The organism is Pseudomonas sp. HY7a-MNA-CIBAN-0227, assembly GCF_040310325.1.
GTDB lineage: Bacteria > Pseudomonadota > Gammaproteobacteria > Pseudomonadales > Pseudomonadaceae > Aquipseudomonas.
Window position 1 is genome coordinate 219,637 of sequence record NZ_JBEOPT010000005.1, and the last position, 114,873, is coordinate 334,509.

101 protein-coding genes and 2 pseudogenes (2 of these 103 cut by a window edge) are annotated in these 114,873 nt (G+C 60.3%); 49 read left to right on the top strand and 54 right to left on the bottom strand.

Going from position 1 to position 114,873, the window contains the following annotated elements:
* The 3 genes from AAEZ06_RS11025 to AAEZ06_RS11035 all read left to right on the top strand — a co-directional run.
* Window positions 1-1,272: the 3' portion of a putative bifunctional diguanylate cyclase/phosphodiesterase gene (locus AAEZ06_RS11025; protein WP_350614255.1), read on the top strand. It extends 822 nt beyond the left edge of the window; only the last 1,272 of its 2,094 coding nucleotides appear in the window; its start codon lies beyond the left edge, outside the window; the stop codon is at window positions 1,270-1,272.
* A 73-nt stretch (window positions 1,273-1,345) separates the two neighbouring features.
* Window positions 1,346-1,846: a M48 metallopeptidase family protein gene (locus AAEZ06_RS11030; protein WP_149414450.1), complete on the top strand. Its 501-nt coding sequence runs from the start codon at window positions 1,346-1,348 to the stop codon at window positions 1,844-1,846.
* A gap of 20 nt (window positions 1,847-1,866) precedes the next feature.
* Window positions 1,867-2,163, top strand: a complete 297-nt coding sequence (locus AAEZ06_RS11035) for a winged helix-turn-helix domain-containing protein (protein WP_149414451.1) — start codon at window positions 1,867-1,869, stop codon at window positions 2,161-2,163.
* Here the strand turns inward: AAEZ06_RS11035 and AAEZ06_RS11040 are convergent.
* Window positions 2,160-2,612: a GNAT family N-acetyltransferase gene (locus AAEZ06_RS11040; protein ID WP_149414452.1), complete on the bottom strand. Its 453-nt coding sequence runs from the start codon at window positions 2,610-2,612 to the stop codon at window positions 2,160-2,162. The two genes, AAEZ06_RS11035 and AAEZ06_RS11040, sit on opposite strands and share 4 nt — an antisense overlap.
* Window positions 2,613-2,879: 267 nt before the next feature.
* On the opposite strand from AAEZ06_RS11040, the gene AAEZ06_RS11045 reads away from it, so the two are divergent.
* Window positions 2,880-3,617, top strand: coding sequence for a substrate-binding periplasmic protein (locus AAEZ06_RS11045; RefSeq protein ID WP_149414453.1), 738 nt, complete (start codon window positions 2,880-2,882; stop codon window positions 3,615-3,617).
* Between the two features lie 4 nt (window positions 3,618-3,621).
* On the opposite strand, the gene yccS is transcribed toward AAEZ06_RS11045, so the two are convergent.
* The 11 genes from yccS to betI form a co-directional block, all read right to left on the bottom strand.
* Window positions 3,622-5,805, bottom strand: a complete 2,184-nt coding sequence (gene yccS, locus AAEZ06_RS11050) for a YccS family putative transporter (RefSeq protein ID WP_350614258.1) — start codon at window positions 5,803-5,805, stop codon at window positions 3,622-3,624.
* A 151-nt stretch (window positions 5,806-5,956) separates the two neighbouring features.
* Window positions 5,957-7,135: a BaiN/RdsA family NAD(P)/FAD-dependent oxidoreductase gene (locus tag AAEZ06_RS11055; RefSeq protein ID WP_149414463.1), complete on the bottom strand. Its 1,179-nt coding sequence runs from the start codon at window positions 7,133-7,135 to the stop codon at window positions 5,957-5,959.
* A 177-nt stretch (window positions 7,136-7,312) separates the two neighbouring features.
* Window positions 7,313-8,650: an ATP-dependent RNA helicase DbpA gene (gene dbpA, locus AAEZ06_RS11060; RefSeq protein ID WP_256666344.1), complete on the bottom strand. Its 1,338-nt coding sequence runs from the start codon at window positions 8,648-8,650 to the stop codon at window positions 7,313-7,315.
* A gap of 187 nt (window positions 8,651-8,837) precedes the next feature.
* Complete coding sequence (gene mdtD, locus AAEZ06_RS11065) at window positions 8,838-10,244, bottom strand: multidrug transporter subunit MdtD (RefSeq protein ID WP_149414455.1); 1,407 nt, start codon at window positions 10,242-10,244, stop codon at window positions 8,838-8,840.
* Window positions 10,245-10,279: 35 nt separating this feature from the next.
* Window positions 10,280-11,170: an alpha/beta fold hydrolase gene (locus AAEZ06_RS11070; protein ID WP_149414456.1), complete on the bottom strand. Its 891-nt coding sequence runs from the start codon at window positions 11,168-11,170 to the stop codon at window positions 10,280-10,282.
* A 349-nt stretch (window positions 11,171-11,519) separates the two neighbouring features.
* Complete coding sequence (locus AAEZ06_RS11075; protein ID WP_149414457.1) at window positions 11,520-12,836, bottom strand: TldD/PmbA family protein; 1,317 nt, start codon at window positions 12,834-12,836, stop codon at window positions 11,520-11,522.
* Window positions 12,836-14,278, bottom strand: a complete 1,443-nt coding sequence (locus tag AAEZ06_RS11080; protein ID WP_149414458.1) for a TldD/PmbA family protein — start codon at window positions 14,276-14,278, stop codon at window positions 12,836-12,838. The genes AAEZ06_RS11075 and AAEZ06_RS11080 overlap by 1 nt, the downstream gene beginning before the upstream one ends.
* A 123-nt stretch (window positions 14,279-14,401) precedes the next feature.
* The gene (locus AAEZ06_RS11085; RefSeq protein WP_149414459.1) at window positions 14,402-15,097 is read right to left on the bottom strand and encodes an RraA family protein; all 696 of its coding nucleotides are present in this window, start codon (window positions 15,095-15,097) and stop codon (window positions 14,402-14,404) included.
* Between the two features lie 201 nt (window positions 15,098-15,298).
* Window positions 15,299-16,999: a choline dehydrogenase gene (gene betA / locus AAEZ06_RS11090; RefSeq protein WP_149414460.1), complete on the bottom strand. Its 1,701-nt coding sequence runs from the start codon at window positions 16,997-16,999 to the stop codon at window positions 15,299-15,301.
* 121 nt (window positions 17,000-17,120) lie between these two features.
* Window positions 17,121-18,593 (bottom strand): betaine-aldehyde dehydrogenase, encoded by a 1,473-nt coding sequence (betB, locus tag AAEZ06_RS11095; RefSeq protein ID WP_149493969.1) that lies wholly within the window; start codon window positions 18,591-18,593, stop codon window positions 17,121-17,123.
* A 112-nt stretch (window positions 18,594-18,705) separates the two neighbouring features.
* A complete protein-coding gene (gene betI / locus AAEZ06_RS11100; protein ID WP_149413401.1) occupies window positions 18,706-19,299 on the bottom strand; it encodes a transcriptional regulator BetI in 594 nt (197 codons plus the stop codon).
* A 438-nt stretch (window positions 19,300-19,737) separates the two neighbouring features.
* Here betI and betT point away from each other — a divergent pair, with 438 nt between their 5' ends.
* A complete protein-coding gene (betT, locus tag AAEZ06_RS11105; protein ID WP_149413402.1) occupies window positions 19,738-21,735 on the top strand; it encodes a choline BCCT transporter BetT in 1,998 nt (665 codons plus the stop codon).
* An 85-nt stretch (window positions 21,736-21,820) separates the two neighbouring features.
* Here the strand turns inward: betT and choV are convergent, their stop codons facing one another.
* From choV to AAEZ06_RS11120, 3 genes are all read right to left on the bottom strand, one after another.
* Entirely contained in the window at window positions 21,821-22,999 is a 1,179-nt protein-coding gene (choV, locus tag AAEZ06_RS11110) for a choline ABC transporter ATP-binding protein (RefSeq protein ID WP_350614263.1), read from the bottom strand.
* A complete protein-coding gene (choW, locus tag AAEZ06_RS11115; RefSeq protein WP_133102365.1) occupies window positions 22,996-23,841 on the bottom strand; it encodes a choline ABC transporter permease subunit in 846 nt (281 codons plus the stop codon). The genes choV and choW overlap by 4 nt, the downstream gene beginning before the upstream one ends.
* 67 nt (window positions 23,842-23,908) lie before the next feature.
* Window positions 23,909-24,856, bottom strand: coding sequence for a choline ABC transporter substrate-binding protein (locus AAEZ06_RS11120; protein WP_149413404.1), 948 nt, complete (start codon window positions 24,854-24,856; stop codon window positions 23,909-23,911).
* 437 nt (window positions 24,857-25,293) lie between these two features.
* Between AAEZ06_RS11120 and AAEZ06_RS11125 the strand changes: the two genes are divergently transcribed.
* The 3 genes and pseudogenes from AAEZ06_RS11125 to gbdR all read left to right on the top strand — a co-directional run bounded on the left by AAEZ06_RS11125 (window position 25,294) and on the right by gbdR (window position 28,292).
* Complete coding sequence (locus AAEZ06_RS11125) at window positions 25,294-26,670, top strand: L-serine ammonia-lyase (protein ID WP_350614266.1); 1,377 nt, start codon at window positions 25,294-25,296, stop codon at window positions 26,668-26,670.
* Window positions 26,664-26,759 (top strand): annotated as a pseudogene (locus AAEZ06_RS11130) (outer membrane lipoprotein carrier protein LolA); the annotation flags it as partial. The gene AAEZ06_RS11125 and the pseudogene AAEZ06_RS11130, both read left to right, overlap by 7 nt.
* A 429-nt stretch (window positions 26,760-27,188) precedes the next feature.
* Window positions 27,189-28,292: a choline metabolism transcriptional regulator GbdR gene (gene gbdR, locus AAEZ06_RS11135; RefSeq protein WP_133102362.1), complete on the top strand. Its 1,104-nt coding sequence runs from the start codon at window positions 27,189-27,191 to the stop codon at window positions 28,290-28,292.
* 123 nt (window positions 28,293-28,415) lie between these two features.
* Here the strand turns inward: gbdR and AAEZ06_RS11140 are convergent, their stop codons facing one another.
* The 6 genes from AAEZ06_RS11140 to choX form a co-directional block, all read right to left on the bottom strand.
* The gene (locus AAEZ06_RS11140; protein WP_149413406.1) at window positions 28,416-28,679 is read right to left on the bottom strand and encodes a hypothetical protein; all 264 of its coding nucleotides are present in this window, start codon (window positions 28,677-28,679) and stop codon (window positions 28,416-28,418) included.
* Window positions 28,680-28,931: 252 nt separating this feature from the next.
* Window positions 28,932-30,092, bottom strand: a complete 1,161-nt coding sequence (locus AAEZ06_RS11145; protein ID WP_350614269.1) for a gamma-butyrobetaine dioxygenase — start codon at window positions 30,090-30,092, stop codon at window positions 28,932-28,934.
* A 9-nt stretch (window positions 30,093-30,101) separates the two neighbouring features.
* Window positions 30,102-30,578, bottom strand: coding sequence for a thioesterase family protein (locus AAEZ06_RS11150; protein ID WP_350614271.1), 477 nt, complete (start codon window positions 30,576-30,578; stop codon window positions 30,102-30,104).
* Window positions 30,579-30,605: 27 nt separating this feature from the next.
* Window positions 30,606-31,571, bottom strand: a complete 966-nt coding sequence (locus AAEZ06_RS11155) for an L-carnitine dehydrogenase (RefSeq protein ID WP_350614273.1) — start codon at window positions 31,569-31,571, stop codon at window positions 30,606-30,608.
* A gap of 74 nt (window positions 31,572-31,645) precedes the next feature.
* On the bottom strand, window positions 31,646-32,533 hold the full coding sequence (gene cdhC, locus AAEZ06_RS11160) for a 3-dehydrocarnitine:acetyl-CoA trimethylamine transferase CdhC (protein WP_149413410.1): 888 nt from the start codon (window positions 32,531-32,533) through the stop codon (window positions 31,646-31,648).
* A 99-nt stretch (window positions 32,534-32,632) separates the two neighbouring features.
* Window positions 32,633-33,577 carry a choline ABC transporter substrate-binding protein gene (choX, locus tag AAEZ06_RS11165; protein WP_350614275.1) on the bottom strand — a complete coding sequence of 315 codons (945 nt, stop codon included), beginning with the start codon at window positions 33,575-33,577 and terminating at the stop codon, window positions 32,633-32,635.
* Between the two features lie 208 nt (window positions 33,578-33,785).
* On the opposite strand from choX, the gene AAEZ06_RS11170 reads away from it, so the two are divergent.
* Window positions 33,786-34,730: a GlxA family transcriptional regulator gene (locus tag AAEZ06_RS11170; protein WP_149413412.1), complete on the top strand. Its 945-nt coding sequence runs from the start codon at window positions 33,786-33,788 to the stop codon at window positions 34,728-34,730.
* Window positions 34,731-34,957: 227 nt separating this feature from the next.
* On the opposite strand, the pseudogene AAEZ06_RS11175 reads toward AAEZ06_RS11170, so the two are convergent.
* The 4 genes and pseudogenes from AAEZ06_RS11175 to AAEZ06_RS11190 form a co-directional block, all read right to left on the bottom strand.
* Window positions 34,958-35,068, bottom strand: a pseudogene (locus AAEZ06_RS11175) (DUF3010 family protein); the annotation flags it as partial.
* 189 nt (window positions 35,069-35,257) lie between these two features.
* The gene (locus AAEZ06_RS11180) at window positions 35,258-35,674 is read right to left on the bottom strand and encodes a DUF3010 family protein (protein ID WP_149413413.1); all 417 of its coding nucleotides are present in this window, start codon (window positions 35,672-35,674) and stop codon (window positions 35,258-35,260) included.
* A 58-nt stretch (window positions 35,675-35,732) separates the two neighbouring features.
* Window positions 35,733-35,978: a hypothetical protein gene (locus AAEZ06_RS11185; RefSeq protein ID WP_149413414.1), complete on the bottom strand. Its 246-nt coding sequence runs from the start codon at window positions 35,976-35,978 to the stop codon at window positions 35,733-35,735.
* Between the two features lie 18 nt (window positions 35,979-35,996).
* Window positions 35,997-36,401 carry a lysozyme inhibitor LprI family protein gene (locus tag AAEZ06_RS11190; RefSeq protein ID WP_133102353.1) on the bottom strand — a complete coding sequence of 135 codons (405 nt, stop codon included), beginning with the start codon at window positions 36,399-36,401 and terminating at the stop codon, window positions 35,997-35,999.
* 221 nt (window positions 36,402-36,622) lie between these two features.
* Here AAEZ06_RS11190 and AAEZ06_RS11195 point away from each other — a divergent pair, with 221 nt between their 5' ends.
* From AAEZ06_RS11195 to etfB, 6 genes are all read left to right on the top strand, one after another.
* Complete coding sequence (locus tag AAEZ06_RS11195; RefSeq protein WP_133102352.1) at window positions 36,623-37,600, top strand: dipeptidase; 978 nt, start codon at window positions 36,623-36,625, stop codon at window positions 37,598-37,600.
* Window positions 37,601-37,664: 64 nt separating this feature from the next.
* Window positions 37,665-38,195, top strand: coding sequence for a DUF5943 domain-containing protein (locus AAEZ06_RS11200; protein ID WP_149413415.1), 531 nt, complete (start codon window positions 37,665-37,667; stop codon window positions 38,193-38,195).
* A 15-nt stretch (window positions 38,196-38,210) separates the two neighbouring features.
* Window positions 38,211-40,271, top strand: coding sequence for a dimethylglycine demethylation protein DgcA (gene dgcA / locus AAEZ06_RS11205; protein ID WP_149413416.1), 2,061 nt, complete (start codon window positions 38,211-38,213; stop codon window positions 40,269-40,271).
* Window positions 40,272-40,479: 208 nt separating this feature from the next.
* Entirely contained in the window at window positions 40,480-42,423 is a 1,944-nt protein-coding gene (dgcB, locus tag AAEZ06_RS11210) for a dimethylglycine demethylation protein DgcB (RefSeq protein WP_350614279.1), read from the top strand.
* A complete protein-coding gene (etfA, locus tag AAEZ06_RS11215; RefSeq protein WP_350614281.1) occupies window positions 42,423-43,643 on the top strand; it encodes an electron transfer flavoprotein subunit alpha in 1,221 nt (406 codons plus the stop codon). The genes dgcB and etfA overlap by 1 nt, the downstream gene beginning before the upstream one ends.
* Window positions 43,644-43,658: 15 nt before the next feature.
* On the top strand, window positions 43,659-44,429 hold the full coding sequence (etfB, locus tag AAEZ06_RS11220; protein WP_350614283.1) for an electron transfer flavoprotein subunit beta: 771 nt from the start codon (window positions 43,659-43,661) through the stop codon (window positions 44,427-44,429).
* Window positions 44,430-45,287: 858 nt separating this feature from the next.
* Here the strand turns inward: etfB and gbca are convergent.
* Window positions 45,288-46,583: a glycine betaine monooxygenase oxygenase subunit gene (gbca, locus tag AAEZ06_RS11230; protein WP_149413481.1), complete on the bottom strand. Its 1,296-nt coding sequence runs from the start codon at window positions 46,581-46,583 to the stop codon at window positions 45,288-45,290.
* A 284-nt stretch (window positions 46,584-46,867) separates the two neighbouring features.
* On the opposite strand from gbca, the gene gbcB reads away from it, so the two are divergent.
* A complete protein-coding gene (gene gbcB / locus AAEZ06_RS11235; RefSeq protein ID WP_149413420.1) occupies window positions 46,868-47,968 on the top strand; it encodes a glycine betaine monooxygenase reductase subunit in 1,101 nt (366 codons plus the stop codon).
* 83 nt (window positions 47,969-48,051) lie between these two features.
* Here gbcB and AAEZ06_RS11240 read toward each other — a convergent pair whose 3' ends face one another.
* Window positions 48,052-49,092, bottom strand: coding sequence for a threonine aldolase family protein (locus AAEZ06_RS11240; RefSeq protein ID WP_149413421.1), 1,041 nt, complete (start codon window positions 49,090-49,092; stop codon window positions 48,052-48,054).
* Between the two features lie 90 nt (window positions 49,093-49,182).
* On the opposite strand from AAEZ06_RS11240, the gene AAEZ06_RS11245 reads away from it, so the two are divergent.
* The 8 genes from AAEZ06_RS11245 (at window position 49,183) to fdhA (ending at window position 59,064) form a co-directional block, all read left to right on the top strand.
* Window positions 49,183-49,911 (top strand): TraX family protein, encoded by a 729-nt coding sequence (locus AAEZ06_RS11245; RefSeq protein WP_350614405.1) that lies wholly within the window; start codon window positions 49,183-49,185, stop codon window positions 49,909-49,911.
* Window positions 49,912-50,206: 295 nt separating this feature from the next.
* Window positions 50,207-51,460, top strand: coding sequence for a serine hydroxymethyltransferase (gene glyA / locus AAEZ06_RS11250; RefSeq protein ID WP_133102345.1), 1,254 nt, complete (start codon window positions 50,207-50,209; stop codon window positions 51,458-51,460).
* Window positions 51,461-51,482: 22 nt separating this feature from the next.
* The gene (locus tag AAEZ06_RS11255; protein WP_133102516.1) at window positions 51,483-52,733 is read left to right on the top strand and encodes a sarcosine oxidase subunit beta; all 1,251 of its coding nucleotides are present in this window, start codon (window positions 51,483-51,485) and stop codon (window positions 52,731-52,733) included.
* Between the two features lie 14 nt (window positions 52,734-52,747).
* Complete coding sequence (locus AAEZ06_RS11260; protein WP_350614287.1) at window positions 52,748-53,050, top strand: sarcosine oxidase subunit delta; 303 nt, start codon at window positions 52,748-52,750, stop codon at window positions 53,048-53,050.
* Window positions 53,047-56,064 (top strand): sarcosine oxidase subunit alpha, encoded by a 3,018-nt coding sequence (locus AAEZ06_RS11265; RefSeq protein WP_350614289.1) that lies wholly within the window; start codon window positions 53,047-53,049, stop codon window positions 56,062-56,064. The genes AAEZ06_RS11260 and AAEZ06_RS11265 overlap by 4 nt, the downstream gene beginning before the upstream one ends.
* Window positions 56,065-56,091: 27 nt before the next feature.
* Window positions 56,092-56,724 (top strand): sarcosine oxidase subunit gamma, encoded by a 633-nt coding sequence (locus AAEZ06_RS11270; protein ID WP_350614291.1) that lies wholly within the window; start codon window positions 56,092-56,094, stop codon window positions 56,722-56,724.
* Window positions 56,725-56,912: 188 nt separating this feature from the next.
* Window positions 56,913-57,770, top strand: coding sequence for a formyltetrahydrofolate deformylase (purU, locus tag AAEZ06_RS11275; RefSeq protein WP_149413425.1), 858 nt, complete (start codon window positions 56,913-56,915; stop codon window positions 57,768-57,770).
* 94 nt (window positions 57,771-57,864) lie between these two features.
* Window positions 57,865-59,064, top strand: coding sequence for a formaldehyde dehydrogenase, glutathione-independent (gene fdhA, locus AAEZ06_RS11280; protein ID WP_149413426.1), 1,200 nt, complete (start codon window positions 57,865-57,867; stop codon window positions 59,062-59,064).
* Window positions 59,065-59,162: 98 nt separating this feature from the next.
* Here fdhA and AAEZ06_RS11285 read toward each other — a convergent pair whose 3' ends face one another.
* Window positions 59,163-59,621: an anti-sigma factor domain-containing protein gene (locus AAEZ06_RS11285; RefSeq protein ID WP_149413427.1), complete on the bottom strand. Its 459-nt coding sequence runs from the start codon at window positions 59,619-59,621 to the stop codon at window positions 59,163-59,165.
* A 313-nt stretch (window positions 59,622-59,934) separates the two neighbouring features.
* Here AAEZ06_RS11285 and AAEZ06_RS11290 point away from each other — a divergent pair, with 313 nt between their 5' ends.
* From AAEZ06_RS11290 to creC, 4 genes are all read left to right on the top strand, one after another.
* A complete protein-coding gene (locus AAEZ06_RS11290; protein WP_149413428.1) occupies window positions 59,935-60,504 on the top strand; it encodes a DUF2780 domain-containing protein in 570 nt (189 codons plus the stop codon).
* A gap of 179 nt (window positions 60,505-60,683) precedes the next feature.
* Window positions 60,684-61,184, top strand: coding sequence for a retropepsin-like aspartic peptidase RloA2 (rloA2, locus tag AAEZ06_RS11295; protein WP_133102337.1), 501 nt, complete (start codon window positions 60,684-60,686; stop codon window positions 61,182-61,184).
* A 58-nt stretch (window positions 61,185-61,242) separates the two neighbouring features.
* Window positions 61,243-61,920 (top strand): two-component system response regulator CreB, encoded by a 678-nt coding sequence (gene creB / locus AAEZ06_RS11300; protein WP_350614295.1) that lies wholly within the window; start codon window positions 61,243-61,245, stop codon window positions 61,918-61,920.
* On the top strand, window positions 61,920-63,347 hold the full coding sequence (creC, locus tag AAEZ06_RS11305) for a two-component system sensor histidine kinase CreC (protein ID WP_350614296.1): 1,428 nt from the start codon (window positions 61,920-61,922) through the stop codon (window positions 63,345-63,347). Before creB ends, creC begins: the two co-directional genes overlap by 1 nt.
* On the opposite strand, the gene AAEZ06_RS11310 is transcribed toward creC, so the two are convergent.
* Window positions 63,342-64,736 carry an aminotransferase-like domain-containing protein gene (locus AAEZ06_RS11310; protein ID WP_149413431.1) on the bottom strand — a complete coding sequence of 465 codons (1,395 nt, stop codon included), beginning with the start codon at window positions 64,734-64,736 and terminating at the stop codon, window positions 63,342-63,344. The genes creC and AAEZ06_RS11310 overlap by 6 nt on opposite strands.
* 138 nt (window positions 64,737-64,874) lie before the next feature.
* Here AAEZ06_RS11310 and AAEZ06_RS11315 point away from each other — a divergent pair, with 138 nt between their 5' ends.
* From AAEZ06_RS11315 to creD, 6 genes are all read left to right on the top strand, one after another.
* The gene (locus tag AAEZ06_RS11315; protein ID WP_350614298.1) at window positions 64,875-66,065 is read left to right on the top strand and encodes a KamA family radical SAM protein; all 1,191 of its coding nucleotides are present in this window, start codon (window positions 64,875-64,877) and stop codon (window positions 66,063-66,065) included.
* Window positions 66,066-66,070: 5 nt separating this feature from the next.
* Window positions 66,071-67,171: a pyridoxal phosphate-dependent aminotransferase gene (locus AAEZ06_RS11320; RefSeq protein ID WP_350614300.1), complete on the top strand. Its 1,101-nt coding sequence runs from the start codon at window positions 66,071-66,073 to the stop codon at window positions 67,169-67,171.
* Window positions 67,168-67,878, top strand: a complete 711-nt coding sequence (locus AAEZ06_RS11325) for an AzlC family ABC transporter permease (RefSeq protein WP_350614302.1) — start codon at window positions 67,168-67,170, stop codon at window positions 67,876-67,878. Before AAEZ06_RS11320 ends, AAEZ06_RS11325 begins: the two co-directional genes overlap by 4 nt.
* Complete coding sequence (locus AAEZ06_RS11330; protein WP_149413435.1) at window positions 67,871-68,170, top strand: AzlD family protein; 300 nt, start codon at window positions 67,871-67,873, stop codon at window positions 68,168-68,170. The genes AAEZ06_RS11325 and AAEZ06_RS11330 overlap by 8 nt, the downstream gene beginning before the upstream one ends.
* Before the next feature lie 217 nt (window positions 68,171-68,387).
* Window positions 68,388-69,347 (top strand): C-terminal binding protein, encoded by a 960-nt coding sequence (locus AAEZ06_RS11335; RefSeq protein ID WP_350614305.1) that lies wholly within the window; start codon window positions 68,388-68,390, stop codon window positions 69,345-69,347.
* A gap of 99 nt (window positions 69,348-69,446) precedes the next feature.
* Window positions 69,447-70,823 (top strand): cell envelope integrity protein CreD, encoded by a 1,377-nt coding sequence (gene creD / locus AAEZ06_RS11340; RefSeq protein ID WP_350614307.1) that lies wholly within the window; start codon window positions 69,447-69,449, stop codon window positions 70,821-70,823.
* Between the two features lie 89 nt (window positions 70,824-70,912).
* Here the strand turns inward: creD and AAEZ06_RS11345 are convergent, their stop codons facing one another.
* The 8 genes from AAEZ06_RS11345 to AAEZ06_RS11380 form a co-directional block, all read right to left on the bottom strand.
* Window positions 70,913-71,542 carry a glutathione S-transferase family protein gene (locus tag AAEZ06_RS11345; protein WP_350614309.1) on the bottom strand — a complete coding sequence of 210 codons (630 nt, stop codon included), beginning with the start codon at window positions 71,540-71,542 and terminating at the stop codon, window positions 70,913-70,915.
* Between the two features lie 36 nt (window positions 71,543-71,578).
* Window positions 71,579-71,755, bottom strand: coding sequence for a hypothetical protein (locus AAEZ06_RS11350; protein WP_350614311.1), 177 nt, complete (start codon window positions 71,753-71,755; stop codon window positions 71,579-71,581).
* Window positions 71,752-72,855: a PepSY-associated TM helix domain-containing protein gene (locus tag AAEZ06_RS11355; RefSeq protein ID WP_350614313.1), complete on the bottom strand. Its 1,104-nt coding sequence runs from the start codon at window positions 72,853-72,855 to the stop codon at window positions 71,752-71,754. Before AAEZ06_RS11355 ends, AAEZ06_RS11350 begins: the two co-directional genes overlap by 4 nt.
* 63 nt (window positions 72,856-72,918) lie before the next feature.
* Window positions 72,919-75,357, bottom strand: a complete 2,439-nt coding sequence (locus tag AAEZ06_RS11360) for a TonB-dependent siderophore receptor (RefSeq protein ID WP_350614315.1) — start codon at window positions 75,355-75,357, stop codon at window positions 72,919-72,921.
* A gap of 213 nt (window positions 75,358-75,570) precedes the next feature.
* Window positions 75,571-76,551: a FecR domain-containing protein gene (locus AAEZ06_RS11365; RefSeq protein WP_149413440.1), complete on the bottom strand. Its 981-nt coding sequence runs from the start codon at window positions 76,549-76,551 to the stop codon at window positions 75,571-75,573.
* Window positions 76,548-77,066 (bottom strand): RNA polymerase sigma factor, encoded by a 519-nt coding sequence (locus tag AAEZ06_RS11370; RefSeq protein WP_149413441.1) that lies wholly within the window; start codon window positions 77,064-77,066, stop codon window positions 76,548-76,550. Before AAEZ06_RS11370 ends, AAEZ06_RS11365 begins: the two co-directional genes overlap by 4 nt.
* A 320-nt stretch (window positions 77,067-77,386) precedes the next feature.
* Window positions 77,387-78,094: a 3'-5' exonuclease gene (locus AAEZ06_RS11375; RefSeq protein ID WP_350614318.1), complete on the bottom strand. Its 708-nt coding sequence runs from the start codon at window positions 78,092-78,094 to the stop codon at window positions 77,387-77,389.
* A complete protein-coding gene (locus AAEZ06_RS11380; protein WP_350614407.1) occupies window positions 78,091-80,025 on the bottom strand; it encodes a putative nucleotidyltransferase substrate binding domain-containing protein in 1,935 nt (644 codons plus the stop codon). Before AAEZ06_RS11380 ends, AAEZ06_RS11375 begins: the two co-directional genes overlap by 4 nt.
* Window positions 80,026-80,281: 256 nt before the next feature.
* Between AAEZ06_RS11380 and AAEZ06_RS11385 the strand changes: the two genes are divergently transcribed.
* A complete protein-coding gene (locus tag AAEZ06_RS11385) occupies window positions 80,282-80,728 on the top strand; it encodes a response regulator (protein ID WP_149413443.1) in 447 nt (148 codons plus the stop codon).
* Between the two features lie 74 nt (window positions 80,729-80,802).
* Here AAEZ06_RS11385 and AAEZ06_RS11390 read toward each other — a convergent pair whose 3' ends face one another.
* Window positions 80,803-82,980, bottom strand: a complete 2,178-nt coding sequence (locus tag AAEZ06_RS11390; protein ID WP_350614320.1) for a malate synthase G — start codon at window positions 82,978-82,980, stop codon at window positions 80,803-80,805.
* A 440-nt stretch (window positions 82,981-83,420) separates the two neighbouring features.
* Between AAEZ06_RS11390 and AAEZ06_RS11395 the strand changes: the two genes are divergently transcribed.
* Window positions 83,421-83,939 carry a glycine cleavage system transcriptional repressor gene (locus tag AAEZ06_RS11395; RefSeq protein ID WP_149413445.1) on the top strand — a complete coding sequence of 173 codons (519 nt, stop codon included), beginning with the start codon at window positions 83,421-83,423 and terminating at the stop codon, window positions 83,937-83,939.
* 110 nt (window positions 83,940-84,049) lie between these two features.
* On the opposite strand, the gene rarD is transcribed toward AAEZ06_RS11395, so the two are convergent.
* The 5 genes from rarD to AAEZ06_RS11420 all read right to left on the bottom strand — a co-directional run bounded on the left by rarD (window position 84,050) and on the right by AAEZ06_RS11420 (window position 89,906).
* Complete coding sequence (rarD, locus tag AAEZ06_RS11400; protein WP_149413446.1) at window positions 84,050-84,934, bottom strand: EamA family transporter RarD; 885 nt, start codon at window positions 84,932-84,934, stop codon at window positions 84,050-84,052.
* Window positions 84,935-85,135: 201 nt separating this feature from the next.
* The gene (locus AAEZ06_RS11405; protein WP_133102316.1) at window positions 85,136-86,110 is read right to left on the bottom strand and encodes a serine/threonine protein kinase; all 975 of its coding nucleotides are present in this window, start codon (window positions 86,108-86,110) and stop codon (window positions 85,136-85,138) included.
* Window positions 86,111-86,358: 248 nt separating this feature from the next.
* The gene (locus AAEZ06_RS11410) at window positions 86,359-88,257 is read right to left on the bottom strand and encodes a PhoX family protein (protein WP_350614323.1); all 1,899 of its coding nucleotides are present in this window, start codon (window positions 88,255-88,257) and stop codon (window positions 86,359-86,361) included.
* An 81-nt stretch (window positions 88,258-88,338) separates the two neighbouring features.
* Entirely contained in the window at window positions 88,339-89,103 is a 765-nt protein-coding gene (locus AAEZ06_RS11415) for a TOBE domain-containing protein (RefSeq protein ID WP_350614325.1), read from the bottom strand.
* A 65-nt stretch (window positions 89,104-89,168) separates the two neighbouring features.
* Window positions 89,169-89,906 carry a ComFC family protein gene (locus AAEZ06_RS11420; RefSeq protein WP_350614327.1) on the bottom strand — a complete coding sequence of 246 codons (738 nt, stop codon included), beginning with the start codon at window positions 89,904-89,906 and terminating at the stop codon, window positions 89,169-89,171.
* A gap of 92 nt (window positions 89,907-89,998) precedes the next feature.
* On the opposite strand from AAEZ06_RS11420, the gene bioB reads away from it, so the two are divergent.
* From bioB to AAEZ06_RS11470, 10 genes are all read left to right on the top strand, one after another.
* Window positions 89,999-91,054, top strand: a complete 1,056-nt coding sequence (bioB, locus tag AAEZ06_RS11425; protein ID WP_149413450.1) for a biotin synthase BioB — start codon at window positions 89,999-90,001, stop codon at window positions 91,052-91,054.
* A gap of 67 nt (window positions 91,055-91,121) precedes the next feature.
* A complete protein-coding gene (bioF, locus tag AAEZ06_RS11430; RefSeq protein ID WP_350614330.1) occupies window positions 91,122-92,300 on the top strand; it encodes an 8-amino-7-oxononanoate synthase in 1,179 nt (392 codons plus the stop codon).
* Window positions 92,293-93,024 (top strand): alpha/beta fold hydrolase, encoded by a 732-nt coding sequence (locus AAEZ06_RS11435; RefSeq protein ID WP_149413452.1) that lies wholly within the window; start codon window positions 92,293-92,295, stop codon window positions 93,022-93,024. Before bioF ends, AAEZ06_RS11435 begins: the two co-directional genes overlap by 8 nt.
* Window positions 93,017-93,844: a malonyl-ACP O-methyltransferase BioC gene (gene bioC, locus AAEZ06_RS11440; protein WP_149413453.1), complete on the top strand. Its 828-nt coding sequence runs from the start codon at window positions 93,017-93,019 to the stop codon at window positions 93,842-93,844. Before AAEZ06_RS11435 ends, bioC begins: the two co-directional genes overlap by 8 nt.
* Entirely contained in the window at window positions 93,841-94,521 is a 681-nt protein-coding gene (bioD, locus tag AAEZ06_RS11445) for a dethiobiotin synthase (protein WP_350614332.1), read from the top strand. The genes bioC and bioD overlap by 4 nt, the downstream gene beginning before the upstream one ends.
* Window positions 94,522-94,627: 106 nt before the next feature.
* Entirely contained in the window at window positions 94,628-94,900 is a 273-nt protein-coding gene (locus tag AAEZ06_RS11450) for a pyrroloquinoline quinone biosynthesis protein PqqE (RefSeq protein WP_149413455.1), read from the top strand.
* 273 nt (window positions 94,901-95,173) lie between these two features.
* Entirely contained in the window at window positions 95,174-96,979 is a 1,806-nt protein-coding gene (locus AAEZ06_RS11455) for a phenylacyl-CoA dehydrogenase (RefSeq protein WP_149413456.1), read from the top strand.
* Window positions 96,980-97,185: 206 nt separating this feature from the next.
* A complete protein-coding gene (locus tag AAEZ06_RS11460) occupies window positions 97,186-98,475 on the top strand; it encodes a GGDEF domain-containing protein (protein WP_149413457.1) in 1,290 nt (429 codons plus the stop codon).
* A 90-nt stretch (window positions 98,476-98,565) separates the two neighbouring features.
* Complete coding sequence (locus tag AAEZ06_RS11465; protein WP_149413458.1) at window positions 98,566-100,350, top strand: acyl-CoA dehydrogenase C-terminal domain-containing protein; 1,785 nt, start codon at window positions 98,566-98,568, stop codon at window positions 100,348-100,350.
* A gap of 127 nt (window positions 100,351-100,477) precedes the next feature.
* Complete coding sequence (locus AAEZ06_RS11470; protein WP_149413459.1) at window positions 100,478-102,256, top strand: acyl-CoA dehydrogenase C-terminal domain-containing protein; 1,779 nt, start codon at window positions 100,478-100,480, stop codon at window positions 102,254-102,256.
* A 227-nt stretch (window positions 102,257-102,483) separates the two neighbouring features.
* Here AAEZ06_RS11470 and AAEZ06_RS11475 read toward each other — a convergent pair whose 3' ends face one another.
* On the bottom strand, window positions 102,484-103,404 hold the full coding sequence (locus tag AAEZ06_RS11475; protein WP_149413460.1) for a LysR family transcriptional regulator: 921 nt from the start codon (window positions 103,402-103,404) through the stop codon (window positions 102,484-102,486).
* Between the two features lie 208 nt (window positions 103,405-103,612).
* On the opposite strand from AAEZ06_RS11475, the gene AAEZ06_RS11480 reads away from it, so the two are divergent.
* The 3 genes from AAEZ06_RS11480 (at window position 103,613) to AAEZ06_RS11490 (ending at window position 105,536) form a co-directional block, all read left to right on the top strand.
* Window positions 103,613-104,893 carry an aspartate aminotransferase family protein gene (locus AAEZ06_RS11480; RefSeq protein WP_149413461.1) on the top strand — a complete coding sequence of 427 codons (1,281 nt, stop codon included), beginning with the start codon at window positions 103,613-103,615 and terminating at the stop codon, window positions 104,891-104,893.
* Window positions 104,894-104,989: 96 nt separating this feature from the next.
* Complete coding sequence (locus tag AAEZ06_RS11485; protein ID WP_256666236.1) at window positions 104,990-105,241, top strand: helix-turn-helix domain-containing protein; 252 nt, start codon at window positions 104,990-104,992, stop codon at window positions 105,239-105,241.
* Between the two features lie 136 nt (window positions 105,242-105,377).
* On the top strand, window positions 105,378-105,536 hold the full coding sequence (locus AAEZ06_RS11490; protein ID WP_003211049.1) for a YqaE/Pmp3 family membrane protein: 159 nt from the start codon (window positions 105,378-105,380) through the stop codon (window positions 105,534-105,536).
* 8 nt (window positions 105,537-105,544) lie between these two features.
* On the opposite strand, the gene pqqE is transcribed toward AAEZ06_RS11490, so the two are convergent.
* The 10 genes from pqqE to AAEZ06_RS11540 form a co-directional block, all read right to left on the bottom strand.
* A complete protein-coding gene (gene pqqE, locus AAEZ06_RS11495) occupies window positions 105,545-106,684 on the bottom strand; it encodes a pyrroloquinoline quinone biosynthesis protein PqqE (protein WP_371923846.1) in 1,140 nt (379 codons plus the stop codon).
* Window positions 106,677-106,952: a pyrroloquinoline quinone biosynthesis peptide chaperone PqqD gene (gene pqqD, locus AAEZ06_RS11500; protein WP_149413462.1), complete on the bottom strand. Its 276-nt coding sequence runs from the start codon at window positions 106,950-106,952 to the stop codon at window positions 106,677-106,679. The genes pqqE and pqqD overlap by 8 nt, the downstream gene beginning before the upstream one ends.
* Window positions 106,949-107,701, bottom strand: a complete 753-nt coding sequence (pqqC, locus tag AAEZ06_RS11505; RefSeq protein ID WP_133102296.1) for a pyrroloquinoline-quinone synthase PqqC — start codon at window positions 107,699-107,701, stop codon at window positions 106,949-106,951. Before pqqC ends, pqqD begins: the two co-directional genes overlap by 4 nt.
* A 10-nt stretch (window positions 107,702-107,711) precedes the next feature.
* Window positions 107,712-108,623, bottom strand: coding sequence for a pyrroloquinoline quinone biosynthesis protein PqqB (pqqB, locus tag AAEZ06_RS11510; RefSeq protein ID WP_149413464.1), 912 nt, complete (start codon window positions 108,621-108,623; stop codon window positions 107,712-107,714).
* A gap of 75 nt (window positions 108,624-108,698) precedes the next feature.
* On the bottom strand, window positions 108,699-108,773 hold the full coding sequence (pqqA, locus tag AAEZ06_RS11515; protein ID WP_003194766.1) for a pyrroloquinoline quinone precursor peptide PqqA: 75 nt from the start codon (window positions 108,771-108,773) through the stop codon (window positions 108,699-108,701).
* Between the two features lie 160 nt (window positions 108,774-108,933).
* On the bottom strand, window positions 108,934-111,345 hold the full coding sequence (gene pqqF, locus AAEZ06_RS11520; RefSeq protein ID WP_149413465.1) for a pyrroloquinoline quinone biosynthesis protein PqqF: 2,412 nt from the start codon (window positions 111,343-111,345) through the stop codon (window positions 108,934-108,936).
* A 50-nt stretch (window positions 111,346-111,395) separates the two neighbouring features.
* Window positions 111,396-112,190, bottom strand: a complete 795-nt coding sequence (locus tag AAEZ06_RS11525; protein ID WP_149413466.1) for a carbon-nitrogen hydrolase family protein — start codon at window positions 112,188-112,190, stop codon at window positions 111,396-111,398.
* An 11-nt stretch (window positions 112,191-112,201) separates the two neighbouring features.
* Window positions 112,202-113,893: a flavin monoamine oxidase family protein gene (locus AAEZ06_RS11530; RefSeq protein ID WP_350614339.1), complete on the bottom strand. Its 1,692-nt coding sequence runs from the start codon at window positions 113,891-113,893 to the stop codon at window positions 112,202-112,204.
* A 147-nt stretch (window positions 113,894-114,040) separates the two neighbouring features.
* Window positions 114,041-114,502, bottom strand: a complete 462-nt coding sequence (locus tag AAEZ06_RS11535; RefSeq protein ID WP_149413468.1) for an Lrp/AsnC family transcriptional regulator — start codon at window positions 114,500-114,502, stop codon at window positions 114,041-114,043.
* 61 nt (window positions 114,503-114,563) lie between these two features.
* Window positions 114,564-114,873, bottom strand: partial view of a LysR family transcriptional regulator gene (locus AAEZ06_RS11540; protein WP_350614342.1) — the final stretch only. Its footprint extends 563 nt past the window's final position; the window shows 310 of its 873 coding nt (coding positions 564-873); the start codon falls outside the window, past its right edge — the gene reads right to left on this strand; it ends in the stop codon at window positions 114,564-114,566.

Consider the following 114,873-nt stretch of genomic DNA (forward strand, 5'->3'; position numbering starts at 1 on the left):
CAGGCGGTTACTGACCCGCTAACCGGCCTGCTCAATCGGCGCGGGTTCCATCAGGCTGTGGAGACCATCCTGTTGCGCGGTGAGCGCAGCGAGCACTCCCTGGTCTTGCTGTATCTGGACCTGGACGGCTTCAAGCGGGTCAACGATTCCCTGGGGCACGACGCCGGTGACCGGGTGCTGTGCTGGGTCTCGGAGCAATTGAAGGCATGCTTGCGTTCATACGACATTCTCGGACGCATGGGCGGTGATGAGTTCACCGCGCTGCTGGAGCTGGAGTTCCCGGAGCAGGCAGCGAAGATCGCCGAGAAGCTGATTGAGCGAGTGTCGATCTGTCAGCAGGTCGAGGGGCTGGATGTGATGCTTGGCGTCAGTATCGGCATTGCCACGTTTCCTGACTGCGGCTCCGACCTGGACGGCCTGCTGCGCGCGGCGGACATCGCCATGTATGAAGCCAAGCGCGCAGGGCGTCAGCAATACCGCTATTACGATCAGGAAATGAACGGTCGGGCGCGCTCGCGCTTGATGCTCGAAGACAGTGTGCGCACCGCCATCGACAACAAGGAGTTCACCCTGGTGTACCAGCCGCAGGTATCTCTGGGCGATGGTCATTTGCGTGGGGTCGAGGCGCTGTTGCGCTGGCAGCACCCCAGCGTTGGCGACGTGCCGCCTGGGTTGTTTCTGCCGTTGCTGGAAGAGGCGCGGCTGATCAGCCAGCTCAGTAACTGGATCTACCAGCAGGTGGCGATCCAGCGAAAGGCCTGGACCCAGGCGTTCAGCGATGAGTTGGTACTAAGCGTGAGCCTGAGCAGCAGCCAGTTCAATATGCCCAACCTCGCCGTTCAACTGCAGCAGGTGCTGGAGCGACATGGGTTGCAAGGGCGGCAGTTGGAGGTGGAAATCAGTGAAGAAAGCTTGATGCACAACGCCGAGGAGTCGGCCAAGCAACTCAGGTTGTTGAGGATGGTCGGGGTACGTATCGCCCTGGATGATTTTGGTTTGGGCGCCTGTTCCCTGGCGCACTTGCGTGATCTTGAGTTCGATACCTTGAAACTCGATCCGCAATTGATTGCCCGCCTACCGGACTCGCCACGGGATGCCGCCATGGCCCGCAGTATTATCGAGCTGTGCCGGCATTTCGATTTGCTGGTGATTGCCGAGGGAGTCGAGACCCAGGAGCAGTGCCAATGGCTCAAAGCCAATGGCTGCCAGTTTATTCAGGGGTCACTGGTGGCTCAACCGCTGACGGCCGAAGAGGTTGCCGACTGGCCGTAACCTTTCGCCTTGCGCGCGGCGCCCCGCTGAATTCGCTACACTGGCGACCTTTCAAATCCCCGTTGTTGACGCCATGACCGCGCTGAAATACCTCCAGGCCTACCCGGCTTCCCTGCAAGACCAAGTACGTCAATTGATCGCCAAGGATCAGTTGAGCGACTACCTGAGCCAGCGTTATCCCGAGCGCCACGGTGTACAGAGCGACAAGGCCTTGTACAGCTATGCGCAGGCCTTGAAGCAGGACCATCTGCGTAACGCGCCGGCCATCGACAAAGTATTGTTCGACAACCGCCTGGACCTGACCCATCGCGCACTGGGCCTGCACACCACTATTTCCCGGGTGCAGGGCGGTAACCTCAAGTCCAAGAAAGAAATCCGCATCGCTTCGTTGTTCAAGGACGCAGCGCCCGAGTTCTTGCGAATGATCGTCGTCCACGAACTGGCACACTTCAAGGAGTCGGACCACAACAAGGCATTTTACAAGCTCTGCGAACATATGCTGCCCGGCTACCATCAGGTGGAGTTTGACCTGCGGGTATACCTGACTTGGCGCGATTTGCAGGTCAAGACCTAACTTCCAAAAGGCTACCGAGCATGGATGTCAGCAAGACCAAAAGCAGCTTCTATCGCCGCCTGTATGTGGCGTATCTGATCGACAGCAAGTTGGCCAGCAGCGTCCCGGCGCTGACCGAGGTGACGGGTATGCCCCGGCGCACGGCCCAGGATACGATTGCGGCGTTGGCGGATCTGGATATCGTCTGTGAGTTTGAACAGGAAGACGGCGCCCGCAATCATGCTGGGCACTATCGGATTCGCAGTTGGGGTGCGATTGATCGGCGGTGGATCGAGGCAAATCTGTCGCCGATCAAGCAAGTGTTGGGATACCCCTAGGCCCGGCGCATCCCGATATGAGGAATATCATCTTCAAGATATTCCTCCCCGACCACCACAAACCCGTACCGCCCGTAATACCCCTGCAAATGCGCCTGGGCCGACAGATAGATCGGTACTTCGGGCCAGTTCTTGTGCGCCTGCCTGAGCGCTTCATCCATCATCTGATGACCAAGACCGGTACCCCGTGCACTCGGTGCGACGATCACGCGGCCTATTATCAGGTCACCGCCGTGGAGGTCCGGGTCCAGCAGGCGCAGGTAGGCTACCAATTGATCGTCGTTCCAGGCCATCAGGTGATGGGTATCACCTTCCAGGTCCTGGCCGTCGAGGTCCTGATAAACGCACTGTTGCTCGACAACGAAGACCTCCACCCGCAGGCGCAAAATTGCGTACAACTGTTCCTTGCCCAGATCATTGTGGTGTTTGCAGACCCAATCGACAGTCATTGTTATATCTCGAATAAGTACCGGCCTGGGATAGTAATCCCGTGGCTGGCAACTGTCTTTATGGGTTGTGCAAACCCCTGAAAAGCCAGCTATATTTCGAGTGGCGTCAAATCGCCATCATTGAGTGCTCCAGCCGCTGACTTCTTTGTGTAATCTGCTGCACAGCGCGAGTGATGAGCTACAGTCAGGGCCTGGGCGTGATGCGGATCACTGCCTGCCAGGCGCCATCCCCCGTAAGCATTTGCTCGCTGCGCAAGGACCTCAAGCATGCCGCGATTGTCTCGTGCCGTTGCTTTGCTCGGATTGCTGTTGCTGGCTCAGACGGCCATCGCAGAACGCTTGCGCCTGGTGGCAGATGCCTGGCCGCCGTTTACCGACGCCACGCTGGTCAATGGCGGATTGGCCACCGACATCGTCAGCACCGCGCTGGCCCGTGCGGGCTATCCCAGTAATTTTGAACAGGTGCCCTGGGCTAGGGCGTTGATGGGCGTAGGTGACGGGCGTTATGACGTGCTGGTCAACGCCTGGTACGACGAAGCGCGTACGCAGTTGGGGCAGTTTTCTGACGAGTATTTGCTTAACAGGGTGCGATTTCTCAAGCGCCGAGACGACCCCATCGAGTTCCAGAACCTGCAGCAACTGCACGACTATCCCGTCGCCGTGGTGCGCGGCTATGCCTATTCGGCGGACTTCGACCGCGACCTGCAATTTCAGAAGGTCCCTGTGCACAACTTTGCCATGGCCGTGCGAATGCTGGCGGCACAACGGGTTCGGCTGACGGTGGAAGATGAGTTTGTCGCCCGCTACTACCTGGCCCGTGAGTCAGCCAGGGTGCGCAATGCGGTGGAGTTTCTGCCCAAGCCGTTGAGTGAAAACAGCCTGCATATCCTGGTCAGCCTGAAAAATCCGCAGCACAAGCAAATCGTTGCCGGGTTTGATCGGGAGATTGCCAGGATGAAGGCCGATGGCAGTTATGCAAAGTTGTTGAAGCAGCACGGGATGTAGCGGTTTACGTGGCGCTGGTGTCCTTGATCAGATGCGTTGCCAACGTCCGCAACGGCCCCAGCTGTCGACAAATCAACGCCAACTGCGTCTGCACCAACCGCTGCCCTTCGTCGATCTCATCGGGCATCTGTTCCAGCTCAACCGCCAGTGCTTCCTCGGTATCGCTCTGAATTGCGATCGGCTGTTTGTTGGCCAGCCCCGTGGCGATCTCGTCGATGCTCGCCGCCAGGGTTTTGCCAGCGCCTTCGATCAAGTGTGCGCGCACCTCGGCCGGTAACTGGGTTTCGCGGTGTGCACCCAGCCCCGACAGGTAGCTGAGCAAGGTGTGAGACAGCACCAGGAAGCGAAAGCCCACGTCGGCTTCCTTACGGAAATGCCCCGGCTCCATCAGCATATTGGCCAGGGTGGTGGACAGTGCCGCATCGGCGTTGTGGGCGTTACGGCGGGCCAGGCGGTAAGCGAGGTCGTCGCTTTTGCCTGCGCCATATTGCTGCATGATTTGCCGCAGGTAGATGCTGTTGCAGGTCAGGGTGTTGGCCAGCACTTTGTTCAGGCGTCGGCCCTGCCAGTCCGGCAGGAACAGGAACACCGCCAACCCGGCAATCAGGCTGCCGAGCAAGGTATCGAACAGTCGCGGCAGGAACAGCCCGTAGCCATCGCCCACCTGGTTGAAGCAGAACAGCACCATCAGGGTGATCGCCGCCGTCGCCAGGGTGTAGCGGGTGGTGCGGTTGATAAAGAACACCAGGCCGGCGGCGATGGCGAACATCGATTGCACCAGTGGGCTTGGGAACAGGTCGAACAGCGCCCAGGCCACGGTCAGGCCGATGGCGGTGCCGATGATTCGTTGGCCGAGCTTGCGCCGGGTGGCGCCGTAGTTCGGCTGGCACACGAACAGGGTGGTGAGGATGATCCAGTAACCTTGAGAAGGGTGGATCAGATGCACCATGAAGTAGCCGATGCTCAGCGCCAGGGACAGGCGCAGGGCGTGGCGGAACAACAAGGACGTCGGCGTCAGTTGGGTACGCAGGCGCGTCCACATTTCCTTGAGGTTGCGTGGCGAGCGGTCCAGCAGGTTGCTGTCTGTGGCATCCGCCAGGCTGTCGGGGTTGCTGGCGTCGCTGAGCAAGCGGTCGAGGGTCGCCAGGTTGGCCGACAGCGCCCGCAGCGAGCGCAGCAGGCCGCGCCAGGCCGGGTTGCTCTGGATACGCAGGTGTTCCAGGGAGGCGTGCAGGTCGCCCAGGGCTTCGGCGAAGCTTGCGTCATAGACGAAGGGCTGGCGCAATTGGATCGACTCGGCGAGAACCTGGCAGGCCTTGCCTTGCTGGCGCAGCAGGCGCTGGCAGCGGAACAGCACGTCACTGTGGAAGAAGGCTTCGGCCAAGGCGTTGTAGGGGTAGTGTGATGAGCTTGCGCGTTCGTGGATGTCTTGTGCCAGGAAGTACAGCTTGAGGTAGCGGCTGACCTTGGACCCCGGTCGGCCATTGCCGACCCGGTGCAGGATGATCTCCTTGGCCGCGTTCAGCGCCGCCACCACCCGACCATTTTGCTGGGCCAGTTCCAGGCGCCGCGCTTCTACATCCAGTTGGCGGATCGGTTCGAACAGGGTCGACTTGAGCTTGAGGTAGTGCCCCAGTTCGCGGAACAACCGCGCCAGGCTCTGTTGCACCGGCTGGTTGGAAAACAGCGCCTGCCACAGCACCGAGAGCACCCCGTACCAAGCGGCACCGGCCACCAGCAGCAAGGGTTCGTGCCAGAAATCGGTGACCGCTCCGCCGCGCTGGTCAACAGCGATCATGGTGTAGACCGACAGAATCAAGGTCGCCGAGGCGATAGCGCCGTAACGCTCCCCCAGCGCACCGAGCATAGTCAGGGCGAAACTGGCCAGGGCCAGGGCGATGGCGAAAATCCAGGGGTAGGGGAAGAGTAACTCCACCGACAGCGCCGCAATACTGAAACACACCAGCGTCACCGCCAGCGCATTGAGGCGGCCTTGCCAGCTGTCATCAGTCTCGGCCAGGGCACTGGCGATAATCCCCAGGAACAGCGGGATCAGCAGCGTCATCTCATCCTGGTACCAGCACAGCGCCATGCTGCCGGTGAGGGCGATGAATACCCGTACGCTGTAGCTGAACTTGTCCAGCGCCCAAAGGCGCCGCATGGAATGGTTGAACGAGGTCGATGACATGAAGTCTGGGGTCTTCCGGGACGATGCCGCTAAATTGAGCCAGTAATGACGTCACGGCAAGGGTGACGATCACATCTGAAGGCAAAATATGTTCCGGCCTTGAAATACACACCCTCGTTTCACTCGACAGCTCCTACGGTTTTAGATGATCTCAGGCGTATTGCGCAGCAGCGTAGCCGGATGCCCACGCCCACTGGAAATTGAACCCGCCCAGGTGCCCGGTCACATCCAGCACTTCACCGATGAAGTACAACCCAGGGCTTTTCAGGGACTCCATCGTCTTGGACGACACTTCCCGCGTGTCCACGCCACCCAAGGTCACTTCCGCCGTGCGATAGCCTTCGGTGCCCGCCGGGACCAATTGCCAGCTTGCCAGCTTCGCCGCGATATCCGCCAGTTCGGCGTGGGTGTACTGCTTCATCGGCTTGGAAATAAACCACTGCTCGGCCAACAGGTTGGCCATCTTCTTGGTGAAGATCTCACCCAGCAGGGTTTTCAACTCGCTGTTTGGGCGTTCGGCCTGTTGCTGTTGCAGCCAGGCGTGGGCGTCATGATCAGGTAGCAGGTTGATTTCCACGGCATCGCCGGATTCCCAGTATGAGGAAATCTGCAAAATCGCTGGCCCGCTCAGGCCGCGATGGGTAAACAGGATGTTCTCGCGAAAGCTCTGGTCGTTACAGCTCACCAGGCAATCCACCGAAGTGCCGGACAACTCGCCGCACAACTCCTTGAGCTGATCGGTGATGGTGAATGGCACCAGCCCGGCGCGGGTTGGCAGCAGTTCATGGCCGAACTGTTTGGCTACCTGATAACCGAAGCCGGTGGCGCCCAAGGTAGGGATCGACAGCCCGCCCGTGGCAATCACCAGGGATTCGCAGCGCAACTCGCCCAGGGTGGTTTGCAATTGATACCCGGCGTCGAGTTTTTCGATCTGCTGGATCGAGGTGTCCAGGTGCAGGCTCACGCCCACTTGCTCGCACTCATCGAGCAGCATGCCGAGGATGTCGCTGGATTTATTATCGCAGAACAATTGGCCGAGCTTCTTCTCGTGATACGGCACGCCGTGCTTGGCCACCATGCCAATGAAGTCCCACTGGGTGTAGCGGGCCAGGGCAGACTTGCAGAAGTGCGCGTTGTGGGAGAGGAAGTTGGCAGGTTCTGTGTACAGGTTGGTGAAGTTGCAGCGGCCACCACCGGACATCAGGATTTTTTTGCCGGCCTTGTTCGCATGATCGACCAACATCACTTTGCGCCCACGCCCGGCGGCGGTCAGTGCACACATCAAACCCGCGGCGCCGGCGCCAATGATCACGACTTCGGTAGAGCGCAAAATACAGTCCTCATGCAAATTCTGGTTCACTGCAAATCCTGATATGCAATGCAATGAAATGTGGGAGCTGACCTGACTGCGATGGCATCAACTCAGTCTGTTAGACCGAGTCGTCTGCATCGCGGGCAAGCCCGGCTCCCACATTGATCTGGTTCCTACAGTGGTTACGCGGCGCTCTTAGAGAATGCGAACGCGCAACGAGCGGCCTTTGATCTTGCCGTCATTCAAGCGCTGCAACGCCTGCTTGGCGACCCCGCGCTCCACGGCCACAAACGCCTGGAAATCAAAGATCGCGATCTTGCCCACCTGGGCGCCTGGAATCCCGGCTTCACCGGTCAGGGCGCCGAGGATGTCGCCCGGACGAACCTTGTCCTTGCGACCGGCACCAATGCACAGGGTGCTCATGACCGGCACGAGCGGCGCGCCACCCTGGGACTTGAGGTTGCTCAGTTGGTCCCAGTTCAGTGGAGCTTTTTGCAGTTGTTCGATGGCCTGGGCGCGGTGGGCTTCGGACGGTGCTACCAGGCTGATAGCAATGCCTGTCTCACCGGCGCGACCTGTACGGCCTACACGGTGAATGTGAATTTCCGAGTCGCGGGCCAGCTCAACGTTGATCACCATGTCCAGCGCGTCAATGTCCAAGCCACGGGCGGCGACGTCAGTGGCCACCAATACCGAAGTACTGCGGTTGGCGAACATCGCCAGCACTTGGTCACGGTCACGCTGCTCTAGGTCGCCATGCAGGCCGACGGCAGAAATGCCCTTGGACGTCAGGTGGTCGACGGTTTCCTGCACTTGCTGCTTGGTAAAGCAGAAGGCCACGCAAGAGGCCGGACGGAAGTGCGCCAGGACCTTGGTCACTGCTTCCATGCGCTCTTCCGGGGAAATTTCGTAGAAGCGCTGCTCAATCTGCGAATCGGAGTGGAAAGCTTCGGCTTTCACTTGCTGCGGCGCGCGCATGAATTTGGACGCCAGCTGCTTGATGCTCACCGGGTAGGTTGCGGAGAACAGCAGGGTTTGGCGACGGGCCGGGGTCTTGCTGATGATGTCTTCGATGGCATCGTAGAAGCCCATGTCGAGCATGCGGTCGGCTTCATCGAGGATCAGCGTGTTCAACCCGTCGAGTACCAGCGAACCCTTGCGCAGATGCTGCTGGATACGGCCTGGGGTGCCGACGATGATGTGCGCGCCGTGTTCCAGCGAAGCAATCTGTGGTCCCAGGGACACGCCGCCGCACAGGGTCAACACCTTGATGTTGTCTTCGGCGCGGGCCAGGCGGCGGATTTCCTTGGCAACCTGGTCGGCCAGCTCGCGAGTTGGGCACATCACCAGGGCCTGGCAGCCAAAATAACGCGGGTTGATCGGGTTCAAAAGGCCAATGCCGAAAGCCGCGGTCTTGCCGCTGCCGGTCTTGGCTTGGGCGATCAGGTCCAGCCCCTTGAGGATCACCGGCAAGCTTTGCGCCTGGATCGGCGTCATCTCGACATAACCCAGAGAGTCGAGGTTAGCCAGCATGGCGGCGGACAGCGGCAAAGTATTAAAAGCGGTGGCGATGGTGGTCACGGGACTGGCCTGCAAAACAAAATGTCGCGCAGTGTAGCAGCCCGCCGCGAAATTCCCCGCATGTTCCGGACAAGGGGGCGGCGGGCAGCGGCAAGTTGTGAGCGGCAAGCGACAAGTTCAGAGCGGTTCTCTTGCGGCTTCAAGCTTGCGGCTTGAAGCTGCTCCTCGGCGACAACTGCAGGAAGATCGCCGCTGCCAGCATCGCCATGATGCCCACGGTGAGGAAGGTCAACTGGAACGCGCCGAGCACGCTTTCTACGCCATCGTTGCCGGTTTCGGCAGTAAACCCGCCGAGCAATGCACCGGCGCAGGCCACCCCCAGGCTCAGGGACAATTGCGCCACCACCGAGAGCAAACTGTTGCCGCTGCTGGCCTGGGCATCGTCGAGGTCGATCAGGGTGACGGTGTTCATTGCGGTGAACTGCAAGGAATTGATCGCCCCCAGCACTGCCAGCATCCCCAGCAGCAGCGGGTAGGGCGTGTTCTCGGTGACGAGGCCCATGCTTGCGAGCATCAAGCCGAGTGCAAGGGTGTTGCCGGTCAGCACCACGCGATAACCCAGGCGCTCGATCAGCGGTCGGGCGACGGACTTGGCCAGCATCGCCGCCGCAGCCAGGGGCAGCATGCTCATCCCGGCTTGGGACGGTGAATAGCCCAACGCCACCTGCAGCAGCAACGGCACCAGAAACGGCAAGGCACCGCTGCCCAGGCGCGCAAACAGGTTGCCCAGGATACCCACCGCAAAGGTGCGGGTCTTGAACAGTGCCGGCGAGAACAACGGGTTATCGATATGCCCGGCCCGTAGCCAGTAGGCCGCGAGGCACGCTAGGCCGCCGAACAGCAGCAACATCACCCGCAGGTGCGGCAGGTGCAATTCCCCCAGGCCTTCCATGGCGACGGTGATCAGCACCATCGCTGCGCCAAACAGCAGAAAGCCCACGCCATCAAAACGCGTGCGTTCGCTGCCGCGCAGGTCGGGGATAAATTTCCATACGGCGTAGCAGCCGATCATGCCCACCGGCAAGTTGATCAGGAAGATCCAGTGCCAGGTCAGGTATTGCACCATCCAGCCGCCCATGGTCGGGCCGAGCAAGGGCCCAAGCAGGCCGGGAATGGTGATGAACCCCATGATTCGCACCAGCTCCGAGCGGGGGTAGGCGCGCAGCACCACCAGTCGCCCGACCGGCAGCATCAGTGCGCCGCCCAAGCCCTGGATCACGCGGGCGCCTATCAGCATGGTCAATGTGCTGGACAGGGCGCAGAGCAACGAGCCGATGCTGAACAGCATGATCGCGCCGAAGAAGATTTTTTTGGTGCCGAAACGGTCGGCGATCCAGCCCGAGGCTGGGATCAGCAGGGCCACGGTGAGCATGTAGGCGATCACCACCCCTTGCATGCGCAGCGGGTTTTCCGCCAGGTCCTGAGCCATGGCGGGTAATGCGGTGTTGAGAATCGTCCCATCCAACGACTGCATGAAGAAGGCAATCGCTACCACCCAGGGTAGCCAGCGGGCGGTCTTGGCGTCGAGAGGGGCGCGATTCGGCATGAGTTCCCTTTTGTTAGCAGGCTATGTTTTGGCGATTATGCGCCATCGGCTGCCCCTTTTCCCACTGGCGGTTCGTCGATATCTGACAGCGCCACGTCCTTGCCCACCAGGAAATCAATCAGCGCCCGATGCACCGCCAGGGCAGCGTCGTGGGACTCCAGGTCGAGCAAATGGCCGGTGTATTCGGCAGTGACGAAGCTGCTACGACCGACATATTGCTTGAACAGTTGGGCGTCTTCGGCCGGCGTGTATTCGTCCAGCGTGCCATTGAGAAAGTGCACGGGGGTTTCGATCTGGCGCAGTTGCGGCAGGTAATTGCCATCGCCCATTTGCAGCACCTGGTGGATATGAAAGCGCGCCTGGCGGTATTCGGTGGTGGCCATATTCGACAGGTGACGGTGGTTGTTGCGCTTGAGCCGTGACGACAGGAACTTGCCGACGGTCTCGTTGAGCAGATGGCCGACGGCGGACTTGTCATCGGCCTCGATCAGCACTCGGACGCGCTCCACGTATTCGAGCATCGCCTGATTGAGATTGGGCGCCAGGGCCATAACCACCGAGCTTTCGATGGAGGGCGGGTTGTGGGCCAGGGTCAACAGCGTGGAGATGCCGCCCCAAGAGGCCGAGACAAGGTGATTGACCTCAAAGCGCTCCACCAGGGCCCGGAGGATTTGCACTTCGTCGTCCTTGGTCACCAGGTCGAGGTCGGTGTTGTGAGGGCGCGAATAACCCGAGAACGGCAAATCGAACATCAGCACATTGAAATGCTCGGCCAGGCATTTGCTGGTGCGGGCAAACGAGCGGGTAGTGGACAGCGCGCCATTGACCAACAGCACGGTTTTCTTCTCTGGGTTGTTACCAAGCGGCTCTACGTGAACGTTGTAGTGTTTGAACAGCTTTTCAATGACAAAACTTCCATGGTTCATGTCAACGCTCCAGCTTGCCCTTTCCCGGGCAAGGTCATGCATCACTTGGGGACAAGTGGGTTGAGGGCTGCGCAGGGGTTGTTTGAGTTTTTTACCGCGCGGACGTGGCTAGATGCCACTGGCCTTTATAGCGAGGTTTTTCAAAGGCGACAACAGGTCGGATGGCCAGGTGTCTGAAGCGATATTTTGCGTATGGCGCAATGCGGTCTTGAGGGAATAACGCGATCCAATGTGGGAGCTTGCTCGCCTGCGATGACCTCACACGCGGTGTAATTGATACACCCAGTCGCCTGCATCGCAGGCAAGCCCGGCTCCCATATTGGATGGTTGTCGCATTGGGAATGCGTGTCTACAGGGTCAGGGTCAACCGCTTGACCAGTGCCCCCGGTAACAAGTTGGACGAGGTATTGCGCTGGCTATACGTACTGGCCGACAGCAGCAGTTCCCGATCAGCGGTTAGCGCTTCCAGCTGCGAACCCAGCAGGTTGTAGACACTGTCATCAAAACGCATGGTGCTGACCGGCGCCTTGATCTCGCCGTCTTCCACCCAGAACGTGGCGAAGCGAGTCATGCCGGTCAGGCGCGCCGCCGGCTGGTCGGAGTAGTTCAGGTACCACAGGTTGCTGATGTACAGGCCGGTGCCCAACTGCTTGAGGATATCGGCCTGGGCCAGGCTACCTGCGGCCATCTGCAACGCGCTGGGGGATTCGTCGTCGCTGGCGCCGTTGGCGCTCAAACCGTACTCGGCGGCGCTACGGGAGTTGACCAGCCGGCCTTCGGCCTTGCCCGCGCTGATCAGCTTCACGTCGCTGCGGGGATAGCCGTCACGAGAGAACGCCGAACTCAGTGAATCGCTGACCTGTTCATCGATGCCCACCAAGGGGCTCAACGCTTGATCGCCGCTATACAGGCGCTGCAACGGGCTGCTTTTGCTGGCGATGGCCTGGGCGGAAAAACCGCCCCAGGTGAGCATGCCGATGATTTCTTCCAGCGCCGCCGGAGCGATATAGGCGCGGTATTGTCCCGGCGCCAAGGTGTGCAGCGGGCGGCCAAGAAACTCCAGTTGCTCGCGCGCCTGCTGGAAACGACGGGCGAAGTCGGCACTGTCCCAGTCGTTTCCGGCGTAGCTGGCCTTCACGGCTTCGCCGTTGGCGTGGAACAGGCTGAAATCGAAGTTGAAGCTATTGGCCTGATGCCAACCGAAGGCGCCCGAGGAACTGGCAAAACCGCGGCTAATGGGACCAGCGGCGTAGAAACCGACCATATCCACGCCGTGTGCAGCCTGGTTGATTTCTTCCAGTACCTGAGCCAGCCCTGGCAGCGGTCGAGCCTGCTGGTCCTTGTTTTGCCAGGCGTTGTGGTTGAGCAAAAGATAGGGATCTTGCGGCACCAGCGCCAAGGTCTCGCGCAGTTGTTGCAGGCCATCGGCCAGGCGCTGGCGATCCAGCTCCGGTTCGCCAGCCAAGGTAATACCCAGGTCAGCATGGCGACCGTCATTGATCAGTTTCAGGTTCAGGCTAGCCTGTTGCACCTGTCCGGCCTGACGCACCTTGGCGTGATTGAAACGCACGAACTCGGACGATTCCGCCGCGTAACCCAGATGAAACTGTTCCTCTTCGGTGATGGCCTGCTTGAGCCAATCGACCAGGGCCTTGAAGGTCTGCATCAGGCGTCTCCCCCAAACACATCAACATTGCTGAACACACACGCCGGAGATGCATGGCCGACGCGGATTACCTGGTTGGGCTCGCCCTTGCCGCAGTTCGGCGTACCCAGGACCTTGAAGGTACTGGCGTCGCCGACGGCGCTGAGCTTGCGCCAGAACTGCGCGGAAATGGCCCGGTAGTTGGGGTTCTTTACCACACCCTTGAGTTCGCCGTTTTCAATCAACTGGCCCCATTCGCAGCCGAACTGGAACTTGTTGCGAGCGTCATCAATGGACCACGAGCGGTTGGTGGACATGAGAATGCCGTGCTCGATGCCTTCGATCAGTTGCGCCTGGGTCTGGTCGCCCGCCTCGATATTGAGGTTAGCCATGCGGTCGATAGGCGGGCGGTTCCAGCTGCACGCGCGGCTGTTGGCCACGCCGCCCATGCCCGAGCGGTATTGCGACAGCGCGCCGCCCAACGGTTTGAGCAACAGGCCTTCGCGGATCAGGAATTGCTTGCTGGCGGCGGTTCCGTCGTCGTCATGGCCGTAGCTGGCGAGCTGTTCGGGAATGTCCGGATCGAAGGTCACATTGAGCAGCCTGGAGCCGTATTGCAGGCTGCCAAAGTCGCTGGCCTTGACGAAGCTGGTGCCAGCGTAATTGCGCTCATCGCCGAGGATGCGGTCCAGTTCCAGCGGGTGGCCGATGGATTCGTGGATCTGCAACATCATCTGGTCGGGCATCAGCAACAGGTCGCGCGGGCCTTGCGGCGTGTTAGGTGCCAACAGCAGTTGCAGGGCCTGGTCGGCGATCTGCGCAGCAGCGCCGATCAGGCCGAAGCGGCTGATCACATCGAAGCCGCCTTGCTGGCCGAAGTTGGTGCCGCCCAGGGTGCGGGTCTGGCTATCGCTGCCGTCGTAGGCGGTGACGCTCAGGCCCGGAAAAATAAACCTCTGGGCCTGGCGCAGTTCGGCACCAACGCTGTTGAGGTAGATCTGTTCGACGTGGGTCAGCCCCAGGTTGACTTCCCAGTTCACCAGGCGCTCGTCCTTGGGTACCGCAAAGGATTCGGCGCCGAGCAGTTGGTAGCAATCGCTCAGGGACGGGAACGGCTGGTCGAGGTCGGGCGACAGGTAGTCGGCAACGTCGCTGGACACTGGCTGGTCGCGCAGGTCGAGCAGGGCGTGGGGCTTGATCAACCGGGCCTGCTGTTCGGCGCGCTCAAGGGCGGCTTGCAGGCCTGGCAGGGAAATATCGTTGGTCGCGGCGTAGGCTTCGACACCGTTGAGGCGCACGGTGAGCATCGCGCCTTCGTCGCGGTTCAGGTGTGGAGGCTCGGCGACGTTTTTGCGCACCGACAGGTATTGGCCGGATTCGCGCACGTAGCGCAGGGAGAAAAAATCGGCGGTAGTGCGCAGGGCGGCGAAGTGTTTTTTGAGGATAGGGTGCTTGTCGAACATGGGGCCTTCCTTGTGGGCAGCGCAGGCCCTGAGGCCCTCATCGCGGGCAAGCCCAGCTCCCACATTTGAATGTATTCACAAATCAAGAATGTGGGAGCTGGCTTGCCTGCGATGCTTTTGGCTTTAGACCGGGCAACCCTTGGCGCGCAGGATGGCGTCAAAACGATCAGAGTCCAGGGTGCCGGCTTCGATAGCCGCCAGTGTAGCCTTCTCGCGGGCCAGCAGGTCGTGGCAGCGCACCAGCAATTCCGGCAGTTCAGTTCGCGAAGCTGCGACCACGCCGTCGCCGTCGCCGATCATCAGGTCGCCAGGAGCAACCAGCATGCCAGCGCAAGAGATCGGCACGTTGATTTCGCCGCCGCCGTCGGTGCTCGGGCCACGGTGTACGCCGCCGATGGCGTAGGCCGGCAGTTCGCCGGTTTGCCATTCGTCGAGGTCGCGCAGGGCGCCGTTGATCACCACGCCGACGATGCCGGCCTTCAGGGCCATGGCGCGCATGATGCCGCCGAACACGGCGCGGGTCAGGTCGGCGCTGCCGTCGATCACCAGCACATCGCCCGGACGGGCCATCTGCATGGCTTTGAGAATCATCAGGTTGTCACCCGGACGCACGCGCACAGTCAGTGCACTGCCGAGCATCGGCGCATTGCCGTGGAAGGACTTGAGTCCCAGGCCACCGACGTTACGACCCAGGCAATCGCTGACGGCAGCGGCCGGGATCTTGCTGAATTCCTTCAGCCATTTTGGGTCCAGTGGTTCAACGTTTGGATTGATCAGGAAGCCGGTAGGCCATTTGCTCGAAGAAACGACATCAAACATGAGAAAGCCTCGTGGCCAGGCAAGTGCCGGCGTATCGGTAGGGCAGGAAGATGAAACGTTTGCGCGGTAATAGATTAGGCCTGCGCGGGGGGTGGGATCAAGGGCGGTGCGGTGTGGGACGGGTTTACAGCCTGTGCGGCTAGGGCTGTAATCCATTGTGGCGAGAGAGCTTGTCCCCTCGCCACAGGGGTGTATTAGCTATTACGCAGTACGGCTTACTTCACGCAGCGGCTTGCCACGCGCAGGCTTGTCACCTGCCACGTAGTAATCCGCCGTGCTGCGCGCCAGCGGCTGGCGGCCACGAATCTTGTCGGCGATTTTCTCGGCGATCATGATCGTTGGCGCATTCAGGTTGCCGGTGGTGATCAGCGGCATGATCGAGGCATCGACCACACGCAGGCCCTGCATGCCATGTACGCGACCTTCGCCATCGACCACAGCCATCTCGTCGGTGCCCATCTTGCATGAGCAGGACGGGTGGAACGCGGTTTCGGCGTGCTCCCGGATAAACTTGTCCAGTTGCTCGTCGGTCTGCACTTCAATGCCGGGGCTGATTTCGCGGCCACGGAAGGCGTCCAGTGCTGGCTGTTGCATGATTTCACGGGTCAGGCGGATGCCGTCACGAAATTCCTGCCAGTCCTGTTCGCTGGACATGTAGTTGAAGAGGATGCTCGGGTATTCCCGTGGGTTCTTCGACTTCAGCTGGATGCGGCCACGGCTCGGCGAACGCATGGAACCCACGTGGGCCTGGAAACCGTGCTCTTTAACACCGTTGCTGCCGTTGTAGTTAATCGCGACCGGCAGGAAGTGGTATTGGATGTTCGGCCATTCGAATTCTTCGCGCGAACGGATGAAACCGCCGGCTTCGAACTGGTTGCTGGCGCCAATACCTGTGCCGTTGAACAGCCACTCGGCACCGATGGCCGGCTGGTTGTACCAGAGCAGCGACGGGTACAGCGAGACTGGCTGGGTGCATGAATATTGCAGGTACATTTCCAGATGATCCTGCAGGTTTTCGCCGACGCCTGGCAGGTCGTGGACCACTGGGATGTCGAGGCTTTCCAGCAGTTTTGCCGGGCCAACGCCGGAGCGTTGCAGGATCTGCGGCGAGGCGATAGCGCCGCTGCACACCAGCACTTCCTTGCGGGCACGAGCTTCAACGCGCTCTTCAGCGGCGCCGATCAGGTAACGCACGCCCACGGCACGCTTGCCTTCAAACAGCACTTTGTCGGTCAGAGCATGGGTGACGATGGTCAGCGTCGAACGCTTCTTGGCTGTGTCCAGGTAACCGCGGGCGGTGCTGGCGCGACGGCCGTTCGGCGTCACGGTACGGTCCATCGGGCCGAAGCCTTCCTGCTGGTAACCGTTCAAGTCTTCGGTACGCGGGTAACCGGCCTGCACGCCGGCTTCGACCATGGCGGCGAACAGTGGGTTGTTGCCGGCTTTTGGCGTGGTCACGCTGACCGGGCCTTCGCCACCGTGGTAGTCGTTAGGGCCGATGTCGCGGGTTTCCGCTTTACGGAAATACGGCAGGCAGTCCAGGTAAGACCAGTCTTCCAGCCCTGGGGCTTTCGCCCAGCCGTTGTAGTCCATGGCGTTGCCACGGATGTAGCACATGCCGTTGATCAAGGAAGAGCCACCCAGGCCCTTGCCACGACCGCATTCCATCTTGCGGCCGTCCATGTATGGCTCTGGATCGGTTTCGTAGGCCCAGTTGTAGCGGCGGCCCTGCAGTGGGAAGGCCAGGGCGGCCGGCATTTGGGTACGGAAATCCAGACGGTAGTCCGGGCCGCCTGCTTCCAGCAGCAGGACGGTGACGCCTTCGTCTTCGGTAAGACGGGTCGCCAGGGTGTTACCGGCGGAGCCGGCACCCACGATGATGTAGTCGTATTCTTGGGACATTGAATGCACCCTCATTAAATTTGGTCAGGTTGCTGAATGGTGGTGCCTGGGATGGGGCTGCTGCGCAGCCCAGCGGGGGCAAGCCCCCTCGCCACAAAGGGCATCCCAGACTTCAGGCGGGTTAGAACACCGAGGCGTAGTCGCCCAGCTCAACCTGTACCGATTTGATGCGTGTGAAGTTGTTCAGCGAGGTGATGCCGTTCTCACGGCCAACGCCCGACTGTTTGTAGCCACCGACCGGCATCTTGGCATCGGACTCGCCCCAGGCGTTGATCCAGCAGATACCGGCTTCCAGTTGATGAATCACGCGGTGCGCGCGGTTCAGGTCCTTGGTTACCAGGCCAGCGGCCAGGCCGAAGTCGGTGTCGTTGGCGCGGCGGATCACTTCTTCTTCGGTGTCGTAGGTGAGGATGCTCATCACCGGGCCGAAGATTTCTTCACGGACGATGGTCATTTCGTCGGTGCAGTCAGTGAACACGGTCGGCGCAACGTAGGCACCCTTGGCGAATTCGCCGTCGGTCAGACGGTCGCCGCCGCACAGTACGCGCGCGCCTTCTTCCTTACCTTTGGCAATGTAGCCGAGCACGCTTTCCATATGAGCGAAGCTGACCAGCGGGCCGAAGTTGGTGTTTTCGTCTTGCGGGCTGCCAATGCGGATGCGGGCTACGCGCTCGGCAATCTTGGCTTCGAACGCGCCTTTGAGGGCGGTCGGAACGAATACGCGAGTACCGTTGGTGCAAACCTGGCCCGAGCTGTAGAAGTTGGCCATCATCGCAATGTCGGCGGCGCGATCGAGGTCGGCGTCGTCGAAAATAATCAGCGGGGATTTGCCGCCCAGTTCCATGGTCACTTCTTTGAGCGAAGAGCTGGAAGCGCTGGCCATGACCTTCTTGCCGGTGTCGGTGCCGCCAGTGAAGGAGATTTTCTCGATGCGCGGGTGTTCGGTCAGCCAAGTGCCGACTTCACGGCCGCTGCCGGTCAGGACGTTGAACACGCCGTCTGGAACGCCGGCCGCGGTGTAGATCTCGGCCAGTTTCAGGGTGGTCAGCGAAGTGACTTCGCTTGGTTTGAAGATCATCGCGTTACCGGCGGCCAGGGCTGGCGCGGACTTCCACAGGGCGATCTGGATCGGGTAGTTCCACGCGCCGATACCGGCCACGACGCCCAGGGGCTCGCGACGGGTGTAGACGAACGAAGTGGTACGCAGCGGGATTTGCTCGCCTTCGATGGCGGGCACCAGGCCTGCGTAGTATTCCAGCACGTCGGCGCCGGTGACGATGTCGACATATTGGGTTTCGGAGTACGGCTTGCCGGTGTCCAGGGTTTCCAGGGCGGCCAACTCATCGTTGCGCTCGCGCAGGATTTCAACGGCGCGACGCAGGATGCGCGAACGCTCCATGGCAGTCATCGCGGCCCAGATTTTCTGGCCCTTTTCGGCGCTGACCACGGCACGTTCAACGTCTTCCTTGGTGGCGCGTTGTACGTTGGCGAGAACTTCACCGTTAGCCGGGTTGATGGCTTCGAAGGTGGCATCGCTGCCAGCGTCGGAGTAGCCGCCGTCAATGTAGAGTTTTTGCAGTTCGAAACGGGCCATAAAGTCCTCGCAAGTGCATAAGTGGTTGGCGTTAACCACTAAAAGGTGGGGCCATTAAGGTTCTGGCAACACCGATCAGCAGCAGTTCAGGGGTTGAGCGATTATGTGTGCTCTAACTCACCTGTTTGGCCAATTGGAAATCCATATATTCGTAAGCGATCCGTTGCGCCTGCTCAGTGTCGAAAGCGTCTCCCGACAGTGCGCCGCGCAACCACAAACCGTCGATCAGGGCCGCTAGCCCGCGGGCTGCGCTGCGTGCCTCGGGCAGTGGCATCGCACGGCGGAACTGGCAGCACAGGTTGGAATACAGGCGGTGATCGTTGATCCGCTGCAACCTGTGCAAAGACGGGTGGTGCATGCTGGAGGCCCAGAAGGCCAGCCAGGTTTTCATTGCTGGGCCGTTGACCTGGCTGGCGTCGAAGTTGCCTTCGATGATCACCTGCAGGTGCGCCCGTGGGCTGTCATCCTTCAACGCGTGCCGACGAGCGTGGACATTCTCGATCAAGACGTTCATCAGGTACCGCATCGTGGCGGCAATCAGGCCGTTCTTGTCCTGAAAGTAGTGACTGATGATGCCATTCGAGACGCCGGCCAGGCGGGCGATCAGCGCAATGCTGGCATCTCCCATTCCGACCTGATCGATGGCCGTCAACGTGGCTTCGATCAACTGCTGGCGGCGTATGGGTTGCATACCGACCTTGGGCATCGTGCACCTCTCCTTAGGCCTGCCGACGAGCGATAAACGTCCGTCGGCTTGTGGGCCAGTCTATTTTGTTTTGATTGAACGTTCAATCAACAAAGAATAAGATCTGCGACAAATCGTCACGCCCTGTAGGTGTTTTACCGACAAGGCGCGACACCAGACATCTGAAAAAAACCTCTGAAACGACCACGTGGCATAGCGCGAGCTGGCGAAGACGGAACGTTTGAATGGGCAAGACGCTTAAGGTCATGACGCGACGCTTTTTTTACTGAAAAGAGCTCGCCCAAGGCTTTCGCCGCCAGCCAACAATGTTGCTTTTGTGGGGTTCAGGGTTTTTCGGGGTGTCTTTATATCACCCACCAGTCGACTGCCAAAAAATCGATGGATCGGGTAAAGCGCTGCCTTGTGTTTCTCTCTCGCACTGCCTGGAGCATCTGTGCCATGAGTTCTGCCTCTCTTATAAAGACCCCGCCAGAAAAGGTACGGGTCAACGGTTGGGTGTTCTACACCTCTACCGCGCTGATTTTGTTGTTGACTGCCATTTTGATCATCGCCCCGCAAGAGGCCGGCCGGGTGCTTGGTGTAGCCCAGGCCTGGCTGTCCAAAAGCTTTGGCTGGTACTACATGGTGGTCATCGCTGCCTACCTGGTATTTGTGGTGGGCCTGGCGTTTTCGTCCTACGGCAAGTTGAAACTGGGCAGCAAGGACGACACCCCAGACTTCAGCTATGGCGCCTGGGCCGGCATGCTGTTCTCTTCGGGGATCGGCATCTCGCTGTTGTACTTCGGTGCTTCGGAGCCGTTGGACCACTACTTCAATCCGCCTGAAGGCGCTGGCGCCACTGGCACGGCCGCACGGCAGGCGTTGCAGTTGACCTTCCTGCACTGGGGCCTGCACGGCTGGGCGATCTATGCCTTGGTCGGCCTGGCCGTGGCGTACTTTGCCTATCGTCATAACCAGCCGCTGGCCTTGCGTTCGGCGCTGTACCCGCTGGTGGGCGAGCGTTGGGTCAAAGGCGCTGCCGGTCACGCGGTGGACGGTTTTGGTATGTTCGTGACCTTGCTGGGCCTGGTGACCAACCTCGGCATTGGCTCGCTGCAAGTATCGTCGGGGCTGGAAAACCTGTTCGGTATGGAGCACAACAACACCAACCTGCTGATCGTGATCATCGTGATGAGCACCGTGGCGACCATCGCCGCCGTGTCGGGTGTGGAAAACGGCATTCGCCGCCTGTCCAACCTCAACATTGTGCTGTTCAGCGGCTTGCTGATTTTCGTGCTGTTGTTCGGCCCGACCCTGCATTTGCTTAATGGCCTGGTGCAGAACACCGGCGATTACCTGAACGGCATCGTGCTGAAAACCTTCGACTTGTATGTATACGAAGGTGATGGCGAGAAGTCCGAGCGCTGGATGGGCCTGTGGACCCTGTTCTACTGGGCCTGGTGGATTTCCTGGGCACCCTTCGTGGGCATGTTTATCGCGCGTATTTCCCGTGGTCGTACCGTGCGTGAACTGGTGGCCGGCGTATTGCTGATCCCGTTGGGCTTCACCCTGGCGTGGTTGTCGATCTTCGGCAACTCGGCGCTGGACCTGGTGCTTAACCATGGCGCGGTGGAGTTGGGCAAAACTGCCCTGGAACAACCGTCCATGGCGATCTACCAACTGCTTGAGCATTACCCCGCGTCGAAAATCGTCATTGGTGTGTCGATTTTTGTGGGCTTCGTGCTGTTCCTGACCCCGGCGGATTCCGGCGCGGTGATGATGGCGAACCTGTCTTGCAAGGGCGGCAACGTTGACGAAGATGCGCCGCACTGGCTGCGGATTTTCTGGTCGGCGGTGATCACCCTGGTGACCATCGGTTTGCTGTTCGCCGGTAACTTTGAAGCCATGCAAACCATGGTGGTGCTGGCCGGCCTGCCGTTCTCGGTGGTGCTGATTCTGTTTATGTTCGGTCTGCACAAGGCCATGCGCCAGGACGTGGCGATCGAGCTGGAGCAAGCGCAACTGGCTGAGCGTGGTCGTCATGGTTTCAGCGAGCGCTTGACTGCCCTCGACCTGCAACCAACCCAAGCCGTGGTGCAGCGCTTTATGGATAAAAAGGTGACGCCGGCGCTGGAAGACGCGGCGGTGGCCTTGCGTGCTCAAGGGCTGGATGTGCAGACCGTGCTCGGTAAGTCCAAGTGCTGCATGGGCGTGCGGATCGAGATGGAAGAGGGCAACCCGTTTGTCTACGAGGTCAGCCTGGATGGCTACCTGGCGGCGCCGAGTGAGTCGCTCCAGGGTGAGGAAGAGCGCACGCGCTACTACCGCGCCGAGGTGTATTTGCACAACGGCAGCCAGGAATACGACCTGATGGGCTTCACCCCGGAACAAATTACCCGGGATGTGCTCGATCAGTTTGAAAGCCATCGCCAGCTCCTTGGCCGCGTCTATAGCTGAAGGTTGAGACAGTGACCGTTCCCCCGCATGGGAACGATCAAACTGCCTAAGACAAAAAGGGATCGCTCACCGCGATCCCTTTTTTTCAGCCCAGGTTCTTGCCTAACAGCGCGTGGTACAGCTCGCTGTCACCCAAAATCCCCACCACCTTGTTGTTGTCCTGCAGCACCAGCTTGTTTCCTGTCTGATAGCGAATCTGCAACGCATCGCGCATACCAATATTGGAATCCACCAGCGTCGGTACCCGGCCCAACCCCTCCACCGCTTGCCCAGGCGCCCAGTTCTGCAGGTTCAGCACTGAACCATTCTGGCGTGCGCCCTTGATGGTGTTGCCTTCGGCCAGGTCCAGCCACGAGTCGTCGCCAGGATCGAGACATACCGAACCGTTGACCCGCTTGCAGTTGTCCAGCGTGCGCATCAGGCTGCGGCCGCACAGCACGTTCAGCGGATTGGTATGGGCGACGAAGGTGCGCACATAGTCATCCGCCGGGTTCAGCACGATCTCTTCCGGCACGCTGTACTGGATGATCCGCCCGTCTTTCATGATCGCGATGCGGCTGCCCAGTTTCAGCGCCTCATCCAGGTCATGGCTGACGAATACGATGGTCTTGCTTAGCTTGCGTTGCAGCTCCAGCAGTTCATCCTGCAAACCCTGGCGGATCAGCGGGTCGAGGGCGGAGAAGGGTTCGTCCATCAGCAGGATATCGGCGTCCATCGCCAGGGCGCGGGCTAGGCCCACACGTTGCTGCATGCCGCCGGACAACTCATCGGGTTTCTTGTTGCGCCACTGGGACAGGCCCACCAGCTCCAACTTCTCGTCCACCAACGTGCGGCGTTCTTTCTCTGGTCGGCCCTGCATCTCCAGGCCGAAGCTGATGTTTTCGCGCACCGTCAGCCACGGCATCAGGGCGAATTTCTGGAAGACCATGGCGATGCGCTTGGTGCGCATCATTTTCAGCTCGGCTGGCGTGCAAGACGCAATGTCGATCTGTTTGCCTTCATGCTCAACAAACAGTTGCCCGCGGCTGACGGTGTTCAAGCCGTTGATGCAACGCAGCAGGCTCGACTTGCCGGAGCCGGACAAGCCCATGAGCACGCAGATCTCGCCTTTCTCGATGTCGAGGCTGGCCTTTTCGACGCCGACAATTTGCCCGGTTTTTTTCAGGATCTGGTCGCGGGTCATACCTTGGTCAAGCAGTTTCAGGGCTTCACGGGGGTCCTTGGAGAACACCACGTCGACCTGATCAAAGCGAATGATGCTCATGCGTCACCCCCTACTTTGGCGTCGGGTTGTTTGCAGATACGGTCGAGCATGATCGCCAGCAGCACAATAGCCAGACCGGCTTCGAAGCCTAGGGCAATGTCGGCGGTGTTCAGTGCGTTGACCACCGGTTTGCCGAGGCCGTCGGCGCCCACCAGGGCGGCGATTACCACCATCGACAACGACAGCATGATGCATTGGGTAATGCCGGCGGCGATGCTCGGCATGGCGTGGGGCAGTTCAATACGCGAGAGCAATTGACGGCGTGAGCAGCCAAAGGCTTTGCCAGCGTCCAGCAACTCTTGCGGGACATCACGGATACCCAGGTAGGTCAGACGGATGGGCGCGGCAATCGCGAACACCACCGTGGAAATCAGGCCAGGCACCACACCCAGCCCGAAGAGGGTCAGGGTAGGGATGAGGTAGACGAAGGTCGGTACGGTCTGCATCAGATCGAGTACCGGCCGCATCAGGGTATAGAACATCGGTTTGTGTGCGGCGACGATGCCCAGCGGCACACCGATGACCACGCAGACCAGGGTGGCGAACAACACTTGCGCCAAGGTCTCCATGGTTTCCTGCCAGTACCCCAGGTTGAGGATCAGCAGAAAGGAAAGGATGACGAAAACCGTCAGTCCCCATTTGCGTTGAATAAAGTGAGCAAGCAGCGCAATCAGACCGATCAATGCCAGCGGATTGAACCAGGTCAGCGCAAACGTCACGCCGTGGATCATCGTTTCCAGTGTCGATGCGATTGCGTCGAAGTAGTCGGCGCCGTTTTGCGTCAACCACTCAACGAAGGCAGCGATGTACTGGCCAAGGGGGATTTTCTGTTCAGTCAGCATGGTAGTGAGTGTCCACATGCGAAGAGGGAAAACATCCCGAGCCAGCGTACCGGCCCGGGGTCAGCGGTTACTCGGCGAGCTTGGCTTTTACGGCCTCCAAACCTGGTTTGCCATCGATGGTGGTAACACCGGCTAGCCAGGTGTCGAGCACTTGCGGGTTTTTCTTCAGCCACGCCTTGGCGGCGGCTTCGGGTTTCATTTTGTCGTCCAGGACGTTGCCCATCAGGGTGCTTTCCATGTCCAGGGTGAACGCCAGGTTTTTCAGCAACTGACCGACGTTGCTGCATTCCTGGACGTAGCCTTTGCGGGTGTTGGTGTAGATGGTCGCCTTGCCATAGTCGGGGCCGAAGGAATCGTCACCGCCGGTGAGGTACTTCATCTTGAAACGGGTGTTCATCGGGTGCGGCTCCCAGCCCAGGAACACCACGTCGGTGCCACGGCGCTGAGCGCGATCTACCTGGGACAACATCCCGGCTTCGCTGGACTCGACCACCTTGAAGCCTGCGGTTTTCAAGCCGAAGGCGTCTTTGTCGATCAGACTCTGGATGGTGCGGTTACCGTCGTTACCCGGCTCAATGCCGTAGATCTTGCCGTCCAGTTCTTTCTTGAATTTGACGATGTCGGCGAAGTCTTTCAGGCCCTTGTTGTACAGCGCCTCGGGCACCGCCAGGGTGTACTTGGCGTTTTCCAGGTTGGCGCGCACGGTTTCCACGGTGCCGGCATCACGGTACTGCTTGATGTCGTTTTCCATGGTCGGCATCCAGTTGCCGAGGAAGATGTCCATGTTCTTGCCGTCGGCCAGGGACTTGTAGGTCACTGGAACGGAAATCATCGTGGTGCGGGTTTTGTAGCCGAGGGCTTCGAGGACCACGCTGGTGGTGGCGGTGGTGACGGTGATGTCAGTCCAGCCGACATCCGAGAAATTGACGGTACTGCATTGCGCCGGTTCTGCGGCTTGTGCCGCAAGGGGCAGACTCAGCATGGCGGCCAACAACAACGACGGGGAACCTTTCATGGGTTTGGACTCCTGGTGTTTTTCTGGCGGCGTTCGCCGCGCTTTATAAGTGTTGCGGTTGGGGCGTGCGACACAGCTCTGCCACGGTACCTTGCAAACGAGTCGTGACTGATCATGTACCAGTGAAAATCTGACGCCTACAGGGGGCGTCGTATCCAGTACAGGGATGGTCGTATCCAGTGTCGGTGACGTCGCTTACAGAATTTTTCCAAGGCAATACTGCACTTTTTGTCGATCTGCACCGTAAAAAAACGGTCAAAACGAGTGATCGCACGGGGGCGGCGCTGGTAAGCATGGGTACGTCGGTGTGAGACGCCGAACGGGGCAACAAAAGCTTGATGATGCGCCCATCTCGGCGGAAAGCAGCTTGAGCGTAGCAGCTCCGTCACCAGGTGTTTTCTATGCCTGGCCTGTGCTCATCGAGGAGTTTCACGGTAATGGCTATCAGCGTTTTCGACCTGTTCAAGATCGGCATCGGCCCTTCCAGTTCTCACACCGTCGGCCCCATGCGCGCCGCGGCGTTATTCGTTCAAGGAATGCGTGAACGTGGTCTGTTGGAACAGGTACGGCGCGTTGAAGTTCAGCTTTACGGCTCTTTATCGGCCACGGGCATCGGTCACGGCAGCGACAATGCCGTGATCATGGGGCTGATGGGCGAGTGGCCGGATGCGATTGATCCGTCGCTGATTGGCCTGCGCATCGAGACCCTGCGCGAGACCAACACCTTGCTGCTGGACGGGCGTTTGCCGGTGCCGTTCCTGTGGTCGCGGGACATGCGCCTGATCGACGAAAACCTGCCGTTCCACCCCAATGCCATGACCCTGGTGGTGTTCGCTGATGACACTGAGCTGCACCGCGACACCTACTATTCAGTGGGCGGCGGCTTTGTGGTGGATCAAGCGCAGGCCGCCAGTGGTGTGGCAGACATGGATCGCACTGAGCTGCCCTATGATTTTTCCAGCGCCGTGCAATTGCTGAGCTTGTGCAAGACCCACAACCTGCGGGTCGCCGAATTGATGTTGGCCAACGAAAAGGTCTGGCGCTCGGAGGAGGACATTCGCAGTGGCCTGATGAAGCTCTGGCGTGCGATGCAAGATTGTGTCGAACAAGGCCTCAAACACGAAGGCATCCTCCCCGGCGGCCTGAACGTGCGGCGGCGTGCGGCCAGGTTGCACCGCAGTTTGCAGGAGCTGGGCAAGCCCAACGTGATCGGCTCGACCTTGAGCGCCATGGAGTGGGTCAACCTGTTCGCCCTGGCCGTGAACGAGGAAAACGCCGCTGGCGGGCGCATGGTCACGGCACCGACCAACGGCGCGGCGGGGATCATTCCGGCGGTATTGCACTACTTTATGAAATTCAGCGAGGTGGTCACCGAAGCCAACGTGGTGGACTACTTCCTCAGCGCGGCGGCGGTAGGGATTCTGTGTAAAAAGAATGCATCGATCTCCGGCGCCGAAGTCGGTTGCCAGGGCGAAGTCGGCTCGGCCTGCGCCATGGCGGCGGCCGGGCTGGCGGAGATTCTCGGCGCTACGCCGGAACAGTTGTGCAATGCGGCGGAGATTGGCCTGGAACACAATCTGGGCCTGACCTGCGACCCGGTGGGCGGCCTGGTGCAAGTGCCGTGTATCGAGCGCAATGCCATTGCGGCGGTGAAAGCGATCAATGCGGCGCAGATGGCCTTGCGTGGCGATGGTCAGCACTTTATCTCCCTGGACCGGGTGATCCGCACCATGCGTGATACCGGCGCGGATATGCATGACAAGTACAAGGAGACTTCGCGGGGAGGGTTGGCGGTGAGTGCCGTTGAATGTTGACTGTAGGAGCGAGCTTGCTCGCGAAGGTCGTGAACGATAACGCGCCCATCCTGAATGAACGCGGCGCTCTCAGGTTTTTCGCGAGCAAGAACTAGGCGTCCCCCTCGCTCCTACATTGAGCACACCCTCTCGTCACGCTACCTTTTAGCGCGTCGCAAATAGATAAGTAGCTCCCGAACGAATCCGCCGCTGACCACCCGTCACCTGTGCTTGTGGTGACAGACTTTTCCTACGTCGTTTCTTCCGCTTCCCACAAGTGCTACCGATCTGCTCACACCCCTTGAGCCTGCTTCCGATCGCGTTTTTTTCGGGTCATATTCCCCACTCCGTGCGCGGGCTTATATAGACGCGTCAGTAGGTCGTTTTCAGGAGTTATTGAATAGCCATTCAACTTTAGGCATGGCATTTGCTCTATCAACTCAAAGCCTCTCTCCCGGGGAATATTTCCGAGGAAGAAGAGTGCAATAACAAGAGCCTCGCCTGAGGCCATCACCCGCTTTGTGTGAGGAGATACCGCGATGACGTCGTTCAACTCCGGGGCTCAACCCCAGAACCGTGCGCCTCAATCCATCGGTTTTTTGCTGCTGGACAATTTCACGCTGATTTCCCTGGCCTCCGCAGTAGAACCGCTGCGCATGGCCAACCAATTGTCCGGCCGCGAGCTGTACCGCTGGACGACCTTGAGTGTCGACGGAAACCATGTGTGGGCCAGCGACGGTCTGCAAATCACCCCCGATGCCTCGATGCACAAAGCCCCGGCCCTGGACACCATCATTGTCTGCGGCGGCGTGGGTATCCAGCGCACCGTCACCCGTGAACATGTGTCGTGGCTGCAAAGCCAGGCGCGCCAGTCGCGCCGTCTCGGTGCGGTGTGCACCGGCAGTTGGGCTTTGGCTTGCGCAGGTCTGTTGGATGGCTTTGATTGCAGCGTGCACTGGGAATGCCTGGCGTCGATGCAGGAAGCTTTCCCGCGCGTGGCCATGAGCACACGCCTGTTCACCCTGGACCGCAACCGCTTCACCAGCTCCGGCGGCACTGCGCCGCTGGACATGATGCTGCACCTGATCAGCCGCGACCACGGCCGTGAATTGTCGGCAGCGATCTCCGAGATGTTTGTCTACGAACGTATCCGCAATGAGCAGGATCACCAGCGTGTACCGCTCAAGCACATGCTCGGCACCAATCAGCCGAAACTGCAGGAAATCGTCGCGCTGATGGAGGCTAATCTGGAAGAGCCCATCGACCTCGATGAACTGGCGGTGTATGTCGCCGTTTCCCGGCGTCAGCTGGAGCGGCTGTTCCAGAAATACCTGCACTGTTCGCCGTCGCGCTACTACCTCAAGTTGCGCCTGATCCGTGCACGACAGTTGCTCAAGCAAACGCCGATGTCGATCATCGAAGTGGCGTCGGTGTGCGGGTTTGTCTCCACGCCGCACTTCTCCAAATGCTACCGCGAATACTTCGGCATTCCACCACGGGATGAGCGCGTCGGTTCCAACACCACCCAGCAAGTGGCAATGATGCCGATCCCGCAGGCGTTGGTGTTGTCACCGCTGTCCGGGCCGTTGTCGGCGTTGAGCCAAGCTCGCAATGAGTCGACTTTCGCGAGTGTAAGGCTCTAACGCTCTAACTGTAGGAGCGAGCTTGCTCGCGAAGGTCGTGAACGATGACGCCAGGCATCCTGGATGAACACGTCGTCCTCAGGTTTTTCGCGAGCAAGCTCGCTCCTACAGAGACAGTGATTTTCAGGCGCCGGAGTTCTGCCGAAACTGCACCAGCGCCGGCAACAACTGCTTATCAATCGCCTGCCTTACCGCCGGTAAAATCGTCGCGCTACTGGTGTACATCTGCTCGACCATACCCTTGAGCGCCTTGGCTCGCGCTTCACTCAAACCGCGCACGGCACATTCGCAGGCCTGCTCGGCGGTGGCGCCGCTGGACACTTCGAAACCCAACGACCGCAGTTGGCCAAGCAGGTCGTCCTGGTCAATCAAATCCGCGTGCATCATGACGTTTATCCTTGTTAGGGGAGCGGGGGATTAAGGTCGATTCTGGTAGGCGATCGGGATGTCGGCAAGGGCTGAATGCGCGAATGGCTCTGATACCTATGAACAGGTCGTTTTCGGCTAACTCGCCAGCCCAAGGAATGGGCACACTGGACTCAAGCAAGCACCTTGAAGGTTTGGTCACCCTCGGGATGCGCAGCTCACACAAAACACTCTGCCCCGATCCTGTCACGGCTTGATCGGGGCTTTTTTTGCTTATCGCTGCAGCACCAGGATTCGCGACAACAACTCATCCCGATCGATATAGCAGCCCTGGAAATGCCGCGCCCCCGAAGCCGGGTCAAAGGCATTGCGCGCATGTAACGTGCGGCGATTATCGAAGCACCACAACTCACCGGGATTCAATCGTTTGACCAGGCGAAACCGATCCTCGCGCGTCATTGCGATAAACCGTCGATAGGCGCGGTACACCAACGGCATCTGCTCCACCGACGTCTCAAACGGCCCGCGCAGAAAGTTGGCCATGCGGATCTCTGCGACCTCACCCAGGGCATCCAGCGCAATGATCGGCGCCAGCTGGCGATAGTCGCTATGGCGGTCCTTGTTGCGAAACTCCACCGGGATTTCACACAGTGCACGAAACGCTTCGGGATCTTCTTCTCGCAAGGCGCGAGCAATGGCAAAACCGTCGACAAAAATACTCTCGCCCCCGTTGGCGTCATTGACCAGGCAATGCAGAAATTGCAGCCCCGGTTGCAGCTCGCGGGTGGGCAAGTCGCTGTGCAGCGGCAAGTTGAAAGAGGTGTAGGCATTGCTGTCGGCATCGGCCTTGGATTGCACGTTGAACAGCACGCCGAAATTACTCTCGCGGATGAACGAAATGCGCCTGGCGATAAGTGCCAGGGAGCCTGGTTCGACAGGTACGTCGCGCACTTGGGTCAGGCCGCTGTCGCGCAGGGCCAGCAGCCATTGCAGCAGTGCCTTCGGGTCTTCCATCAAGGCTGCGTATTCAAAAACCGGCAGTTCAAAACGGCTGTCCCACAGCTTGGATGTTGGCTTGGCGGCACGGCGTTCGGCGCGGGATTCATCGTCATAGGCATGGGCCCGCAGCCAGCCGGGATCGAAGCGGCTACTGTGGCCGCCGTTCCATTCCACACGCAGGAAACCCTGATCAATGTGTGCGCTTAGGGCCGTGAGGTTCTCGTCGACATCGACAATCTCCAGCAGCTGCTCGCGGGTCACGCTGTACACGCAGGCCGGACACGGGCAGTTGTCCCGCAGCCACTGATGATGGAACGGGCTGCCCCGGCCATCGGCCCACTGCACCCGCACCTGATCGGCCAACACCTGAGCATTGGCGAGGGCGCTGATCAGCGGGTAAGTGCGGAAGTCGGCAACAGCGGCGACGGTGTTCATGGTGATTCCCTATTTTTCCGGTGGCAGGCCAATGACGCGGCCGAGGAGGGCGGGTTTTGCCAGATCGGTTTGTTCGCCAGTGATGGCCGCCAGCTTGTCCAATATCGCCTCAGTGAACGGTGCCGAACGCGGCCCAGCGAGATCGACGTGGAGCAGCATTTGTTCGTTGCCGGCCAGTTCCCGCTCTTCTCCCACCAGATGCAGGCTGTGATAGAGGTGCAGGCGCTTGCGGTCGTAGGCGATCAGTTGCGTGCGAACTTCAACCTCGGCGCCCAGCTTCACTTCGTGTAGGTAGTTGAGGTGCAGTTCCAGGGTGAACAGCGAGTTGCCGCTGGCTTCGCGGTTGTCGCTGTCCAGGCCCAGGGTGTCCATCAGCGCGTCGGTGGCGTAGCTGAAAATCAGCAGGTAGAAGGCATCGCGCAGGTGGTCGTTGTAGTCGACCCAGTCGGGGAGAATTTTTGTGGTGTAGGTGGTTAGAGCGGGCATGGCATCGGTTCCAGGGGAGATGATCGGTTACTCACTGAAGGTCATGCCGTGCTTGGCTTTGGTGGTTCTCACCGCCTCCAACACCGCCAACAGGCAATCATCACGATAGCGCTCCAGGGCCGAAATGCTGTGGTTGCCCAACTGATCGCGGGTGCCATCGACCACATCGTCAATCAGCTTGTCGGTCAATTCAGGGGCGGGCAGATAGGTCCACGGCAACTGCAGCGCCGGCCCAAACTGCGCCATGAAGTGGCGCATCCCGGCATCGCCACCCGCCAGCGTGTAGGTCAGGAAAGTCCCCATGAACGACCAGCGCAAACCCGCGCCAAAGCGAATTGCATCGTCGATTTCGCCGGTAGTCGCCACACCATCGTTGACCAGGTGCAGCGCCTCGCGCCACAGCGCTTCCAGCAGGCGGTCGGCGATAAAGCCTGGAACTTCCTTGCGTACATGCAGCGGGCGCATGCCGAGGGATTCATACACCTTGATCGCGGCCTGCACCGCTTCTGGCGCGGTATTTTTGCCGCCTACCACTTCCACCAGCGGCAGCAGGTACACCGGGTTGAACGGGTGGCCGACCACACAACGCTCAGGATGGGTCGAACCTTCGTAAAACTCGCTGGGTAACAGCCCTGAAGTGCTGGAGCCGATCAACGCATTGGGCTTGGCCGCCGCGCTGATCTGGGCGTGTAATTGCAGCTTCAGTTCCAGGCGTTCCGGGGCGCTTTCCTGGATGAAGTCAGCGTCTTTGACGCACTCTTCAATGGTTGCGACAAAACGCAGGCGGTCCTGGGATGCACCGGGTGCCAGGCCTTGTTTTTCCAGGGCACCCCAAGCGTTGGCGACGCGTTTGCGCAAGGCTGCTTCGGCGCCGGGTGCCGGGTCCCAGGCCACTACATCGAGGCCGTGGGCCAAGGCGCGCGATACCCAGCCGCTGCCGATGACACCGCTGCCCAGTGCTGCGAAGGTTTTGATTTCGGTGATAAAGCGCATGGCAACTTCCTAAAGAGAGGGTAATTCCTGTAGGCGCGAGGGGGGACTCCTACAGGATGAGGCTGTGATCGTAATTAGCCGCGCTTGGTCAAGCCCATCTTGATTCGGCCTTCTGCCGGGGTCATGACCCGCGCACCCAGTCGACTGAGGATCTCGCTGGCACGTTCCACCAACTGCCCATTGGTGGCCAGCACGCCTTTGTCCAACCACAGATTGTCTTCCAGGCCGACCCGCACGTTGCCACCCAGCAGCACCGCTTGCGCCGCCATCGGCATCTGCATGCGGCCGATACCAAACCCGGCCCACACCGCGTCAGCCGGCAGGTTATCGACCATGGCTTTCATGGTGGTGGTATCCGCCGGTGCTCCCCACGGAATGCCCAGGCACAGCTGGAACAGCGGGTTATCGAGCAAGCCTTCCTTGATCATCTGTTTGGCAAACCACAGGTGTCCGGTATCGAAGATTTCCAGCTCGGCCTTCACGCCCAGCTCTTGAATGCGTTTGGCGCCAGCCCGCAACTGCGCGGGGGTGGAGACGTAAATGGTGTCGCCGTCGCCGAAGTTCAGGGTGCCGCAGTCCAGGGTGCAGATTTCCGGCAGCAGCGCTTCAACGTGGGCCAGACGTGTCAGCGGCCCGACCAGATCAGTGTTGGGGCCGAACTCCATGGGGTTCTCGCCGCCACCGATTTCCAGGTCGCCGCCCATGCCGGCGGTGAGGTTGACGATGATGTCGACATCCGCCTCGCGAATGCGCTCCATCACTTCGCGGTACAGCGCCACGTCACGGCTGAACTTGCCGGTTTGCGGATCACGCACGTGGCAGTGCACGACGGTGGCGCCGGCCTTGGCGGCTTCCACGGCCGCAGCCGCGATTTGTTTGGGAGTGACCGGCACATGTGGGCTTCTGGCGGTCGTGTCGCCAGCACCGGTGAGAGCGCAGGTGATGATGACGTCGTGGTTCATGAGACGGGTCCTTGCAGGCGTGATTTAGAGGTGTGGTTTCAAGGTGTAGTGATGCCGTTCGCAGCCAAGGGTGGCTGCGAAACGGTGATTCAAAAAAGGTTATTTACTGGTCAATTGCAGGTTGGCGGCAGCCGGTTTGCCGTCGAAGGTGGTCACCCCTTCCAGCCAGCGCTGCTGGTCTTGCGGGTGATCCTTGAGCCACTGCTTGGCCGATTCGAAAGCGTCCTTGTGATCGAGCAGCGGCTGCATCATCCGGCTCTCGTCTTCGGCGGTGTACGTCAGGTTGCTCAGCAGGCGGCTAACGTTGGGGCATTGTTGAGCGTAGGTGGGCGAGGTGACGGTCCACACTGTGGCCATGCCCTCGTTCGGGCCCAGGGCGTCGTCGCTGCCGGTGAGGTAAGTCATCTTGACGTTGACGTTCATCGGGTGCGGCGCCCAGCCGAAAAACACCACGGCTTCATTGCGACGCACGGCGCGATCCACTGCGGCAAGCATGCCGGCCTCGCTGGATTCCACCAGCTGGAATTTGCCCAGGCCAAACTGGTTCTTGGCGATCATCGCCTTGATCTGGGTGTTGGCACCTGAACCGGGTTCGATGCCATAGATCTTGGCGCCCAACTCTTTTTCGAACCTGGCGATATCGGCGAAGGTTTTCAGGCCCTTGTCGGCCAGGTAGGTCGGCACCGCGAGGGTGGCACGGGCGTCCTTGAGGCTCGGCGCATCAAGGACCTTGACCTGCTTGGCGTCGACAAACGGGGTGATGGTCTGGGTCATCAGCGGGTTCCAGTAGCCGAGGAACATATCCAGGCGCTGATCGCGGATTGCGGCGAAGATGATTTGCTGGGACGCGCTGGTCTGTTTGGTCTTGTAGCCGAGGCCGTCGAGCAATACTTGGGTCATGGCGCTGGTGGCGATTACGTCGGTCCAGTTCACCACGCCCATGCGCACGTTCTGGCAAGAAGCCGCATCGGCTGCCATGACGTTGGTGCTCAAGATGGCGCTGGCGCTGAGTGTAAGCACACAGCGGCTGATCAGTCGGTTCATGGTGCAGCCCTCGGCAGGTCGTTATTGTGGGTTCCGGCGTCTTTGTGCGCCGTGCAGCTAGGTTGTGCAGTTTTAAGCTACGCAGCTTGAGGGCAAACAAAACGCACGGCGGCGACCAGCTCTTGCACTGCAGCGACCTGTCCGCTTGAATGCCCCATTGAACTGGGGTATCACAGTGCCCACGCGGCCCGTCCTACGAGAGCGCTCCATGTCCCAGGATTTCTACTTTCTGCTGATGCCGGGTTTCTCCGCCATCGGCTTTATTTCCGCCATCGAACCGTTGCGCGTGGCCAATCGCTTTCGTGGTGAGCTGTACCGTTGGCATGTGCTGAGCGCGGATGGCGGCGCGGTGCTGGCGAGCAACGGCATGTCGGTCAATGCCGACGCGGCGCTGGAACCGCTGAAGAAGGGTTCAACCCTGCTGGTGGTGGCCGGTTTCGAACCGCTGAAGTTCGCCACGCCCGCCCTGGAATATTGGCTGCGCCGTCTCGACCACGACGGAGTGACCCTTGGCGCCATCGACACCGGCAGCTTTGTCCTGGCTGAAGCAGGACTGCTCGACGGCCACCGACTGACCCTGCACTGGGAAGCCATCGACGCCTTCAAGGAGTCCTATCCACAGCTGACGGTGATTCAGGAACTGTTCGAAATCGACCGCCGACGCATTACCTCGGCGGGCGGTACCGCCTCTATCGACCTGATGCTCGACCTGATCAGCCAGGCCCACGGTCCGGAGCTGGCGATCCAGGTGTCCGAGCAGTTCGTACTGGGTCGCATCCGCCCACGCAAAGACCACCAGCGCATGCAGATCGCCACGCGCTACGGCATCAACAACAAGAAACTGGTGCAGGTGATTGGTGAGATGGAACAGCACACCGAGCCGCCGCTGAGCACGCTGGCGCTGGCGGAGGCGATCAAGGTCACACGGCGGCAGTTGGAGCGGCTGTTTCGGTTGCACCTCAACGACACGCCGAGCAACTTCTACCTGGGCCTGCGCTTGGAAAAGGCCCGGCAGTTGCTGCGCCAAACGGACATGAGCGTGCTGGAAGTGAGCATTGCCTGCGGCTTTGAGTCACCGTCGTATTTCACTCGAAGTTACCGGGCGCGATTTGCCAAGTGTCCGAGAGAGGATCGGCGACGGGAGGTGGTTTGACCGCAATTTATAGTCAATTCTAGCGACGACCATAACTGGCTTGCCTGCGATTGCGATGCAACAGTCAACACTTCACCGGCGGGCCCACAGCTATCGCAGCATAGGTATCTACACAACGCTTGATGGTTGGCGGATTCCCTGTGGTGATCGAGCTTGTTGTGCCCAGCGGGTTTTCTGTGGCAAGCCGGTTCACCACAACACGCTCCTACACTAAATAGCGGTGGGACTTATTTCTTCACCAGCGCTGAACACGCTGCTTTAAACGCTTCATGCTGATACTTGTTCAGCGTCGCTGGCAGGGCGAAATCGTGTTTCTTGTTTTGCGCATTAATGGTTTGCCGATTCCCTGTGGCGAGCGGGCTTGCCCGCGTTGGGCTGCGCAGCAGCCCTGAAACATGCCCCTTCGTTCTGTCTGAAAGAATGTGCTGTTCTTACTGGGGCCGCTTCGCGGCCCAACGCGGGCAAGCCCGCTCGCCACAGAAAGCCCGTTCACCACAACACGCTCCCACGCTAAATAGCGGTGGGGCTTATTTCTTCACCAGCGCTGAACACGCTGTTTTAAACGCTTCATGCTGATACTTGTTCAGGGTCGCTGGCAGGGCGAAGTCGTGTTTCTTGTTTTGCGCGTTGATAGTCTGCGGCGACAGCAACGTTACCTCGCAGCCTTCCAGCAGCTGAAATATGCCTTCAATCTTGAAGGTGGTCGGGCCGCCGGCGAACTCGCCTTTCTTGCTGCGCTTCTTGATGGCGATACGGGTGATGCCGTTGTCGCGGATAAAAGCGGCCACTTGGGTGGCGAAGGCTTTGACGTTGGCCGCTTCATCGTCGTCTTCGAGGGCAATTTTTTTGGTGGCCAGGGCGATGTGGTTCAGTGTTTGGCTGTCCAGGGAGGCGACGGCGATGATGGCTTCGCTGCCTTTGATTTCGATGCCGCAGATGTTCATGGAGTCGCCTTGGAAAGGGTGGAGAGGCCGCGAATGGTCGCGCACCTTGGGATCAGGGTCAAAGCTTTCGACGGGCGGCTGCCATCAGGCTCAGGCACGCAGCCGCCAGGGCCAGTGCCGTCATCAGCGCACCCATCAACGGCGTCATTTCCAGTCTGTCCTTGGCAATCACCACACCACCCAGCGCGGCGCCCAAGGCCACGCCCAGCTCCCTGGACAATAACGGCAAAATTCCGCCTACCAGGTTTTCATCGATACTGGCCACGAAGGCAGCGAGGGCGAGCAGATAGATGCGTGGGTTCATGGGGGTCGCATATCCTGCTTATTCCTGCCCGATCGACTCCAAAAACTCCGACCGCTGGTCGCTCATCCTGGCCAGGCAGTCATTCTGCACAATGGCATAAGCCTTGGTCCCAGGCACGGCCGGGAAGGTGTCCACCGCGCAATCGGCGTCCCGCAGCTTCTGCCATTTTTGCTGGGCGTCGGCAAGGCGGGCGGTGATGTCGGCCAGTTTTGCCTTGTCGCTGCCATACAGAGGACGCATGCGCTCCTCCAGCAGGCTTTGGTAGTTGTCCTTGAGCAGTTGCTCGGCGGTGGTTTTGTTGTAGGTGGCGCATTCCAGGGTTTGCTGGTCGTTTTCTATGCCGTCGCAGGGCGTGCTGTCGGGGTCTTCTGCCGCCTGCACGCCGGTTGCGATGAGTGCCAAAGCCAGGAAAATCGATTTCATTGCGCCGTCTCATATCAGGTGATGCGGGGAATTCTGGCTCAAGCGTAAGACAAAGAACAGTCGCCAGTCAGACATGTCATAGCACCCTTTGTCGTGGATTGACGCTTTCGGCAATTCCCCTGTCGTTTTTGCACCCGGCTCCGTCAGCCCCTGGGCATATGCTGGCCCCAAAGCGCCGGCAGACGATTCGGCGCATGAATCGCCAAAAAGGGGACAGCCTGATGAGCCCAGCCGAACTGCACGCCGACAGCATCGTTATCGACGGGCTGATCATTGCCAAGTGGAACCGCGACCTGTTCGAAGACATGCGCAAGGGCGGCCTGACCGCCGCCAACTGCACAGTCTCGGTGTGGGAAGGCTTCCAGGCCACGATCAACAACATCGTCGCCAGCCAGACCCTGATCCGCGAGAACAGCGACCTGGTGATCCCGGTGAAAACCACCGCCGATATCCGCCGCGCCAAGGAACAGGGCAAGACCGGCATCATTTTCGGCTTCCAGAACGCCCATGCCTTTGAAGACCAACTCGGCTACGTCGAGATCTTCAAGCAGTTGGGCGTTGGCGTGGTGCAGATGTGCTACAACACCCAGAATCTGGTGGGCACCGGCTGCTACGAGCGCGACGGCGGCCTGTCGGGCTTTGGTCGCGAGATCGTCGCCGAGATGAACCGCGTCGGCATCATGTGCGACCTGTCTCACGTCGGCTCCAAGACCAGCGAAGAGGTTATCCTCGAGTCGAAAAAACCGGTGTGCTACTCCCACTGCCTGCCGTCGGGCCTTAAAGAGCACCCGCGCAACAAGTCCGATGAAGAACTCAAGTTCATTGCCGACCATGGCGGCTTTGTTGGCGTGACCATGTTTGCGCCGTTCCTGGCCAAGGGCATTGATTCGACCATCGACGATTACGCCGAAGCCATCGAATACACCATGAACATCGTCGGCGAAGACGCCATCGGCATTGGCACCGACTTCACCCAGGGTCATGGCCAGGATTTCTTTGAAATGCTGACCCATGACAAGGGCTACGCCCGCCGCCTGACCAGCTTCGGCAAGATCATCAACCCGCTGGGCATCCGCACCGTGGGCGAGTTCCCCAACCTGACCGAGACATTGCTCAAGCGCGGCCATCCTGAGCGCGTGGTGCGCAAGATCATGGGCGAGAACTGGGTCAGCGTCCTCAAGGATGTCTGGGGCGAATAAGCCCGCCTCTAAACAACGATCCCGTAGCACGACAACACAACGAATTTTCTGGAGTTAAGTTTCCATGGCCAAGATCGCCCCTCAATTGCCTATCGAAGTCGACAGCGAAACCGGTGTCTGGACCTCTGACGCCCTGCCGATGCTCTACGTGCCACGGCACTTTTTCGTCAACAACCACATGGGCATCGAAGAAGTTCTGGGCGCTGACGCTTACGCCGAAATCCTCTACAAGGCCGGCTACAAATCTGCCTGGCACTGGTGTGAAAAAGAAGCTGAATGCCACGGCCTGGAAGGTGTTGCGGTGTTCGAGCATTACATGAAACGCCTGTCGCAGCGCGGCTGGGGCTTGTTCAAGATCCAGGACATCGATCTCGACAAGGGCACCGCCAGCGTAACGCTTGCGCACTCGGCGTTTGTCTACGTGTACGGCAAGGTCGGGCGCAAGGTCGACTACATGTTCACCGGCTGGTTTGCTGGCGCCATGGACCAGATCCTGCAAGCGCGCGGCAGCAAAATTCGCACCGTGGCTGAACAGGTCTACGGCGGCTCCGAAGAGGGCCACGACGACGGCCTGTTCACCGTCAAGCCGTTGTAAGTCGAGGACCCTGCCATGGCTTTCGAAGCAATGTTTGCGCCGATCCAGATCGGCAAACTGACCATCCGCAACCGCGTGCTCAGTACCGCCCACGCCGAGGTGTATGCCACCGACGGCGGCATGACCACCGACCGCTATGTGAAGTATTACGAAGAGAAAGCCAAGGGCGGGATCGGCCTGGCGATCTGCGGCGGTTCTTCCAGTGTCGCCATCGACAGCCCACAAGGCTGGTGGAGGTCGGTGAACCTGGCCGATGACCGGATCATCCCGCACTTCCAGAACCTGGCCGATGCCATGCACAAGCATGGCGCCAAGATCATGATCCAGATTACCCACATGGGCCGTCGCTCGCGTTGGGATGGCGAGCATTGGCCGACGCTGCTGTCGCCGTCAGGCATCCGTGAACCGGTGCACCGCGCTACCTGCAAAACCATCGAGCCGGAAGAAATCTGGCGAGTGATCGGTAACTACGCCAGCGCTGCGGCACGGGCCAAGGCCGGTGGCCTGGACGGCGTGGAGCTGTCGGCAGTGCACCAGCACATGATCGACCAGTTCTGGAGCCCACGGGTTAACAAGCGCACCGACGAATGGGGCGGCAGCTTTGAAAATCGCATGCGCTTCGGCCTTGAAGTATTGAAGGCTGTGCGCGCTGAAGTAGGGCCGGATTTTTGCGTCGGCATTCGTTTGTGTGGCGATGAGTTTCACCCGGATGGCCTGTCCCACGAGGACATGAAACAGATCGCCAAGTACTACGACGACACCGGCATGCTCGACTTTATCGGTGTGGTCGGCTCGGGCTGCGACACCCACAACACCCTGGCCAACGTTATCCCCAACATGAGTTATCCACCGGAGCCATTCCTGCACTTGGCGGCCGGGATCAAGGAAGTGGTCAAGGCTCCAGTGCTGCACGCGCAAAACATCAAGGACCCGAATCAGGCGACCCGCATCCTGGAAGGCGGCTACGTGGACATGGTCGGCATGACCCGCGCCCACATCGCCGACCCGCATTTGATCGCCAAGATCAAGATGGGCCAGGTCGACCAGATCAAACAGTGCGTCGGCGCCAACTACTGCATCGACCGCCAATATCAGGGCCTGGACGTGTTGTGCATCCAGAACGCCGCCACTTCCCGTGAATACATGGGTGTGCCGCATATCATCGAAAAATCCACCGGAGTGAAACGCAAAGTGGTGGTAGTCGGTGCCGGCCCTGCCGGGATGGAAGCCGCCCGCGTTGCCGCTGAACGTGGTCACGACGTAACCCTGTTCGAGAAGAAAGAGTTTATCGGTGGGCAAATCACCACCGCCTCGAAAGCGCCGCAACGGGACCAGATTGCCGGGATCACCCGCTGGTTCCAGCTGGAACTGGCGCGGCTGAACGTCGACTTGCGCCTGGGCGTTGCGGCGGATGCGGCGACCATCCTCGACCTGCATCCGGACGTGGTGGTGTTGGCGGTTGGCGGTCATCCGTTTCTGGAGCAGAACGAACATTGGGGCGCAGCCGAAGGCTTGGTAGTCAGCAGTTGGGACGTGCTCGATGGCAAGGTAGCGCCGGGCAAGAACGTGCTGGTGTACGACACCATTTGCGAGTTCACCGGTCTGTCGGTGGCGGACTTCTTGGCCGACAAGGGCAGCCAGGTGGAGATTGTCACTGACGATATCAAGCCGGGCGTGGCCGTCGGTGGCACGTCGTTCCCGACTTACTACCGCAGCCTATACCCCAAGGAAGTGATCATGACCGGCGACATGATGCTGGAAAAGGTCTACCGCGAGGGCGACAAGCTGGTGGCGGTACTGGAGAACGAATACACAGGCGCCAAGGAAGAGCGGGTGGTCGATCAGGTGGTGGTCGAGAACGGCGTGCGCCCGGATGAAGAAATCTACTACGCACTCAAGCCAGGCTCGCGCAACAAGGGCCAGATGGACATCGAAGCCTTGTTCGCGATCAAGCCGCAACCGTGCCTGAGCGAGGCGGGTGAGGGGTACTTGCTGTTCCGCATTGGTGACTGTGTGGCCCAGCGTAATACCCACGCCGCCATCTACGATGCCCTGCGCCTGTGCAAGGATTTCTAAAGGATTGCCACGCTCACCCTGTGGCGAGGGGGCTTGCCCCCGTTCGGCTGCGAAGCAGTCGTAAACCGGTCAATGCGGTTTTCCTGATACACCGCGCTGGCTGATTTGGGGCCGCTTCGCAGCCCAACGGGGGCAAGCCCCCTCGCCACAAGTAGGTGCAGGCTTTCACCGGCCTGCACATGACCCCGAGGTCTTTGGGAGCTTCACCATGTTGAACACCCTTCTTCCCATCCTGCTCTTTGCTGCCCTGGGCCTTGCCGTCCTCGGCGCGCTACGGCGGGGGAACATGTGGCGACGCGGCCGTTCGTCCAAGGTCGACTTGATCGGCGGCCTGCTGGCTATGCCCAAGCGCTACATGGTCGACCTGCACCATGTGGTCGCCCGCGATAAGTACATCGCCAACACCCACGTCGCCACAGCGTTGGGCTTTGTGCTGTCGGCGCTGCTGGCGATCCTGGTGCATGGTTTCGGCCTGCATAACCGCATCCTCGGCTACGCCTTGTTGCTGGCCTCGGTGCTGATGTTCGTCGGCGCGAGCTTTGTCTACCTGCGCCGTCGCAACCCGCCATCGCGCCTGTCGAAAGGCCCGTGGATGCGCTTGCCGAAAAGCCTGATGGTGTTCTCGGTGAGCTTCTTCCTGGTGACCCTGCCAGTGGCCGGGATTCTGCCTGCCGATTTCGGCGGCTGGCTGCTGGCGGCTCTGCTCGGCCTGGGCGTGCTGTGGGGCGTATCGGAAATGTTCTTCGGCATGACCTGGGGCGGGCCGATGAAACATGCCTTCGCCGGTGCCTTGCACCTGGCCTGGCACCGTCGCGCCGAGCGCTTTGGCGGTGGCCGTTCCACTGGCTTGAAACCTTTGGATCTGACCGATAAAACCGCGCCGCTGGGCGTGGAAAAACCCAAGGATTTCACCTGGAACCAGCTGCTGGGTTTCGATGCCTGCGTGCAGTGCGGCAAGTGCGAAGCCGCCTGCCCGGCGTTCGCCGCCGGCCAACCGTTGAACCCGAAAAAACTCATCCAAGACATGGTCGTCGGCCTGGCCGGCGGCACCGACGCGAAGTTCGCCGGCAGCCCGTACCCAGGCAAGCCAGTAGGCGTACACAGCGGCAACCCCCATCAACCGATCGTCAATGGCCTGGTGGACGCTGAGACCCTATGGTCCTGCACCACTTGCCGCGCCTGCGTGGAAGAGTGCCCGATGATGATCGAGCACGTGGACGCCATCGTCGACATGCGCCGCTACCTCACCCTGGAAAAGGGCGCGACGCCGAACAAGGGCGCCGAAGTCCTGGAAAACCTGATTGCCACCGACAACCCTGGGGGCTTTGCCCCTGGTGAGCGGATGAATTGGGCGGCGGATTTGAACCTGCCGCTGCTCAGCGACAAGAAAACCACCGACGTGCTGTTTTGGGTCGGCGACGGTGCCTTCGACATGCGCAACCAGCGCACCCTGCGCGCCTTTGTCAAAGTGCTGAAAGCGGCCAAGGTCGACTTCGCGGTGCTGGGCCTTGAAGAGCGCGACAGCGGCGATGTGGCCCGTCGTCTGGGCGATGAAGCGACCTTCCAGTTGTTGGCCGCGCGCAATATCCAGACCCTGGCCAAATACAGCTTCAAGCGCATCGTTACCTGCGATCCCCACAGTTTTCATGTGCTGAAAAACGAATACGGCGCCTTCGATGGCAACTACCTCGTCCAGCACCACAGCACCTACATGGCCGAGCTGATTGACGCTGGCGCCCTTAACCTGGGCCAGCACAAAGGTAACAGCGTGACCTATCACGACCCGTGCTATCTGGGCCGCTACAACGGCGAGTACGAGGCGCCGCGCCAAGTGCTGCGGGCGCTGGGGGTCGAGGTCAAGGAAATGCAACGCTCGGGCTTTCGTTCGCGCTGCTGCGGTGGCGGTGGCGGTGCGCCGATTACTGATATTCCCGGCAAACAGCGGATTCCCGATATGCGCATGGAAGACATCCGCGAAACCGGCGCCGAGCTGGTGGCCGTGGGTTGTCCACAGTGCACAGCGATGCTTGAAGGTGTCGTCGAACCTCGCCCATTGATCAAAGACATCGCCGAGCTGGTGGCTGACGCCTTGCTGGAAGACGCTGCGCCTGCCAAATCACCGATCAAGCGCGAACCCGTGGAGGTGCATTGATGAGCGACATTATCCGCCGCGACCCACGGGCCGAATGGATCGCCCGTAACCGCCTGCACCCGCTGCACGCGGCGATGCAGCCGGTACAACACAGTTGGATGGGGCCCAACGGGGTCATCCGCAAGAACGTGCATGGCGTCGGGTTTATCGGCCCCAACGGCATCAAGCGCATCGACCGCAGTGGCGCCCAGCAAGGCGACGCGGCCAAGCGTTCGGCGGCGGTGCAAGTGCAATTGCCGCTGCATCAGGTGGCTGCACCTGCGTTCTACATCAACGTGGTGCCGGACATGGTCGGCGGCCGCCTGAGCAGCCACGACCGCGACTTGCTGGGCCTGGCCCGGCAGTTGGCCGGCAACGACGGTGCGGTGTTGGCTGTGGTGTTTGGCGAACATAAGGAAAACGCTTTTGCCACAGCGGGTGTCGACCGACTGCTGGTGCTGGAAGGTCATGAATTCGACGGTTATTCACCGGAGCAAAGGGTCCAGGGCCTGCGGGCTGTGGATAACCAGTTCAACCCGCGCCATTGGTTGCTGCCTGACAGCCGAACCGGTGGCGGTGAACTGGGCCGACGGTTTGCCGCGAGCCTCAAGGAACGCCCTGCAACGCGCGTGTGGCAGATCAAGGGCCAGGAGTGTATCGGCCGCGCCGGAGCGGGTCAGGAAGACCTGGCGAGACCACTGCCACGAATGATTTTGGCCGCAGTGGAGTGCGCCGAACCCGTCAGCGAAACACGTCACGAAGTATTGCCCGTGGAGTTATCCACAAGCCTGGCGCGCAGCTTGCCGCGTATCGAAGATCTTGGCGCGGTGGCGGTGGACCCGGCAGCGATTCCCATGGCTGAGGCAGAATTTATTTTCTCCGGTGGCAACGGGGTCAAGGATTGGGCGCTGTTCCACCAGGCCGCAGCTGCCCTGGGCGCTACCGAAGGCGCGTCGCGGGTGGCGGTGGACGACGGCTTTATGGCCCGTGATCGCCAGGTTGGCGCCAGCGGCATTTGGGTCACTGCGCGGGTGTACGTGGCCGTGGGGATCTCCGGGGCGATCCAGCACCTGCAAGGCATCGGTGCCTGCGACAAGGTGGTGGCGATCAATCTCGACCCCGGTTGCGACATGATCAAGCGTGCCGACCTGTCGGTGATCGGCGAAAGCGCCGCGATTCTGCAAGCCTTGATCGTTGCGGTCGAGGCCTACCGCAACGGCGCCAAGCGCGATGCGGCTTAAGCAAAGGATATGGCCATGACAACCAACGTAATCAGCCTGGTGTCCATCGGCGCCCACCCGACTTCAGGCCGGCCACGCCGGGCTGAACAGGATGCCCGCGCCGTGGAACTGGGGTTGCAGCTGGCTGGGAATAACCTGCAAGTGCTGCATGCCGGTGATATTGCGGAACCCACCCTGCGCGCCTACCTGGGCATGGGATTGGAACAGCTGCATGTGCTGGAACAACCCGCTGGCGCTGACGCACTGCCAGCCCTCAGCGATTACCTGCGCGATGCTGGCGCCCAGGTGGTGCTGACCGGCAGCCAGGCGGAGACCGGTGAAGGTTCCGGGATGTTGCCGTTCCTGCTGGCCGAGCAACTGGGCTGGCCGCTGATTGTCGGCCTGGCCCTGGTGGAGTCCATAGACGGTGGCGTGGCCCATGTGCTGCAAGCGCTGCCCCGTGGCCAGCGGCGGCGCCTGAAGGTGCGTTTGCCGTTTCTTGCCACGGTGGATAACGCTGCGCCCAAACCACGGCAAAGTGCCTATGGCCCGGCCCAGCGCGGGTTGCTGGAAGCTCACGAGGTGCAGGTGCTGGACGATGAGTTATTCACAGGTGCTGTGCTGCAACCGGCGAAGCCTCGGCCCAAGCGCTTGAAGGTGATCAAGGCCAAGAGCGGTGCAGATCGCATGAAGGCGGCGACGGCCAAGGCCAGCGGTGGCGGTGGGCAGGTGCTCAAGGGTGTCAGCCCCGAAGACGGCGCCCAAGCCATTCTCAAGCTGCTGATCGAGGAAGGAGTCGTTCGCTAAGCCCTCCTCTGTAGGAGCGAGCTTGCTCGCGAAGAACCTGAGACCTGCGCGTTAAACCTGACACGCTGCGTTATCGTTGACGTTCTTCGCGAGCAAGCTCGCTCCTACAGGAGATTTGTGGGGTTACCCACAATCTCTGTTGGCCGAGCTGTGGATAACCTGTTCGCGGTTGTCCGCACCCCATGTAAATCAAGCCCTGTAGCCCTCTGTACGAAAAATAACCAACCTAACTGACGGTTTTTCCTTGGGTTTTTCTGTGGATAAGGAAAATGTCCAGCGCAGAGTTGCCCCCAAAGTCTGTTGGTGCTTCTGTGGATAAGATGTTTGCTATCCACTACAGCCCTTATAGATAAAGGCTTTCAGTGATCTGATCAAAATATGATCAAAATCGTCATTTCAGCTTGAATCTCCTCTCAACGCCTCGATTTTTCGAGGCAGTGGACGGTTTTCCACAGATAGACCAAAGTTGCCCCCAAAGTCTGTTGGCGCTTCTGTGGATAAGGTGTTCGCGTTCCTCTGTAGGCCATATGAAACGTGGCGCTCAGGCTTTAGATCAAAAAATGATCAATATTGGATAAAATCCATAACTTTGAATAAGTCACGGATTTTCTTGAGTTTATTTCGAGAGAAAAGCGCAGTTGCCCACAATTACTGTGGGTGGCTCTGTGGATAAGTTGTTAGGGGATGGCTGGAGGGCAGGGCGGTTAAGGGCTTCAAGGCTGTCGGTTGATTTTTGTACAGCGAGGGCTTCTGTAGGAGCAAGCTTGCTCGCGATGGACGCTAACGATGACGCGGGCATCCTGAGTGAATGCGGCGCTCTCAAGTCCTTCGCGAGCAAGCTCGCTCCTACAAGCGGTTTTATTCGTGCACAGCAACGCCTTTCAAGTACGGCGCCGGCGCCGCCCCCAGGTTGCTCAGCATCCGCTCGCTGTACCAATCCACAAAGTTCACCACACCAAACTCATAGGTCTTGGAATACGGCCCAGGCTGGTACGCCGTGGAGTTGATCCCGCGTTGGTTCTCTTCCGCCAGACGACGGTCCTGGTTGTTGGTGGCGTCCCACACCTGGCGCATGCGGTCGACGTCGTAGTCCACGCCTTCCACAGCATCCTTGTGGACGATCCACTTGGTGGTGACCATGGTTTCCTGGGCACTGATCGGCCACACGGTGAAGACGATGATGTGATCGCCCATGCAGTGGTTCCACGAGTGGGGCAGGTGCAGGATGCGCATCGAACCGAGGTCTGGGTTCTGGATGCGGCCCATCAGCTTCTTGCAGCCTTGCTTGCCGTCGAGGGTCATGGACACGGTGCCCTTGAGCAGCGGCATGCGCACGATACGGTTACGCAAGCCGAAGCTGGCGTGGGCGTAAGGGATCTTCTCGGCATCCCAGGCAGCGGCCGAGGCGGCAACGTGGTCCTTGAACGCTTGGTCGGCCCGTGGGTCGGTGACGTCGTCCCATTCCAGCAGGCTTTTCAACAGTTCCGGGTGCGAGGCGTTGCAGTGGTAGCACTCGCGGTTGTTTTCCAACACCAGCTTCCAGTTGGCTTTTTCGACCAAGGTGGTGGTAATCGCCACCTTGGTGTTTTCCATGTCGTAGGGTTCCATGTAATGGCTCAGGGTCGACAGGAAGTCGTCGATGGCCGGTGGGTTCTGCGACAGGCTGATAAAGATATAACCGCCAGCGGTCTTCACGCTTACCGGCTTGAGGCCGTACTGCTTCATGTCGAAGTCGGCGCCCATCTCGGTGCCAGCGAACAGCAGGCGGCCGTCCAGCTCATAGGTCCACTGGTGGTAATGGCAGACCAGCTTGGCCACCTTGCCCTTGTCGCTGGTGCACAAGCGCGAACCGCGGTGGCGGCAGACGTTGTGAAAGGCATGCACCACGCCGTCGGCGCCGCGAATGACGATGATCGGGTTCTTGCCCACTTGCAGGGTGATGTAGTTGCCCTTGCTGGGGATTTCGCAGGTCATGCCGGCGATCAACCACTCTTTCTGGAAGATCTCCTGCATATCGATATCGAACAGCCGCTCATCAGAGTAAAACGGCTGCGGCAGCGAAAAGGTGCGCTCGCGCTCTTGCAACATGTGCGCGGTGGCCTTGCGTGCGGGTTCCAGCGGATCGCCCAAGCTTAAGGTTGCGGTGACGTCCATCGTGTGTGTCCTCATGGCCATTCTGGGTGGCCGGCGAAAGTGGCTACGGTTAGTGCTGCGCAAGGCGTAAAGAAAGCGTCTTTATGTGGAGCGAGTGTGGGGCCGGCGCTGTCCGCAACCTTATCCATTAGCGACATGGCCCACTCTGTTCCCGACGTGCAACCCCCGTGGTATGGGGGCTGGTCGCGATAAGTATGTGAATGTCGCAGATAGGTAAATGGGTGGTTCGCGCGTTACGCAGAATCGCCACCATCAGGCCGAGCACACGGCTAAGGAGAACAAGCATGTCCAACAGCTTCCTGAATCCGGTCACCACCCAGACCTGGGCCAATGGTCGGCACATCGTCCGTTGCGTCAAAGTCATCCAGGAAACCTGGGACGTGCGCACCTTCTGCTTTATGGCCGACCAGCCGGTCCTGTTCTTTTTCAAGCCCGGGCAGTTCGTCACCCTGGAGTTGGAAATCGACGGCCAGCCGATCATGCGCTCCTACACCATTTCCAGTTCACCGTCGGTGCCCTACAGCTTTTCGGTGACCATCAAGCGCGTACCGGGCGGCAGGGTTTCCAACTGGTTGCACGATACCCTGCACGAAGGCCAGGAGCTGGCGGTGCACGGGCCGGTCGGGCTGTTCAACGCCATCGATTTCACCAACCCGAAAGTGCTGTATCTGAGCGGTGGCGTGGGTATCACCCCGGTGATGTCCATGGCGCGCTGGTATTACGACACCAACGCCAATGTCGACATGGTGTTTGTCCACAGTGCCCGTTCACCGAAAGACATCATTTACCACCGCGAGCTGGAGCACATGGCGTCGCGGATCGACAACTTCAGCCTGCATCTGATTTGCGAAAAACACGGATTGGGCGAGCCCTGGGCCGGCTATCGCGGTTACCTGAATCAGAAAATGCTCGAACTGATGGTGCCAGACTTCCTGGAGCGGGAAGTCTTCTGCTGCGGGCCCACGCCGTACATGAACGCAGTCAAGCGCTTGCTGGAAGTCAACGGCTTCGACATGAGCCGCTACCACGAGGAATCCTTCGGTGCGACGCCACCGGAAGCCCGGGCCGACGCGGTGGAGCAAGCCGAACAAGCGGCGGATGCACCGGAAATCGCCCTGGCGGATCTGCATCAGGTGGAGTTCATTTCTTCCGGCAAGAGCATACGCGTGGCACCGGGCGAGACTGTTCACGCCGCTGCGGCCAAGCTCGGCCTGCTGATCCCCAAAGCTTGCGGCATGGGGATTTGCGGGACCTGCAAGGTGATGAAGCTGGGCGGCGAAGTCGAGATGGAGCACAACGGCGGGATCACCGAGGAAGATGAAGCTGAAGGCTACATCCTGTCGTGCTGCAGCGTGCCAAAAGGCGACGTACGTATCGAGTTCTAAACGCTAAGTTGTGCACAAACACTTGTGGCGAGCAGGCAAGCCCGCTCGCCACAGAGGCCAGTTTTACCCTGTGTATCAGCGTCTCAGGCGCCCATCACTTCCCGAATATCCGCCGCCAGTTCCCGCACGCGATCTTCTTCGGTATCCCACGCGCACATGAACCGCGCGCCGCCCTTGCCGATAAAGGTGTAGAAACGCCAGCCCTTGGCCGTCAGCGCGGCGATGGCCGGCTCCGAGAGTTGCAGGAACACGCCGTTGGCCTGCACCGGGAACATCAATTCAACGCCAGGAATGTCCGCCACCAGGCTGCTGAGCAGTTGCGCGCAGTGGTTGGCATGGCGGGCGTGTTTGAGCCAGGCGTCGTTTTCCAGCAGGCCGACCCATGGCGCGGAGAGGAAGCGCATCTTCGACGCCAGTTGCCCAGCCTGTTTGCAGCGATAGTCGAAGTCTTCGGCCAGTTTGTGGTTGAAGAACAGGATAGCCTCACCCACGGCCATGCCGTTCTTGGTACCGCCAAAGCACAGCACGTCGACGCCGGCTTTCCAGGTCAGGTCCGCAGGCGAGCAGCCGAGGAACGCGCAGGCGTTGGAGAAGCGCGCGCCGTCCATGTGCAGGTTCAGCCCCAGTTCCTTGCAGGTGACGCTGATGGCGCGGATTTCTTCCGGGGTGTAGACGCTGCCGACTTCGGTGGCTTGGGTGAGGGTCACAACGCGTGGTTTTGGATAGTGGATATCCTGGCGCTTGAGGGCGATCTCGCGGATCGACTCAGGCGTCAACTTGCCGTTTTCAGTGCGGGCGGTGAGCAGCTTGGAACCGTTGGAGAAAAACTCCGGCGCGCCGCATTCGTCGGTTTCGACGTGGGCGGTTTCCGAGCAAATCACGCTATGGTAGCTCTGGCACAGTGAAGACAGCGCCAGGGAGTTGGCCGCCGTGCCGTTGAAGGCGAAGAATACTTCGCAGTCGGTTTCGAATAGTTTGCGGAAACCGTCGGCGGCGCGGTGGGTCCACTCATCATCGCCATAGGCGCGCTGATGGCCCTGGTTGGCCAGTTCCATCGCGGCCCAGGCTTCAGGGCAGATGCCGGAATAGTTGTCGCTGGCGAATTGTTGGCTCTTGTCGGTCATGGCCCATTCCTGTGGTCGATGTTGGTGCGCACTTTAACCAAGATTGTCGAGGGTGCGCACGCACTGTTAATGCAAAATCTTTGGGGAATTATGCACGGTACTGAAACGATTCCTGTAAGCCGCGTCCGCAATGGCGCTCTCGATCTGCTCAAGTGGCTGGCGCTGCTGAGTATGGTGCTGGATCACCTGCGGTATGTCGGTTTGAACCTGGATGGGCTGTATGTGCCAGGGCGTTTGGCGTTCCCGTGGTTCTGCCTGGCGATTGCGGCGAATTTGCATAGGGTCGGGAATGCGCCGGTGACGGGGCAGTGGCGATACCTGGGATGGTTGTTGCTGTTCAGTGTGATCAGTGAGGTGCCGTATCGGATGTTCATCGTCGATGCGGACACTCTCAACGTGCTGCCGACTCTGGCGCTGGGGTTGCTGGTTGCCCGAGGATGGCAGCAGAAGACGATCATGGATCGAGGATTGGCGCTGATCGCTCTTGTTTTTGCGGCTGTTTTCTCGACGCAACTGATGTTCGGCTTCTTTGGCGTGTTGCTGCCGTTGGCGATGCTTCTGGTGTTTTGCAGGCCGTGGTATTTCAGCGTGCTGCCGGGTGTGGTGTGCCTGGCTGCCAATCAATGGCAGATCCTGCTCAATAGCGGCACGCTTGTCGCGATGCTGGGATTGGCCACATGCCTGATTGCGCCACTGGCAGGATTGGTCTTGTTGCGACATGCCAAACACGTCTCCCCGCCAGCCATGCGGCGCTGGGCGTATGCGCTTTATCCGCTGCATTTCCTGCTGCTGTTACTCGTGCGCAAAGTCATCGCCTGACCCGCTTTTTGTGGCGAGCGGGCTTGCCCGCGCTGGGCCGCGTAGCAGCCCCAATACAGACACCGAAATCTTCCCTATAAAATGCGCTGGTCGGTTTTAGGGCCGCTTCGCGCCCCAACGCGGGCAAGCCCGCTTGCTACATGAGATCAGCCCATGTCGTAAACGCACCTTTGCGTGGCGTGCGTAGGCATTTGACCACTCGAAGCCGGCCCTACCATCGCATCCAAAGGGCACTGCCGTAGTGCAGAGGCCTCACCGAGACGAAAGGCGCACCGCCGCCGCTGGGAGAGACGCGATGTTCAGCAAGCAAGACCAGATCCAGGGTTATGACGATGCACTGCTGGCGGCCATGAATGCCGAGGAGCAGCGTCAGGAAGATCATATCGAGCTGATCGCGTCAGAGAACTACACCAGCAAGCGTGTCATGCAAGCCCAGGGCAGCGGCCTGACCAATAAATACGCCGAAGGTTATCCGGGCAAGCGCTACTACGGCGGCTGCGAGCATGTGGACAAGGTCGAAGCCCTGGCCATCGAACGCGCCAAGCAGCTGTTCGGCGCCGATTACGCCAACGTCCAGCCGCACTCCGGCAGCCAGGCCAACGCCGCAGTGTTCCTCGCCCTGCTGCAAGCCGGCGACACCGTGCTGGGCATGAGCCTGGCCCATGGCGGCCACTTGACCCACGGCGCCAAGGTCAGCTTCTCCGGCAAGCTCTACAACGCCGTGCAGTACGGCATCGATACCGACACCGGGCTGATCAACTACGACGAAGTCGAACGCCTGGCGGTCGAGCATCAGCCGAAAATGATCATCGCCGGGTTCTCCGCTTATTCGAAGACCCTAGATTTCCCACGCTTTCGCCAGATCGCTGACAAGGTGGGCGCCTACCTGTTCGTCGACATGGCCCACGTTGCCGGTTTGGTCGCTGCTGGCCTGTACCCGAACCCGCTGCCTTACGCCGACGTGGTCACCACCACCACCCACAAGACCCTACGCGGTCCTCGTGGCGGCCTGATCCTCGCCAAAGCCAACGAAGAGCTGGAAAAGAAATTCAACTCAGCCGTTTTCCCCGGTGGCCAGGGTGGGCCGCTTATGCACGTGATCGCCGGCAAGGCCGTGTGCTTCAAGGAAGCCCTGGAGCCCGGCTTCAAGACCTATCAACAGCAAGTGATCGACAACGCCCAGGCCATGGCCGGTGTGTTTATCAAACGCGGCTACGATGTCGTGTCCGGCGGTACCGATAACCACCTGTTTCTGGTCAGCCTGATCCGTCAGGGCCTTACCGGCAAAGAGGCGGACGCCGCCCTCGGTCGTGCCCACATCACCGTCAACAAGAACGCCGTGCCTAACGACCCGCAGTCGCCGTTCGTGACCTCGGGCCTGCGCATCGGCACCCCGGCGGTGACTACTCGCGGTTTCAAAGTGACCCAGTGCCTCACGCTTGCCGGCTGGATCTGCGACATTCTCGACAACCTCGGCGACGCCGATGTCGAGGCCAACGTCGCCAAGCATGTGTCCGCCCTGTGCGCTGATTTCCCGGTTTATCGCTGAGCGCGGTTTTGGAGTAATGACTATGCAACGCTACTCGGGCTTCGGCCTCTTCAAACACTCACTCAGCCATCACGAAAACTGGCAGAAAATGTGGCGTACACCGACCCCGAAAAAGGTCTACGACGTGGTCATCGTCGGCGGTGGCGGGCATGGTCTGGCGACTGCCTATTACTTGGCGAAAGAGCACGGCATCACCAACGTGGCCGTGGTCGAGAAAGGCTGGCTGGGCGGTGGTAACACCGCGCGCAACACCACCATCGTGCGCTCCAACTACCTGTGGGACGAGTCGGCGCACCTGTACGAACACGCGATGAAACTGTGGGAAGGCCTGTCCCAGGACCTGAACTACAACGTGATGTTCTCCCAGCGCGGCGTCTACAACCTGTGCCATACCTTGCAGGACATCCGTGATTCCGAGCGCCGCGTCAGCGCCAACCGCCTCAACGGCGTCGACGGTGAATTGCTCAATGCCAAACAGGTAGAGGACGAGATCCCGTACCTCGATTGCTCAAAAAACACCCGTTATCCGGTACTGGGCGCCACCGTCCAGCGTCGCGGCGGCGTGGCCCGTCACGATGCCGTGGCCTGGGGCTTTGCCCGTGCTGCTGATGCCCTCGGCGTGGACCTGATCCAGCAAACCGAAGTGATCGGTTTTCGCAAGGAAAACGGTGTGTGCATTGGCGTCGAAACCAACAAAGGCTTTATCGGCGCCAAGCGCGTTGGCGTAGTGACTGCCGGTAACTCCGGGCACATGGCCGGCCTCGCGGGTTTTCGCCTGCCGATCGAATCCCACCCGCTGCAAGCGCTGGTGTCGGAGCCGATCAAGCCCATCATCGACAGCGTGATCATGTCCAACGCCGTGCACGGCTACATCAGCCAGTCCGACAAGGGCGACCTGGTGATCGGCGCCGGTATCGACGGCTACAACGGCTACGGCCAGCGCGGTTCGTACCCAGTGATCGAACACACCATCCAGGCCATCGTCGAGATGTTCCCGGTGTTGTCCCGCGTGCGCATGAACCGTCAGTGGGGCGGCATCGTCGACACCACGCCGGACGCCTGCCCGATCATCTCCAAGACGCCAGTGCCGAACATGTTCTTCAACTGCGGTTGGGGCACCGGTGGTTTTAAAGCGACTCCAGGCTCGGGCAACGTATTTGCCGCCAGCCTCGCCAAGGGTGAAATGCACCCGTTGGCGGCTCCATTCTCCATCGACCGTTTCCACAACGGTGCGCTGATCGACGAACACGGCGCTGCGGCCGTCGCCCACTAACAGGAGAAATTCCTATGTTGCATATCTTCTGTCCTCACTGTGGCGAACTGCGCTCCGAAGAGGAATTCCACGCCTGCGGCCAAGCGCATATTCCGCGCCCGCTGGACCCCAATACCTGCACCGACGAGCAGTGGGGCGACTACATGTTCTTTCGCGATAACCCCCGTGGCCTGCACCATGAGTTGTGGATTCACGCCGCCGGTTGCCGCCAGTATTTCAACGCCACCCGCGACACCGTCACCTACGAAATTCTTGAAACCTACAAGATTGGCAGCAAGCCGCAATTCACCGCCAAGGCTTCTGGAGGTAAGGTATGAGCCAGATCAATCGCCTGTCCAACGGTGGCCGGATCGACCGCAACAAAGTCTTGAGCTTCACCTTCAACGGCCAGAGCTATAAAGGCTTTGAAGGCGATACCCTGGCCGCAGCCCTGCTGGCCAACGGCGTCGACGTCATTGGTCGCAGCTTCAAGTATTCGCGTCCGCGCGGCATCTTCGCTGCCGGTGCGGAAGAGCCCAACGCCGTGCTGCAGATTGGCGCTACCGAAGCCACGCAAATCCCTAACGTGCGTGCCACGCAACAGGCGCTTTACCAAGGCCTGGTCGCCACCAGCACCAACGGCTGGCCGAGCGTCAATAACGACGTGATGGGCATTCTCGGCAAGGTCGGCGGCAAGCTGATGCCGCCGGGTTTCTACTACAAAACCTTCATGTACCCGCAATCGTTCTGGATGACCTACGAGAAGTACATTCGTAAGGCGGCAGGTCTTGGTCGCTCGCCGACCGAGAACGATCCGGACACCTACGACTACATGAACCGTCACTGCGACGTGCTGATTGTCGGCGCTGGCCCTGCGGGTCTGTCTGCTGCCTTGGCCGCCGCCCGTAGTGGTGCCCGTGTGATCATTGCCGATGAGCAGGAAGAGTTCGGCGGCACGCTGCTGGATTCGCGCGAAAGCCTCGACGGCAAGCCGGCGGCCGAATGGGTTGCCAGCGTGATCGCCGAACTGAAATCCTTGCCGGACGTGCTGCTGCTGCCTCGCGCCACGGTCAACGGCTACCACGACCATAACTTCCTGACCATTCACGAGCGCCTTACCGATCACCTCGGCGACCGCGCACCGATTGGCCAGGTACGCCAGCGTATCCACCGCATCCGCGCCAAGCGCGTGGTACTGGCGACGGGTGCCTGTGAGCGTCCGCTGGTCTACGGCAACAACGATGTGCCGGGCAATATGCTGGCAGGTGCAGTCTCGACTTACGTGCGCCGTTACGGCGTGGCACCGGGCAAAAAGCTGGTGCTGTCCACCAACAACGATCACGCCTACCGCGTCGCGCTGGACTGGCTTGATGCCGGCCTTGCAGTGGTGGCTGTGGCCGACGCTCGCCACAACCCACGCGGCGCGTTGGTTGAAGAAGCACGCGCCAAAGGTATTCGCATCCTCACCGGCAGCGCCGTGATCGAAGCCCGTGGCAGCAAGCACGTTACTGGCGTCCGTGTGGCGGCGATTGACGTCAAGGCCCACAAAGTTACCAGCCCCGGCGAGTGGCTGGATTGCGACCTGGTGGCCAGTTCCGGCGGCTACAGCCCGGTGGTTCACCTGGCCTCGCACCTGGGTGGCAAGCCGACCTGGCGTGAAGATATCCTCGGCTTTGTACCGGGCGAAGCACCGCAAAAACGCGTGTGCGTCGGCGGCATCAACGGTGTCTACGGCCTCGGTGATTCCCTGGCGGACGGTTTTGAAGGCGGCGTGCGCGCAGCCAGCGAAGCGGGTTTCCAGCCGGTGGAAGGCGTGTTGCCCAAAGCCCTGACCCGTCTGGAAGAACCGACGTTGGCGCTGTTTCAGGTGCCTCATGAGAAAACCACCGCACGGGCGCCGAAGCAATTCGTCGACCTGCAAACCGATGTGACCGCCGCCGCCATCGAACTGGCGACCCGCGAAGGTTTCGAGTCGGTAGAGCACGTAAAACGCTACACCGCACTGGGTTTCGGCACCGACCAGGGCAAACTGGGCAACGTCAACGGTCTGGCGATTGCCGCTCGCTCGCTGAATGTGACCATCGCGCAAATGGGCACCACGATGTTCCGCCCCAACTACACACCGGTGACTTTCGGCGCGGTAGCAGGCCGTCACTGTGGGCACATCTTTGAACCGGTGCGCTACACCGCGCTGCAAGCCTGGCACGTGAAAAACGGCGCCGAGTTTGAAGACGTCGGCCAGTGGAAGCGCCCGTGGTACTTCCCGCGCAACGGTGAAGACCTGCACGCAGCGGTGAAACGCGAATGCCTGGCCGTGCGCGATAGCGTCGGCCTGCTGGACGCGTCGACGCTGGGCAAGATCGACATTCAAGGCCCGGATGCCCGCGAGTTCCTCAACCGCATCTACAGCAACGCTTGGACCAAGCTCGACGTGGGTAAGGCCCGCTACGGCCTGATGTGCAAGGAAGACGGTATGGTCTTCGATGACGGCGTTACTGCCTGCCTCGCCGACAACCACTTCCTGATGACCACCACCACCGGCGGCGCTGCGCGCGTGCTGCAATGGCTGGAAATCTACCAACAGACCGAGTGGCCAGACCTCAAGGTGTACTTCACTTCGGTCACCGACCACTGGGCGACCATGACCCTGTCCGGGCCCAACAGCCGCAAGCTGCTGGCTGAAGTCACTGACATCGACCTGGACAAGGACGGCTTCCCGTTCATGACCTGGAAGGAAGGCCTGGTAGGCGGCGTGCCAGCGCGGGTGTTTCGTATCTCGTTTACCGGTGAACTCTCCTACGAGATCAACGTGCAGGCCGACTACGCCATGGGCGTGCTGGAGCAGATCGTCGAAGCCGGCAAGCAGTACAACCTGACCCCGTACGGCACCGAGACCATGCACGTGCTGCGGGCCGAGAAGGGTTTCATCATCGTTGGGCAAGACACCGACGGTTCGATGACCCCCGACGACCTGAACATGGGCTGGTGTGTCGGCCGCACCAAACCGTTCTCGTGGATCGGCTGGCGCGGGATGAACCGTGAAGATTGCGTGCGTGAAGAGCGTAAGCAACTGGTGGGTTTGAAGCCGATTGATCCGAACGTGTGGTTGCCGGAAGGCGCGCAGCTGGTGTTCGACACCAAGCAGGCGATCCCGATGAAGATGGTCGGCCACGTCACCTCAAGTTATGCCCACAACTCCCTCGGCTATTCGTTTGCCATGGGCGTGGTCAAGGGCGGCTTGAAGCGTATCGGCGAGCGGGTTTTTGCACCGCTGGCGGATGGCAGCGTGATCGAGGCGCAGATTGTTTCTTCGGTGTTCTTTGATCCCAAGGGTGATCGTCAGAATATCTGACGCATGAATTCAAGACAGGTGCTCCATATGACCGCAGTCAACGTATACCAACAACGCCCCACCACCGGGGCCAAGGCCGAGTCGTCGCTGCACCATGCCGACCTCGCCAGCCAGGTGGGCAAGGGTCGCAAGAACGCCGGTGTGACCCTCCGCGAAAAGAAACTCCTCGGCCACCTGACCATTCGTGGCGATGGCCATGACGCCGCTTTCGCTGCTGGCGTACACAAGGCCCTGGGCATCGAATTGCCAGGTGCCCTGGCCGTGATCGTCAAGGGTGAAGCCAGCCTGCAATGGCTCGGCCCGGATGAGTGGTTGCTGGTGGTGCCGAGCGGTGAAGAGTTCGCTGCCGAGAAAAGCTTGCGTGACGCATTGGGGGAATTGCATATCCAGATCGTCAACGTCAGCGGCGGCCAGCAAATTCTGGAGCTTAGCGGCCCGAATGTGCGGGATGTGCTGATGAAATCCACCAGCTACGACGTGCATCCCGACAACTTTCCGGTGGGCAAGGCAATTGGCACGGTGTTCGCCAAGTCGCAATTGGTGATCCGCCATACCGCTGAAGACACGTGGGAGTTGGTGATTCGTCGCAGCTTCTCGGATTACTGGTGGCTGTGGTTGCAGGATGCGGCGGCGGAGTATGGCTTGAACGTCGAAGCCTGATCACATGGCTGCATAACGTTTGTGGTGAGAGGGCTGTTGTGGCGAGGGGGCTTGCCCCCGTTGGAGCGCGCAGCGGTCCCAATAAGGTCACTGCATTTTTTCTGAAAGAACCGCGTGGTTGATTTCAGGGCTGCTTCGCAGCCCAACGGGGGCAAGCCCCATCGCCACAAAGGCCTGAGGATTCCAGTATGAGCCGCGTACCCGATACATGGATTTTGACCGCCGATTGCCCCAGCGTGCTCGGCACGGTGGACGCGGTGACCCGCTATCTGTTCGAGCAGGGCTGCTACGTCACCGAACACCACTCCTTCGATGACCGGCTCTCGGGCCGCTTCTTCATCCGCGTGGAGTTCCGCCAGCCCGACGGCTTCGATGAACAAGGCTTTCGCGATGGCCTGGTGGAGCGCGGTGAAGCCTTCGGAATGATCTTCGAACTCACCGCGCCAAACTACCGGCCCAAAGTGGTGATCATGGTCTCCAAGGCCGATCACTGCCTTAACGACTTGCTCTACCGCCAGCGTATCGGTCAGTTGTCCATGGATGTGGTCGCCGTGGTCTCCAACCACCCCGACCTCAAGCCCCTGGCCGACTGGCACCAGATCCCCTATTACCACTTCCCCCTGGACCCCAATGACAAGCCGTCGCAGGAGCGTCAGGTGTGGCAGGTGATCGAAGAGTCCGGCGCCGAGCTGGTGATTCTTGCTCGCTACATGCAAGTGCTGTCACCGGAGCTGTGCCGCAAGCTCGATGGCAAAGCCATCAACATCCATCACTCCCTGCTACCTGGTTTCAAGGGCGCCAAGCCTTATCACCAGGCCTACAACAAGGGCGTGAAACTGGTGGGCGCCACCGCGCACTACATCAATAACGACCTGGACGAAGGCCCGATCATCGCTCAGGGCGTCGAGGTGGTGGACCATAGTCACTACCCGGAAGACTTGATCGCCAAGGGACGGGACATCGAAGGCCAGACGTTGGCCAGGGCGGTGGGGTATCACATTGAACGGCGGGTGTTCTTGAACGCCAATCGCACCGTGGTGCTCTGACAAACAACACAAGAAACAGCATCTGTACCCGAGCATTTAACGCGCTGCCTGCCTGGGCAACGCGGTTCCATAACAACAACAGCGAGGTGAAAGCATGTCTGGTAATCGTGGTGTCGTGTATCTCGGCAACGGCAAGGTCGAAGTACAGAAAATCGACTATCCCAAAATGCAGGACCCCCGTGGCAGGAAGATTGAACATGCCGTCATCCTGCGCGTGGTCTCCACCAATATCTGCGGCTCCGACCAACACATGGTGCGCGGCCGCACCACGGCCCAGACTGGCCTGGTGCTGGGCCACGAGATCACGGGTGAAGTGATTGAAAAAGGTCGCGACGTCGAAAACCTGCAAATCGGCGATCTGGTCTCCGTACCGTTCAACGTCGCGTGCGGCCGTTGCCGCTCCTGCAAGGAAATGCACACGGGTGTCTGCCTCAGCGTTAACCCGGCCCGCCCAGGCGGCGCCTATGGTTATGTCGACATGGGCGACTGGACCGGCGGCCAGGCCGAATACGCCCTGGTGCCATACGCTGACTTTAACCTGCTGAAGCTGCCGGATCGCGACCGGGCCATGGAGAAAATCCGCGACCTGACTTGCCTCTCCGACATTCTCCCCACCGGCTATCACGGCGCAGTCACCGCCGGTGTCGGCCCAGGCAGCACCGTCTACGTGGCGGGTGCCGGCCCTGTCGGCCTGGCCGCAGCTGCTTCAGCCCGCCTGTTGGGCGCGGCAGTGGTGATCATCGGCGACGTCAACCCGGTCCGCCTGGCCCACGCCAAGGCCCAGGGTTTCGAAATCGCCGACCTGTCCCAGGACACCCCGCTGCACGAACAGATCGCCGCACTGCTGGGCGAGCCGGAAGTCGATTGCGCGGTGGACGCGGTGGGCTTTGAAGCTCGCGGCCACGGCCATGACGGCGTCAAGCACGAAGCCCCGGCCACCGTACTCAACTCGTTGATGGGCGTGGTGCGTGTTGCCGGCAAAATCGGCATCCCCGGCTTGTACGTCACCGAAGATCCAGGGGCCGTGGATGCCGCCGCGAAAATGGGCAGCCTGAGCATTCGCTTCGGTCTGGGTTGGGCCAAGTCCCACAGCTTCCACACCGGGCAGACGCCGGTGATGAAGTACAACCGCCAGTTGATGCAGGCGATCATGTGGGATCGCATCAAGATTGCCGACATCGTGGGCGTGGAAGTCATCAGCCTGGATGACGCGCCACGTGGTTATGGCGAGTTCGATGCGGGCGTGCCGAAGAAGTTTGTGATTGATCCGCACAAGTTGTTTAGTGCGGCGTAAACGCAAGGCAAAGAAAAGGGCGACCCGCGGGTCGCCCTTTTTGCATCAACGTAACTGTATGAGCGTTCCCACTCGGTGAACAACCAGTGGAAAGGGGCTCAGCGAATGGCCAACGCCCCCTGATACACCGTAGGCCCGGTAGGCTGCTTGCTCACCGACCCACCCTTGGTTTCCGAACTCACCATCAACTCCACCGGCCCGCTGATGGTTTCCTGCTGGCGCGGGTTGAGGCCAATGATGCCCTTGCCATCTTCCGGCAACAGCCCAAGGGAGACGGGTGTGCCGCCAGCGGGAAGTGCCCACAGCTCCAGGCTGCGGTCCGGTTCCGGTGCCGTCGAGGCAATCGGGTGGACTTCCAGGTAGTCCTTGTGGGCCATGATTTGCGCGGCCGGTTGCTGGGTGGTGCTGACCAGGGTGGCGGCGGACTTGACGCTGTCCTGGGTGTAGAGCGCGCCACCGACGCCGGCAATCACCACGACGCAGACGCCGACGAATAGACGTGAGCGAGTCCAGAAAGAGGGGTTGTGGTCAATCACGGTGGAGGAGGACTGAGTCATTAGGCTGTTCCTGACAGTGGTTGAGTGCTACGGGCGACGGCCAATGATGGCTCTTTGCTTTTGGGTGTTACGAACTTTTTCAGTACTGGATTGACCCTGATATGACTGAGGGGTTCCAGCCTTTGCTCCAATGAATACTAGCTCCAATGATGTCGTTTGGCCTTGTCTGACGTAATTCTCCCGAAAAGCCTCGATTCTGAACAAATCTGCAGGTACTGCCCGGCGCGGAACAATTCTGAGGGTGCCCAGTCAAACGCCTGCTTTCGGCTCACCCGTATGTGGGGGTGCAGCTCCTAATCCAGAGGTTGTCTCGATGAAGATTTCACACGGTGTTGCCCTGTCTTGCCTGTTGACCCTGGCTGCCAGCCCGGTGTTTGCAGCAGGCTTTAACCTTAACGACGCGGCCAACGCCATTTCCGGCATGCAGGGTGGCGATAAGGCTGCTGCCGCAGCGCCGACGTCACAAACCGCCGGTTTGCTGGGCGCCCTGACCTCGCAATTGAACGTGACCCCGGAGCAGGCTGTCGGTGGTACCGGCGCCATGTTGGGTCTGGCCAAGAATCAGCTGAGCGGTACTGACTACTCGCAACTGGGCAAGAGTGTGCCGGGCCTGGACAAGCTCTCGGGCAATAACGCACTGGGCAGCCTGGGCGCTCTGAGCGGCATGCTCGGCCAGAGCGGCGGCAGCAAGACCTCAGGCCTGGAAGGTGTGTTGGGTAATGTGAAAGACACCAATGACCTGAACACCGCGTTCAGCGCCCTGGGTATGGACAGTGGCATGGTTGGCCAGTTCGCCCCGGTGATCCTCAAGTACCTGGGTGACCAGGGCATCGGCGGTTCGCTGTTGCAAAACCTGAGCGGTATCTGGGGCGCCGGCAGCTAACGACTGTCGCGGCGTAATGCTTGGATACGCGCATCCTTTTCCATCCAGAGCTGGTTGACCCAGTTCTGGACGGTCTGGCGAAACGCAAGGGTAGTGGCAGGGTATGCTGCGTAAAGCGAACCAATTCCCCGGCTACTGTCTAAACCCCACTGCCTACTCTATCCAAGGAAACCTCCTACGTGAAATCCATCCTTGCCCTGTTAGCCCTCGTAGCCCTGCCGGTTATGGCCGCCGAGCCCACCCTCTACGGACGCTACGAGTACATCAAACTTCCGGAAATCGGTGAAACCTTCAAGGCCAAGATGGACACCGGCGCGCTGACCGCCTCGCTGTCGGCCCGGGACATCGAGACCTTTACCCGCGACGGTGAGGATTGGGTGCGCTTTCGCCTCAGCGGCAAGGACGCCAGCAACAAGGTCTACGAGCACAAGGTCGCGCGCATCAGCAAGATCAAGAGCCGTGCCGACGAGGATGAAGACAAGGATGACGCCAGCGTTGCCAAACGCCCGGTGGTCGATCTGGAAATGTGCCTGGGCAACGTCAAACGCACCGTCGAGGTCAACCTGACCGACCGCAGCAGCTTCAACTACCCGCTGCTGATCGGCGCCAAGGCCCTGCGTGAGTTCGGTGCCGCCGTGAACCCGGCCCGACGTTATACCGCCGACAAACCCGACTGCTGATTGACGCCGGATGAGGCATCCGGCACGGTTCACCTTTGCTCCCCAGTGCTCGGACGCCATGCCTCATATCCTGATTGTCGAAGACGAAGCGGCGATAGCCGACACGCTGATTTTTGCCCTGCAAGGCGAAGGTTTCACCACTACATGGCTGACCCTCGGCCAGGCGGCGCTGGACCATCAGCGCCAGACCCCGGCCGATTTGATCATCCTGGACATCGGCCTGCCGGATATCACCGGCTTTGAAACCTGCAAACAATTGCGCCGCTTCAGCGAAGTGCCGGTGATGTTCCTCAGTGCCCGCGACGGCGAGATCGACCGTGTGGTGGGCCTGGAGATCGGTGCTGACGACTACGTGGTCAAACCCTTCAGCCCACGGGAAGTCGCGGCGCGGGTGAAGGCGATCCTCAAGCGCGTGGCGCCTGTCGCGGCATCGGCGAACGGCAGTCGGTTCCAGGTGGATCAGGAACGGGTGCAAATCAGCTACGGTGGCCAGCTCCTGAACCTTACCCGCCATGAATTTCGCTTGCTCAACTGCCTGCTGGAGCAACCCGAGCGGGTGTTCAGCCGCGAGCAATTGCTGGATGCCGTGGGCGTGCCGGCGGACGCCGGTTATGAGCGCAATATCGACAGCCATATCAAAAGCCTGCGCAGCAAATTGCGTAGTGTTGCCGCCGAGGCTGAGCCGATCCAGACCCATCGCGGCCTGGGCTACAGCTACAGCCCGAGCCACAGCTGATGCGCCTGGGACTACGGATTTTTCTGGTTTATGCGTTGTTTATCGGCCTGACCGGCTACTTTGTGCTTAGCACCGTGATGAAGGAAATTCGCCCAGGCGTGCGCCAGTCCACTGAAGAAACCTTGGTGGACACCGCCAACCTGCTGGCGGAAATCCTGCGAGACGACGTCAAGCAGGGCACCCTCGGGCAGAGTCATTGGCCGACGGTGCTCAAGGCTTACGGCGACCGTCAGCCCGGTGCGACCATCTGGGGCCTGGCGAAAAACCAGGTCAATCATCGCATCTACGTCACCGACGCCAAGGGCGTCGTGTTGCTCGATTCCAGTGGCGAAGCGGTGGGCCAGGACTACTCGAAATGGAACGACGTCTACCTGACCCTGCGTGGCGAGTACGGTGCCCGTTCGACCCGCAGCGATGCCGAAGACCCGGCTTCGTCGGTGATGCACGTGGGCGCGCCGATCCGCGATAACGGGCAGATCATCGGTGTGGTCACCGTGGCCAAGCCCAACAGCTCGCTGCAACCCTATGTCGACCGCACCGAGCGCCGTTTGCTGTGGTACGGCGCCGGGCTGGTGGCGCTGGGTTTGTTGCTCGGGGCGTTATTGTCCTGGTGGCTGAGTGCGGCGCTGCGGGGGTTGACGGCCTACGCCCAGGCGGTCAGCGAAGGGCGCCGCGCCGAGTTGCCGCATTATCGGGGTGGTGAGCTGGAACAACTGTCCACCGCCGTGGAACACATGCGCACCCAACTGGAAGGCAAGGCCTACGTCGAGCACTACGTGCATACCCTGACCCATGAATTGAAAAGCCCGCTGGCGGCGATTCGCGGCGCGGCGGAGCTGTTGCAGGGGGAAATGTCCCAGGCCCAGCAGCAGCGGTTTGTCGGCAATATCGACAGCGAAAGTGCGCGCTTGCAGCAGTTGATCGAACGCTTGCTGAACCTGGCCCAGGTCGAGCAACGCCAGGGCTTGGAAGAACAAAGCGCCTTGCCGCTGGCGGTGTTGGTGGACGAAGTGCTCAAGGCACAATGTGCGCGGATCGAAAGTGCCGGCTTGCAGGTGGAGCAGGGCATTGCGGCGCACCTCAGACTGTTCGGTGAACCCTTCCTGCTACGCCAGGCCTTGGGCAACCTGCTGGAAAACGCCCTGGATTTCACCCCGCCCGGCGGCACCTTGCGCTTCACCGCTCAGCGCCAGGACAAGCAGATTGAGCTGAGCCTGTTCAACCAGGCTGAAGCGATCCCCGACTACGCCTTGCCGCGCTTGAGTGAGCGCTTCTACTCGCTGCCACGGCCCGCCAGCGGGCGCAAAAGCACCGGCCTGGGGCTGAACTTCGTCGAAGAAGTGATGCAGTTGCACGGCGGGCGCTTGCAGATCGGCAATGTCGCCGGCGGAGTGTTAGTGGTGCTGTGGCTGCCGGCTGACTTATAGCTGGAACAGCCACTGAGCCTTGGTCGGGTCCAGGTGCGCCACGTTGATCCGTAGCCAGTTGCTCTTGTGGCCATCGGCGCTGAACAATTGACCGGGGGCCAGCAGGATGCCGTGTTTGTAGGCGCGCTCCAGAAACTCGTCAATTTGGTTCAGCCTGGGGTGACGTACCCAGAGGAACAAGCCGCCATCAGGCAGATGAAAAATCTCCCAACCCCAGCGCTGGAAACTGGCCTGGGCAATCGCCTGGTGGGTCTGCAACTTGCGCTGCACCAGGTTCAGGTGCCGCTCATAAATCCCATCCGACAGGATCGCGCTGAGAAAACGCTCGCAGAAGCTCGGCACGGCAACGCTGGTCAGCAGTTTCAAATCCGCCAGCGCGGCGATCAGGTGAGTCGGCGCCACCAGATAGCCCACCCGCAAACTGGCGGACAGGGTTTTGGAAAAGCTGCTGATATAAATCACCTTGCGCAAACCGTCGAGGGTCGCCAGGCGCGTACCGTGTTCACCGGCCAGGTCGCCGTAGACATCGTCTTCCACCAACAGCAGGTCGTACTGATAGGACAGCTGCAAAATCTGGAAGGCGTTCTGTGGGCTCAATGACGAACCGGTGGGGTTGTGAAATTGTGAGTTGATGAAGAACGCCTTGACCGGGCGACTGGCCAGAACCTTTTCCAGCGTCTCGATATCCGGGCCGTTTGGCAGGCGTGGGATACCGACCACGGTTGCACCACGCAGGGCCAGCAACTGCACCAGGTTGCTGTTGCACGGGTCGTCCACCAGCACACAGTCGCCCGGTTCAATAAGCTTGCGGATCACCAAATCCAGGGCCTGGGTGGCGCCGAGAGTGGTGAGCACCTGATCAGGATTGACCGTCAGCGCCAACTTGTTGTGCAGGTGCTGGGCCAGGTTCTGGCGCAGCGGCAGGTGGCCGAGCGGGTCGCCGTATTCGATCAGCGAGCTGTGGGCGAAGTTGGCAGTGCGCCGCACGATCCGCGCCAGGGCCTGGGTGTCGCGCCAGGTTGGTGGTAGCCAGCCGCAACCCAGCTTCATGCTGTAGGCATCACCGTGGAAAATCCGCCAGAAGGCGTTCAGGTTATCCTGGTCAGCGGCTTCCAGAGGCTCCAGCCGGATCGCAGCCAGTGGCTTGCTGGCCTGGGCCTCGACGAAAAAACCACGGCCCTGGCTGGCGCTGATAAAACCGTTGATTTCCAGGCGCTCGTAGGCGCTGACCACCGTGTGGTAGCTCAGGTCGTGTGTGGCGCAGAGTTTGCGAATCGACGGCAAGCGTTGCCCGGGCTTGATCTCGCCGCGTCCGATTGCGTCCTTGATGGCGCCCACCAGTTGCTCGATAACGGCAACATTGGGTGAGCGGTCTAGTATGAGTTCCATCCCTGTAACCTGTACCGCGAAGTGTTAGGGCGAATTTTCTAACAGTTATCACAGTGGGGCCAGTACTGTTTTTGGGTTATCGGGATTTCTGGCGTAAGTCTGGGCGGCAACGTTCAGCTTAATTCAGGAGGAATAGAGATGACTGAGGCCCTGTCACCGTCGGTATCGGCACCCCAGCACACCCACCAGTTGGCCGTGACCAACCTGGACAATTGGGGCGACTGGAAATGGCAGCAACGCAATGCGGTGACCAAGCTCGACGAGTTGCTTAGTTACTTCCCTGGCCTGGAGCAGGATGGCTGGCTGCAACGCATCGGCGAACACCTGGAAAACCGCAAGCTCACCGTAACGCCCTACACCCTGGGGCTGATCAAAGTCGATGAGCACATGCGGCCCCTGGCCAATGATCCGTTCTGGCGCCAACTGATTCCGGACTGGAACAGCAGCCCCATCACCCAGGCGCTGGGCTATGACGGCGAGTCGGAAAACTGGGAGTTGCCCGATGAAATGGTCACACCGATCTGCCAGCACAAATACGACAACCGCGTCATCCTGCGCCTGGCCAACGTCTGCCACGCCTACTGCCAGTTTTGCTACGAAGCGCTGCGCACCCTGGAAAAACAAACCGTCAAAAGCTCGATGCGCAAGCAGGACTGGCTCGACACCCTCGACTACATCCGCCAGAACCCGCAACTCGACGAAGTGATCCTCAGCGGCGGCGAGCCGTTGATGCATTCCGACAAGCACCTGGATGGCTACCTCAGTGACCTGCGGGCCATTCGCCCGAACCTGATCATTCGCCTGCACACCCGCGCGCTGACCTTCAATCCGTACCGCATCACCCCGCAACTGGTGGAGATCCTCGGTCGCCACGACGTCACCGCCATCGGCCTGCACATCGTCCATCCCCGTGAAGTGACCGAGGATTTCCTGGTGGCGGTCAAGCGCCTGCGCTCGGTATGCCCGATCCTGTTTGCCAACATCCCGCTGCTCAGTGGCATCAATGACGATTACGAGACCATGGCGGAGTTGTGCCTCAAGCTCTATCGCCACGGCATCCAGCCCCATTACCTGTACCACTTCATGCCGTTCTCCCCAGGCTCTCAGGCTTTTCGCACCGATATCAGCGCCGCCGTCGCCCTGGTCAGCCGCATGAAACGCCGGCTGTCCAACATCGCCGTGCCGGAATACGTGCTGCCCCACAAGACCGGCAAATACACGGTGCCCCTGGACTTGATCATCGGCCAGCCGACCCTTGAGCGGCGCAGTGATGGTGAGTACCTGCAGTACACCAATTGGCAGGGCCAATCCTGCACATTCCCGGAATGACCACTATGTTCAATCGTTTTGCCAGCCACCTGGTGGACCTGGATAACCCCAACCCGTTTCCCGGCATGGTCGCCTTCCAGCAGCGCACCGGCATACAGGTCGACCTGCGCCTGGGCGGCAACGAATGCCTTGATGCACCGCTGACTGCCCTGCGCGAGCAATATGGCGATGACTTCTGTGAGCACGCGCGGCTGTACGGCGATCCGCAAGCCTTTGCCCTGCGCCAGGCGCTGGCGACGGCCCACGGTTTTAATCCGGCGCAATTGTGCCTGGACAGCGGCGCCGATGCCGTCCTCGCCCTGTGCCTGCGGGCCTTGTGCGTGCCGGGGGATCGCGTGGTGTGCAGCGCCGGTACGTATCCGACCTTCGCTTATTTCGCCAGGGCCGCCGGGTGCGAGGTGATCAAAACCCCGTACCACCGCACCGCCACCAGCCTGGCAGTGAACATTCCCGGCTTGTTGCTCGAAGCGGTGCGCTCCAGGGCCAAGGTGGTTTACCTGGCCAACCCGGACAACCCCACCGGCAGTTGGTGGTCGTCCGAGGCCATCGAGGAGCTGGCGGCGTCATTGCCCGAGGAATGCACCTTGTTGCTGGACGAGGCCTACCTGGATTTTTGCCCCGACCTGCAGATGAACAGCGAGCGGACGGTGGAAGGCTGCATCCGCGTGCGCTCGCTGTCCAAGGCTTACGCCTTGGCCGGGTTGCGCCTGGGATTTGCCCTGGCCGATACGGCCATCATCGACATGCTGAACAAGGTGCGCATTCACTACGCTGTCGGCGGCCTGGTGCAACATGCCGCCCTAGTCGTGTTGGCGGACCGGCCACACGCCGAGTCCATTCGGGTCAATAACGCCCTGTTGCGTGATGCCTTCAGCCAGCGTTTGCGCCGTGCGGGTTATCGGGTGCTGCCGTCCGGAACCAATTTCGTCAGCCTGTTGTTGCCGTCCAATGCTGCTGCGCAGCATTTGCAGGAGCACTTGCTGGATCATCGGATCGCCGTGCACCGGCCGCCACACCCGGCGTTCGCCAATTTGATCCGGGTCACAGTGTGCGAGGCCGCCCTGGAAGAGCGGGTGCTGGAATTGTTCGAGAGGGCCATGGAATGAAGCCTCTACTGCAATTTCGCGACGCCTTGCAGGATGCCTTGCCGATCGTCATCAGCGGCTTCGTCTTCGGCCTGGTGTTCGGGGTGTTGGCCAGCAAGGCCGGGCTGTCGCCCCTGGCCGCCACCTTCATGAGCCTGATGGTGTTCGCTGGGGCTTCGCAGTTTGTTGCGGTGGAGCAGTGGCAGTCCGGGCAGTTGTCGGTGGTGGCGATTGTGATGACGACGTTACTGGTCAACCTGCGACACTTGCTGATGAGCCTGTCGCTGCGACCGGCCTTTCGCAACGAGCCCAAACGCAAGTTGATCCCGGCGTTCGCCCTGTTGCTGATCGACGAAACCTGGGCGCTGGCCGAGCATCGATTCAAGCAGTCGGCGCCGTCCCTGCGTTACTTCGTGCAGGCGGGCTTGCTGATCTATTTCGGCTGGGTCGGCGGCACGCTGTTGGGCACGCAATTGGGCAGCCATATCCCACGGCCGACGGACTTTGGCCTGGACTTCACCTTTGTCGCGATGTTCCTGTCGTTGATGGTGTTGCTGTGGCGTCGCTCGCTGGACTTCTTCACTTGGCTACTCTCCGGCGTGATTGCTTTCTACGCCGCGCAATTGCCGGGTATCGGCCAGGCGTCGGTGGTGATTGCGGCGATTATCGCCAGTGCCCTGGTGGCCGCGCTCCCGCAGTCCGGGCAACTGGAGGCCGGCCATGAGTGAACTGGAACTGGCCGCGATCATCGGCATGGCCCTGGTCACCTACCTGACCCGTATCGGCGGCTTGCTGGTGACCGCCGAGCGCACGAGCCTGAACGGCTTTACCGAACGCTTCCTGAAGAACCTTCCGGCCGCGCTGCTGGCGGCGCTGATCAGCCCGAAACTGGCCACCGGCGATGTGTCGATCTGGCTGGCAGCGGCAATCACCGTGGCGGTGGTCTGGAAATTCAAAAACACCTTGCTCGGCGTCGCTGCGGGCACGTTTTCCTGCGCAGCGATTCGTTGGCTTATCTAAGGACAGTACAACGTCTGAAGACAGACGAACTCTGGACTTATTGTGGCGAGCGGGCTTGCCCGCGTTGGGGCGCGAAGCGGCCCTAAAACCTGCTACTTCGTTCTTGTTCTTACTGGGGCCGCTGCGCAGCCCAACGCGGGCAAGCCCGCTCGCCACAATAAGCGGGCTTGCCACAGGTATCAGCACTTTCAAAGAATGTGTCATCTAAGGACAGACCATGAAAATTGGAATCATCGACTCGCTTCACAACCGCTACGTGACCAAGGCCGACATCGAACAAGAGGTGTTTGGCGGGCGGGCTACCGTCTCGCTGTTCCAGACCGCCAGCGCCGATGACCTGCCGCAAGCGGCGTTGCAGTGCGACGGGTTGATCAGTTGGCATCTGGTGCCTTTGCAAGCGCCGTTTATCAACCGGCTGGAGCAATGCCGGGGCATCGTGCGTGCGGCGGTGGGTTTTGACAATATCGACTTGGCGGCTGCGCGCCAGCGCAATATTGAAGTGGCTAACGTGCCGGACTACGGCACCGAAGAGGTCGCCGATCATGCGGTGGCCATGGCTCTGTCGCTGCTGCGTCGGTTGCCGCGCGGTCATACGGTGGTGTCCCGTGGCAGTTGGGACTGGCGTGAAGTGGGCGCCTTGCCGCGCCTGAGCCAGTTGCAGGTGGGGATCATCGGGTGCGGGCGGATCGGCATGGCGGCGGCGTTGCGCTTCAAGGCGTTCGGCTGTCAGGTGAGTTTTTTCGATCCCCATGTGTGCAGCGGCGTGGAGAAGTCCCTGGGTATACAGCGGTGTGAAACCCTCGCCGAGCTGTTGCACAAGGTCGACCTGATAAGCATCCATGCACCGCTCAACGAGCAAACCCATCACCTGATCGGCCCTCGTGAGTTGGCGGCCCTCAGTGGCAAATATCTGATCAATACCGCACGCGGGCCGATCATCGACGGCCAGGCCTTGCGCGACGCGGTGGTCGACGGCCTGCTGGCCGGCGTCGGGCTGGATGTTTACGAGGATGAGCGCCAGGGCATCCCGGAGCAGTTCCTCGGCCGTGATGATGTGCTGCTGTCACCCCACGTTGCGTTCTACTCCGAGGCGGCACTTGCGGAGTTGCGGGCCAAGGCCGCGCAGGTGCTGTTGAGCATTCTGGAGAAGGGTAGCCACCGTAACGTGGTCAACTGACAGACCCCGCTGGAGAGTCTCCACAGACTCTCCACATCACCTCCACAAAGCCTCTACATACCCGCCACAAACTCTCCCCATTCAAACAGGGAGAGACCCATGAACCGCAGCCTGCTATTCAAACTGGGCGCCATCGCGCTGCTGATCCTGCTGTTGCTGATTCCGTTGCTGATGATCGACGGCATCATCAACGACCGCCAGCAGCTGCGCGACGGCGTGTTGATGGACATTGCCAGCAGCTCCAGTTATAGCCAGCGCCTGAGTGGCCCGGTGCTGGTGGTGCCTTATCGCAAGACCGTCCGCGAGTGGAAGCTCAATGAAAAGCTCAACAAGCGCTACGAGGAAACCCGTGAAGTGCGCGGTCGTCTGTATTTCCTGCCGGAGCATTTTGAGCTCGACGCCAAGGTGCAAACCGAACTGCGGGCACGGGGTATTTATCAGGCGCGGCTGTTCCATGCGGACAACCGCATCAGTGGCCGCTTTGTTTTGCCGGAGCAGTTGGGCATCAAAGAAAACTTTGCCGATTACCAGTTTGACCAGGGATTTCTGGCGGTGGGCATCAGCGATATTCGCGGTATCGAAAATGCCCTGAAACTGGAGCTGGGCACTCAGCGCCTGGAGTTTTCACCGGGCACCCAGGTCGGTTGGCTGGGGGAAGGGGTGCATGTGATGTTGCCCCAGCAAGACAGCAAGAAACCGGCGCCCCTGGATTTCGCTTTCGACCTGCGCTTGCAAGGCACCGAGCAATTGCAAGTGGTGCCAGTGGGCAAGACCAGCCAGGTCAAACTGGCGTCCAACTGGCCGCATCCGAGTTTTATCGGCAACTTCCTGCCAGCCCAGCGGGAGATCTCCGCCGAAGGCTTCACCGCCAATTGGCAGACCTCGTTTTTCTCCACCAACCTGGAAGAAGCCCTGCGCGGTTGTCTGTCGGAGCGCGGCTGTGAAGACTTCAACGGCCGCAGCTTTGGCGTGAGCTTTATCGACCCAGTGGACCAGTACCTCAAGAGCGATCGGGCGATCAAATATGCGCTGCTGTTTATCGCCCTGACCTTTGCCGGCTTCTTCCTCTTTGAGGTGCTCAAAAGCCTGGCGGTGCACCCGATCCAGTACGCGCTGGTGGGCGTGGCCCTGGCGTTTTTCTACCTGCTGCTGTTGTCACTCTCCGAGCACATCGGTTTTGCCCTGGCGTACCTGATCTCGGCCAGTGCCTGTGTGTTGTTGATTGGTTTTTATGTCTGCCATGTGTTGCGCAGCCTGGCCCACGGCTTGGGCTTTTCGGCGGGGTTGGCGGCGTTGTATGGCTTGTTGTACGGGTTGCTGAGTGCCGAGGATTACGCGCTGTTGATGGGCTCGCTGTTGCTGTTCGGCCTGCTGGGCACGGTGATGGTGCTGACGCGCAAACTGGACTGGTATGGCGTGGGCAAACACAAACCGGTCGAGCCGCTGGAGTTTGATCTGGAGGCGGTACATGAGTAGGTCATTGGGGTTGCGCGAAGACCAGCGGGTGGGCGCGCAGTTGGTGGCGAGGCTTATTACGTTGTTTCCCCCGCCACCGACATTACCGGTCAAACCGGCGGCTGGGTCTCCAGCATCGACGGCCGCTGGCTGACTTCGGCATACCAGGCTGCCAGCCTTGGGTTATCCAACCGCCACTGCATATCCGGGTGGCGGAAATCCAGGTACCCCAAGGCACAGGCCACGCTGATGGCTGCTACGTCGAAATGGCTGGTCAGTTCGGCAATGGCGTCCCGTTCCAGTTCTGCTAGGGTGCGGCGGATCTTGTTGCGCTGCTCTTCCAGCCACTGGTCCCAGTGCTTGTCCGGCGGGCGCAGGGCGGTTTCATAACGCATCAGCACGGCGGCATCCATGATCCCGTCGGCCATCGAGGCAAGGGTCAGACGCCGCCAGCGGGCCGAGCCTTCGCGGGGGATCAACGGGTTGCCGACGTGCTGGTGGTCGAAATAATCGAGGATTACCCGGCTGTCGTGCAACACATTGCCGTCGGCCAGGCGCAAGGCTGGGATCTTGCCCACCGGGTTGCCCTGGTTCAGTTCAGCAGCAGGATTGACCGGTGTGACCAGCACGGCCTGCAAGGCCACACGGTCCTGCTGGCCGGTCTCGTACAGCAGCACCCGGACCTTGCGAACGAAGGGTGAGGCGGGGTTGTGGAGCAACGTCATGCTTGGGGCGGACATGGAAATTCCTCGGAATAGGGCAGGGCCTAGCCTATCTCAACGCTTGAACAACGCCCAAGCTCCAATCACCGCCGGTATCCCCAGCCCGATCCAACTCAAGGAATCCCAAGCGCCATCCCCCAGCAACGCCGCGAACAAACCCGCCGCGCTGAGCAAGCCAATCCCCAGCGGAGTGCTGAACACCTTCCAGAAACTCGACTGCCGGGGCTTCATGGCTTGGCCGCCTTGCGCCGTACCTGCCATAAGTACACGCCACTGCCCAGGACGATGATGGTCAGCACATCCAGCACCGCCCAGAGGATTTTCATCGGCATGCCGCCGTAGTCACCAAAATGCAGCGGTTGGGACATGCCCATGGCGTCCATGTACCACGGGCGTTCGGCGATGGCGGTCACTTGCAGCGTGCTGGCGTCAATCAGGACCGGCGTCAGCAAATGCGATGTCAGGTGGGTGCTGCCTTTCATGAACACCGCGTAATGGTGCTCGCTGGAAAAACGCGTGCCTGGGAAGGCGATAAAGTCAGGCGTCATACCGGGTGCGGCGTTTTCGGCGATCTTCAGCAGGTCCGTCGCGGGTGCGCGCAAGGTCAGCGGCGGGGCATTTTTGTAGGGTTCGATCATCGCGTTGAGGCTGTCATTGCGCCAGGCAGCGATGATCAGGTCGGCGCAGGCGCTGATCACGCCGGTTACGCCCACCACCAGCGCCCAGGTCAGGGTGACGACGCCGATCAGGTTGTGCAGGTCGAGCCAGCGCAGGCGGGTTGATTTGTCCTGGCGCACCGTGGCGAACTTCAGCCGGCGCATGAACGGCAGGTACAACACTGTGCCGGAGATGATCGCCAGCACAAACAGGATGCCCATGAACGCCAACAGCAACTTGCCCGGCAGGCCGGCGAACATGTCGACGTGCAGGCGCAGCAGGAACAGCGTTAGCCCGCCATTGGCTGACGGCGTTTCTACGGCTTCGCCGGTGCGGGCGTCGAGCATGAAGGTGTGGGACGAGTTGGGTTCGGTACCGGCGGTGGCAGCCATGATGGCGATCACGCCGTTTTTGTCATCCTCGTCCCAGGCCAGGTATTGCATGGCTTCGCCGGGACGGTGGGCCTGCGCCGCCGTCACCAGTTGTTCCAGGTTCAGTTGCGGCGTGTCGGCGGGCATCTGCTGCAACTCGGGCTCGTTGCCTAGCAGGTGGTCGATCTCGTGGTGAAAGATCAACGGCAGGCCGGTCAGTGCCAGCATCAGCAGGAATACAGTGCAGACGAGGCTGGCCCAAGTGTGGATGAAGGACCAGCGGCGGATGGTTTTGCTTTTCATCACGGCTCCAAAGGCAAAAGGGCCGCTAGTGAGGCGGCCCTTCGTTAGCGGTTTTTTACCGTCTTAGAATTTGTAGTTCACGCTGGCGACCACGTTGCGTTGGTCACCGTAGTAGCAGTAGAAACCATCACAAGTGGATAGGTAATCTTTGTTGAAGATGTTCTTTGCATCCACCGCCACGGTGACACCCTTCATGGAACTGTTCACTCGGCCAAGATCGTAGTGCACCGAGGCGTCGTACACCGTGTAGGACCCGACATGGCCCCAGTCGGTATTGGCGCTGTTGCCGTAGGTGTCGCCGACATACCGCACGCCTGCACCTACGCCGAAACCGTCCAGTGCACCGCTGCGCCAGGTGTAGTCGGCCCAAGCGGTGGCCTGGTTGCGTGGCACCTGGTTTAGCCGATTACCCTTTTCTTCGGCCGTGCCCTCGGTGATTTCACTGTCGTTATAGGTGTAGGAACCCACCAGCTTGAGGCTTTCGCTGATGTCTGCGCTGGCTTCCAGTTCCAGGCCGCGAACCCGGGTTTCACCCACTTGGCGAGTGATACCGCCCTCAGTTACCGAGCTGTTCTGCTGGGTCAGGTCGAACACTGCGGCCGTCAGCAGGGTCTTGGTACCGGGCGGCTGGTACTTGATACCCGCTTCGTACTGCTTGCCTTCGGTGGGTTTGAACGCGCCGGTGCTGAGCACTTGGGTGCCGGAGCCGGCCTGGAACGATTCGGCGTAGGAGAGGTACGGCGTAATGCCGTTGTCAAAGACGTAGCTCAGCGCTGCGTTGCCGCTGAAATGCTTGTCACGCTGAGTGTTGGTCGCATCATTCTGGTTGTGAAAGGTGGTGCCGGTGTGCACCCAGTCTTCACGCCCGCCGAGGGTCAGACGCCAGTTATCGAGGGCGATCTGGTCCTGAACGTACAAGCCCGTCTGCTGAGTTTTCTGGGTGTAGTCATACATGCTGAAATACTGGACTTTGGAGAAGTCCTGCCCGTACACCGGCCGATTGAAATTGATGGTTGGCACCCCCCCGGAACCCCACAGCCAGCGTGCATCGGCGTTGGAGCGCTGGTGGTCCAGACCTAGCAACAGAGTGTGGCTCAGGGCGCCGGTCTGGAAATCGGCCTGGAAGTTGTTGTCGACGGCGAATTGGCTGATGTTTTCATCGACCTTGCCTGCGGAGCGTTGCACGTTACCATCGGCGTCTACTGCCAGCTCAGGGCCATTTGGCCAGAAGCTGCCGCCAGCGGTGATGCCCTGAAACGACAGATCATTCTTGGTGTAACGCAGGTTCTGGCGGAACTGCCAGGTGTCGTTCAGCCGGGTTTCAAAGGCATAACCCAACGCGTAGTAAGTGCGGTCGTAGAATTCCCAATCTGGATCGCCGAGGTTCTTGTGGTGGGAAATCTTTCCGGCCGGCGAGCTCAATTTGGTGCCTTGCAACGGCAGGAACTGCCCGGTGATACCGGTATCGTCGCGGGTGTACTGCGAGAGAAAGGTCAGTTTGGTGTCGTCATTGATGTTCCAGGTCAGGCTGGGCGCGATGTTGTAGCGCTTGTCCGGAATGTGATCGACCGCCGTATTGCTGTCGCGTACCACGCCGCTAATGCGATAGAGGAACTGACCCTCATCATCAATTTTGCCGGTGCTGTCGAAGTTGATCTGCTTGTGTTCGTTGCTGCCTGCTTGCACCTCGACTTCATTGGAACTTTCAGCCTGGGGACGACGGCTGACCATATCCAGCAGGCCACCTGGTGGTGTTTGACCGTAGACGGACGAAGCAGGGCCGCGCAGTACTGCGATGCGCTCCAGGTTCCAGGTGTCGATTTTCGGCGTGGCATAGTTGCCTTTGGGCAGGGGCAAGCCGTCGAGGAATTGGGTTGGAATAAAACCGCGTACCAGCAACCAGTCACTGCGGGAGTCGGCGCCGTAGCCGCTACTTTGCACGCCAGCGGTATAGCGCAGGGCGTCGTTGAGATTGAGAACGGAGCGGTCTTCCATTTGCTTGCGGGTAATCACCGATACGGAGCGAGGTAGCTCGGCAATTGGTGTATCAGTCTTGGTACCAGCCGCAGTGCGAGTAGCAACATAACCCTCCACCGGGCCCCAGGCGCTTTCGTAGTTGGCCTGACCAGTAATGCTGGTTTCTGGCAGCGACACAACGCCTTCAGGAATCGCTACCAGACTGAATGTCCCGGCGCTGCTTTGCTCCAATTGCAAACCTGTCCCACGCAATGCCTCGCGCAGCGCGCCCTGTGCATCGAACTGTCCCTTGACCGGCGTCGAGGTCTTGCCCGAAGCCAGCGACGGGTTGAGGGTCAGCGCCAGGCCGGCCTGGCTGGCGATCTGGTTCAGGGTGCTGGCTAACGGTGCGGCCGGCAGGTTGTAGGAGCGCACGCTGGACGCCTGTTCGGCAGCCATCAGCAGAGGGCTGGCCAGCGGGGAGCAGAAGGCAATGGCCACGGCTAACAGGCTGGGGCGCAACAAGGTGTCTAGCGAGCGGGACATGGGGCGGCTCCTGAATGAAAGTATTTCTCAATTGCCTATGTGCCGAGCGAGATTCAAAAAGTGATAGGGCTGAATGAAAATAATTTCTATCTGGCTTTCCCCCATAGCAGCAAGCTGTCGAGCTTTAGCGAGGCTGCGCCGGGTGCGACTCGGTGCTGGGAGCTGATCTGAAGGCGGTGATGTAGCCGACGTAGCCTCGCTAAAGCTCGACAACTACGGGTTGTTCGCTGTTTTGGCCACTACCGTCACCCACCACGGCGAGCGCTGCTGGATCTGCACCGGCAAGGTTGGTAACAGGGCATTCAACGCCAGATCCGTATCGTGCAGCGGGAAGCTGCCGGTGATCCGCAGGTCTGCCACTTGCTTGTCCACGCCCAAGTGCCCGGTGCGATAGCGCCCCAGCTCTTCAACCACATCCCCCAGCCGCGCGTCTTCCACCACCAGCATGCCGCGGGTCCAGGCGTCGGTGCCGGGGGCTACGGCCAGCAGCGGGCCAAGGCCATCGCTGCGCATCAGCACTTGCTGGCCTTGCTTGAAAATCTGTTCCTGATGCAATGCTTCTGGCTGGGCGGCGACGGCAGACTGCAAGACGCTGAGCCGCGTGCCGTCGTCCTCGCGCTTGACGATAAACCGCGTGCCCAGGGCCCGCAGGCTGCCCTCGCGGGTTTCGACGATGAACGGGCGGGCGTCGTTGTGGCCGGTTTCGATGAGGATTTCGCCTTCCTGCAACACGATCAGCCGGCGTTTTTCGTCGAAGCGCACATCAATGGCGCTATGGGTGTTGAGGTTGATCACGGTGCCATCCGCCAGCTTCAGCGTGCGCTGCTCGCCGGTGGCGGTGCGCTGGTCGGCCAGCCAATAGTTGATCGGCACGTAGCGTTGCCCAGTGAACAGCGCAAGGCCCAGCACCAACACCACACTGGCCAGGCCGCTGCCGAGTTTGCGCACCTGGCGACGAATGCTTTCGCGCGACTGCAACAAGGCCGAGCGCGCCGGGCCCGATGCCACGCTGAAACGCTGATCGAGCATGCCCAGCTGGCGCCAGGCGCGGGCGTGTTCCTCATTGCTGGCCAGCCACTTGCTGAACTCTTCGTGCTCCACGGCACTGCCGTCCCCGGAGTCCAGGGACAGTTGCCAGGCGATGGCTGCGTCCAGCACCCGCGCCGATACTGGTTTGGAGCTGAACTGATTCACAGCGGCTCGCCATACAGGGCGATGTAGCACTGGCGGATGCCCTGGGCCAGGTATTGCCGCACGCGCGGCACGGAGACCCCCAGGCGCTGGGCGATTTCGGCGTGGCCCATGCCATCGAGGCGGTTATAGAGGAAGGCGGCGCGGGCCTTGCTGGAGAGTTTGCCGAGCAAACGGTCGATGGCCTTGAGGTCTTCGAGGATCAGTTGCTGTTCTTCCGGGGAGGGATGCTCGCTTTCCGGGATCAGCATCAGTTCGGTGAGGTAGGCCTGCTCCAGGGCGGCGCGGCGGAAATAATCGAACAGCAGGCCTTTGGCGATGGCCACCAGGAATGCCCGGGGTTCGCGGGGTTCGCGCAAATCTTCACGGCTCAGCAGGCGCATGAAGGTGTCCTGGCTCAGGTCTTCGGCACGGCTGGGGCAGGCCACATTGCGTCGCAGCCACGCCAACAGCCAGCCGCGATGGTCGCGATATAACGCGCCAACAAGCTCACTGTGGGGACTTTGGGCTGACGACAAGGCAACACCGATCGAGAAGTTTAAACTAACGAGAATTATTCGCGATTGTGTCAGAGGTGAAGGGTGGGTGCAATTGGCGTTGGTCGGGTAGGGGCGTTATGACACCCTTTGTGGCAAGCCCGCTCTGCCTAATGCCGGTAAGTTAAGGAAATGGAGCGCCTAACATTACCCTGTGGCGAGCGGGCTTGCCCGCGTTGGGCTGCGCAGCAGCCCCAATCAGGCCAGCGCATTTTTCCAGTTAAACCGTGATTTCAGGTTTTAGGGCCGCTTCGCGCCCCAACGCGGGCAAGCCCGCTCGCCACAGGGTTTTGTGTTCAAGCTTAAAAGGACGGGGCCTGCTTGCGGCGCTTCCATTGGCTCAATCGCTGCTGCAACAGCAGCGGGCTATCGATTTGCTGCCGCCGTGCCCGGCTGAACAAAATCAACATCAGCTCCGCCGTGGCCAACGCATCGGCACTGGCGTGATGACGTTCGCCCACCTGCAGCTTGAAGTGCTCGATCCAGTCATCCAGCCCGGCCTCGCGGATGTTGGCCTGCGGGCACAAAAACGGGGCGATGTCGGCGACATCGAGAAACGTATGGGCCAGGCGATAGCCCAGGCTGTCCTTGAGCGCCCGCCCCAGCATGTGTTGATCGAACGGTGCATGAAACGCTAACAACGGGCTGTCGCCGACAAACGCTATGAAGTCCAGCAGCGCCTCGACTGGGTCGCTGCCGGCGGCGATGGCGCTGGGGCCCAGGCCGTGGATCAACACGCTGGGGCTGAGTTTGGTTTCGGCCCGTTGCAGGGTACGTTCGAACAGCTGGGAAAAGTCGATGGCCCCGTCTTCGATCACCACGGCACCGATGGACAGTACCTGATCGCGATTGAGGTTCAGGCCGCTGGTTTCCAGGTCCAGCACTACCCAGCGTTGCCCGCGCAATGAGCCTTCACCAAGCGCTTGCGGTGGCGGCAATTGCGCCAGACGGGCGTGTTGCCCGGCATCCAGTCCCGGCTTGGCCGCGCGCAGCCAACTGAACAGACTCACAGCTGATACCGTAGCGTCAGGCTGCTTTGCAGGCGCTGGGCCTGGCGCAGTGATTCGCGCAGGATGCGCCGGTCGAGGTGGTTGAGGCTGTCGGGGTCGACGCGATTGGAGTAAGGCTGATTCTCGCGGGTTTGCAGTTGGTGCTGCTGCATGCGGGTTTGCTGGATAAAGTGGTAGGCCTCTTCGTAGGCAGCGCCGTCCAGCCGTTCGATGACTTCCTTGTCTACCAGTTGGCGCAAGCGCTCCAGGGTGTTGTTGGCTTTGATGCCATTAGCCAAGGCCAGCAGGCGCGCGCCGTCGACAAAAGGCGTGAGCCCCTGAACCTTGAGGTCGAGGGTGGCTTTGTCATTACCCTTACGGGTCAGCACAAAATCTCGGAAACGCCCCACGGGCGGGCGTTGGCGCAACGCGTTCTCGGCCAGCATGCGCTGGAACAAGCGGTTGTCCGCCACCTGGTCGAGAATGCCCTGGCGCAGTTGATCACAACCCGTCTCGTCGCCCCAGACCACCCGCAAGTCGAAATAGATGCTGGATTTGAGCAAGTTTTCCGGCGTTGCTTGGCGAATAAAGCCGGCAAAGCGCCGCGCCCACTCACCGCGCGACAGGCACAGTTCCGGGTTGCCGGCCATGATATTGCCCTTGCATAGCGTAAAACCGCACAGCGCCAGGCTCTGGTTGATCTGTTGCGCCAGTGGCAACAGGCGGCCGCGAATTTCGGCAGCTTCGGCAGCATCCTTGGCGTCAAACAGAATGCCGTTGTCCTGGTCGGTATACAGCGTTTGCTCGCGTCGGCCTTCGCTACCGAAACACAGCCAACTGAAGGCCACGCCGGGGTCGCCCTTGTCCGCCAGGGTCAGTTCGATGACCCGGCATACGGTGTGATCGTTGAGCAGCGTAATGATGTGGGTGATTTGGGCCGACGACGCGCCGTGGGCCAGCATGCGTTCCACCAACTGGCCGATTTCGCCACGGATCGCCACCAGGTTTTCCACCCGTGGCGCGTTGCGAATGGTGCGGGCCAGGTGCACCAGGTCGACCCGTTGCAGGGAAAACAGGTCGCGCTCGGAGACCACGCCACACAAACGCTGATCCTTGACCAGGCACACGTGGGCAATATGCCTTTCAGTCATGGCGATGGCCGCATCGAAGGCGCTGTGGTCCGGGGTCAGGAAGAACGGCGCCTGGGTCATATGGCGCTCGATGCCCTGGGTGAAATCGCTGGTGCCGTCGGCCACCACCTGGCGCAGGTCCCGCAGGGTGAAAATTCCCAGGGGCGCCTTGTGCTCATCCACCACCACAATACTGCCGACCTGTTGCTCATGCATCAGCGTCACGGCCTCGCGCAGCGGCGTTAGTGGGCTGCACGTCACCGGATGACGCATGGCCAGTTCGCCCAGGCGCGTGTTTAACGAGTATTGAGTGCCGAGGGTTTCCACAGCTTTTTGCTGGACTTGTTGGTTGACCTGATCCAGAAGGCTGCTCACCCCGCGCAAGGCGAAGTCGCGAAACGGGCTGGACAGTGCGAACAGCTTGATGAAGGCCGGTTTGTTTAATTGCAGGCAGAAGGTGTCTTCGGCGGCCTTGTGCTCGGTGCGGGTTGCCCGTTCCCCTAGCAGCGCTGCCAGGGGGAAGCATTCGCCGGTGGTGATTTCGAAGGTGGTTTCGGTGCCGCTCTTGGCCGAATGCGGCCGTTCGCCGATCACGCGCCCCTGCTTGACGATATAGAAGTGCTCTACCGGCCCGCCCGAGGGTTTGAGAATGCTCTCGCCGGGGCCGTAGAAGCGCAATTGGCACTGTTCCACCAGAAACGCCAGGTGGGCATTTTCCATTTGGTTGAACGGCGGGAAGCGTTGCAGAAATTGCAGGGTGCCGTGGATGTTCTGCAACACAGCAGTTTTCCCCGCTTGTGTGAAAGCATCAGCTTTACTCATAAACATGACCGCAGTTTTTTTGTCGTTATCGTCCTTCATGGTCGACTCCTGCGCTACGAGTGCCCATTGGACGTAAGTCTAGGTAGCTATACCAAGACATGTGACTTCCACAACTAGGGAAAAACCTTACATGAATATCGTCCAAACTCCGTAGAACGCCCACTAGGCAAACTTTCCGACGAAGTGCACATTGAGCGCCCTTCTGGTGATGTCTGACTTCTGTGCTGGGAGATTGATCAGAACTGCCGAGAAACGTATGTCCGACCACGATATTTTGAGTGATGCCGAGCGCGAGGCGCTGAGCGCCGTAATGCAGGAGCCTAATTTGCCGCCACAACGGGTCTTGATCGTGGACGACGACAAGGACTCCCGTGAACTGTTGGCGGAGATCCTTGGCCTGGATGGCATTCGCTGTATGACGGCTGAGAGTGGCGAGGCCGCGTGGGATTTATTGAAATCCAGCAGCTCCATCGGTTTGCTGATCACCGACCTGCGCATGGCACCGAGTAACGGGTTGGAATTGATTCGCCAGGTGCGGGGGTCCACCCGGGCCGCGTTGCCGATCATCATCATGTCCGGGGATGCCGAGGCCCCCGATGTGATTGATGCCATGCACTTGAGTGTGGTGGACTTTCTGCTCAAGCCGATTGATAGCGTGAAGCTGGCAAAGTTGGTGAAGCGGGAGTTGGGGATGGCGCCTTAGGTTCGAACTCAAAATGCAGCATCACAAAAAAGCCCTGATCTCTCGACCAGGGCTTTGTTGTTTCTAGCGTTTACTCACAGACCGTTTTTGGCCTTGAACTCACGACGCCGACGGTGCAATACCGGCTCGGTATACCCATTCGGCTGCTTGGTCCCTTCAATCACCAACTCAACCGCTGCTTGAAACGCAATGTTGCTGTCGAAATCCGGAGCCAGCGGACGGTACAGCGCGTCACCGGCGTTCTGCCGATCCACCACCGGCGCCATACGCTTTAGGCTTTCCAGAACCTGGGCTTCATTGACGATGCCATGGCGCAACCAGTTGGCGATGTGCTGGCTGGAGATGCGCAGGGTGGCGCGGTCTTCCATCAGGCCAACGTCGTTGATGTCCGGCACTTTCGAACAACCCACGCCCTGGTCGATCCAGCGCACCACGTAACCGAGGATGCCCTGGGCGTTGTTGTCCAGTTCGTTGCGGATCTCGGAGGCGGGCCAATCGGTGTTGCTGGCCAATGGAATGGTCAGGATGTCGTCTATCGACGCGCGCTCGCGCTTGGCCAGTTCGGCCTGGCGGGCGAACACGTCGACCTTGTGGTAATGCAGCGCGTGCAGCGCAGCAGCCGTCGGCGACGGAACCCAGGCAGTGTTGGCGCCAGCCAGCGGGTGAGCGATTTTCTGCTCCAGCATGGCGGCCATCAGGTCAGGCATGGCCCACATGCCTTTACCGATCTGCGCACGACCTTGCAGGCCGGTGCTCAAGCCGATGTCGACGTTCCAGTTCTCGTAGGCGCCGATCCATTTTTCAGTCTTCATCGCCGCCTTGCGCACCATCGCGCCGGCTTCCATGGAGGTGTGGATTTCGTCGCCCGTGCGGTCTAGGAAGCCGGTGTTAATAAACACTACTCGTTCGCTGGCCGCCTTGATGCACGCCTTGAGGTTGACCGTGGTACGGCGTTCCTCGTCCATAATCCCGACTTTCAGGGTGTTGCGCGGCAGCTTCAGCACGTCTTCGATGCGGCCAAACAGCTCGTTGGTGAACGCGGCTTCTTCAGGGCCGTGCATCTTCGGTTTAACGATGTAGACCGAACCGGTGCGGCTGTTCTTGCGGCTGTTATTGCTATTGAGGCTGTGGATCGCCCCCAGGCTGGTGAGCAGGCCGTCGAGAATGCCTTCCGGCACTTCGTTGCCTTGGCTGTCGAGGATCGCGTCGATGGTCATCAAGTGGCCGACGTTACGCACGAACAACAGCGAACGGCCGTGCAGGCTCACTTGGTTGCCGTCGACACCGGTGTAGCGGCGGTCGGCATTCATGGTGCGGGTGAAGGTCTTGCCGCCCTTGGCCACTTCTTCGGCCAGGTCGCCCTTCATCAGGCCGAGCCAGTTGCGGTAGATCACCACTTTGTCATCGGCATCGACGGCGGCGACGGAGTCTTCGCAGTCCATGATGGTGGTCAGGGCGGCTTCCATCAGCACGTCCTTGACGCCGGCGGCATCGGTCTGACCGACCGGGGTGCTGGCGTCGATCTGGATTTCGAAATGCAGACCGTTGTTTTTTAGCAGGATCGCGGTCGGTGTGGCGGCATCGGCCTGGTAGCCGATCAATTGCGCATCGCTGCGCAGGCCGCTGTTGCTGCCGCCCTTGAGGCTGACGACGAGCTTGCCGTCGACGATCTTGTAGCCGGTGGAATCGACGTGGCTGCCGGCTGTCAACGGCGCGGCTTCGTCGAGGAAGGCACGGGCGAAGGCGATGACCTTGTCGCCACGGACCTTGTTATAGCCCTGGCCTTTCTCGGCGCCGTCGGCTTCGCTGATGGCGTCGGTGCCATACAGCGCGTCGTACAGCGACCCCCAGCGCGCATTGGAGGCGTTGAGGGCGAAACGGGCGTTCATCACCGGCACAACCAGCTGGGGGCCGGCCATGCGGGCAATTTCGTCATCGACGTTTTGGGTCGAAGCCTGGAAATCCGCCGCTTCTGGCAGCAGGTATCCGATATCTTGCAAAAAGGCTTTGTAGGCCACCGGGTCGTGGGCCTGGCTGGCGTGTGTCTGGTGCCAGGCATCGATCCGCGCTTGGAAATCGTCGCGTTTGGCGAGTAGGGCTTTGTTCTTCGGGGCCAGGTCATGGATGACCTTGTCGGCGCCCGCCCAGAATTGGTCGGCGGTGAGGCCGGTACCGGGAATGGCTTCGTTATTCACGAAGTCGAACAGGACTTTGGCGACCTGCAGGCCACCGACTTGAACGTGTTCAGTCATTGCTTGCCTCACTCTGCTCAGCTATTCGCTTTTCAGCTTTTCAATTTACCAATGAAGCCTCTGGCCATTTAAACCACAAACCCTGGGCACCAGTACATGCCATAGATGGCGGCTGGGTGGTTCCAATCAACGGCGCAAACCTTGCTGACGGGGTGTTCGGGGTTATGACGGCGCTTGGGCAGACATCGACCTAACGTTATGTAGTGCGCGCTGCGGCATACTACATGATGAGTTGCGGTTGTGAAAATTAGACTAAATACGTCGTTTAGCGACCCACTTTGGTCGTACAGTCACAGCGGGGTACGGGATGTTCTCAAAAAACTATTGGATTGTTCCATATAAATATAAAAATGGTACACGATTTGTCTTCATTGATATCCGTGTCCACCCTGTAGAAGCGGGTTCGCTCCTACCTAATCCAACACAAGAGGGCTGACACCATGGACCATCTCGTACTCACCGTTATTGCGCCGGACAAACCCGGCCAGGTTGAACGTGTCGCCCAGTGCATCGCCGAGCATGGTGGTAATTGGCTGGAAAGTCGCATGGCGCGCATGGCCGGGCAGTTTGCCGGGATACTGCGGGTCGGTGTGCCGGCTGAAGCCTACGATGAATTGGTGGGGGCGCTGCAGGGGTTGTCGGCCCACGGCATTCGGGTACTGATCGCTGAAAGCGGTATCGCGCAATCCTGCGAGTGGAAGCCGATTGCCATGGAGCTGGTGGGCAATGATCGACCGGGCATTGTGCGTGATATCACGGCGTTACTGAGCAAGCATGGTGTCAACCTGGAACGCCTGATCACCGATGTACGCCCCGCCCCGATGAGTAGCGATCCGCTGTTTCACGCTGAAGCCTTGTTGGCGGTGCCCCTGACCCTGCCTCTGGAGACGTTGCAGGTGGCGCTCGAAACCCTGGCCGACGATTTGATGGTGGAGTTGGCGTTGCGCAGCGAGGAGTAACTGCCCACAAGGTTATGCATGGAAATCTTGCATGGGCCTGTGGATAACCTTGGGGTGAAACCCTGCAAGCCAGTCGGGCTGTGGCTTGCAGGGTTATGTGCGTTATTTGATCAGCGTTTGCGTAGGCTGAGCCAGGCATCGACGCTGTAGACCGCAAGACCCGCCCAGATAAACAGAAACGCCACCAGGCTGCTGGAAGTCAGGTGCTCATCGAACAACAGCACCGCCTGCAACAGCACCAGCGTTGGCGCCAGGTACTGCAGGAAACCCAGTGTGGTGTAGGGCAAATGCCGCGCGGCAGCGTTGAAACACACCAGCGGGATCAGCGTCACTGGGCCGGCGGCCACCAGCCACCAGGCTTCGGACGTGCCCCAGAACTCCATTTGTGCGCTGTGGGCGCTTGGGTTGAGCAGCAACCAGGCCACGGCAATAGGCACTAGCATCCAGGTTTCCACCACCAGCCCCGGCAATGCCTTGACCGGCGCTTGTTTGCGGATCAAACCGTAGAAGCCAAAGGTCAACGCCAGCACCAGGGACACCCACGGCAGGCTGCCGACTTGCCACACCTGTTGCACGACGCCCAATGCGGCGAGCCCGACGGCGACCCATTGCAGGCGGCGCAGGCGTTCGCCCAGGAGCAACATGCCCAGCAGCACATTCACGAGCGGGTTGATGTAGTAACCCAGGCTGGCTTCCAGCATGCGGCCGCTGTTTACCGACCAGACGTAGGTCAGCCAGTTGCCCGCGATCAAGGACCCGCTCAAGGCCAGGATTGCCAGCCGTTTTGGGTTGTCCCGTAGTTCGCGCCACCAGCCAGGGTGTTTCCAGACCATCAACAGCAAGCCGCCGAACAGCGCCGACCACAGCACGCGGTGCACGATGATTTCTACGGCGGGAACGCTGGCGATTGCTTTGAAGTAGAGCGGGAACATTCCCCAGATGACGTAGGCAGTCAGGCCCAATATGTACCCGCGACGGGGGTTGGCGGCTTGCATGCAGAATCCTTGCTTAGGCAGCTAACAAAGCTGTGATTGTAAGGAGATTTGTCGGGCAATGGGATTTGCTTTCTGTAGAGCGGGCTTGCTCGCGAAGACCGTTAACGATAACGCGATCATCCTGAATGAACGCGTTGCCCTCGGGTTTCTCGCGAGCAAGAACTAGGCGTCCCCCTCGCTCCTACAGAGGAGCGGGCCCGTCTAGAACAGTTTCAACGGCTCTTCATTGAGTGCCGACAGTTGCTCGCGCAATGCCAGCACCTGGTCGCCCCAGTACCGCTCGCTGCCGAACCACGGGAAGCTGTGGGGGAACGCCGGGTCATCCCAACGCCGTGCCAGCCAGGCGCTGTAGTGCATCAGGCGCAGGGCGCGCAGGGGTTCGATCAGCGCCAGCTCGCGAGGATCGAAGTCGTGGAACTCCTGGTAGCCGTCCATCAATTCCGACAACTGCCCCAGGCACTCCTGGCGATCACCGGCGAGCATCATCCACAAGTCCTGCACTGCCGGGCCCATGCGGCAGTCATCGAGGTCGACGATGTGGAACATCTCGTCGCGGCACATCATGTTGCCGGGGTGGCAGTCGCCGTGCATGCGGATGTTCTTGTGGGGTGTGGCCTTGTAGACCTCTTCCACACGCTTGAGCAGGTCGCGGGCCACGGACTCGTAGGCGGGCAGCAGGCTCTTGGGAATGAAATTACCTTCCAGCAAGGTAGTCAGGGAATCGTGACCGAAGTTCTTCACTCCCAGGGCTTCGCGGTGTTCGAAAGGGCGGGTGGCGCCGACCGCGTGTAAACGACCGAGCAACTGCCCTAGGCGGTGCAACTGATCGAGATTGCCCGGCTCTGGCGCACGGCCGCCGCGACGGGGAAACAGAGTGAAGCGAAAACCCGCGTGTTCGAACAGGCTTTCGCCGTTGTGGATCATCGGCGCGACCACCGGCACTTCGCACTCGGCCAGTTCGAAAGTGAAGCGGTGTTCTTCGAGAATCGCTTCGTTGGTCCAGCGCTGAGGGCGATAGAACTTGGCGATCAGCGGCTCGGAATCTTCGATGCCGACCTGATAGACGCGGTTTTCATAACTGTTGAGCGCGAGGATGCGGGCGTCACTGAGAAAACCGATGCTCTCTACTGCGTCGAGCACCAAGTCAGGGGTAAGTGTTGCAAACGGGTGGGCCATGCGAACTCCTGCGCGCAGCAGGGCGCCGCGTCCGGCCCGGTATGGTATCGCACACCAGCCTGGATAGGTGGCGGCTGTGTTGGGTGAGTGAGCTTGTTGTGGCGAGCGGGCTTGCCCGCGTTGGGCTGCGAAGCAGCCCTTCTTATTAGCGCCGCATTCTTTCAGACATAACACTGTGGCTGGTTTTGGGGCTGCTGCGCGGCCCAACGCGGGCAAGCCCGCTCGCCACAGAAAACTGTGTTGGCTCTTTATGAACCGACGATCCCACCATCCTCCCGTCGAATCGCCATCACCGACGACCGTGGCTTGCCGTTGGGCAAATACTCTGGGAACGTCGAGCCACCGGTTTCCCCTGGATGCTGAATCCCCACAAACAGGGTTTTCTGATCTGGCGAAAAGCTGATCCCTGTCACCTCGCACGCCACCGGCCCGACCATGAACCGGCGAATTTCACCCGTCGTCGGGTCGGCGCACAACATCTGGTTATTGCCCATGCCGGCAAAGTCGCCGCTGTTGCTGTAGTCGCCATCGGTGAGAATCCACAAGCGCCCAGCCTTGTCGAAGCCCAGGCCGTCGGGGCTGTTGAACATGTTCTGCGGGTTGATGTTGGACGAGCCGCCCTTGGGCTTGCCGGCATGCACGCTGGGGTTGCCCGCCACCACAAACAAGTCCCAGGTGAAGTTTGGCGCGCCGTGGTCATCGGCATTGGCCTTCCAGCGCAGGATTTGGCCGTAGACGTTTTTCTCCCGTGGGTTGGGCCCGCCTACTGGTTGGCCGTCTTCGCCGCGCTTGGCGTTGTTGGTCAGGGTGCAATAAACCTGGCCGTCGCTGGGGCTGACGACAATCCATTCCGGGCGATCCATGCGAGTGGCCTTCACGATGCTGGCGGCCAGGCGTGCGTGGATCAGCACTTCGGCCTGGCTGGCGAAACCTGAGCTGGCGTCGATGCCGTTTTTGCCGAAGGTCAGTTCGACCCATTGGCCCTGACCCTTGGGATGGTCTGCATTGCCATCGCCTGCATCGAAAATCGCCACGTACAAGGTGCCGTGGTCCAGTAGATCTTTATTGGCCTTGGGATTTTTGTGATTGATCTTGTCGCGGCTGATGAACTTGTAGATAAATTCGCCACGTTCGTCGTCGCCCATGTAAACCACGGCATGGCCGTCGCGTGTTTCAGCGAGGGCGGCGTTTTCGTGCTTGAAGCGACCCAGAGCGGTGCGCTTGACCGGCGTGGATTGTGGGTCGAACGGGTCGATTTCCACCACCCAGCCATGGCGGTTGAGTTCGTTGGGGTTCTTTGCCATATCAAAGCGCGGGTCGTGCTGATGCCAGTTGATGTCCTTGCTGGCGGCTACCACGCCGTAGCGTTTCTGCCCGGCGTCGAACGCTTGCTGCGGGTTGCTACTACCGAAACAGTCGGTGAAGTTTTCTTCGCAGGTCAGGTAAGTGCCCCACGGGGTCATGCCGTTGGCGCAGTTCTGGAACGTGCCGAGGACTTTTTTGCCGCTCTTGTCAGCCTCGGTTTGCAGCCAGGAGTGCCCGGCAGCCGGACCGCCGAAGCGCAGGGGCGAGTTGCCGTGGATGCGCCGGTTGTAGCGCGAGTCCTGGACGAACTGCCAAGTGTCGCCTTTGCGCTGCACCTCGATCACCGACACCCCTTCGCTGGCCAGGGCCTTGCGCACGTCTTCGGCCGATTGCGGCATGCCACCGTGGGCGAACAGGTAGCGGTAGTTGGTGTATTCGTTGTTGATGGCCATCAGCGCCCTGCGGTCGTCACCAGGGAAGGCGAACAGGCTCATGCCGTCATTGTTGTCGCCGAACTGCAGTTCCTGGGCTTTGGCGGTACCGTTGCCGGTTGGGTCGAAGGCGGGTGCATTCTTATGCAGCGGCTGGCCCCAACTGATCAGCACCGAAGAGGTGTAGCCGGGCGGCAGGGTGATGGTATCGCTGGTGGCGGCGGCGATGCTGGCAAAACCCAGCAAGGGGCTTGAAGACGCGGCATTGACGGCCAGGGCGCTGCGGGTCAGCAGGTTGCCACCCAGGAACATTGCAGCACCGCACAGGGCGCCGGCACCGATAAAGCGGCGGCGACTAAGGCCGACCATCTGTTCAAGGTCAGTGGCTTGGTTTTCTTCTAATAGGTTCATAGCAGGCCCCCTTTATGGTTTTTGCAAACACCATAAGGAACGGGTGTGACGAAACCGTTGCAGTTTTGCGACGGGCGTCAGTTACACCGCGATACCCAGCAGCACATTGCTGGGCGCGAACTGCACCTGGATGGTTTTTCCGTTGACGGCACCCAACGCCTTGAGCTGCTCGGGTTGCGCCAGCGCGCATAAAACCTGGCCATTGGGCAGGGCGATGCGCACTTCGCTGGGGCCATCGTCGGCGTCGAGAATGGCGTCGATATTACCGCTCATGCAATTGTGTTCAAGTGTGGTGGCTGCCTCTACCGCGACGACTTCGAGCCAACCAGCCTTGATCAACGCCACCACCTCGGTGCCGATTTCCAGCTCCAGGCGCAGGGTACTGTCGTGGGTAATCTGCGCATCGAGGGTGAGCCCGGCGGCCAGCTCCAGTCGGATCAGGTCGTTGCGGCCATGGCTATCGATGGCGATGACTTTGCCGTGCAACTGATTGCGGGCACTGGTGCGTAGCATCAGGCGGCCGAGCAAGTCGAGGTCGCTGGCATCTTCAGCGGCATCCAGCACTTGGGCTTGCAACGCTTGCAGACGTTGGTAGAGACGCAGCACCCGCTCGCCTTCTGTGGATAACCGCGCGCCACCACCGCCCTTGCCGCCGACGCTGCGTTCCACCAGCGGCTTTTGCGCCAGGTTGTTCAGCTCATCAATGGCGTCCCAGGCGGCTTTGTAACTCAGGCCGGCACTTTTCGCCGCGCGGGTGATGGAGCCCTGTTCTGCGATGTGCTGCAGCAGGGCAATGCGCTGGGGGCGACGGACGATGTGTTGGCTCAACAGGGTCGGTAAAGTCATGACAAACAGTTACACGCTTCGATGGAATACACAGGACGTTGCGGGCAGGGCGCGTCGGCGTCAAGTCATGTGCCAGGTTTTGGCGTACGCGCCAGGCAGTACACGTCGACCTGCCGCGCGCCAGCGTCGATTAACAGCCGGGCCAGGCTGTTGGCGGTGGCGCCGGTGGTCAGTACATCGTCCACCAGGGCCAGGTGGAGGCCTTTGACCGCCGCGCCGGGTGCCAGTGCAAATGCCTTGAGCAGGTTGCTTTTGCGGTTTTTCGCGTCCAGGTCTTGCTGTGCCACGGTTTCATGTGGGCGTAGTAACACCCGCTCATCGCAGGGAATGTCCAAATCCTGGCTCAACCATCGCGCGAGCATTGTTGCCTGGTTATAGCCCCTTTCCCGTAGGCGTCTACGGGCCATGGGAACCGGGAACAGGCAGTCAGGGCGTGTCAGTTCGGCGTTTTCATAGCGATCTTGCAGGCATTGTCCCAGTAGGTGTGCCAGCAAATGGCCCAGCGGCCATCGGGCCTGGTGCTTGAAGCGGCTGATCAGCGTGTCGACCGGGAAGCTGTAGGTAAAGGGCGTAGCTACGTGTTTAAACGTGGGTGGCTGCCTTTGGCATTGGCCGCAGGTCAGGCCCGCCATGGGCAGGGGCAGGGCGCACACTTCGCAATGATCCATCAGCCACGGCAGTTCGGTTTCGCAGAAGTTACAGATCGAATGGGCCGTATCAGTGGCCTCATCGCAAATTAAACAGATCTGGTTGTTTTTCGACCAGATGTAGACTTCGTGTTTGAGTCTGGGTTGACAGTGCATGATTCTTCCTTAAATATGCCGAGCATCCGTGTCGTGCCTGTGGGTATTACCTTTCCCGCAGCGCTTGCCAAAGCATAAACAAGGAATCGCCCATGAGCGCCAGCATCACTGCCAACCTGCGTCACGATTGGTCTTTAGCCGAAGTCAAAGCGCTTTTCGTGCAGCCATTCAATGACTTGTTGTTCCAGGCGCAGACCGTGCACCGCGCGCATTTCGATGCCAATCGGGTCCAGGTTTCTACCCTTTTGTCGATCAAGACCGGCGCCTGCCCGGAAGATTGCAAATATTGTCCGCAGTCGGGCCACTACAACACGGGCCTGGAAAAAGAAAAACTGATGGAAGTGCAGAAAGTCCTCGAAGAGGCCGCCCGCGCCAAAGCCATCGGCTCGACCCGCTTCTGCATGGGCGCGGCCTGGAAACACCCGTCGGCCAAGGACATGCCCTACGTGTTGCAGATGGTCAAAGGCGTCAAGGCCATGGGCCTGGAAACCTGCATGACCCTCGGCAGCCTCGACCAGGACCAGACTGAAGCACTGGCCCAGGCCGGTCTGGATTATTACAACCATAACCTCGACACCTCGCCGGAGTTCTATGGCTCCATCATCACCACCCGCACCTACGGTGAGCGCCTGCAAACCCTGGCCTACGTGCGTGATTCAGGGATGAAGATCTGCTCCGGCGGCATCCTCGGCATGGGCGAGTCCCTCGATGATCGAGCCAACCTGCTGATCCAACTGGCCAACCTGCCGGAGCATCCGGAGTCGGTGCCGATCAACATGCTGGTCAAGGTCGCAGGCACGCCCTTGGAAAACGCTGAGGACATCGACCCGTTCGACTTTATCCGCATGCTGGCGGTGGCGCGCATCCTTATGCCGCAATCCCATGTGCGCCTGTCGGCTGGCCGGGAAGCGATGAACGAGCAAATGCAGGCCCTGGCGTTTTTTGCCGGCGCCAACTCGATTTTCTACGGCGACAAACTGCTAACCACCGCCAACCCGCAGGCGGACAAGGACATGCAGTTGTTCTCGCGCCTGGGAATCTTGCCGCAAGCTCGCGAGGAGCATGCCGATGAGGTACACCAGGCGGCCATCGAGCAGGCGCTGGTGGAACAGAAGAGCAGCGAGCAGTTTTATAACGCCGCGGTTTGATCCTGGCTTCACCCTGTAGCCGCTGCGGCAGCGGCTACATTCAATTTCTGATATCCCCGAGGCCTGCATGTCTTTCGATCTCGCCGCGCGTCTCGCTGCCCGTCGTGCCGAACACCTTTATCGCCAACGGCCACTGCTGGAAAGCCCCCAAGGCCCGCAAGTGGTGGTGGATGGCCAACCTTTGCTCGCCTTCTGCAACAACGACTACCTGGGCCTGGCCAATCACCCGCAAGTGATCGAAGCCTGGCGTGCCGGTGCGTCTCGCTGGGGCGTGGGTGGTGGCGCATCTCACCTGGTGATTGGCCACAGCACGCCGCACCATGAACTGGAAGAAGCCCTGGCCGACCTCACCGGTCGCCCTCGGGCGCTGCTGTTTACCACCGGCTACATGGCTAACCTCGGTGCGGTTACTGCATTGGTCGGGCAGGGCGATACGGTTCTGGAAGACCGCCTCAACCACGCCTCCTTACTGGATGCCGGCTTGCTCAGTGGGGCGCGCTTCAATCGTTATCTGCACAACGACGCTGTCAGCCTGGCCAAGCGCCTGGAGAAAGCCACCGGCAACACATTGGTGGTCACCGACGGCGTGTTCAGCATGGACGGCGACCTTGCCGACCTGCCGGCGCTGGCCCTTGAAACCCGGGCCAAAGGCGCCTGGTTGATGGTCGATGACGCCCATGGTTTCGGCCCGCTGGGCGCCAATGGTGGCGGGATCGTCGAGCATTTCGGCCTGAGCCAGGAAGACGTCCCGGTGCTGGTCGGCACCCTGGGCAAGGCGTTCGGCACGGCTGGCGCGTTTGTCGCCGGCAGCGAGGAGTTGATCGAAAGCCTGATCCAGTTCGCCCGGCCGTACATCTACACCACCAGCCAGCCGCCAGCGCTGGCGTGCGCCACCCTGAAAAGCCTTGAGTTGCTGCGCACAGAACACTGGCGACGCGAGCATCTGAATACGCTGATCCGCCAGTTTCGCCAGGGCGCCCAGCAAATCGGCCTGGAGCTGATGGACAGCTTCACGCCGATCCAGCCAATCATGATCGGCGACAGTGGCCGGGCGGTGCGCTTGTCACAGATGCTGCGTGAGCGAGGGCTGATGGTCACTGCGATTCGTCCGCCCACAGTGCCCGCCGGGAGTGCCCGTTTGCGGGTGACATTGTCGGCGGCCCACAGTGAAACGCAGGTGCAGCTATTGTTAAGCGCATTGGAAGAGTGTTTCCGCTTGTTAGGCCAGGAGCCCGACCATGCGTGATCGACTGATATTGCTGCCCGGCTGGGGCCTTGGCGTGTCGCCGCTGGAACCTTTGGCCGCCGCGTTGCGAGGGTTGGACGAGCGCCTGCGGGTCGATATCGAGCCCTTGCCGGAACTGGGCTCCAGTGACCTCGACGAGTGGCTCGACGAACTCGATGCGACGCTGCCCGATAACGCCTGGCTCGGCGGTTGGTCCCTGGGTGGCATGCTTGCTTCGGAGCTGGCGGCCCGTCGCGGTGACCGCTGTTGCGGTTTGCTGACCTTGGCCTGCAACCCATGTTTCGTCGCCCATGACGGTTGGCCGAGCGCAATGCCCGCAGAAACCTTCGACGCCTTCCTCGCCGGTTGCCATGCCGACTCCCAAGTCACCCTCAAACGCTTCGGCCTGCTCTGTGCCAAGGGCGCGCAAGATCCACGGGGCCTGGCGCGCTTGTTGGTCAGCGGTGCGCCGAATACGCCGTCCAAGGTGCTGATGACTGGCCTTGAGTTGTTGACGCAGTTGGACACTCGGGACGCCTTGCAGGCCTTTCGCGGTCCGCAACTGCATTTGTTTGCCGGGCTGGATGGCCTGGTGCCCGCTGAGGCGGGCAGTGAACTGTTGAAGTTATTGCCGGATGTTGAAATCGGTCTGATTGAACAGGTCGGCCACGCCTTTCTTCTGGAGGACCCCCATGGCGTAGCCGGGGCGATCCAGGCTTTTTTGCATGAGTGCGGTGATGACTGATTTATCCCATCCTCTATTGCGCCCTTTTCCAGTGCCAGGGACCTTGCCCGACAAGCGTCAGGTTGCAGCATCCTTTTCCCGTGCGGCGGCCAGCTATGACAGCGTCGCCGAGTTGCAGCGTGCGGTCGGTGGCGAACTGCTGCGGCGTCTGCCCGAGGGGTTTTCTCCCCAGCGCTGGTTGGACCTGGGCTGCGGCACTGGTTATTTCAGCCGTGCGCTGGCCGCTACATTTGCCGGCAGCCAAGGCCTGGCGCTGGATATCGCCGAAGGGATGCTCAATCACGCCCGGCCCTTGGGCGGTGCCGAGCATTTCATCGCCGGTGATGCCGAACGCCTGCCGTTGCAGGACAGCAGTTGCGGGCTGATTTTTTCCAGTCTTGCGGTGCAATGGTGCGCCGATTTCGCGGCGGTGCTCGGCGAAGCCCGGCGAGTGTTGCAGCCCGGTGGCGTGCTGGCGTTTGCCAGCCTGTGCGTCGGGACGCTGGATGAACTACGGGAAAGCTGGCGGGCGGCGGACGGCCTGGTTCACGTTAATCGCTTCCGGCCGTTCAGTACTTATCAACAGCTGTGCGACAACAGCGGGTTGCAGGTAGTGAGCCTGGAGCAACGTCCCCATGTGCTGCACTACCCGGATGTGCGCAGCCTGACCCATGAATTGAAAGCGTTGGGTGCGCACAATCTTAATCCGGGACGCCCTGGTGGCTTGACCGGCCGTGCACGGATTGTTGCACTGGTTGAGGCATACGAGCAGTTTCGCCAGGCCCAAGGGCTGCCGGCGACCTATCAAGTGGTGTATGCCGTACTGGAGAAACCTCTATGAGCACCGCCTATTTCATCACTGGTACCGATACCGACGTCGGCAAGACCACCATCGCCGCGGGCCTGTTGCGTGCGGCGCGGCAAGCGGGCAAGAGCACCGCAGCTGGCAAGCCGGTGGCCTCGGGCTGTGAAGTGACGCCCAAGGGTTTGCGCAATGCTGATGCGCTGGCCTTGTTGGACGAGTGTTCGTTGCCATTGACCTATGCCGAGGTCAATCCGGTGGCATTCGAGCCGGCCATCGCACCGCATCTGGCGGCCGGGGAAGCTGCAGTAGCGCTCACCGTGCAGTCCTTGTTAACGCCCATGCAGCAGATTCTTGCCAAACAGGCGGATTTCACTTTGATAGAGGGGGCGGGCGGTTGGCGGGTACCGTTGGCGGATCAGGACAACCTGTCGGATCTGGCGAAGGCGTTGCAGCTACCAGTGATCCTGGTGGTGGGCGTGCGTCTGGGCTGCATCAATCATGCGCTGCTGACCGCTGAAGCCATCGCCCGTGATGGCCTCCCGCTGGCGGGGTGGGTGGCCAATATCATCGACCCCAAGACCTCTCGTCTGGAAGAAAACCTCGCCACGCTGGCCGAGCGACTGCCGGCGCCATGCCTGGGAAGGGTGCCGAAACTCAAGCACCCCAGCGCTGAAGCCGTCGCTGAATACCTGCAATTGGATCTGCTTGACTAGTTTTGCCTATAGCTAAGGCATTATGCCATTAGTGTTTTTGACGGGCCTTTTCCGAGGATGTCTGCTTCAATAACTGTTCATGATTCTGTAAAGGCAGGTTTACGCCATGGACATCTCTGGAAGCAGCGCGTTTTATTCTGGGCTGAGCAGCATTCAGTCCGGGCAGAACCGTGTCGACCAGGCCGCGGGCAAAATTGCCAGTGCCGCCACTAGCCAGCCTTCGGACGCGCAAAACGACCGTTTGCGGGCGGCAGATCCCTCGAATTCGGCGAGCAATATGGTCGAGATGGCTGAGGGGAAATTCCAAGTGGAGCTGGGCGTGAAAATCGCCAAGGCTTCCGATGAAATGCTCGGCACGTTGATCGATACCTACGCCTGAATTTAGTGCATGCCGGCTTTCCTGTGTGAGCTGGCAAGCCAGCTCACACGTTTGCCTTGCCTCCCCTTCCTGACTTTCTAAAACTTTGAAACTTCATGCGGCATTTCGCTGCAGGCCTAGCCGTGCCTGCAGTTGACCCACGTCAGGACAAACGGCATCTGCGGGACGCTTGACAAGGATAGGTCGTAAACGTATGTTTCAAACAACTGTTTGACCGCTACAACAAATCCACGCGGTTGTTCATCCTAGATTCATCAGCAGAGGTTTATCGCTATGCCTGACTACAAGGCCCCCTTGCGTGATATTCGCTTCGTTCGTGACGAACTGCTCGGCTACGAAGCGCACTATCAGAGTCTGCCGGCTTGCCAGGACGCTACCCCGGACATGGTTGACGCCATTCTCGAAGAAGGCGCCAAGTTTTGTGAGCAAGTGCTGGCTCCGTTGAACCGCGTAGGTGACATCGAAGGATGCACCTGGAGCGAGTCAGGCGTTAAAACCCCTACTGGTTTCAAAGAAGCCTACAAGCAATTCGTCGAAGGCGGCTGGCCAAGCCTGGCCCATGACGTGGCACACGGTGGCCAAGGCCTGCCGGAGTCCCTGGGCCTGGCAGTGAGCGAGATGGTCGGCGAAGCCAACTGGTCGTGGGGCATGTACCCAGGCCTGTCACATGGCGCGATGAACACCATTTCCGAGCACGGCACTGCCGAGCAGCAAGACGCTTACCTGACCAAGCTGGTGTCGGGCGAATGGACCGGCACCATGTGCCTGACCGAGTCACATTGCGGTACCGACCTGGGCATGTTGCGCACCAAGGCCGAACCTCAGGCCGACGGCTCCTACAAAGTTTCCGGTACCAAAATCTTCATCTCGGCCGGTGAACACGACATGGCCGATAACATCGTCCACATCGTGCTGGCCCGCCTGCCGGACGCACCGGCTGGCACCAAAGGTATTTCGCTGTTTATCGTTCCAAAGTTCATGCCGAACGCCGATGGTTCGCTCGGTGAGCGCAACGCCGTGTCCTGTGGCTCCCTGGAGCACAAAATGGGCATCCACGGTAACGCCACCTGCGTGATGAACTTCGACGCGGCCACCGGTTTCCTGATTGGCCCGGCGAACAAAGGCCTGAACTGCATGTTCACCTTTATGAACACCGCTCGCCTGGGCACCGCGCTGCAAGGCCTGTCCCACGCCGAAATCGGTTTCCAGGGTGGTCTGAAATACGCCCGTGATCGTCTGCAAATGCGTTCGCTGACTGGCCCGAAAGCGCCAGACAAGGCCGCCGACCCGATCATCGTCCACCCCGATGTGCGCCGCATGCTGTTGACCATGAAAGCGTTCGCCGAAGGCAACCGCGCGATGGTTTACTTCACCGCCAAGCAGGTTGATGTGGTCAAGTACGGCATCGACGACGAAGTCAAGAAACAGGCTGACGCGCTGCTGGCCTTTATGACCCCGATTGCCAAGGCGTTCATGACCGAAGTCGGTTTTGAATCCGCCAACCACGGCGTACAAATCTACGGTGGCCACGGCTTTATCGCCGAGTGGGGCATGGAGCAGAACGTTCGCGACAGCCGTATCTCGATGCTGTACGAAGGCACCACCGGTATCCAGGCTCTGGACTTGCTCGGCCGTAAAGTGTTGATGACTCAAGGCGAAGCGCTCAAGTGTTTCACCAAGATCGTCCACAAGTTCTGCCAGGCCAACGAAGGCAACGCAGCCGTCCAGGAATTCGTGACGCCGTTGGCGGCACTGAACAAGGAATGGGGCGAGTTGACCATGAAGGTCGGCATGGCAGCCATGAAGGACCGTGAAGAAGTCGGTGCCGCGTCGGTGGACTACTTGATGTACTCCGGTTACGCCTGCCTGGCTTACTTCTGGGCCGACATGGCGCGCCTGGCTGCCGAGAAACTGGCTGCCGGCACCAACGAAGAAGGCTTCTACACCGCCAAGCTGCAGACTGCGCGCTTCTACTTCCAGCGTATCCTGCCGCGTACCCGCACTCACGTGGCCACCATGCTGTCGGGCGCCAACAACCTGATGGACATGAAAGAAGAGAACTTCGACCTGGGCTACTAAGCCTTATCGGGTTCACTGCGAAGCCGCCACTCTTTCGGGAGCGGCGGCTTTTTTTTGAGCGATAAAAAACCTGAGTTGCGCGCTCAGGGATTATGGCTTGCTGCCGTTACAGTGATGGCAATGTGATACAGGTCACATTGATTGTGCTTAACTGTGTTCAAGTGAAGGCACTGTGCCATCCTTTATTATGGGTCGGAGCTTTACCCTTGCCGCGCGCGTCTGCTGTACGTTTCAGTCATTTCCTACCGTCGCTGCTGTTATTGCTGGCGGGGTTGTCGGCTGCGTACGTCAAGGATCTCAACGTCTTCTTCACCTCTCTGTTCAACGTCCTGCCGACGCTGGTGTTGCTGCTCGGCGGTGCGTATTGCGCGGTGTACCGTCGTCAGCGTGAGTTGTTCCTGATGATCACGGTGTACATCGCCTATTTCCTGCTGGACACCCAGACCGATTTCTACCGCGATAACGGCTGGGTCCGCGATGACGCCGCGGTGGTGTTTCATCTGTGCTGCCTGCTGTTGCCGCTTTTGTTTGGCATCTATGCACTGTGGCAGGAGAGGACCCACTTGTTTCGCGACTTTGTCGCGCGCTGTGCGGTGCTGCTGGCCATTGGCAGCGTGGCGCTGGGCCTTGAGCAAAGTTATCCGCAGCCTTTATTGAACTGGCTGGCGGAGATTCGCTGGCCGGCGTTGCATGGCACATGGATGAGTTTGATCCAGCTGTCTTACCCAATGTTTTTTCTCGCCTTCATCCTGTTGGGGGTGCAGTACTGGCGTCAGCCACGGCCATTGCACGCCGCGCAATTGGTAGGGTTGCTGGGGCTGTTTTGGATGCTGCCCCAGACCTTCATCCTGCCGTTTACCCTGAACATCATGTGCAGCCAGGTGATGCTGATGATCGCCGCGGGTGTCTCCCACGAGGCCTATCAAATGGCCTTCCGCGATGAGCTGACCGGCCTGCCAGGCCGCCGCGCCCTAAACGAGCGCATGCAGCGGCTGGGGCGCAGCTATGTACTGGCGATGGGCGACGTCGATCACTTCAAGCGCTTTAACGACACCCACGGCCACGACGTGGGCGACCAGGTGCTACGGCTGGTCGCCAGCAAGCTGTCCAAGGTCAGCGGCGGCGGCCGCGCTTATCGTTATGGCGGCGAAGAGTTTGCAGTGGTGTTCGCCGGCAAGACCCTGGATGAATGCCTGCCGCATCTAGAGGAAATCCGCCAGATTATCGCCAACTACAACATCAGATTACGTAATCCCGACAGACCTCAAGACAACCATCAAGGCCGGCAACGTCGAGCGGGCAGCGGTGCCACCAGCGTCTCGGTGACACTGAGTATCGGTGTGGCCGAGCGCCAGGCCGAGCAACGCACCCCGGAAGAGGTGCTCAAGTCCGCCGACCAGGCGCTGTACAACGCCAAGGGCGCCGGGCGCAACTGCGTGGTGGCGGCGGGGCAGAACCGCCGGGGCGCAGTGCGCATGGGCAGCGCTGCCGGTTGAGTGATGGTGGTGTATTCAGCGGCTCTACAGTGATTGTCCGAGGCTGCGGGCGGCAGTAGCGTGAAGCCATCTGCTGCCGGAGACATCACCATGCCTGACTATAAAGCTCCCCTGCGCGACATGCGCTTTCTGATCGATCACGTCTTTGACTTCCACGGCCACTACGCCGAACTGGGCGCCACTGACGCCAGTCCGGACATGGTCAGCGCAATCCTTGAAGAAGGCGCGAAGTTCTGCGAAAACGTCCTGGCACCATTGAATCGTTCGGGTGATGAAGAAGGCTGCCATTTCGACAATGGTGTGGTGACGACGCCCAAAGGCTTCAAAGAGGCATTTGCCCAATACGTGGAAGGTGGCTGGCACGGCGTCGCATCGGACCCGGCCTACGGTGGCCAAGGCTTGCCGTTGTCCCTGGGCCTGGTGCTCAGCGAGATGATTGGCTCAAGCAACACTTCGTGGGGCATGTACCCTGGCCTGACCCACGGCGCGATGTCGGCGATCCGCGCCCACGGCACCGAGGAACAGAAAGACACTTATCTGAGCAAACTCACTGCTGGTCAGTGGACCGGCACGATGTGCCTGACCGAAGCCCATTGCGGTACCGACCTGGGGATCATCAAGACTCGCGCCGTGCCCCAGGCCGACGGCAGCTACGCGGTCACCGGCAGCAAGATATTCATCTCGGCCGGCGAGCACGACATGAGTGAAAATATCATCCACCTGGTGCTGGCCAAACTGCCGGATGCTCCTGCTGGCACCAAGGGTATTTCGCTGTTTATCGTGCCTAAATTCTTGCCCGATTCAGGTGAACGCAACGGCGTGAGCTGCGGCTCCATTGAACACAAGATGGGCATCAAGGCTTCGGCCACCTGCGTGCTGAACTTCGACGGCGCCCAGGGCTTTTTGATAGGCGAGGCGAACAAGGGCCTCAACTGCATGTTCACCATGATGAACCACGCGCGCCTGGGCACTGGCATGCAGGGCTTGTGTTTGGGCGAGGCAAGCTTCCAGGGCGCGATCAAGTACGCCAACGACCGCTTGCAGATGCGCTCGCTGACCGGCGCCAAGGCCCCGGAAAAAGCCGCTGACCCAATCATTGTCCACCCCGATGTACGGCGCATGCTGCTGACCATGAAAGCCTTCAACGAAGGCAACCGTGCGTTGACCTACTTCACCGCGCAGTTGCTCGACACCGCGCATTTGAGCCGCGATGCCACTCAGCGCCAGGAAGCCGAAGACCTGTTGGCTTTCCTTACGCCGATCTGCAAGGCGTTCATGACTGAAACCGGCCTGGAGGTCACCAATCACGGTATGCAGGTGTTTGGCGGCCACGGTTTTATTCGCGAGTGGGGCATGGAGCAACTGGTGCGTGATTGCCGGATTGCACCGATCTATGAAGGCACCAACGGCATCCAGGCCCTGGATTTGCTGGGGCGCAAGGTATTGGGCAGCCAGGGCAAACTGCTGCGGGGCTTTACCAAAATCGTCCACAAGTTCTGCGCCGCCAACGCCGAGCATCCGCAGCTCAAGGCTCATGTGGCGCAGCTCAATGAGCTGAACCAGCAATGGGGTGAGTTGACAGTCAAGGTCGGCATGGCCGCCATGAAAAACCCCGATGAAGTCGGCGCGGCGGCCCTGGATTACTTGATGTACAGCGGTTACATCATCCTTGCCTACCTGTGGCTGCGCATGGCTCTTGTGGCCCAGGCGCAACTGGACGATGGCAGCGGCGACAGCGAATACGCCCGAGGCAAACTGGCGACCTGCGAGTTCTATTTCAAGCGCCTGCTGCCGCGCACCACCGCTCATCGGGCGGCCGTGGAGGCGGGGAGTGAGTGTTTGATGAGTTTGCCGGCGGAGCTGTTTGCGCTATAGCGGTAATGACCAAAAAATACTTAATAGTCATGAGTAGACCCTATGTGTCGCAAAAGTTGTTCGGGTACACTCGGGGTCTGTAAAAACGATCCTACCGAATCACTTTAAAGTTCTCACGAGGTTTGCCATGGCTGACTACAAAGCGCCGCTGCGCGATATGCGCTTCGTCCTCAACGAAGTTTTCGAGGTTGCCAAACTGTGGGCACAGCTGCCGGCCCTGGCAGACACCGTAGATGCAGAAACCGTTGAGGCGATCTTTGAGGAAGCCGGCAAAGTCACCGCCAAAACCATCGCGCCCCTGAGCCGTGCTGGCGACGAGGAAGGTTGCCGCTGGGACAATGGCGTGGTCAGCACGCCCGCCGGTTTCCAGGAAGCCTATAAGGCCTATGCCGAAGGCGGCTGGGTTGGCGTTGGTGGCGACCCGGCCTACGGCGGCATGGGCATGCCCAAGGTGGTCTCGGCCCAGGTCGAGGAAATGATCAACTCAGCGGGGCTGGCGTTCGGCTTGTATCCGATGCTGACTTCCGGTGCGTGCGTGTCGATCAACACTCACGCCAGTGACGAACTGAAAGCTACCTATCTGCCGAACATGTACTCCGGCGCGTGGGCGGGTTCCATGTGCCTGACCGAGTCCCACGCCGGGACGGACCTGGGGATTATTCGGACCAAGGCCGAGCCTCAGGCGGACGATTCCTACAAAATCAGTGGCACCAAGATATTTATCACCGGTGGCGAACACGACCTCACCGAAAACATCATCCACCTGGTGCTGGCCAAACTGCCGGACGCGCCAGCCGGTCCCAAGGGTATCTCACTGTTCCTTGTGCCCAAGTTCATGGTTAATACCGATGGCAGCCTTGGTGCACGCAATCCGGTGACCTGCGGTTCCATCGAGCACAAGATGGGCATCCAGGCGTCCTCCACCTGTGTAATGAACTTCGACGAAGCTGTTGGTTACCTAGTGGGCGAGCCGAACCGCGGGTTGGCGGCAATGTTCACCATGATGAACTACGAGCGCCTGGGGGTCGGCATCCAAGGCCTGGCGTCCGGCGAGCGTTCCTACCAGAACGCCATCGAATACGCCCGCGACCGCGTGCAAAGCCGCTCGCCTACCGGCCCCAAGGCCCAGGATAAAATCGCCGACCCAATCATCGTCCACCCCGATGTGCGACGGATGCTGCTGACCATGAAAGCCTCAAACGAAGGCGGCCGTGCATTCTCTACCTATGTGGCGATGCAACTGGACACGGCCAAGTTCAGCGAAGATGCGGCCACCCGCAAACGCGCGGACGATCTGGTGGCCTTGCTGACGCCGGTGTCCAAGGCCTTCCTGACCGACCTGGGCCTGGAAACCACCGTCCACGGCCAGCAGATCTTCGGCGGCCACGGCTACATTCGCGAGTGGGGCCAGGAGCAACTGGTGCGCGATGTGCGCATCACTCAGATCTACGAAGGCGCCAACGGCATTCAGGCCCTGGACCTGGTGGGGCGCAAGATCGTCGGCAACGGCGGCGCGTTCTACACCTTGTTTGCTGACGAGATCCGCCATTTCACCGCGACCGCCAGTGCCAACCTGGCCGAGTTCACCAAGCCGCTGAACGCAGCAGTGGATGATCTCGATGAGTTGACTAACTGGTTGCTGGACCGCGCCATGTCCAACCCGAATGAAATCGGCGCGGCGTCGGTGGAGTATCTGCATGCATTCGGTTACATGGCGTACGCCTACATGTGGGCGTTGATGGCCAAGGCTGCGTTGGGCAAGGAGACACAGGAAGACTTCTACGCCAGCAAACTGGGCACGGCGCGTTTTTACTTCGCCCGCCTGTTACCGCGAATCAAGTCCCTCAGTGCTTCGGTCAAGGCCGGCAGTGAATCGCTGTTTTTGCTGGACGAAGCGCAGTTCTGATCAAGGCGATGCCGTGTAAGCATTCTCTTACATGGCGTACTGCTATTCGTCCTCTATCGCCAGATTGGATCCACGGCTAATCTACTTCACATGGACGTCGCGCAGGAAGCGCAAAGCAACAACACGGACACGTAGGATTCTGCCAGGAAGGCGGAGTGAAATGGATGTCAGGGAAACAGTCTGCAAAGCCCCGCTTCGGCGGGGTTTTCTTTTGCCTGTGAAAAAGTTCAGGCCTGGCCATCCAGTGGTCCCGAAGGTCCGTGCGGGCCATTCATCACGTCCTCCAGCAATGTGCGCAACAGCTCAAGCGTCGCCTGTTGACGCTGCACATCTCGGCACACCAACCCTACCTTCAACGGCACCCGTGGCTCACTCAATGGCTTCCACAGCAAAGCAGGGTTGCTGTGTTCGTCCTGGGAGTGGCCGGGCAGCACTGTCGCCAGTTTGGTGTGAGGTAAGCTGTCGAGAATACCCACCATCGTATTCAACTCCGCCTGCACCTGCGGCCGACGGCCCTGGTTAGCCAGTTGCGCCTGCCAGATCTGCCGCACCTGAAACTCCTCCCCCAGCAACAACATCGGCAATTCGGCCGCCTGCTTCAGGGAAACCTTCTTGAATTCCCGCAGAGGGTGGTCGGCCTGAATCACTACCTTCAGTTCATCTTCGTACAGCAGTACGCCATGTAAACCGGGTTGGCGGGGCGGCAGGTAACTGATGCCAATATCCAGCGAACCGTTGAGCAGACGTCGCTCGATCTCAAGGCCGGTCAGCTCGTAGATCTGCACCACCAGATGCGGCTGGGCCTTGCGCACCCGCTCCAGCATCTGTGGCACCAGACTGGTGTGCACGGTTTGTAGTACGCCGATGGCCAAGGTGCGCAAGGCCTGACCCTTGAAGTGGCGCAGCGCCTCGACCGCTTGTTGCATGCCGTCGAGCAAGGGCAGGGCATGGTTGTATAAGGTGTGGGCGGCGAGGGTCGGCAGCAGGCGTTTGCTGCTGCGTTCGAACAGGCTCACATCGAGGTTCTGTTCAAGTTGGCGGATCTGTTGCGACAGCGCTGGCTGGGAGATCGACAGGCGCTCCGCCGCACGGCCTACATGGCCTTCTTCGTACACCGCGACGAAGTAACGCAGTTGCTTGAAATCCATAAGTAATGCTTATCGAAAAAGCTGGAAAATCGAAATGGCTGTCTGCCCCCAAGGCGCCTAGTCTACGCCTATTAACAGGGCTTACAGGGCCAGAGCGCGCGATGAATACCGTTTACGGCGAAGCTGTTTACATAGGCAAGGCAAAAAACATCGGACGGAGTTTGTTGGGTGGTATAGACCAACGTCCAGTTGCCAGCAGGCTGCATTTATGAACCTGTTTAACCTGCGTCGCCCTGCACCTAGCCTTGATGACCTGATACTGGACCCGAACACCCCGATGCTGCGCGATGACCTTTCCAGCGATTGCCTGATGCCCAGTGTTGCCCGCCCGCCTCAGGTGTTCGTTCGTGGCCAGGGTTCATGGCTGTGGGACAGCAACGATCGCGCCTATTTGGACTTCACCCAGGGCGGCGCGGCCAACAGCCTCGGCCACAGCCCCTCGGTGCTGGTCCACGCCCTGGCCGATCAGGCTCAGGCGCTGATCAACCCTGGCAGCGGACTGCATAACCGTGGCCAGTTGAATATCGCAGATCGCCTGTGCCACAGCACCGGCAGCGACCAGGCCTATCTGCTCAACAGTGGCGCGGAAGCCTGCGAAGCGGCGATCAAGCTGGCGCGCAAATGGGGCCAGCTGCATCGTGGTGGAGCCTACCGCATCATCACGGCCAGCAAGGGTTGCCACGGTCGCAGTTTTGCCGCGATGTCGGCGTCGGCTGACGCCCGTGAAAACCGTTTCGAACCGCAGTTGCCCGGCTTCAGCCACGTACCGTTCAACGATTTGCCAGCGCTGCATGCTGCGGTAGATGCGCAAACCGTGGCGATCATGCTGGAGCCGATCCAGGGCGAGGCCGGCGTTATCCCTGCGACCGAACATTACCTCAAGGGTGTTGAGCGGCTATGCCGGGAACTGGGGATACTGCTGATTCTCGACGAAGTGCAGACTGGTATCGGCCGCTGCGGAACCTTGCTCGCCGAACAACGCTACGGCGTACGCGCCGACATCATCACCCTGGGCAAAGGCCTGGGCGGCGGTGTGCCTTTGGCTGCTTTACTGGCCCGGGGCAAGGCCTGCTGTTTCGACATCGGTGAACTGGAAGGCACCCACCACGGCAACGCCCTGATGGCCGCAGCCGGGGTCGCCGTTCTCGACACCGTGCTGGACAGCGGCTTTCTTGAACACGTGCGCGAAACTGGCCACTACCTTGGCGAAGGCCTCGCTCGCCTGGCCCATCGCTACGGCCAGGGAGAACTGCGCGGCCAAGGCCTGCTCTGGGGGATGAGCTTGTCGGATGATTCGGCAGACGCCGTGGTAAAGGCTGCGCTGTACGAAGGCTTGATCCTCAACGCCCCGCAATCCGACTGCCTGCGCTTCACCCCGGCGCTGACCGTCAGCCAGGGCAACATCGACGAAATGCTCCTGCGCCTGGCCCGCGCCTTCGCCCGCGTGCGCACCGCACAACTGCAATGCAGCAGGGGCATCGCCGTGTAATCCAGAATTTCTGAACCGTCTCGCGGTATACGCGACGCCTCCGGCCTGATTTTTTTGGCTGGGGGCTTTTTTTTGTCTCGCGATTTTATTTGATAGATGGATGTTTTAATTTCTATACCACTAGGTGCCATCAGCAAGACCACGCTTCGTCAATTTGATGAGGCATGTCTTGCACCTGTCCCGGCGCAAATCCCGGCTGAGCAAATCAAGCCGATCCGCGAGTGCAGCCATGTCAGCCAACCGGTGTTTGCCCGTTACTTGAACACCAGCGCCTCCACCGTCAAACAGTGGGAGTCTGGTGAGAAGCAGCCCAGCGGTATGGCGCTCAAGTTGCTGAGTATTGTGTAAAAGCATGGACTGGAAATTTTGGCGTGAGAGGAGCCTGAGGGAGATGGTTCAGTGCCGGCCCCCACTGAACCCTCACGAACGCCCAGGGTCGATTAGCTGTACGGCTCACACGAGCCGATTTTCCGGAGTTGAGCCCATGGACATTATTCGTATCATCATTGCCATTCTGTTGCCACCACTGGGTGTGTTCCTGCAAGTGGGTTTCGCTGGCGCGTTCTGGCTGAATATCCTGCTGACCTTATGCGGCTACATCCCGGGCATCGTGCATGCGGTGTACATCATCGCCAAACGCTGAAGCCTCACTCAGCCTTTCGCAATCAGCCGTGAGTTTCGCTCATTGCGAAAGGCCAATTGTTCGATCGTCTGGGTGGCGTGTTCGGCTTCCTCGCGGGCCTGAAGGATCATGCCGTGGTGCTCGGACTTGCTGCACACCGGGTCGGCGTTGCTTGCATCCCCCGTCAGCATGAACGCCTGGCAGCGACAGCCACCGAAGTCCTTTTCCTTCTCGTCGCATGATCGGCACGGCTCGGGCATCCAGTCATAGCCGCGAAAGCGGTTGAAGCCGAACGAGTCGTACCAGATGTGCTGCATGCTGTGGTCGCGCACGTTGGGAAACTGTACTGGCATCTGCCGGGCGCCATGGCAAGGCAAGGCGGTTCCGTCCGGTGTCACCGTCAGAAAAATACTGCCCCAGCCGTTCATACAAGCCTTTGGCCGTTCCTCGTAATAATCCGGAGTAACGAAGATCAGCTTGCACGGATGCCCTTCGGCTTCCAGCTTGGCACGGTATTCGTTGGTGATGCGCTCGGCGCGCGTCAGTTGCTCCTGGGTCGGTAACAGCCCGACGCGATTGAGTTGGGCCCAGCCATAAAACTGGCAAGTGGCAAGCTCGACAAAGTCGGCTTCCAAAGCGATGCAAAGCTCGATGATGCGGTCGATCTTGTCGATGTTGTGGCGATGGGTGACGAAGTTCAGCACCATCGGGTAGCCATGGGCTTTCACTGCACGGGCCATTTCCAGCTTTTGCGCAAAGGCCTTTTTTGAGCCGGCCAGCAGGTTGTTCACCTGTTCATCGCTGGCCTGGAAGCTGATCTGGATATGGTCCAGTCCGGCTTTCTTGAAGTCGCTGATCTTCTGCTCGGTCAGGCCGATGCCGGAGGTGATGAGGTTGGTGTAGAACCCCAGTTTGCGCGCCTCGCTGATTAGTTCGGCAAGGTCCTGGCGCACCAGAGGCTCACCGCCGGAAAACCCCAGTTGTGCGGCGCCCATTTCTCGGGCTTCGCGAAACACCTTGATCCACTGTTCGGTGCTCAGCTCCTTGCCCTGCTCGGCGAAATCAAGCGGATTGGAGCAGTACGGGCATTGCAGCGGGCAGCGATAAGTCAGCTCGGCCAGCAGCCAGAGTGGCAAACCGATCTCAGGCTTGGGCGGCAGATCAGGCAAGTTCGATCCAGTGCTCTGCACGGGCGACCTCCATGAATTGTTCGATGTCTTCAGCGAGTTCGGGCACGCCGGGAAACTGAGCGTCCAGCGCCTTGATGATCGCGGCCACATCCCGCTCACCGTCGATCAAACCGCCGATCAGCGCAGCGCTGTCATTGAGCTTGATCATGCCTTCGGGGTACAGCAGCACATGGCCCTTTTGCGCCGGTTCGTACTGGAAGCGGTAACCGGTACGCCATGCCGGTTTTTTGCTGAGGTCGAAACTCATAGTGCGATTCCCTTATGCCAGACCCGTTGCTCGGTCACGCTGTGATAAGGCGCACGGTTCAGTTCATAGGCCATGCTCATGGCATCGAGCATGCTCCAAAGGATGTCCAGTTTGAACTGGAGAATTTCCAGCATGCGCTCCTGGCCGTCGCGGGTGGTGTAGTGCTGCAAGGTGATGGCCAAACCGTGCTCGACATCACGCCGGGCCTGGCCCAAACGCGTGCGGAAATACTCGTAGCCGGCAGGGTCGATCCACGGGTAATGCTGAGGCCAGCTGTCGAGGCGCGACTGGTGGATTTGCGGGGCGAACAGCTCGGTCAGAGAACTGCTGGCGGCTTCCTGCCAACTGGCACGGCGGGCGAAGTTGACGTAGGCGTCGACGGCAAAACGCACGCCGGGCAGCACCAGTTCCTGGGAGCGCAGTTGGTCCGGGTCCAGGCCAACAGCCTGGCCCAGGCGCAGCCAGGCTTCGATGCCGCCATCTTCGCCGGGGGCGCCGTCGTGGTCCAGCAGGCGCTGAATCCATTCGCGGCGGATTTCCCGGTCCGGGCAATTGGCCAGGATCGCGGCGTCCTTGAGGGGAATGTTGACCTGATAATAGAAGCGATTGGCGACCCAGCCCTGGATCTGCTCGCGGGTGGCCCGGCCTTCGTACATCGCCACGTGGTAGGGGTGGTAGATGTGGTAGAAGGCGCCCTTGGCCCGCAGGGCCTGTTCAAACTCGGCGGTGGTTAGCGGTGTGTTGGTCATTGGGTCGCTCCTACAATTCAATGCTCATGCCGTCGTAAGCCACTTCGACATTGCGCCTTACCAACTCGGCCCGCTCAGGCGAATCTTCATCAAGAATCGGGTTGGTGTTGTTGATGTGGATAAGTACTTTGCGCTGCTTGGGCAAGTGCTCCAGCACTTGCAGCATGCCGCCGGGTCCGTTCTGCGCCAGGTGGCCCATCTCGCGGCCGGTGCGCGTGCCAACGCCCCGTCGCTGCATTTCGTCGTCATCCCACATCGTGCCGTCTACCAGCAGGCAGTCGCTGGCGGCCATGATCTCCAGCAGCGGCGCATCTACTTTGCCCAGGCCGGGCGCATAGAACAGCTTGCCGCCCGTGCGCAGGTCTTCGACGATCAAGCCGATGTTGTCACCAGGGTGCGGGTCGAAACGATGGGGCGAATAGGGTGGCGCAGCGCTGCGCAGCGGCAGTGGGGTGAAGCGCAGGTTGGGGCAGGCGGGGATCGTAAAGCTGGCGTCCAGTTCGATACGGTTCCAGTTAAGGCCACCGTTCCAGTGGGTCAGCATGGTGAACAGTGGGAAACCGGTGCTCAGGTCCTCATGGACCATATCGGTGCACCAGACCTGATGCGGGCAACCTTCCCGCAGGCTGAGCAGGCCGGTGGTGTGGTCGATCTGGCTGTCCATCAGGATGATCGCGCTGATGCCGGTATCCCGCAGGGCGCGGCCGGGCTGCATCGGGGCAAAGCCCTGCAGCTGGGCGCGGATGTCCGGCGAGGCGTTGCACAGCACCCAGTTCACACCGTCATCGGAAATCGCGATGGACGATTGCGTGCGCGCCTGGGCCCGCAGGCTGCCATCACGAAAGCCCACGCAGTTCACGCAGTTGCAATTCCACTGCGGGAAACCACCGCCAGCGGCGGAACCTAGAATCTGGACAAACATGGCCGCTCCATCACACAAGACTCAAAAATAAAAACGCCCCGGCGAACCGAGGCGTTGCGCTGCGATACAAAGGTATTAACGGCTTGCGAAGTACATGGTGACTTCAAAGCCGATACGCAGATCAGTGTAAGCAGGTTTGGACCAAGTCATGTTCATACTCCTACGAATGGATGGGACGATTACTACTAAGTTATACATATAGTCCACCTCCAGGCGGAGATGTTCAGATGCTTAGGTGGCTATGTTACTCAATTTTTCATCGACCTCGCCCCGGTTTGCCGGAGAAAGCTCATTGCAGGGTTGGTAATGATCATTGCGTTGGCTGCCAGGGCTCGCCGGGGCCGGGCCTGCTGGCCAGGCAGTGCCAGCCACCTGTGGCCTGATTCAGTTGTCGGGCAGCGTCCAACAGATCCTGTTTCGTTCGCGTCTGGATGCAAGCGTGCAATTGTTTCAGGTAATCCGACGGATGGCCTGCCAAGTGAGCTTGCCAGAGTAGTTCGCCCGCCTGGGCTGTGGGCAATGCTTGCGGGGAAAATTGGCTCGCGAGGAGCTGGGGCAGATCATCACTTGCATCGATCCAGGTGGGCAGTTGCGTTAGAAACGTCTGGATATGGTCGAGTATTTCTTTCACGCAAACGCTGGGTGATTGCACGCCAAATAACAGACCGGTTTGTCCGTTGATTTGTCGGATGCCGCTGAATACCGCGTAGCCCAGTTGCAGTTCGACCCGCAGGCGCTGATAGAACGGTGCCTGCGCCAAGTACGCCAGCAGGCGCCAGTTGGCTTCATCGGCCAGGGATTGCGTGGGTGTCGGGCAGAACAGCAGCAAGGCGGCTTCGCTGGAGTCGGTAGCGACTGTCTGCCAGCAGTACTGGCCGGCGATCGATTCGGCTTGCTGGGCAATGCTTGCGGGCTGTCCTGGCAGGCGGCCGGCCACACTTTTGATCGCTATCTGGCAGGCTTCGGGAATGCCGGTGCCGAGGCCATCCCAGGTGGCGGTTGACCATAGGCTTTGCAGGTCTGAGAGGCTCACAGGAAGCGATGCTGCTGCTGAATGGGTAAACACCTTGAGCAACTGCCTGATCGCTATCAAGGGGGCCGGGGTGTGCAGTGTCATTTGCCAGGCACGCTCATCGGGCTGTGTCAGAACCCGCGACAGCTGTTCCAGCACCGCTGGCATCGGCTCGTGAAGACCGATCAGCTTCAGTAGCCAGTCATTGCCCACTGCCTCGAAGGTCACTTCGACACCGGCCTGGCGGGCGTTCTCCCGTACCGAGAGCAGACTGCTTTCCATGCGTGGGAAAAGGCTGGCACGCAGCGGTGAATCCAGGCGCCAGCGCAGGTAAAGAGCGCCCTCGCTGCTGTCGTCCGCCAAGGCCTGGCTGAAAGCCAGTGCCGACAGATCCCGCCGACCCCGTGAGCGATCCTGGGCAAAGGTGCGCAAGCCACGATGGGCGCTGGTTTGGCCACGAATCAGTCCCGGCTGTTCAGCTTTGGCCACCGGGCGCAGGAACGGGTTGCTCGGCGGGAGCAGCCAGGCGTGTCGGCTGGGCTCCAGTTGCAGTGAGTCCAGCAGCGACTTGAGTGCAACGGCGCTTTGTTTGGACAGGCCCGGTTCCAGGCCTTCGCTGTCTTGGCGGGCTAGCGCCAGGGCACCACTGATTTGCTGTTGCCGGGCGATTAGCAAAGCGTATTCTTCGTGCAACAGCGACCAGTCACTGCGGGCGAAAAAGCTCAGCCAGTCCCGGAGCACTTCCTCAATTTGTCCCGTCTGTTGCGCCCCTTCGGCACCCAGGGTGAAGTCGATATCCAGCAGCGCCTGCCCGTTGAACTGATACAACGGGGCGGCGTGCAGGGCGGTGATCAATTGCCGCGCCTGGAGTTCGGCGAGCAGTCCACCCGGGGCCGGGGCGTTTAGCCAGGTGCAGAGGAAGTCCAACGCTTCGCGGGGCCCTTCGCAAGCAATGACCTGATGCAGATGGTCATTGGCTGGGTGTAGATAGGTGCGCTCATGGCCTGCCATCAATGCCGGTGGCGCACTTTGTGGTAGCGCCAATCCTGGTTTGAGTTGGGTGCTGAACCCCTGCGCCAGCGCTTGCAGTTCGGCCAGCGACTGCGGCCCGGCGAGGCTTAAGGTCATTTGTCCGGCCTGATAAAAGCTTTCGTAGAATTCATGCAGCGCCTGCTGAAAACCCTCACGCGGTACCGGCAAGCTATAGCGATTACCCGCATGGAAGGCCCGCAACGGATGATCCGTTGCAATGCCGCCCAGCAAGGTCAGTTGCTGCTGCGACGTGGCATCCCGAGACCAAGCGATGAACTCCGCATGCAGCACTTCACGCTCGCGTCGTTGGTCGTCCATGGCCAGGCGCGGATGAGCCAGCATATCGCCAAGGCGCTCCAGCGCATCGGCGAAGGCCTGCGCAGGCACTTCAAAGAAAAAGTCGGTAGTGCGCTCACGGGTACTTGCGTTGAGCTGGCCGCCGTGGCGTTGCACGTAGGTCATCAGCCCTTCGTTTGCGGGAAATCGCTGGGTACCGAGAAACAACAGGTGCTCAAGAAAATGCGCCAGCCCCGGCCAGGCTAAAGGCACGTCATGACTGCCGGCAGCAACCCGCAGGGCCGCCGCACAGCGCTTTAAACGCGGCGCATGACGCAGGGAAACCCGCAAGCCATTGGCCAGGCTCAGTTGAAGGTAATGAGGGTGGGTCGGCGCAGGCATGAGCACTTCCGAAACGTAGGAAGTGCTTATGCTAGCGTAAAGCTGGTGGGTCAGCGCTTGTTCAGCGTGCTGTAAAGCTCGGGGCGCCGATCCAGCAGGTAGCGATTGGCCGCTTGCGAATCCCGCATCAACTGCCGGTCCAGCGTGCCGACGATCAAGGCTTCGTCGAGGCCAGCCTGGGCCACTCGCTGGCCGTCCGGTGCGGCGATGCTGCTTTGCCCGCAGTAGTGAATGTCTTCCTCATGCCCGCAGTAATTGGCGTAAGCCACGTAACATTGGTTTTCAAAGGCGCGAGCGCGCACGGTGACGTCGGCGATGAAGTCGTAGGGCACCATGTTGGCGGTGGGCACCAGAATCAGCTCGGCACCGGCGAGGGCCAGGCGTCGTGCGTTTTCCGGGAACTCCAGGTCGTAGCAAATCAGGAAACCCAGCTTCCAGCCGTTCAACTCCACGATGGGAAAGTCATCGTCCCCGGCGCTGAACATCGAGTGGTCGAGGTCACCGAACAGGTGGGTCTTGCGGTAATTGCACAGGCGCTGGCCGTTGGCGTCAATCAACTGCACAGCGTTGTAGATCTGCCCGTCGTCAGCCCGTTCCGGGTAGCCGTAGAGAATCGCCAGGCCACAGATTTTCGCCAGGTTGGCGATGGCTTGTGCCGATTCGCCATCCTGGGATTCGGCCAGGGCACCTACCGCTTCGACACCGATGTTGTAGCCGCTGAGAAACATTTCCGGCAGTACCAGCAGGTCAGCGCCCGTGGCTTCCAGCGCCACTTGATGCAGGCGCTTGAGATTGCCGGCGACGTCCAGTGGCAGCGGCGGGCATTGATACAGGGCGACACGCATGGTGGTGCTCCTCACTCGGGCAGTGCGATTGGCCCGATTTCGTCGAACACGTCGCCCGGCCCCGGGTTCTGTGCGTGGGTGCTGCCGCCGAAGTGGGTCATGATGCCCCACACCGCGTTCAGCGAAGTCTGTACCGCGCCTTCGACCCAGGCGGGGGTCCAGGATACGTCATCGCCGGCGATGAAAATCCCTCGCTGTTCGGCAGGCATGTCCTTTTGCATGAAGTGCGCGTACATCCGCTGGTTATAGCGATAGTGGCCTGGCAGCGCACCTTTGAACGCGCCAAGGAAATGAGGGTCGGCTTCCCAGGAAACGGTGATTGGGTCGCCAATGATGCGCGCTGCGATATCGACTTTCGGGTAGATTTTTTTCAATGCGTCGAGGGCCAGCTTCACGCGTTTTTCGATGGGCTGCGGCAACATTTTCAGGGCGTCGCTCATCCACGAGTAGGACAGGCAAATCACCCCCGGCCTGTCGTCACCGTTGTCGAAAAGGTAGGTGCCGCGAGTCAGGCGGTCGGTCAAGGTCATGCTCATCAGGTCGCGACCGGTTTGCGGGTCCTTGTCCTTCCAGAACGGCCGGTCGACCATCACGAAGGTTTTCGACGACTGCATGTAGCGAGTGCGGTCCAGGGCCATCCACATCTTTTGCGAGAACAGGGTTTCATCGCATTCGATCTGGGTAGTCAGCAGCCAGCTTTGGCAGGTGGTCAACACCGCCGCGTACTCCCGGGTGTCGCCCCAGTTATCGGTGACGGCAAAGCGGCCGTTGGCTGCGTGGGCAATGCGTTTCACACCGGTGCGCGCTGCGCCGTTGTGCAGGGAACTGAGGCTGGTACCTTCCGGCCAGTGGGCGCAGCGCTCTGGCACATGGCGCCAGATGCCCATGGGCACTTGCGCGACGCCGCCTACCACCAGGTGCTGATGATCGTCGCAGTTGGTCATCACCACGCGGAAGATTTCCAGCATCGAGTTGGGGAAGTCCGAATCCCAGCCGCCGGTGCCGAAGCCGACCTGGCCGAACACTTCGCGGTGATGGAACGACAACTTGGCGAACGCCTTGGAAGTGGCGACGAACTCGTAGAATGTGCGGTCGTCCCACAGCGGTACCAACGTGTTCCACAGCTCTTTGAGACGCGGCACATCGCGGTCGCGGATGGCTTGCTGGATATCGCCGAACTGTGAGCCAGCTTCCAGGGCATCAGCCCAGGCCTCAGCCACTTCCTGGAACAGTGCAGGAAGGTCGGAGAGTTTTTGTGCGTAGTGGGTCTGGCCTTCCAGGTCGATCACGGTGCTGCCGGAGGCCGGCGTCAGCGGGTTGGGGAAGGGCTTGGTCTCAAGGCCCAGCTTGTCCACATAGTGATAGAACGCGGTGGAAGACACCGGGAAACGCATGCCGCCCAGTTCGGCGATGATGCCTTCGGCGCCTTCAAAGGCTTGGGAGCGCAGGCGCCCACCCATTTTCGAGGCTTCGTACACCACCGGCTTGAGGCCCAGCTTCATCAGCTCATAGGCGGCCACCAGCCCGGCAATGCCGGCGCCGACGATTGCCACTTCGGCGCCGTGGTTGGCGGCCGGGATGCTGCCCAGGCCTGCCGGGTGTTCGATCCAGTCATCGAAGGCGAACGGAAAGTCCGGCCCGAAGATAGTGATGGGTTTTTTACCATTTGCAGGGTGGCGATTGTTCTTCTGGGAATCGTTCATGGCTGACCTTGCTGGCGACTCGAACGGGGCACGACCCGTTGAGTATAGGAAAAGATGGCAGCCATTCTAGGGAGCGTAGCGCTCGTTAATAAGACGCAAAGTGTCGTCGTATTGGATTGTTTTTAGTCAGAGTGACGAGATTGATGGTCAGGTTGGCTGCCCGCGATCCAGTTTATTGCTGAGAATGATCGATGTGGTGGTCTTTTCCACTCCGTCGACACTGCCGATCTGGTCCAGGAGTTGATCAAGCTGTTCCGGCGAATCAGTGCGCAGCCAGGCCACGTAATCGAACTCGCCGCTGACGGCACACAGTTGCTGAACCTGCGCCATGGCGCTGATCCTGCGCAGCACCTCCTTGCCGGAGCGCGGTTGCACAGTAATGCCCACATAGGCCTGTAGGCCGCCGTCCACTACCCGTTGCCCCAGGCGCACGCCATAGCCGGTAATTACCTGGGTTTTTTCCAGGCGTGCCAGGCGCGAGGTGACCGTGGTACGGGCGATGCCCAGTTGCCGGGCGAGCATGGCCACGCTTTCGCGGGCGTTGATCTGCAAGGCGGCGATCAACTGGCGATCGATTTCATCGAGGACGGGAGGGCGAGTGGCGGGCAAGGTGTTCTCCGGCGCGGGCGGCAATGGGTGGGCATGTTACAGGCTCATGCACATTGAAGGCTCATGTCACGTCGGCGTCTGCCATCAGGCACCGGGCAAACAGCTGAGGTACCGGCAGGTTGCGTTGGCTGTAGCGGCTCAGCAGGATGATTTCACGGTGAAATATCAGGCCGCCCAAGGGGATGACGCGTACCTGTGGCGCGCGCTCCAGCCATAGTCCCGCGTGGGGGATCAGCGAAATGCCCAAGCCGCACTCGACCATTTTGACGATGGCTTCCAGTTCATCCAGCTCCAGCGCTACTTGCACCTCCAGCTTTTGCTCGCGCAGAAAGCGGCTGACCAGCCGGCCGCCAAATGAAGCGCGGTCATAC

Bases quoted from the DNA above. Each gene is read 5' to 3' on its own strand.
- AAEZ06_RS11030 (WP_149414450.1), top strand. From the start codon at position 1,346: ATGACCGCGCTGAAATACCTCCAGGCCTACCCGGCTTCCCTGCAAGAC.
- AAEZ06_RS11035 (WP_149414451.1), top strand. From the start codon at position 1,867: ATGGATGTCAGCAAGACCAAAAGCAGCTTCTATCGCCGCCTGTATGTG.
- AAEZ06_RS11040 (WP_149414452.1), bottom strand. From the start codon at position 2,612: ATGACTGTCGATTGGGTCTGCAAACACCACAATGATCTGGGCAAGGAA.
- AAEZ06_RS11045 (WP_149414453.1), top strand. From the start codon at position 2,880: ATGCCGCGATTGTCTCGTGCCGTTGCTTTGCTCGGATTGCTGTTGCTG.
- yccS (WP_350614258.1), bottom strand. From the start codon at position 5,805: ATGTCATCGACCTCGTTCAACCATTCCATGCGGCGCCTTTGGGCGCTG.
- dbpA (WP_256666344.1), bottom strand. From the start codon at position 8,650: ATGCTGGCTAACCTCGACTCTCTGGGTTATGTCGAGATGACGCCGATC.
- mdtD (WP_149414455.1), bottom strand. From the start codon at position 10,244: ATGCCGAATCGCGCCCCTCTCGACGCCAAGACCGCCCGCTGGCTACCC.
- AAEZ06_RS11070 (WP_149414456.1), bottom strand. From the start codon at position 11,170: ATGAACCATGGAAGTTTTGTCATTGAAAAGCTGTTCAAACACTACAAC.
- AAEZ06_RS11075 (WP_149414457.1), bottom strand. From the start codon at position 12,836: ATGCAGACCTTCAAGGCCCTGGTCGATTGGCTCAAGCAGGCCATCACC.
- AAEZ06_RS11080 (WP_149414458.1), bottom strand. From the start codon at position 14,278: ATGTTCGACAAGCACCCTATCCTCAAAAAACACTTCGCCGCCCTGCGC.
- AAEZ06_RS11085 (WP_149414459.1), bottom strand. From the start codon at position 15,097: ATGTTTGATGTCGTTTCTTCGAGCAAATGGCCTACCGGCTTCCTGATC.
- betA (WP_149414460.1), bottom strand. From the start codon at position 16,999: ATGTCCCAAGAATACGACTACATCATCGTGGGTGCCGGCTCCGCCGGT.
- betB (WP_149493969.1), bottom strand. From the start codon at position 18,593: ATGGCCCGTTTCGAACTGCAAAAACTCTACATTGACGGCGGCTACTCC.
- betI (WP_149413401.1), bottom strand. From the start codon at position 19,299: ATGCCCAAGGTCGGTATGCAACCCATACGCCGCCAGCAGTTGATCGAA.
- betT (WP_149413402.1), top strand. From the start codon at position 19,738: ATGAGTTCTGCCTCTCTTATAAAGACCCCGCCAGAAAAGGTACGGGTC.
- choV (WP_350614263.1), bottom strand. From the start codon at position 22,999: ATGAGCATCATTCGCTTTGATCAGGTCGACGTGGTGTTCTCCAAGGAC.
- choW (WP_133102365.1), bottom strand. From the start codon at position 23,841: ATGCTGACTGAACAGAAAATCCCCCTTGGCCAGTACATCGCTGCCTTC.
- AAEZ06_RS11120 (WP_149413404.1), bottom strand. From the start codon at position 24,856: ATGAAAGGTTCCCCGTCGTTGTTGTTGGCCGCCATGCTGAGTCTGCCC.
- AAEZ06_RS11125 (WP_350614266.1), top strand. From the start codon at position 25,294: ATGGCTATCAGCGTTTTCGACCTGTTCAAGATCGGCATCGGCCCTTCC.
- gbdR (WP_133102362.1), top strand. From the start codon at position 27,189: ATGACGTCGTTCAACTCCGGGGCTCAACCCCAGAACCGTGCGCCTCAA.
- AAEZ06_RS11140 (WP_149413406.1), bottom strand. From the start codon at position 28,679: ATGATGCACGCGGATTTGATTGACCAGGACGACCTGCTTGGCCAACTG.
- AAEZ06_RS11145 (WP_350614269.1), bottom strand. From the start codon at position 30,092: ATGAACACCGTCGCCGCTGTTGCCGACTTCCGCACTTACCCGCTGATC.
- AAEZ06_RS11150 (WP_350614271.1), bottom strand. From the start codon at position 30,578: ATGCCCGCTCTAACCACCTACACCACAAAAATTCTCCCCGACTGGGTC.
- AAEZ06_RS11155 (WP_350614273.1), bottom strand. From the start codon at position 31,571: ATGCGCTTTATCACCGAAATCAAAACCTTCGCAGCACTGGGCAGCGGT.
- cdhC (WP_149413410.1), bottom strand. From the start codon at position 32,533: ATGAACCACGACGTCATCATCACCTGCGCTCTCACCGGTGCTGGCGAC.
- choX (WP_350614275.1), bottom strand. From the start codon at position 33,577: ATGAACCGACTGATCAGCCGCTGTGTGCTTACACTCAGCGCCAGCGCC.
- AAEZ06_RS11170 (WP_149413412.1), top strand. From the start codon at position 33,786: ATGTCCCAGGATTTCTACTTTCTGCTGATGCCGGGTTTCTCCGCCATC.
- AAEZ06_RS11180 (WP_149413413.1), bottom strand. From the start codon at position 35,674: ATGAACATCTGCGGCATCGAAATCAAAGGCAGCGAAGCCATCATCGCC.
- AAEZ06_RS11185 (WP_149413414.1), bottom strand. From the start codon at position 35,978: ATGAACCCACGCATCTATCTGCTCGCCCTCGCTGCCTTCGTGGCCAGT.
- AAEZ06_RS11190 (WP_133102353.1), bottom strand. From the start codon at position 36,401: ATGAAATCGATTTTCCTGGCTTTGGCACTCATCGCAACCGGCGTGCAG.
- AAEZ06_RS11195 (WP_133102352.1), top strand. From the start codon at position 36,623: ATGAGCCCAGCCGAACTGCACGCCGACAGCATCGTTATCGACGGGCTG.
- AAEZ06_RS11200 (WP_149413415.1), top strand. From the start codon at position 37,665: ATGGCCAAGATCGCCCCTCAATTGCCTATCGAAGTCGACAGCGAAACC.
- dgcA (WP_149413416.1), top strand. From the start codon at position 38,211: ATGGCTTTCGAAGCAATGTTTGCGCCGATCCAGATCGGCAAACTGACC.
- dgcB (WP_350614279.1), top strand. From the start codon at position 40,480: ATGTTGAACACCCTTCTTCCCATCCTGCTCTTTGCTGCCCTGGGCCTT.
- etfA (WP_350614281.1), top strand. From the start codon at position 42,423: ATGAGCGACATTATCCGCCGCGACCCACGGGCCGAATGGATCGCCCGT.
- etfB (WP_350614283.1), top strand. From the start codon at position 43,659: ATGACAACCAACGTAATCAGCCTGGTGTCCATCGGCGCCCACCCGACT.
- gbca (WP_149413481.1), bottom strand. From the start codon at position 46,583: ATGGACGTCACCGCAACCTTAAGCTTGGGCGATCCGCTGGAACCCGCA.
- gbcB (WP_149413420.1), top strand. From the start codon at position 46,868: ATGTCCAACAGCTTCCTGAATCCGGTCACCACCCAGACCTGGGCCAAT.
- AAEZ06_RS11240 (WP_149413421.1), bottom strand. From the start codon at position 49,092: ATGACCGACAAGAGCCAACAATTCGCCAGCGACAACTATTCCGGCATC.
- AAEZ06_RS11245 (WP_350614405.1), top strand. From the start codon at position 49,183: ATGCACGGTACTGAAACGATTCCTGTAAGCCGCGTCCGCAATGGCGCT.
- glyA (WP_133102345.1), top strand. From the start codon at position 50,207: ATGTTCAGCAAGCAAGACCAGATCCAGGGTTATGACGATGCACTGCTG.
- AAEZ06_RS11255 (WP_133102516.1), top strand. From the start codon at position 51,483: ATGCAACGCTACTCGGGCTTCGGCCTCTTCAAACACTCACTCAGCCAT.
- AAEZ06_RS11260 (WP_350614287.1), top strand. From the start codon at position 52,748: ATGTTGCATATCTTCTGTCCTCACTGTGGCGAACTGCGCTCCGAAGAG.
- AAEZ06_RS11265 (WP_350614289.1), top strand. From the start codon at position 53,047: ATGAGCCAGATCAATCGCCTGTCCAACGGTGGCCGGATCGACCGCAAC.
- AAEZ06_RS11270 (WP_350614291.1), top strand. From the start codon at position 56,092: ATGACCGCAGTCAACGTATACCAACAACGCCCCACCACCGGGGCCAAG.
- purU (WP_149413425.1), top strand. From the start codon at position 56,913: ATGAGCCGCGTACCCGATACATGGATTTTGACCGCCGATTGCCCCAGC.
- fdhA (WP_149413426.1), top strand. From the start codon at position 57,865: ATGTCTGGTAATCGTGGTGTCGTGTATCTCGGCAACGGCAAGGTCGAA.
- AAEZ06_RS11285 (WP_149413427.1), bottom strand. From the start codon at position 59,621: ATGACTCAGTCCTCCTCCACCGTGATTGACCACAACCCCTCTTTCTGG.
- AAEZ06_RS11290 (WP_149413428.1), top strand. From the start codon at position 59,935: ATGAAGATTTCACACGGTGTTGCCCTGTCTTGCCTGTTGACCCTGGCT.
- creB (WP_350614295.1), top strand. From the start codon at position 61,243: ATGCCTCATATCCTGATTGTCGAAGACGAAGCGGCGATAGCCGACACG.
- creC (WP_350614296.1), top strand. From the start codon at position 61,920: ATGCGCCTGGGACTACGGATTTTTCTGGTTTATGCGTTGTTTATCGGC.
- AAEZ06_RS11310 (WP_149413431.1), bottom strand. From the start codon at position 64,736: ATGGAACTCATACTAGACCGCTCACCCAATGTTGCCGTTATCGAGCAA.
- AAEZ06_RS11315 (WP_350614298.1), top strand. From the start codon at position 64,875: ATGACTGAGGCCCTGTCACCGTCGGTATCGGCACCCCAGCACACCCAC.
- AAEZ06_RS11320 (WP_350614300.1), top strand. From the start codon at position 66,071: ATGTTCAATCGTTTTGCCAGCCACCTGGTGGACCTGGATAACCCCAAC.
- AAEZ06_RS11325 (WP_350614302.1), top strand. From the start codon at position 67,168: ATGAAGCCTCTACTGCAATTTCGCGACGCCTTGCAGGATGCCTTGCCG.
- AAEZ06_RS11330 (WP_149413435.1), top strand. From the start codon at position 67,871: ATGAGTGAACTGGAACTGGCCGCGATCATCGGCATGGCCCTGGTCACC.
- AAEZ06_RS11335 (WP_350614305.1), top strand. From the start codon at position 68,388: ATGAAAATTGGAATCATCGACTCGCTTCACAACCGCTACGTGACCAAG.
- creD (WP_350614307.1), top strand. From the start codon at position 69,447: ATGAACCGCAGCCTGCTATTCAAACTGGGCGCCATCGCGCTGCTGATC.
- AAEZ06_RS11345 (WP_350614309.1), bottom strand. From the start codon at position 71,542: ATGTCCGCCCCAAGCATGACGTTGCTCCACAACCCCGCCTCACCCTTC.
- AAEZ06_RS11350 (WP_350614311.1), bottom strand. From the start codon at position 71,755: ATGAAGCCCCGGCAGTCGAGTTTCTGGAAGGTGTTCAGCACTCCGCTG.
- AAEZ06_RS11355 (WP_350614313.1), bottom strand. From the start codon at position 72,855: ATGAAAAGCAAAACCATCCGCCGCTGGTCCTTCATCCACACTTGGGCC.
- AAEZ06_RS11360 (WP_350614315.1), bottom strand. From the start codon at position 75,357: ATGTCCCGCTCGCTAGACACCTTGTTGCGCCCCAGCCTGTTAGCCGTG.
- AAEZ06_RS11380 (WP_350614407.1), bottom strand. From the start codon at position 80,025: ATGAGTAAAGCTGATGCTTTCACACAAGCGGGGAAAACTGCTGTGTTG.
- AAEZ06_RS11385 (WP_149413443.1), top strand. From the start codon at position 80,282: ATGTCCGACCACGATATTTTGAGTGATGCCGAGCGCGAGGCGCTGAGC.
- AAEZ06_RS11390 (WP_350614320.1), bottom strand. From the start codon at position 82,980: ATGACTGAACACGTTCAAGTCGGTGGCCTGCAGGTCGCCAAAGTCCTG.
- AAEZ06_RS11395 (WP_149413445.1), top strand. From the start codon at position 83,421: ATGGACCATCTCGTACTCACCGTTATTGCGCCGGACAAACCCGGCCAG.
- rarD (WP_149413446.1), bottom strand. From the start codon at position 84,934: ATGCAAGCCGCCAACCCCCGTCGCGGGTACATATTGGGCCTGACTGCC.
- AAEZ06_RS11405 (WP_133102316.1), bottom strand. From the start codon at position 86,110: ATGGCCCACCCGTTTGCAACACTTACCCCTGACTTGGTGCTCGACGCA.
- AAEZ06_RS11410 (WP_350614323.1), bottom strand. From the start codon at position 88,257: ATGAACCTATTAGAAGAAAACCAAGCCACTGACCTTGAACAGATGGTC.
- AAEZ06_RS11415 (WP_350614325.1), bottom strand. From the start codon at position 89,103: ATGACTTTACCGACCCTGTTGAGCCAACACATCGTCCGTCGCCCCCAG.
- AAEZ06_RS11420 (WP_350614327.1), bottom strand. From the start codon at position 89,906: ATGCACTGTCAACCCAGACTCAAACACGAAGTCTACATCTGGTCGAAA.
- bioB (WP_149413450.1), top strand. From the start codon at position 89,999: ATGAGCGCCAGCATCACTGCCAACCTGCGTCACGATTGGTCTTTAGCC.
- bioF (WP_350614330.1), top strand. From the start codon at position 91,122: ATGTCTTTCGATCTCGCCGCGCGTCTCGCTGCCCGTCGTGCCGAACAC.
- AAEZ06_RS11435 (WP_149413452.1), top strand. From the start codon at position 92,293: ATGCGTGATCGACTGATATTGCTGCCCGGCTGGGGCCTTGGCGTGTCG.
- bioC (WP_149413453.1), top strand. From the start codon at position 93,017: ATGACTGATTTATCCCATCCTCTATTGCGCCCTTTTCCAGTGCCAGGG.
- bioD (WP_350614332.1), top strand. From the start codon at position 93,841: ATGAGCACCGCCTATTTCATCACTGGTACCGATACCGACGTCGGCAAG.
- AAEZ06_RS11450 (WP_149413455.1), top strand. From the start codon at position 94,628: ATGGACATCTCTGGAAGCAGCGCGTTTTATTCTGGGCTGAGCAGCATT.
- AAEZ06_RS11455 (WP_149413456.1), top strand. From the start codon at position 95,174: ATGCCTGACTACAAGGCCCCCTTGCGTGATATTCGCTTCGTTCGTGAC.
- AAEZ06_RS11465 (WP_149413458.1), top strand. From the start codon at position 98,566: ATGCCTGACTATAAAGCTCCCCTGCGCGACATGCGCTTTCTGATCGAT.
- AAEZ06_RS11470 (WP_149413459.1), top strand. From the start codon at position 100,478: ATGGCTGACTACAAAGCGCCGCTGCGCGATATGCGCTTCGTCCTCAAC.
- AAEZ06_RS11475 (WP_149413460.1), bottom strand. From the start codon at position 103,404: ATGGATTTCAAGCAACTGCGTTACTTCGTCGCGGTGTACGAAGAAGGC.
- AAEZ06_RS11480 (WP_149413461.1), top strand. From the start codon at position 103,613: ATGAACCTGTTTAACCTGCGTCGCCCTGCACCTAGCCTTGATGACCTG.
- AAEZ06_RS11485 (WP_256666236.1), top strand. From the start codon at position 104,990: ATGGATGTTTTAATTTCTATACCACTAGGTGCCATCAGCAAGACCACG.
- AAEZ06_RS11490 (WP_003211049.1), top strand. From the start codon at position 105,378: ATGGACATTATTCGTATCATCATTGCCATTCTGTTGCCACCACTGGGT.
- pqqD (WP_149413462.1), bottom strand. From the start codon at position 106,952: ATGAGTTTCGACCTCAGCAAAAAACCGGCATGGCGTACCGGTTACCGC.
- pqqC (WP_133102296.1), bottom strand. From the start codon at position 107,701: ATGACCAACACACCGCTAACCACCGCCGAGTTTGAACAGGCCCTGCGG.
- pqqB (WP_149413464.1), bottom strand. From the start codon at position 108,623: ATGTTTGTCCAGATTCTAGGTTCCGCCGCTGGCGGTGGTTTCCCGCAG.
- pqqF (WP_149413465.1), bottom strand. From the start codon at position 111,345: ATGCCTGCGCCGACCCACCCTCATTACCTTCAACTGAGCCTGGCCAAT.
- AAEZ06_RS11525 (WP_149413466.1), bottom strand. From the start codon at position 112,190: ATGCGTGTCGCCCTGTATCAATGCCCGCCGCTGCCACTGGACGTCGCC.
- AAEZ06_RS11530 (WP_350614339.1), bottom strand. From the start codon at position 113,893: ATGAACGATTCCCAGAAGAACAATCGCCACCCTGCAAATGGTAAAAAA.